The organism is Streptomyces sp. NPDC001617 (genome assembly GCF_053596855.1).
Map to the genome: position 1 here is coordinate 1 of NZ_JBSFHA010000024.1, position 115,343 is coordinate 115,343.

92 protein-coding genes, 1 tRNA gene and 3 pseudogenes (1 of these 96 running past the window's edge) are annotated in these 115,343 nt (G+C 71.0%); 55 read left to right on the forward strand and 41 right to left on the reverse strand.

The window, feature by feature from the left end; all coding sequences use genetic code 11:
- The 3 genes and pseudogenes from ACWC09_RS19725 to ACWC09_RS19735 all read right to left on the reverse strand — a co-directional run.
- On the reverse strand, positions 1-484 hold a 484-nt coding region (locus ACWC09_RS19725), incomplete at its 3' end, for a histidine phosphatase family protein (RefSeq protein WP_450851833.1).
- Complete coding sequence (locus tag ACWC09_RS19730; RefSeq protein ID WP_450851923.1) at positions 481-1,773, reverse strand: FGGY-family carbohydrate kinase; 1,293 nt, start codon at positions 1,771-1,773, stop codon at positions 481-483. The genes ACWC09_RS19730 and ACWC09_RS19725, both read right to left, overlap by 4 nt.
- A 504-nt stretch (positions 1,774-2,277) precedes the next feature.
- Positions 2,278-2,688, reverse strand: a pseudogene (locus tag ACWC09_RS19735) (FGGY family carbohydrate kinase); the annotation flags it as partial.
- Positions 2,689-2,872: 184 nt separating this feature from the next.
- On the opposite strand from ACWC09_RS19735, the gene ACWC09_RS19740 reads away from it, so the two are divergent.
- From ACWC09_RS19740 to ACWC09_RS19780, 9 genes are all read left to right on the forward strand, one after another.
- A complete protein-coding gene (locus ACWC09_RS19740) occupies positions 2,873-4,294 on the forward strand; it encodes an ABC transporter substrate-binding protein (protein WP_450851834.1) in 1,422 nt (473 codons plus the stop codon).
- A 6-nt stretch (positions 4,295-4,300) separates the two neighbouring features.
- A complete protein-coding gene (locus ACWC09_RS19745; RefSeq protein ID WP_450851835.1) occupies positions 4,301-5,182 on the forward strand; it encodes a carbohydrate ABC transporter permease in 882 nt (293 codons plus the stop codon).
- Entirely contained in the window at positions 5,179-6,009 is an 831-nt protein-coding gene (locus tag ACWC09_RS19750; protein ID WP_450851836.1) for a carbohydrate ABC transporter permease, read from the forward strand. The genes ACWC09_RS19745 and ACWC09_RS19750 overlap by 4 nt, the downstream gene beginning before the upstream one ends.
- Entirely contained in the window at positions 6,006-7,091 is a 1,086-nt protein-coding gene (locus ACWC09_RS19755; RefSeq protein WP_450851837.1) for an ABC transporter ATP-binding protein, read from the forward strand. The genes ACWC09_RS19750 and ACWC09_RS19755 overlap by 4 nt, the downstream gene beginning before the upstream one ends.
- Entirely contained in the window at positions 7,088-7,975 is an 888-nt protein-coding gene (locus ACWC09_RS19760) for a DeoR/GlpR family DNA-binding transcription regulator (RefSeq protein WP_450851838.1), read from the forward strand. Before ACWC09_RS19755 ends, ACWC09_RS19760 begins: the two co-directional genes overlap by 4 nt.
- Positions 7,953-9,032, forward strand: a complete 1,080-nt coding sequence (locus ACWC09_RS19765; protein ID WP_450851839.1) for an ABC transporter ATP-binding protein — start codon at positions 7,953-7,955, stop codon at positions 9,030-9,032. Before ACWC09_RS19760 ends, ACWC09_RS19765 begins: the two co-directional genes overlap by 23 nt.
- On the forward strand, positions 9,029-10,051 hold the full coding sequence (locus ACWC09_RS19770) for a 2-hydroxyacid dehydrogenase (protein WP_450851840.1): 1,023 nt from the start codon (positions 9,029-9,031) through the stop codon (positions 10,049-10,051). Before ACWC09_RS19765 ends, ACWC09_RS19770 begins: the two co-directional genes overlap by 4 nt.
- A gap of 13 nt (positions 10,052-10,064) precedes the next feature.
- Positions 10,065-11,489, forward strand: a complete 1,425-nt coding sequence (locus ACWC09_RS19775; RefSeq protein ID WP_450851841.1) for an FGGY family carbohydrate kinase — start codon at positions 10,065-10,067, stop codon at positions 11,487-11,489.
- Between the two features lie 85 nt (positions 11,490-11,574).
- Positions 11,575-11,808 carry a hypothetical protein gene (locus ACWC09_RS19780; protein ID WP_450851842.1) on the forward strand — a complete coding sequence of 78 codons (234 nt, stop codon included), beginning with the start codon at positions 11,575-11,577 and terminating at the stop codon, positions 11,806-11,808.
- A gap of 51 nt (positions 11,809-11,859) precedes the next feature.
- On the opposite strand, the gene ACWC09_RS19785 is transcribed toward ACWC09_RS19780, so the two are convergent.
- On the reverse strand, positions 11,860-12,525 hold the full coding sequence (locus ACWC09_RS19785) for a mycothiol-dependent nitroreductase Rv2466c family protein (protein ID WP_450851843.1): 666 nt from the start codon (positions 12,523-12,525) through the stop codon (positions 11,860-11,862).
- A gap of 154 nt (positions 12,526-12,679) precedes the next feature.
- Here ACWC09_RS19785 and pepN (ACWC09_RS19790) point away from each other — a divergent pair, with 154 nt between their 5' ends.
- Together pepN (ACWC09_RS19790) and ACWC09_RS19795 are read left to right on the forward strand one after the other, a co-directional pair.
- Positions 12,680-15,262, forward strand: coding sequence for an aminopeptidase N (gene pepN, locus ACWC09_RS19790; protein WP_450851844.1), 2,583 nt, complete (start codon positions 12,680-12,682; stop codon positions 15,260-15,262).
- Between the two features lie 207 nt (positions 15,263-15,469).
- Entirely contained in the window at positions 15,470-16,519 is a 1,050-nt protein-coding gene (locus ACWC09_RS19795) for a hypothetical protein (protein WP_450851845.1), read from the forward strand.
- Positions 16,520-16,647: 128 nt separating this feature from the next.
- Here the strand turns inward: ACWC09_RS19795 and ACWC09_RS19800 are convergent, their stop codons facing one another.
- The 4 genes from ACWC09_RS19800 to ACWC09_RS19815 form a co-directional block, all read right to left on the reverse strand.
- Entirely contained in the window at positions 16,648-17,880 is a 1,233-nt protein-coding gene (locus ACWC09_RS19800; RefSeq protein ID WP_450851846.1) for a GNAT family N-acetyltransferase, read from the reverse strand.
- A 204-nt stretch (positions 17,881-18,084) separates the two neighbouring features.
- Entirely contained in the window at positions 18,085-19,278 is a 1,194-nt protein-coding gene (locus ACWC09_RS19805; RefSeq protein WP_450851924.1) for a glycosyltransferase, read from the reverse strand.
- A gap of 183 nt (positions 19,279-19,461) precedes the next feature.
- Positions 19,462-20,589 carry a serine hydrolase domain-containing protein gene (locus ACWC09_RS19810; RefSeq protein ID WP_450851847.1) on the reverse strand — a complete coding sequence of 376 codons (1,128 nt, stop codon included), beginning with the start codon at positions 20,587-20,589 and terminating at the stop codon, positions 19,462-19,464.
- On the reverse strand, positions 20,544-20,819 hold the full coding sequence (locus ACWC09_RS19815; RefSeq protein ID WP_450851848.1) for a hypothetical protein: 276 nt from the start codon (positions 20,817-20,819) through the stop codon (positions 20,544-20,546). Before ACWC09_RS19815 ends, ACWC09_RS19810 begins: the two co-directional genes overlap by 46 nt.
- A 45-nt stretch (positions 20,820-20,864) precedes the next feature.
- Between ACWC09_RS19815 and pdxR the strand changes: the two genes are divergently transcribed.
- Positions 20,865-22,301 carry a MocR-like pyridoxine biosynthesis transcription factor PdxR gene (gene pdxR, locus ACWC09_RS19820; protein WP_450851849.1) on the forward strand — a complete coding sequence of 479 codons (1,437 nt, stop codon included), beginning with the start codon at positions 20,865-20,867 and terminating at the stop codon, positions 22,299-22,301.
- Here pdxR and ACWC09_RS19825 read toward each other — a convergent pair.
- Positions 22,288-24,048, reverse strand: a complete 1,761-nt coding sequence (locus ACWC09_RS19825; RefSeq protein ID WP_450851850.1) for a TIGR03767 family metallophosphoesterase — start codon at positions 24,046-24,048, stop codon at positions 22,288-22,290. The genes pdxR and ACWC09_RS19825 overlap by 14 nt on opposite strands.
- A gap of 231 nt (positions 24,049-24,279) precedes the next feature.
- Positions 24,280-24,753: an NUDIX hydrolase gene (locus ACWC09_RS19830; protein ID WP_450851851.1), complete on the reverse strand. Its 474-nt coding sequence runs from the start codon at positions 24,751-24,753 to the stop codon at positions 24,280-24,282.
- Positions 24,754-24,811: 58 nt separating this feature from the next.
- Here ACWC09_RS19830 and ACWC09_RS19835 point away from each other — a divergent pair.
- A pseudogene (locus tag ACWC09_RS19835) lies at positions 24,812-24,895 on the forward strand (CGNR zinc finger domain-containing protein); the annotation flags it as partial.
- 165 nt (positions 24,896-25,060) lie between these two features.
- Positions 25,061-28,342 carry a S8 family serine peptidase gene (locus tag ACWC09_RS19840; RefSeq protein ID WP_450851852.1) on the forward strand — a complete coding sequence of 1,094 codons (3,282 nt, stop codon included), beginning with the start codon at positions 25,061-25,063 and terminating at the stop codon, positions 28,340-28,342.
- A gap of 72 nt (positions 28,343-28,414) precedes the next feature.
- On the opposite strand, the gene ACWC09_RS19845 is transcribed toward ACWC09_RS19840, so the two are convergent.
- Positions 28,415-29,149 (reverse strand): hypothetical protein, encoded by a 735-nt coding sequence (locus ACWC09_RS19845; RefSeq protein WP_450851853.1) that lies wholly within the window; start codon positions 29,147-29,149, stop codon positions 28,415-28,417.
- Position 29,150: 1 nt separating this feature from the next.
- Complete coding sequence (locus tag ACWC09_RS19850; protein ID WP_450851925.1) at positions 29,151-29,678, reverse strand: RNA polymerase sigma factor; 528 nt, start codon at positions 29,676-29,678, stop codon at positions 29,151-29,153.
- A 308-nt stretch (positions 29,679-29,986) separates the two neighbouring features.
- Between ACWC09_RS19850 and ACWC09_RS19855 the strand changes: the two genes are divergently transcribed.
- Positions 29,987-31,003, forward strand: coding sequence for an aspartate-semialdehyde dehydrogenase (locus tag ACWC09_RS19855; protein ID WP_450851854.1), 1,017 nt, complete (start codon positions 29,987-29,989; stop codon positions 31,001-31,003).
- A 75-nt stretch (positions 31,004-31,078) separates the two neighbouring features.
- Positions 31,079-31,462: a TerD family protein gene (locus ACWC09_RS19860; RefSeq protein ID WP_450851855.1), complete on the forward strand. Its 384-nt coding sequence runs from the start codon at positions 31,079-31,081 to the stop codon at positions 31,460-31,462.
- 11 nt (positions 31,463-31,473) lie between these two features.
- On the opposite strand, the gene ACWC09_RS19865 is transcribed toward ACWC09_RS19860, so the two are convergent.
- Complete coding sequence (locus tag ACWC09_RS19865; protein WP_450851856.1) at positions 31,474-31,944, reverse strand: DUF1203 domain-containing protein; 471 nt, start codon at positions 31,942-31,944, stop codon at positions 31,474-31,476.
- Positions 31,945-32,056: 112 nt separating this feature from the next.
- Here ACWC09_RS19865 and pepN (ACWC09_RS19870) point away from each other — a divergent pair, with 112 nt between their 5' ends.
- Positions 32,057-34,621: an aminopeptidase N gene (gene pepN / locus ACWC09_RS19870; protein ID WP_450851857.1), complete on the forward strand. Its 2,565-nt coding sequence runs from the start codon at positions 32,057-32,059 to the stop codon at positions 34,619-34,621.
- Positions 34,622-34,776: 155 nt separating this feature from the next.
- Here pepN (ACWC09_RS19870) and ACWC09_RS19875 read toward each other — a convergent pair whose 3' ends face one another.
- From ACWC09_RS19875 to ACWC09_RS19885, 3 genes are all read right to left on the reverse strand, one after another.
- Positions 34,777-35,535 carry an SDR family NAD(P)-dependent oxidoreductase gene (locus ACWC09_RS19875; protein WP_450851858.1) on the reverse strand — a complete coding sequence of 253 codons (759 nt, stop codon included), beginning with the start codon at positions 35,533-35,535 and terminating at the stop codon, positions 34,777-34,779.
- Positions 35,536-35,617: 82 nt separating this feature from the next.
- Entirely contained in the window at positions 35,618-36,913 is a 1,296-nt protein-coding gene (locus tag ACWC09_RS19880) for an RNA polymerase subunit sigma-70 (RefSeq protein WP_450851926.1), read from the reverse strand.
- A 41-nt stretch (positions 36,914-36,954) separates the two neighbouring features.
- Positions 36,955-37,839: a LysR family transcriptional regulator gene (locus tag ACWC09_RS19885; protein ID WP_450851859.1), complete on the reverse strand. Its 885-nt coding sequence runs from the start codon at positions 37,837-37,839 to the stop codon at positions 36,955-36,957.
- A gap of 127 nt (positions 37,840-37,966) precedes the next feature.
- Here ACWC09_RS19885 and ACWC09_RS19890 point away from each other — a divergent pair, with 127 nt between their 5' ends.
- Complete coding sequence (locus ACWC09_RS19890) at positions 37,967-38,881, forward strand: SDR family oxidoreductase (protein WP_450851860.1); 915 nt, start codon at positions 37,967-37,969, stop codon at positions 38,879-38,881.
- 13 nt (positions 38,882-38,894) lie between these two features.
- On the opposite strand, the gene ACWC09_RS19895 is transcribed toward ACWC09_RS19890, so the two are convergent.
- Entirely contained in the window at positions 38,895-39,542 is a 648-nt protein-coding gene (locus ACWC09_RS19895) for a dihydrofolate reductase family protein (RefSeq protein WP_450851861.1), read from the reverse strand.
- A 409-nt stretch (positions 39,543-39,951) separates the two neighbouring features.
- On the opposite strand from ACWC09_RS19895, the pseudogene ACWC09_RS19900 reads away from it, so the two are divergent.
- Positions 39,952-40,331, forward strand: a pseudogene (locus ACWC09_RS19900) (TetR/AcrR family transcriptional regulator); the annotation flags it as partial.
- Between the two features lie 66 nt (positions 40,332-40,397).
- On the opposite strand, the gene ACWC09_RS19905 reads toward ACWC09_RS19900, so the two are convergent.
- The 3 genes from ACWC09_RS19905 to ACWC09_RS19915 form a co-directional block, all read right to left on the reverse strand.
- A complete protein-coding gene (locus ACWC09_RS19905; protein WP_450851862.1) occupies positions 40,398-40,649 on the reverse strand; it encodes a hypothetical protein in 252 nt (83 codons plus the stop codon).
- A 116-nt stretch (positions 40,650-40,765) separates the two neighbouring features.
- Positions 40,766-42,847 (reverse strand): 4-alpha-glucanotransferase, encoded by a 2,082-nt coding sequence (gene malQ, locus ACWC09_RS19910; RefSeq protein ID WP_450851863.1) that lies wholly within the window; start codon positions 42,845-42,847, stop codon positions 40,766-40,768.
- The gene (locus ACWC09_RS19915) at positions 42,848-43,102 is read right to left on the reverse strand and encodes a hypothetical protein (protein ID WP_450851864.1); all 255 of its coding nucleotides are present in this window, start codon (positions 43,100-43,102) and stop codon (positions 42,848-42,850) included. It lies immediately after the preceding gene.
- Between the two features lie 191 nt (positions 43,103-43,293).
- Between ACWC09_RS19915 and ACWC09_RS19920 the strand changes: the two genes are divergently transcribed.
- From ACWC09_RS19920 to ACWC09_RS19930, 3 genes are all read left to right on the forward strand, one after another.
- Positions 43,294-43,827: a PadR family transcriptional regulator gene (locus ACWC09_RS19920; RefSeq protein ID WP_450851865.1), complete on the forward strand. Its 534-nt coding sequence runs from the start codon at positions 43,294-43,296 to the stop codon at positions 43,825-43,827.
- Entirely contained in the window at positions 43,824-44,519 is a 696-nt protein-coding gene (locus tag ACWC09_RS19925; protein ID WP_450851866.1) for an ABC transporter ATP-binding protein, read from the forward strand. The genes ACWC09_RS19920 and ACWC09_RS19925 overlap by 4 nt, the downstream gene beginning before the upstream one ends.
- A 100-nt stretch (positions 44,520-44,619) precedes the next feature.
- Positions 44,620-45,990 carry an ABC transporter permease gene (locus ACWC09_RS19930; protein WP_450851867.1) on the forward strand — a complete coding sequence of 457 codons (1,371 nt, stop codon included), beginning with the start codon at positions 44,620-44,622 and terminating at the stop codon, positions 45,988-45,990.
- Between the two features lie 97 nt (positions 45,991-46,087).
- Here ACWC09_RS19930 and ACWC09_RS19935 read toward each other — a convergent pair whose 3' ends face one another.
- The gene (locus ACWC09_RS19935) at positions 46,088-46,624 is read right to left on the reverse strand and encodes an HNH endonuclease (protein ID WP_099928941.1); all 537 of its coding nucleotides are present in this window, start codon (positions 46,622-46,624) and stop codon (positions 46,088-46,090) included.
- Positions 46,625-46,945: 321 nt separating this feature from the next.
- On the opposite strand from ACWC09_RS19935, the gene ACWC09_RS19940 reads away from it, so the two are divergent.
- The 14 genes from ACWC09_RS19940 to ACWC09_RS20005 all read left to right on the forward strand — a co-directional run bounded on the left by ACWC09_RS19940 (position 46,946) and on the right by ACWC09_RS20005 (position 66,219).
- A complete protein-coding gene (locus ACWC09_RS19940; RefSeq protein ID WP_450851927.1) occupies positions 46,946-48,046 on the forward strand; it encodes a mechanosensitive ion channel family protein in 1,101 nt (366 codons plus the stop codon).
- 254 nt (positions 48,047-48,300) lie between these two features.
- A complete protein-coding gene (locus tag ACWC09_RS19945) occupies positions 48,301-49,512 on the forward strand; it encodes an ROK family transcriptional regulator (protein ID WP_450851868.1) in 1,212 nt (403 codons plus the stop codon).
- 100 nt (positions 49,513-49,612) lie between these two features.
- Entirely contained in the window at positions 49,613-50,950 is a 1,338-nt protein-coding gene (locus tag ACWC09_RS19950) for an ABC transporter substrate-binding protein (protein ID WP_450851869.1), read from the forward strand.
- 7 nt (positions 50,951-50,957) lie between these two features.
- Complete coding sequence (locus ACWC09_RS19955) at positions 50,958-51,899, forward strand: carbohydrate ABC transporter permease (protein ID WP_450851870.1); 942 nt, start codon at positions 50,958-50,960, stop codon at positions 51,897-51,899.
- Between the two features lie 2 nt (positions 51,900-51,901).
- The gene (locus tag ACWC09_RS19960) at positions 51,902-52,795 is read left to right on the forward strand and encodes a carbohydrate ABC transporter permease (RefSeq protein ID WP_450851871.1); all 894 of its coding nucleotides are present in this window, start codon (positions 51,902-51,904) and stop codon (positions 52,793-52,795) included.
- An 89-nt stretch (positions 52,796-52,884) separates the two neighbouring features.
- Positions 52,885-54,204, forward strand: a complete 1,320-nt coding sequence (locus ACWC09_RS19965) for a 6-phospho-beta-glucosidase (RefSeq protein WP_450851872.1) — start codon at positions 52,885-52,887, stop codon at positions 54,202-54,204.
- A complete protein-coding gene (locus ACWC09_RS19970; protein WP_450851873.1) occupies positions 54,195-55,166 on the forward strand; it encodes an N-acetylglucosamine kinase in 972 nt (323 codons plus the stop codon). The genes ACWC09_RS19965 and ACWC09_RS19970 overlap by 10 nt, the downstream gene beginning before the upstream one ends.
- 216 nt (positions 55,167-55,382) lie before the next feature.
- Positions 55,383-56,837 (forward strand): hypothetical protein, encoded by a 1,455-nt coding sequence (locus ACWC09_RS19975; protein WP_450851874.1) that lies wholly within the window; start codon positions 55,383-55,385, stop codon positions 56,835-56,837.
- 14 nt (positions 56,838-56,851) lie between these two features.
- The gene (locus tag ACWC09_RS19980; protein WP_450851875.1) at positions 56,852-57,898 is read left to right on the forward strand and encodes a glutamate ABC transporter substrate-binding protein; all 1,047 of its coding nucleotides are present in this window, start codon (positions 56,852-56,854) and stop codon (positions 57,896-57,898) included.
- Between the two features lie 94 nt (positions 57,899-57,992).
- A complete protein-coding gene (locus ACWC09_RS19985) occupies positions 57,993-59,321 on the forward strand; it encodes a hypothetical protein (protein WP_450851876.1) in 1,329 nt (442 codons plus the stop codon).
- The gene (locus ACWC09_RS19990; protein ID WP_450851877.1) at positions 59,318-61,849 is read left to right on the forward strand and encodes a tetratricopeptide repeat protein; all 2,532 of its coding nucleotides are present in this window, start codon (positions 59,318-59,320) and stop codon (positions 61,847-61,849) included. The genes ACWC09_RS19985 and ACWC09_RS19990 overlap by 4 nt, the downstream gene beginning before the upstream one ends.
- Complete coding sequence (locus ACWC09_RS19995; protein ID WP_450851878.1) at positions 61,850-63,160, forward strand: PP2C family serine/threonine-protein phosphatase; 1,311 nt, start codon at positions 61,850-61,852, stop codon at positions 63,158-63,160.
- Positions 63,161-63,258: 98 nt separating this feature from the next.
- Complete coding sequence (locus tag ACWC09_RS20000) at positions 63,259-64,605, forward strand: vWA domain-containing protein (RefSeq protein WP_450851879.1); 1,347 nt, start codon at positions 63,259-63,261, stop codon at positions 64,603-64,605.
- Positions 64,606-64,683: 78 nt separating this feature from the next.
- On the forward strand, positions 64,684-66,219 hold the full coding sequence (locus ACWC09_RS20005) for an FHA domain-containing protein (protein WP_450851880.1): 1,536 nt from the start codon (positions 64,684-64,686) through the stop codon (positions 66,217-66,219).
- A 16-nt stretch (positions 66,220-66,235) separates the two neighbouring features.
- Here the strand turns inward: ACWC09_RS20005 and ACWC09_RS20010 are convergent, their stop codons facing one another.
- Positions 66,236-67,222, reverse strand: a complete 987-nt coding sequence (locus ACWC09_RS20010) for a methyltransferase domain-containing protein (RefSeq protein ID WP_450851881.1) — start codon at positions 67,220-67,222, stop codon at positions 66,236-66,238.
- 147 nt (positions 67,223-67,369) lie between these two features.
- Here ACWC09_RS20010 and ACWC09_RS20015 point away from each other — a divergent pair, with 147 nt between their 5' ends.
- The 4 genes from ACWC09_RS20015 to ACWC09_RS20030 all read left to right on the forward strand — a co-directional run bounded on the left by ACWC09_RS20015 (position 67,370) and on the right by ACWC09_RS20030 (position 75,482).
- On the forward strand, positions 67,370-67,774 hold the full coding sequence (locus ACWC09_RS20015; protein WP_450851882.1) for a globin: 405 nt from the start codon (positions 67,370-67,372) through the stop codon (positions 67,772-67,774).
- Positions 67,775-67,920: 146 nt separating this feature from the next.
- Complete coding sequence (locus tag ACWC09_RS20020) at positions 67,921-71,763, forward strand: FtsX-like permease family protein (protein ID WP_450851883.1); 3,843 nt, start codon at positions 67,921-67,923, stop codon at positions 71,761-71,763.
- A 1-nt stretch (position 71,764) separates the two neighbouring features.
- Positions 71,765-74,482, forward strand: a complete 2,718-nt coding sequence (locus ACWC09_RS20025) for an ABC transporter permease (protein ID WP_450851884.1) — start codon at positions 71,765-71,767, stop codon at positions 74,480-74,482.
- Positions 74,483-74,525: 43 nt separating this feature from the next.
- Positions 74,526-75,482: an ABC transporter ATP-binding protein gene (locus tag ACWC09_RS20030; RefSeq protein ID WP_450851885.1), complete on the forward strand. Its 957-nt coding sequence runs from the start codon at positions 74,526-74,528 to the stop codon at positions 75,480-75,482.
- A 6-nt stretch (positions 75,483-75,488) separates the two neighbouring features.
- Here ACWC09_RS20030 and ACWC09_RS20035 read toward each other — a convergent pair whose 3' ends face one another.
- The 9 genes from ACWC09_RS20035 to ACWC09_RS20075 all read right to left on the reverse strand — a co-directional run bounded on the left by ACWC09_RS20035 (position 75,489) and on the right by ACWC09_RS20075 (position 85,601).
- Positions 75,489-76,166, reverse strand: a complete 678-nt coding sequence (locus tag ACWC09_RS20035; RefSeq protein WP_450851886.1) for a hypothetical protein — start codon at positions 76,164-76,166, stop codon at positions 75,489-75,491.
- The gene (locus ACWC09_RS20040; RefSeq protein WP_450851887.1) at positions 76,163-76,573 is read right to left on the reverse strand and encodes an acyl-CoA thioesterase; all 411 of its coding nucleotides are present in this window, start codon (positions 76,571-76,573) and stop codon (positions 76,163-76,165) included. Before ACWC09_RS20040 ends, ACWC09_RS20035 begins: the two co-directional genes overlap by 4 nt.
- A 6-nt stretch (positions 76,574-76,579) precedes the next feature.
- Entirely contained in the window at positions 76,580-78,244 is a 1,665-nt protein-coding gene (gene ettA, locus ACWC09_RS20045; RefSeq protein ID WP_450851888.1) for an energy-dependent translational throttle protein EttA, read from the reverse strand.
- 493 nt (positions 78,245-78,737) lie between these two features.
- On the reverse strand, positions 78,738-78,959 hold the full coding sequence (locus ACWC09_RS20050) for a hypothetical protein (RefSeq protein WP_450851889.1): 222 nt from the start codon (positions 78,957-78,959) through the stop codon (positions 78,738-78,740).
- Between the two features lie 210 nt (positions 78,960-79,169).
- Positions 79,170-79,571 (reverse strand): hypothetical protein, encoded by a 402-nt coding sequence (locus ACWC09_RS20055; protein WP_450851890.1) that lies wholly within the window; start codon positions 79,569-79,571, stop codon positions 79,170-79,172.
- A 104-nt stretch (positions 79,572-79,675) separates the two neighbouring features.
- Complete coding sequence (locus tag ACWC09_RS20060; protein ID WP_450851891.1) at positions 79,676-81,052, reverse strand: Cys-Gln thioester bond-forming surface protein; 1,377 nt, start codon at positions 81,050-81,052, stop codon at positions 79,676-79,678.
- 313 nt (positions 81,053-81,365) lie between these two features.
- Complete coding sequence (locus ACWC09_RS20065) at positions 81,366-81,833, reverse strand: single-stranded DNA-binding protein (protein WP_450851892.1); 468 nt, start codon at positions 81,831-81,833, stop codon at positions 81,366-81,368.
- Positions 81,834-82,085: 252 nt separating this feature from the next.
- Positions 82,086-83,990, reverse strand: coding sequence for a GTPase (locus tag ACWC09_RS20070; RefSeq protein ID WP_450851893.1), 1,905 nt, complete (start codon positions 83,988-83,990; stop codon positions 82,086-82,088).
- A gap of 3 nt (positions 83,991-83,993) precedes the next feature.
- Positions 83,994-85,601: a dynamin family protein gene (locus ACWC09_RS20075; RefSeq protein WP_450851894.1), complete on the reverse strand. Its 1,608-nt coding sequence runs from the start codon at positions 85,599-85,601 to the stop codon at positions 83,994-83,996.
- A gap of 321 nt (positions 85,602-85,922) precedes the next feature.
- On the opposite strand from ACWC09_RS20075, the gene ACWC09_RS20080 reads away from it, so the two are divergent.
- The 3 genes from ACWC09_RS20080 (at position 85,923) to ACWC09_RS20090 (ending at position 86,924) form a co-directional block, all read left to right on the forward strand.
- Positions 85,923-85,995, forward strand: a tRNA-Arg gene (locus tag ACWC09_RS20080).
- Between the two features lie 211 nt (positions 85,996-86,206).
- Positions 86,207-86,476, forward strand: a complete 270-nt coding sequence (locus ACWC09_RS20085; protein ID WP_450851895.1) for a type II toxin-antitoxin system prevent-host-death family antitoxin — start codon at positions 86,207-86,209, stop codon at positions 86,474-86,476.
- Positions 86,466-86,924, forward strand: a complete 459-nt coding sequence (locus ACWC09_RS20090; protein WP_450851896.1) for a PIN domain-containing protein — start codon at positions 86,466-86,468, stop codon at positions 86,922-86,924. Before ACWC09_RS20085 ends, ACWC09_RS20090 begins: the two co-directional genes overlap by 11 nt.
- 573 nt (positions 86,925-87,497) lie before the next feature.
- On the opposite strand, the gene ACWC09_RS20095 is transcribed toward ACWC09_RS20090, so the two are convergent.
- Positions 87,498-87,761, reverse strand: a complete 264-nt coding sequence (locus tag ACWC09_RS20095) for a hypothetical protein (protein WP_450851897.1) — start codon at positions 87,759-87,761, stop codon at positions 87,498-87,500.
- Positions 87,762-88,036: 275 nt separating this feature from the next.
- Between ACWC09_RS20095 and ACWC09_RS20100 the strand changes: the two genes are divergently transcribed.
- Entirely contained in the window at positions 88,037-88,996 is a 960-nt protein-coding gene (locus ACWC09_RS20100; protein ID WP_450851898.1) for a D-2-hydroxyacid dehydrogenase family protein, read from the forward strand.
- A gap of 91 nt (positions 88,997-89,087) precedes the next feature.
- On the opposite strand, the gene ACWC09_RS20105 is transcribed toward ACWC09_RS20100, so the two are convergent.
- The gene (locus ACWC09_RS20105) at positions 89,088-90,212 is read right to left on the reverse strand and encodes an MFS transporter (protein WP_450851899.1); all 1,125 of its coding nucleotides are present in this window, start codon (positions 90,210-90,212) and stop codon (positions 89,088-89,090) included.
- Positions 90,213-90,848: 636 nt separating this feature from the next.
- Between ACWC09_RS20105 and ACWC09_RS20110 the strand changes: the two genes are divergently transcribed.
- From ACWC09_RS20110 to ACWC09_RS20130, 5 genes are all read left to right on the forward strand, one after another.
- Entirely contained in the window at positions 90,849-93,848 is a 3,000-nt protein-coding gene (locus tag ACWC09_RS20110) for a putative bifunctional diguanylate cyclase/phosphodiesterase (RefSeq protein WP_450851900.1), read from the forward strand.
- An 81-nt stretch (positions 93,849-93,929) separates the two neighbouring features.
- Positions 93,930-97,208 carry an amino acid adenylation domain-containing protein gene (locus ACWC09_RS20115; protein ID WP_450851901.1) on the forward strand — a complete coding sequence of 1,093 codons (3,279 nt, stop codon included), beginning with the start codon at positions 93,930-93,932 and terminating at the stop codon, positions 97,206-97,208.
- Positions 97,205-97,993: a leucyl/phenylalanyl-tRNA--protein transferase gene (locus tag ACWC09_RS20120; protein WP_450851902.1), complete on the forward strand. Its 789-nt coding sequence runs from the start codon at positions 97,205-97,207 to the stop codon at positions 97,991-97,993. Before ACWC09_RS20115 ends, ACWC09_RS20120 begins: the two co-directional genes overlap by 4 nt.
- Positions 97,994-98,213: 220 nt before the next feature.
- The gene (locus tag ACWC09_RS20125) at positions 98,214-98,759 is read left to right on the forward strand and encodes a hypothetical protein (protein WP_450851903.1); all 546 of its coding nucleotides are present in this window, start codon (positions 98,214-98,216) and stop codon (positions 98,757-98,759) included.
- Positions 98,760-98,902: 143 nt separating this feature from the next.
- Positions 98,903-99,370, forward strand: coding sequence for a hypothetical protein (locus ACWC09_RS20130; protein ID WP_450851904.1), 468 nt, complete (start codon positions 98,903-98,905; stop codon positions 99,368-99,370).
- A gap of 252 nt (positions 99,371-99,622) precedes the next feature.
- Here ACWC09_RS20130 and ACWC09_RS20135 read toward each other — a convergent pair whose 3' ends face one another.
- Positions 99,623-101,152 carry a polysaccharide biosynthesis tyrosine autokinase gene (locus ACWC09_RS20135; RefSeq protein WP_450851905.1) on the reverse strand — a complete coding sequence of 510 codons (1,530 nt, stop codon included), beginning with the start codon at positions 101,150-101,152 and terminating at the stop codon, positions 99,623-99,625.
- Between the two features lie 282 nt (positions 101,153-101,434).
- On the opposite strand from ACWC09_RS20135, the gene ACWC09_RS20140 reads away from it, so the two are divergent.
- The 4 genes from ACWC09_RS20140 (at position 101,435) to ACWC09_RS20155 (ending at position 106,421) form a co-directional block, all read left to right on the forward strand.
- The gene (locus ACWC09_RS20140; protein ID WP_450851906.1) at positions 101,435-102,133 is read left to right on the forward strand and encodes a hypothetical protein; all 699 of its coding nucleotides are present in this window, start codon (positions 101,435-101,437) and stop codon (positions 102,131-102,133) included.
- A gap of 96 nt (positions 102,134-102,229) precedes the next feature.
- Positions 102,230-103,981: a DUF4012 domain-containing protein gene (locus ACWC09_RS20145; RefSeq protein ID WP_450851907.1), complete on the forward strand. Its 1,752-nt coding sequence runs from the start codon at positions 102,230-102,232 to the stop codon at positions 103,979-103,981.
- Between the two features lie 258 nt (positions 103,982-104,239).
- Positions 104,240-105,580, forward strand: coding sequence for an O-antigen ligase family protein (locus tag ACWC09_RS20150; RefSeq protein WP_450851908.1), 1,341 nt, complete (start codon positions 104,240-104,242; stop codon positions 105,578-105,580).
- Between the two features lie 10 nt (positions 105,581-105,590).
- Positions 105,591-106,421, forward strand: a complete 831-nt coding sequence (locus tag ACWC09_RS20155; RefSeq protein WP_450851909.1) for a class I SAM-dependent methyltransferase — start codon at positions 105,591-105,593, stop codon at positions 106,419-106,421.
- 147 nt (positions 106,422-106,568) lie between these two features.
- Here ACWC09_RS20155 and ACWC09_RS20160 read toward each other — a convergent pair whose 3' ends face one another.
- From ACWC09_RS20160 to ACWC09_RS20170, 3 genes are read right to left on the reverse strand one after another with little or no spacing between them, the layout of a single operon-like run.
- Positions 106,569-106,925, reverse strand: a complete 357-nt coding sequence (locus tag ACWC09_RS20160; RefSeq protein ID WP_450851910.1) for a hypothetical protein — start codon at positions 106,923-106,925, stop codon at positions 106,569-106,571.
- 5 nt (positions 106,926-106,930) lie between these two features.
- Entirely contained in the window at positions 106,931-108,133 is a 1,203-nt protein-coding gene (locus tag ACWC09_RS20165) for an acyltransferase family protein (protein ID WP_450851911.1), read from the reverse strand.
- Position 108,134: 1 nt separating this feature from the next.
- Positions 108,135-108,764: a DUF459 domain-containing protein gene (locus tag ACWC09_RS20170; protein ID WP_450851912.1), complete on the reverse strand. Its 630-nt coding sequence runs from the start codon at positions 108,762-108,764 to the stop codon at positions 108,135-108,137.
- Positions 108,765-109,300: 536 nt separating this feature from the next.
- Here ACWC09_RS20170 and ACWC09_RS20175 point away from each other — a divergent pair.
- Both ACWC09_RS20175 and ACWC09_RS20180 read left to right on the forward strand, forming a co-directional pair.
- Positions 109,301-110,161 (forward strand): DUF459 domain-containing protein, encoded by an 861-nt coding sequence (locus tag ACWC09_RS20175; RefSeq protein WP_450851913.1) that lies wholly within the window; start codon positions 109,301-109,303, stop codon positions 110,159-110,161.
- On the forward strand, positions 110,158-110,481 hold the full coding sequence (locus ACWC09_RS20180) for a hypothetical protein (RefSeq protein WP_450851914.1): 324 nt from the start codon (positions 110,158-110,160) through the stop codon (positions 110,479-110,481). Before ACWC09_RS20175 ends, ACWC09_RS20180 begins: the two co-directional genes overlap by 4 nt.
- A gap of 116 nt (positions 110,482-110,597) precedes the next feature.
- Here ACWC09_RS20180 and ACWC09_RS20185 read toward each other — a convergent pair whose 3' ends face one another.
- The 4 genes from ACWC09_RS20185 to ACWC09_RS20200 form a co-directional block, all read right to left on the reverse strand.
- The gene (locus tag ACWC09_RS20185; RefSeq protein ID WP_450851915.1) at positions 110,598-111,275 is read right to left on the reverse strand and encodes an SGNH hydrolase domain-containing protein; all 678 of its coding nucleotides are present in this window, start codon (positions 111,273-111,275) and stop codon (positions 110,598-110,600) included.
- 357 nt (positions 111,276-111,632) lie between these two features.
- Positions 111,633-112,880, reverse strand: coding sequence for a lipopolysaccharide biosynthesis protein (locus ACWC09_RS20190; RefSeq protein ID WP_450851916.1), 1,248 nt, complete (start codon positions 112,878-112,880; stop codon positions 111,633-111,635).
- A 22-nt stretch (positions 112,881-112,902) separates the two neighbouring features.
- Positions 112,903-114,759, reverse strand: coding sequence for an asparagine synthase (glutamine-hydrolyzing) (gene asnB, locus ACWC09_RS20195; protein WP_450851917.1), 1,857 nt, complete (start codon positions 114,757-114,759; stop codon positions 112,903-112,905).
- 47 nt (positions 114,760-114,806) lie between these two features.
- Positions 114,807-115,343, reverse strand: partial view of a glycosyltransferase gene (locus ACWC09_RS20200; RefSeq protein WP_450851918.1) — the 3' end only. Its footprint extends 645 nt past the window's final position; the window shows 537 of its 1,182 coding nt (coding positions 646-1,182); its start codon lies off the right edge, out of view; it ends in the stop codon at positions 114,807-114,809.

The window sequence follows — 115,343 nt, forward strand, 5'->3', positions numbered from 1 at the left end:
GCCGGGTCCACAGGGGCGCGTAGACCGCGATCAGGCTCTGGGACTCGGGAGACAGGTCGGTGCGTACGCGTTCCAGCCACGGGCGTACGTCGAGGCCTCGGGTGGCCGCCGCGGCCGGGTCCTCGGCGCCCGGGAAGGGGTGGGCCACCGGGTCGGCGCGGAAGGCCGCCGCCGCGTCCGGGTCCTGTGCCGCGAACTCGGCGAGCGTACGGCCCTCCACCACCCCGAAGTCGCATTCGCGCAGGTCGGGTTCGCGGTGCGGGGTGAGGGCGAGGACGCGACAGGCCGGGTCCGCGGTGGCGACGGCGCGGGAGACGGGCGAGGTCCAGATCGCGTCGACCGGATGCGCGGCGGCCCAGTGGCCGAGAGCCTCTGCCTGGGCGCGTCCGGTGTCCGTGAGGGCCACGTCGCTGACGCCCGCGTAACGGTTCTCGGCGTGCCAGACGGTCTGCCCGTGGCGAGCCAGGAGGAGGGTCGTGCTCATGAGCCGGAAGTATCCAGGCCGAGGCGGCTGTGCGCGTGCGCCGCCACCGGTTCCGGCAGCCAGCCCCGTGCCGTCAGCTCGCCGACCAGGCGGGCGTACGGCTCGGCGAAGAGGGCCGTGCGGGAGGGGTGGGGGTCGAGGGTGGTCTCGATGCGGACCATGCGGTCCGTGATGTCCGCCAGGGAACCCTCGCCCGTGCCGTACGCCGCCAGTGCCGCCATGCCCAGCGCCGGCTCCGTCTGGGCCGGTACGCGGGCCGGGCGGCCCAGGATGTCGACGCGGAGCTGGTTCCAGTACGGGCTGCGGGCGCCGCCGCCGGTGAAGGTGAGCGGGCCGTCCAGCGGGGCGCCCAGGTGGTGGAGGTAGTCCAGGCAGAGCCGTTCGGTGAAGGCGACGCCCTGCAGGAGGGCGGCCCACAGGTCGGCGTCGCCCCGCGGTTCGCCCAGGAGCACGGCCGAGGCCTGCGGGGCGCGGAAGGGGAAGCGCTCGCCCGGCGAGACGAGGGGGTACGCCACCGCGCCGGACGGTTCGTAGGCGGCCGCCCGCGCGTCCATCGCCGCCGGGTCCGCTCCCGCGAAGGCCGCCGTCAGTACGCCGGCGCCCACGCTGGACGCCCCGCCGGGCAGCCAACTCCCGTCCGGCGCACGGTGGTTGTAGACCACGCCGGTGGGGTCGTGGACGGGGGCGGTGGCTGCGCCCTTGAGGACGAGGGTGGTGCCGAGGACCGAGTTCCACGCGCCGGGACGCAGTGCGCCGGACGCGATCTGGGCCGCACAGCCGTCGGTCATCCCGGCGACGACGGGTGTGCCGACCGGGATGCCGGTGGCCTCGGCGGCGGCCGGGCAGACCTCGCCGAGCCGTGTGCCGGGGCGTACGACGTCGGGCAACAGGCCGTCGGGCAGACCCAGTTCGGCGAGGGCGGTGTACGGCCAGGCGTCGCGCTCCAGGTCGTAGCCGGTCTTCAGGGCGTGACTGGAGTCGGTGGGCGGGGGCTCGCCGGTGAGGCGGGCGACGACGACGTCGGGCTGGTGGGCGAGGCGGAGGCGCGGCGGGTGGGCGAGGTGGAGGTGGGAGCGGCGGCCGGACCGGGGGCGCGGGCGGTGCTGCGGTTCGCGGGGCGGAGTCGACCGGTGCCGGCGAGATACGGTCGCCTCCTGCCCGCCGGACACGCTCGGCTGCTGCCCGCCAGACACGCTCGGCCCCCGCCCACCAGACACGTCCCCCTCCCGCCCACCGGACACATCCGCCTCCTGCCCGCCGGACACGCTCGGCTGCTGCCCGCCGAGCACGGCCGGCCGGGGCCCGTGAGGTGCTGTCGACGGGTGCCCGTGAGGTGCGGTCGCCTCCTGCCCGCCAGACACATCCACCTCCCGCCCACCGGACACATCCGCCTCCCGCCCGCCAGACACGCGCGGCCCCTGCCCGCCAGACACGTCCCCCTCCCGCCCACCAGACACGCTCGCCCCCTGCCCGCCGGACACGCTCGACTCCCGCCCACCGGACACATCCGCCTCCCGCCCGCCGGACAGGTTCGGCTGCTGCCCGCCAGACACGCTCGGCCCCCGCCCACCAGACACGTCCCCCTCCCGCCCACCAGACACGCTCGCCCCCTGCCCGCCGGGCACGCTCGACTCCCGCCCACCGGACACATCCGCCTCCCGCCCGCCGGACACGTCCGGCTGCTGCTCGCCGAGCACGGTCGGCCGGGGCCCGTGAGGTGCGGTCGGCGGATGTCCGTGAGGTGTGGTCGGGCCGCTGCCGCCGTCGGCTCCAGGGCCACCGCCCGCCTCCCCGCCGTACTCCTCCACCAGCCACAACGCCTTCGGCAACGCCCATGTGTCCTGCACCCTCACCCCCACCCCCCGCACCCGCGCCGCTTCCTCGCCCGCCCGCCCGTCGTCGTACATCAGTGCGGGACCCACCGGCCGCCCCGACACATCCGTCAGCACCACGGTCCCGGACGTCCCGCACACCGCGAGCCCCCTGATCCGCACGCCCCGCGCCTCCCCCATCGCCTCCCGTGCAGCCGCGCACACCCCCTCCCACCACTCCCCCGCGTCCTGCTCGTGCCGGTCCCCCTCGCGCCGCCCGGCCAATGGAGCCGACCCGCGCCCCACCACCGACCCGTCCGCCGTGACGGCCAGCACCCGGACGCTCTGTGTGCCCAGGTCGATCCCCAGCCAGGCCTCGCGCTCGTCCAGCATCCGTACCTCCGGGGTATCGCATCCGATCCTGTGAACTTCTCACTCACTCTCGATATTGACCCGAGATTTTCGCTTGCGCGAGGGATTGACGCGCAACTTCCGCCGTTACACCCTCTGTTAACGAGTCGACTCGACGTGTCAACCCACACAGCGCACCGGGCCCAACCCCACGTGGAGGTCACGGATGAACACGCACGTGCACGACCGCCGACGTTTCCTCGCCCTCACAGCGGGCGCCGCCGCGACACCGTTACTCGCGGCCTGCGGGACCGGCTTCGGCGGCGACGACAAGAAGAGCGGCGGGTCGGCCGCGGACGACGTCACCGGCTCCTTCGACTGGAAGCGGGAGAAGGGCAAGACGGTCAAGGCCCTGCTCAACAAGCACCCGTACACGGACGCCCTCATCGCCGACCTCAAGTCCTTCACCGCCAAGACCGGCATCAAGGTCGAGTACGACGTCTTCCCCGAGGACAACTACTTCGACAAGCTCACCGTGGATCTGTCCAGCGGGCGCGCCTCGTACGACGTCTTCATGCTCGGCGCGTACATGGTGTGGCAGTACGGGCCACCCGGCTGGCTCGAAGACCTCGGCCCCTGGATGCGCAACTCCTCGGCCACGGAGGCCGACTGGGACCAGGCCGACTTCTTCCCGAACCTCCTCCAGGCCGACCAGTGGTCGCTCAAGGACGGCGCGCCCCTCGGCCAGGGCGGGCAGTACGCGCTGCCGTGGGGCTGGGAGACGAACGTCGTCGCCTACAACACCGACGTGTTCAAGAAGCTGGGCCTCAAACCGGCCGAGTCCTTCGACGAGTTGCGCGAGATCGCCGGGGTCATCAAGAGGAAGGCCCCCGCCGCCGGCTACGACGGCATGTACGGGATCGCCGTCCGCGGCTCCCGCAGCTGGGCCACCATCCACCCCGGCTTCATGACCATGTACGCCCGCAACGGCCTGCACGACTTCACCGTGGCCGGCGGCACGTTGAAGCCCGCGATGAACACGCCGGAGGCCATCGCCTTCACCCAGGACTGGGCCGGCATGGTCAAGCAGGGCGGGCCGCCGTCCTGGACGTCGTACACCTGGTACCAGTGCTCCAGCGACCTCGGTGCGAAGAAGGCGGGCATGCTCTTCGACGCGGACACGGCCGCCTACTTCCAGGCGGTCGCGGGTGCCTCCCCCGCCTCCGGGAAGATCGCCTTCCATCCCGGGCCGAAGGGCCCGAACGGCTCCCTCGCCACCAACATGTGGATCTGGTCGCTCGGCATGAACGCCAAGTCCAAGAAGAAGAGCGCCAGTTGGCTGTTCCTGCAGTGGGCGACCGGGAAGGAACACCTCCGTAAAGCGGCCATCACCAACAACCACATCGACCCGGTGCGCAAATCGATCAGCCAGGACGCCGCCTACAAGGACAAGATGCGGCACCTGCCCGGCTTCATCGAGACCTTCGAGACGGTCGTCGGCCAGACGAAGATCCAGTTCACCCCGCAGGCCCAGTTCTTCGACGCGACGACCAGCTGGGCCGCGTCCCTGCAGGAGATCTACGGCGGCAAGAACGCGAGGTCGGTGCTGAACGGGCTGGCGAGCGACCTCGCCTCCAAGGTGGGCTGAGCGGCGATGGGCTGGCGGCCGACCCTGCGCCCCTACTTCCTGATCGTCCCGGCGCTGCTGCTGACCTGCGGGATTCTGTACCCCTTCGGACTCGGCCTCTACTACACGCTGTTCGACTTCTCGGCGAGCAAACCGCAGCCGGACATGGTGCGGTTGCACAACTACGAGACCGTCTTCACCCAGGACGCCTTCTGGAACTCGGCCTGGGTGACGGTCCTCTACGCCGTCGGAGCCGCCGCCGTCGAGACCGTGCTCGGGGTCGCCGTCGCCCTGCTGCTGCACCGTTCGTCGATCGTGGGAAGGGTGCTGGAGAAGATCCTCATCCTCCCTCTCATGATCGCCCCGGTGATCGCGGCGATCATGTGGAAGCTCATGCTCCAGCCGTCGGTGGGGGTCATCAACCACCTGCTGAAGCCCTTCGGCCTGGGGGGAGTCCAGTGGACGGACACCCCCACCGGGGCTCTGCTGTCCTCCATCGCCGTCGACGTCTGGGTCTACACCCCGTTCGTCGCGATCCTCGCGCTGGCCGGACTCCGCTCCCTGCCCGCATCTCCCTTCGAAGCGGCGGCGGTCGACGGTGCCGGCTGGTGGTACACCTTCCGCCGCCTGACGCTCCCCATGCTCTGGCCGTACGTACTCGTCGCCGTGATCTTCCGCTTCATGGACTCGCTCAAGGTCTTCGACATCATCTACGCCCTCACCGAGGGCGGCCCCGGCGACTCGACCGTCGTGCTCCAGATCCGGGCCTATCTCGAAGCCATCCGCTTCCAGCGCTACAGCTTCGGCATCAGCTACACGATCGTCCTCTGGGCCGTCGTCTACCTCGCGGCGATGGTGCTGGTACGCCACCTCGGCAGGATCCAGCGAAAGGCGGCCGAGGCCACATGACCGTCAGGAAACGGCTGTCGGGATGGCTGGCGGACCTCGCCCTCATCCTCTACTTCGTCTTCGCGCTCTTCCCCATCGCCTGGATGGTGATCCTCTCCCTGAAACCCGCCAACGAGCTCTTCAGCACGTACTTCTCCTTCACCCCGACCCTCGGCTCCTACCGCACGGTCCTCGGCGACAGCGAGGGCATCCCGTTCGTGCGGTTCTTCGTGAACAGCCTGGTGGTGTCGGTGGGAGCGGTCGCGCTGTCCCTGGTCGTCGGACTGCCGGCGGCCTACGCCTCCGCGCGCTGGCGGTTCAAGGGCTCCGAGAACCTGATGTTCACGCTGCTGTCGTTCCGGTTCGCGCCCGAACTCACCGTGATCATCCCGCTGTTCGTGCTCTACCAGAAGCTCGGCCTCTTCGACACGTACGTCGGCATGATCTGGGTCCTCCAACTCGTCACCCTCCCCCTCATCGTGTGGATCATGCGGTCCTACTTCGCCGATCTGACACCGGAGTTGGAGCAGGCGGCCCTGCTGGACGGGTACACCCGCAAGCAGGCGTTCTTCAAGGTGGCACTGCCGCTGGTGAAGCCGGGCATCGCGGCGGTCTCGCTGCTCGCCTTCATCTTCGCCTGGAACAACTTCGTCTTCCCTCTCATCCTCACCTCCAACGAGGCCCAGACGGTGACCGTCGGCGCACTGTCCTTCCTGGGCGGCGACCGCCCCAAGTACAACCTCACGGCAGCGGCGGCCCTCGTCTCCGTCGTACCGCCGCTCCTCCTGGCCCTCACCATCCAGCGGTATCTGGTGCGGGGGCTTTCCTTCGGGGCGGTGAAGTCATGATCCGGCTGCTGGGGATCCGGAAGTCCTACGGGAAGACCGTGGCCCTCGACGGCCTCGAACTCGACGTCCGCGAAGGGGAGTTCTTCTGTCTCCTCGGCCCGTCCGGTGCCGGCAAGACGACAACCCTCAAGACCGTCGCCGGCCTCGAACAGCCCGACTCCGGGACCGTCGAGCTCGACGGCGAGGACATGCGGGGCGTGGAGCCCTACGACCGGGGCGTGGCGATGTGCTTCGAGAGCTACGCCCTCTACCCGCACCGATCCGCGTACGACAACCTGGCCTCCCCGCTCCGCTCCCCGCGCCACCGCCTCCCGGCGGCCGAGGCCCGCGAGCGCATCGGCGTGATCGCCGAACTCCTCGGTATCAGCGCCCTGTTGGACCGCCCGGTGGGCCAACTCTCCAACGGTCAACGCCAACGCATCGCCCTCGGCCGCGTCCTGGTCCGGCCGGCCCGCGCCTTCCTCCTCGACGAACCCCTCTCCCACCTCGACGCCAAACTCCGTCAGCAGATGCGCGCCGAGCTGAAGGCGATCGGCGCGGTCCAGCACACGACCACCCTCTACGTCACCCATGACTCCGTGGAGGCCCTGGCACTCGGCGACCGGATCGGCGTGATCCGCGACGGACGCATCGTGCAGACAGGCACCCGGGAGGAAATCTGGCACCAGCCGTACGACACCGAGGTCGCCCGGGCTTTCGGACGCCCCCGGATCAACCTCCTCCCCGGCACCGTCACGGAGGACGGCGGCTTCCGCTCGGCGGACGGAGAGGTCGAGCTGCCGGTCCGCGCGCAGGCGCCGACCGGCGCGGACGTACTGGTCGGCGTCCGCCCCCGCGACCTCTCCCTCACCGCCGCCGGTCACGAGCTCACCGGCACGGTCTACGTCACCGAAGTGCTCGGCCGCAGCGTCGAGGTCACCGTCCGTCTCGGCGAACAGCACGCCTCCCTCGTCGCCCCGCGCGGCGACACGGCCGGACTGCGCCCCGACGATCCGGTACGGCTGACGGTCCGACCTGAGAACCTGCTGCTGTTCGAGGCCGACCGGCCAAAGCGCCCAGGACGACGGATCGGGACACGATGAGCGGCAACACCGGTGCACAACAGGGACCCGCGGCCCGCCAGGCCGCCATGGCCGAGCAGGTCCTGGCGGACGGTTCGGCGACCGCGGCCGAACTCGCCGAGCGCTTCGGAGTGAGCCTGATGACCATCCATCGTGACCTGGACGAGCTCGAACGGCAGGGGATCGTAAGGAAGTTCAGGGGCGGAGTGACGGCCCAGCCGTCCGGCGTCTTCGAGTCGAACGTCCAGTACCGCCTCAAGACCATGCGTGCCGAGAAGGCGGCCGTCGCCGAGCACGCCCTGGGGCTCATCGAACCCGGCATGGCGATCATGCTGGACGACTCCACCTCCACGCTGGAAATAGCCCGCCGTCTCCGCCTCGGCGAGATAACCCCCCTCACGGTCGTGACCAATTTCCTGGAGGCCATCAACCTCCTCTCCGACCAGCGAGGCATCCATCTGATGGCCCTCGGCGGCGACTACGACCCCCTGCACTCCTCCTTCCTCGGCGTCTCCTGCGTCGAGGCCGTCCAGTCCCTCCGGGTGGACGTCTGCTTCGCGTCCACGTCGGCCGTGCACGGCGGTTACGCCTACCACCAGGAGCAGCACATCGTGTCGGTGAAGCGGGCCATGCTCGATGCGGCCGCCCGCAATGTCCTGCTGATCGACCACACCAAGCTCGCCCGGACCGCCCTGCACCGGGTCGTCCCGCTCTCCCGCTTCGACCTGCTGCTGGTCGACGACGGGGCGTCCGCGGAGGCGCTGCGGGACCTGGACGAGCACAAGGTCCGCTACGAGGTCTGCGCGACGGCGCCGGCGAGTGAGCCGACACCGGCTGCAGCGCCCCGGAGGCGAACGAGCGACAAGAGAGGGGGCAGCGAGGATGACCGAGCTGGAGCTACGTGATCTGCGCAAGACGTACCGCTCGCGGGGCCGCCCGCCGGTGGACGCCGTACGCGGGATCGACCTGTCCCTCGACTCCGGTGAGCTGCTCGGCCTGCTGGGTCCCTCCGGCTGCGGCAAGTCCACCACCCTGCGCATGATCGCCGGACTTGAGGCGGTGACCGGCGGGGACATCCTGGTCGGCGGCAGGTCGGTGATCAGAAGTCCGGCCCAGGCCCGCAACATCGGGGTCGCCTTCGAGAACTACGCCCTCTATCCCCCGCTCACGGTGGCGGAGAACCTGGCGTTCGGCCTGAGGGCACGCAGGGGCAGCGACCGCAGGGGAGTCGCCCGCAAGGTCGCCGACATCGCCGAGCGGGTCGATCTCACCACCGTCCTGGACGCCCACCCGGCGGGCCTGTCCAGCGGCCAGAAACAACGCGTCTCGCTCGCCCGGGCCCTGATCCGCGAACCGGATGTGCTGTTGCTGGACGAGCCCCTCTCCCATCTCGACGCGGCCCAACGCGACACCACCCGCCGGGAACTCAAGCGCATCCAGCGGGACTTGGGCCATACGACGATCCTCGTCACCCACGACCAGGAGGAGGCGCTCTCGCTCGCCGACCGCATCGCCGTCATGCGGGACGGCGTGATCCAGCAGCTCGGCACCCCGTACGAGATCTACGACAGCCCCGCCAACCTGTTCGTGGCGGACTTCGTGGGCGAACCGGCGATCAACCTGCTGCCGGGGGTCGCCGCCGAAGACGGCCGGGCCCGCCTGTCGCGCGCGGTCCACCTCCCGCTTCCCCTCCCGCTCCCCTCCGGCCGCGAGGTTGTGGTCGGCATCCGCCCGGAGGACCTGACCCTCGCGGGCGACGCAGGCCTCCCCGCCAGGGTCGTCGCCCACGAACCCCTCCTGGAGGCGGGCATCGCCACCCTCGCCCTCGACGGCGTCGAACGCCCCCTGGTCGTCCTCACCGACCCCGAGGTGCGGCTGGCCCACGACGAGCGGGTCCATGTCACCGCGGATCCCGACCACACCCACGTCTTCGACGCCGAGACGGGAGAGTCCCTGCGATGAGCGATCCTGTACGTGTCCTGGCGGCCGGCGACCACTTCATCCTGCCGTCGCTGATCAGGGCGGCGCTCGACGCCGAACTCCCCTGTGAGGTCCGCGAACTGAAGCTCGGCTGGCCACTGGAGCCCTTCGGCCCGGTGGCCGAGGTGACGGAGGCCAGCGACGCCGAGGACGGGCTGATCGAGGCGCTCGCGGGCGCCCAGGTGCTGGTCACCCAGATGGGCCCGGTGACCGAACGCGTCCTGGAGTCCTGCCCCGCCCTCCGTCTGGTCGTCGTCTGCCGCGGCGGCCCGGTGAACGTCAACCTGGACGCGGCGAAGATCAACGACGTCCGCGTCTGCTACGCCCCCGGCCGCAACGCCGCCGCAACGGCGGAGTTCACGGTCGGCCTGATGCTGTCGGCACTGCGCCGCATCCCTCAGGTCCACAACCTCCTCGCCGGCCAGGGGAGTTGGGAAGGGGCGACGTACTACACCTACGAACACAGCGGCCTGGAGCTGGAAGACCTCCCCGTCGGACTCGTCGGCTACGGCGCGGTGGGCAGCCGCGTGGCCCGTGCCCTCTGCGCCTTCGGCGCGCAGGTGATGGTCCACGACCCCTATGTCCGCGGCGAGATCCACGGCCTGCGCGTGTCGTCCCTCGACGAACTCCTGCGCCGCTCCCGGGTGATCACCCTCCACGCCCGCCTCACCCCCGAGACCCGGGGCCTGATCGGCTCCCGCGAACTCGCTCTTCTCCCCCGGGGTTCGGTGGTCGTGAACGCGGCCCGCGGCCCTCTCCTGGACGAGGACGCGCTGTGCGACGCCCTGGAGAGCGGCCGGTTGTCGGCGGCGGCACTGGACACGTACGAGCGGGAGCCGGTCCCCCCGGGCTCCCGTCTGTTCGCCCTGCGCGACCGCCTGGTCATGACCCCGCACCTGGGCGGGGCCTCACGCGCCGTGGCGGAGAAGGCGGCGCGGATCGCCGCCGAGGAAGTGGGGCGCTGGGCGCGTGGCGAGACGTTGGCGCACTGTCTGACCTGAGCCTGGAGGCGAGATGTACGTCGGTATCGATGTGGGCACGTCCCTGGTGAAGGCGGCCGCGTTCGACGGTGCGGGGCGGGCACTCGCCGTCGAATCAAGGCCGGTGGGGCTCGCGCTGCAGGGGGGTGTCGTCGAGCAGGACATGGAGGAGGTGTACGCGGCTGTCGTCGCCGTACTGGAATCGCTCACCGCCCGCCTGCCGCACCCCATCGAGCTGGCCGGACTGACCGGCCAGGGCGACGGCGTCTGGCTCGTCGACGAGGAAGGCCACCCCGTCCGCCCCGCCGCCTCCTGGATGGACGGGCGCGCCGCTGAACTGCTCGACCAGTGGCTGGCGGACGGCACCTTCGAGACCGTCTTCCGGCGCACCGGAAGCGCCATGTTCCCGGGCTGCCCAGGGCCCCTGCTGGCCTGGCTCGACCGCTACGAACCGAAGTCCCTGGACGCGGCGACGACGGCCCTGTACTGCAAGGACATGGTGTTCCGGCGGCTGACCGGGGCCCCGCCGACGACCGATGTGTCCGACGCGTCCATGCCCTTCCTGGACCCCCGTACCCGCACCTACGACAACCGGGTCGTCGAGCTCCTGGGCCTCACCCACCGCCGGGGCCTCCTCGCCCCGATCGGCGACCCGATCGTCACGGCCGAGGCGCGCGGCGAGGGTCTGCCGCCCGGCACACGGCTCGCGAACGGCCCGTACGACCTCCCCTCCTGTGCCCTGGGTGCGGGCGTGACGAGCCCCGGCGACGGGCTGCTGATCGTCGGCACGTGCCTGGCCGGCCTCGTCGCCACGACCGATCTCGATCTGACCGGCGAACCGGCGGGCCTGTACATCTCCACCGACCGCCCCGGTCACTGGCTGCGCGCGATGCCGGCGATGGTCGGCACGGCGGCCCTGGACTGGGTGCTGTCGACGACCGGCGTCCACCACGAGGAGGTCGACGCCCTGCTGGCCGACACCCCGCCCGGCGCGAACGGCGTCCGCGTCCTGCCGTACTTCGCCCCGTCCGGCGAGCGCGCCCCCTTCGTCGAGCCTCATCTGCGTGCCGAACTCACCGGGGTCTGTCTGGAGTCGACGAAGGCCGACCTGATCCGCGCGACCTGCGAGGGCATCGGCTTCGCGGCTCGCCACTGTCTGGAGGCTGCGGGCCTGACCGGCTCGCTGGCGGTGTGCGGGGGCGGCACGCGCAGCCCCGCGTGGATGCGGCTGCTGGCGGACGTCCTGGGCCGTCCGCTGAGGGTCGTCGAGGGTGAAGTCGGCGCCCGGGGCGCGGTGCTGGCGGCGGCCGAGCGGTACGGCGTCACCCTGGACACGGCCGCCTGGACCGAGCCGACGGCGGTCGTGGAGCCGGACGCGGCACGGGCGGCGTACTACACGAAGGCGTACGAGAACCATCTCGCCCGCCTGAAAGAGGCGCGAGGCCGCGCCCGCGCATGACCGGATCGGGCCATTTCGGGCGCGCCGTCGCCGCGTACGCGCTGTACTACTTCCCTGACCTGGCGGTGAGCGCAAGGAGGGGTTGATGACGAGGACCCGGGCATGCCCGAACTGCGGTTCGATGCAGGAGTTCCGGAAGCTCCACGACGACGAGAAGGCGGCGGTCCGGGAGGCGAAGGGGGCCCGCCACTTCGTGGACGACCTCTGGCGCTGCACCGCGGCCGGCTGCCGCACGTACTTCCGCGCCGGCCATCTGCACGACCGCGGCCTCCTCCCCGAGAAGTTCGGCAACGAGAAGGAGGAGGCCGCCGAGAAGTGACGTCCGGAATCCGCCCTGGCGGGACGGCGGGGACTTCCCCGTGCAGGCGCCCTACAGGTTGCTGAAGTCCGGCCCCTTGGTCCGCGTGCGCTTGATCTCGTAGAAGCCCGGGACCGAGGCGACGGCGAGGGTGCCGTCCCAGAGTCGGGCGGCCTCCTCGCCCTTGGGGGCGGGGGTGACGACCGGGCCGAAGAAGGCGATCTGCTCGCCGTCGGGGCCGGGGACCGCGATGACGGGGGTGCCGACCTCCTGGCCGACCTTCTCGATGCCCTCCTTGTGGGAGGCGCGCAGTTCGGCGTCGTACTCGAAGTCGTCCTGGTCGGCGTAGTCGATGAGGTCGGCGGGCAGGCCGACGTCCGCGAGCGCACCGGCGATGGCCTCGACCGTCGGGCCCTCGCCGTTGTTGTGGATGCGGGTGCCGAGCGCGGTGTAGAGGGGGCCGAGGACGTCGGCGCCGTGCTTCTGCCAGGCCGCGGTCACGACCTTGACCGGCTTCCACGCCTTGGTCGCGAGCATCTCCCGGTACTCCTCGGGCAGCTGGTCGATCTTGTCCTCGTTGAGCACCGCGAGGCTCATGATGTGCCAGCGGACCTCTATGTCCCGGACCTTCTCCACCTCCCGCACCCACCGGGAGGTCATCCAGGCCCAGGGGCACAGCGGGTCGAACCAGAAGTCGACGGGAGTCTTCGCGGCGGAGGTGCTCGCGGTCTCGGACATGGCTCTCCTAGGAAAAGTGTTCGTTTCAACCGGCAACACCGGTCGTCCCCGTCCCCATTCCCGCATTCCCGCATTCCCGCATACCTGGTGTCAGCGCCACATGGCAGGATCAGCCCTGTCCACATACCGAACACCAGCCGAGGGAGCGCTGCCCGTGCCCGGTGAGAATCTGACCCGTGACGAGGCCCGGGAGCGGGCCGCCCTGCTGTCCGTCGACGGGTACGAGGTGTCCCTGGATCTGCGTTCGGCGGTGGGCGAGGAGAACGGGGAGGGCCCGCGCACGTTCCGGTCCGTCACCACGATCCGCTTCCGCAGCAACGAGCCCGGCGCCACCACCTTCGCCGACCTGATCGCGCCGAGTGTGACATCCGTCTCACTCAACGGGAAGGACCTCGACCCCGGCCAGGTATTCGACGGCTCCCGCATCCTCCTGGAGGACCTCGCCGGGGAGAACGAGCTGGTCGTGGACGCCCAGTGCGCCTACTCCCGCACCGGCGAGGGCCTGCACCGCTTCGTCGACCCCGAGGACGGCGAGGTCTACCTCTACACCCAGTACGAGCCGGCCGACTCCCGCCGCGTCTTCGCCAACTTCGAGCAGCCGGACCTGAAGGCTCCCTACCGGTTCGAGGTGCGGGCACCCGAGGGCTGGACGGTCTGGAGCAACGGCAGCGGCGACCGGGCGGACGGCGTCTGGCGCTTCGCGGAGACCAAGCCGATCTCGACGTACATCACCTGCGTCGTCGCAGGCCCCTATCACTACGTCACGGACTCCTACGAGCGCACCTTCGAGGACGGCACGACGCTCCGTGTCCCCCTCGGCGCCCTGTGCCGCAAGGGCCTGGCCCCCTACTTCGACTCGGACGACGTCTTCCTCGTCACCAAGCAGGGCCTGGACTTCTTCCACGACCACTTCGACTACCCGTACCCCTTCGGGAAGTACGACCAGGCGTTCGTGCCCGAGTACAACCTCGGTGCGATGGAGAACCCCGGACTGGTCACCTTCCGCGAGGAGTTCATCTTCCGCGGCAAGGTCACCCAGGCCTCCTACGAGGGCCGGGCCAACGTGATCCTGCACGAGATGGCGCACATGTGGTTCGGCGACCTGGTCACCATGGAGTGGTGGGACGACCTGTGGCTCAAGGAGTCCTTCGCCGACTTCATGGGCGCGTTCTCGCTGGTCGGCGCCACCCGCTTCACCGACGGCTGGATCACCTTCGCCAACCGCCGCAAGGCCTGGGCCTACCGCGCCGACCAGCTCCCCTCCACCCACCCCATCACCGCCGACATCCGCGACCTCCAGGACGCCAAGCTCAACTTCGACGGCATCACGTACGCCAAGGGGGCGTCCGTACTGAAGCAGTTGGTCGCGTACGTCGGTCGGGACGCGTTCCTGGAGGGCGCGCGGCGCTACTTCAAGCGGCACGCGTACGGCAACACGCGCCTCGGCGACCTGCTGTCGGTCCTGGAGGAGACCAGCGGCCGCGACATGGTGACATGGGCGCGGGCGTGGCTCCAGACGGCGGGCGTCAACTCCCTCACTCCGCAGGTGCTGTTGGACGCGGAGGGTCGCGTCGACGAGCTGGCGGTCGTCCAGGAGGCGGCGGAGTCGCACCCCGAGCTGCGGCCGCACCGGGTCGCGGTGGGGCTCTACCGACGGGACGCGTCAGGCGTTCTCGCGCGCTACGCACGGGCCGAAGTCGATGTCGACGGCGCCCGTACGGTCGTGGCGGAGCTGTCGGGTGCCGAGGCCCCGGAGCTGGTCCTGGTCAACGACGACGACCTCACCTACTGCAAGATCCGTTTCGACGCGGGCTCCCTGGAGACGCTGAACGCGGGCCTCGGCGATGTCACCGACCCCCTCGCCCGTGCCCTGTGCTGGTCGGCGCTGTGGAACATGACGCGGGACGCGCTGCTGCCGGCGCGGGAGTTCGTGGACATCGTGCTGCGCTTCTCGGGCCGTGAGTCGAGCATCGGCGTCCTGCAGATGCTGCACGCGTGGGCGAACTCGGCGCTGGTCAACTACGCGGCGCCGGCCTGGCGTCCGGAGGGCGAGCGGCTGCTGGCCGAGGGTGCGCTGCGCGAGTTGCGGGCGGCCGAGGCGGGCAGCGAGCACCAGCTGGCGTGGGCGCGTTTCCTCGCGGTGGTGGCGTCGGCGCCGGCGGAGCTGCAGTTGCTGCGGGGGCTGCTGGAGGGCACCGAGAAGATCGACGGGCTGGAGGTCGACCAGGAGCTGCGCTGGGCGTTCCTGGAGCCACTGGCGGCGCACGGCGTGGTGGGCGAGCCGGAGCTGGCCGCCGAACTGGCCCGTGACGACACGGCGTCCGGCAAGCGTCACCAGGTCCGCTGCCTGGCCTCGCGCCCCTCGGAGGCGGTGAAGGCGCAGGCGTGGGCCCAGGTGGTGGAGTCGGACGCGCTGTCCAACGCGCTGGTGGGGGCGACGATCGCGGGCTTCGGCCAGTCGTCGCAGCGCCCGCTGCTGGCGCCGTATGTCTCGAAGTACTTCGAGGCGATCGAGCGGGTGTGGCAGGACCGGTCGATCCAGATCGGCATGGACGTGGTCGGGGGCCTGTTCCCCTCGCTGCAGGACTCGCAGGAGACGCTGGACGCGACGGACGCGTGGCTGTCGGCCCACCAGGACTCTGCACCGGCGCTGCGGCGGCTGGTGCTGGAGGCGCGGGACGACCTGGCGCGGGGGCTGCGGGGCCAGGCCTGCGACGCGGGCGCCGGTGCGGCCTGATCATTGGCCAATGATTGAGCGGCCCGTCACCGTTACGGAATTCAGGCAATAGCAGCCGTAACCCCTGGTCCACACCCGAACGGACCAGGGGTTTTCGGTGCCCACTCGGCATCCGAACACCCGTCCTTTAGTACCTCCTTGTCCGTATTTGCCGACAGGCGTGTAACAGCGGTTACGGGCCGGACCCGGCGCGGGAACCTCATCGCCATGAACCACAACACCCCGCTCCCCCCGGCCTCTCCCCGCCCCCTCCGCCACCTCGCCGAAGTGCACCGCCGCGTCCTCACGACGGCCCAACTGCGCGCACACGGCGTCTCGTCGGCGGAGATGAACGAACAGTGCCGCCCCGGCGGCCCGTGGCAGCAGATCCTCCCCGGCGTCTTCCTGCTCCACTCGGGCCCGCCGACCAGCGAGGAGCGGCTGCACGCGGTGCTGATGTACGCGGCACGGGAGTCGGCGCCGGGTGTTCCGTCCCAGCCGAACGCGGACGACCCGCACCGCTCGGTCTACGCGGAGGTGATGATCACGGGCCTGGCGGCACTGACGCTGCACGGCTTCACCTCCGCGCCTCCCCTGTTGTCGGTGGAGAAGATCGACGTACTGGTCCCGCGTCTGCGCCGTCTCCGCTCGACGGGCTGCGCGCGCATCGTCCGCACACCGGCTCTCCCCACCCCCCAGCAGGTGACGGGAGTTCCGATCGCACCGGCGTCCCGCGCGCTGGCCGACGCGGTCTCGGAACTCTCGGACGCGGGCGCTGTACGCCGGCTGCTCACCGAGGCGGTACGCGGCGGGCACTGCGAACCGGCGGCGGTGGTAAGGGAGTTGAACAACGCCAAGCTGCTGAGCCGGCCGCATGTCGTGGACGCGGTCGACTCCCTCCTGGCCTGGGGCCGGGCGATCGCGGAGGACCGCCTCTACCGCATGGTCCAGGAGTACGGTCTTCCCGACCCGATCTGGAACGTGGACCTCCGCCTGCCGGGCGGCCCCTCTCTGGGCGGCCTGGACGCGTACTGGCCGGAGCAGGCGGTCGCAGTGGAACTGGACACCCGCGCTCCCCGCCAGGACGAGGACGCGATGTGGTCGGAGTACGCCCGCAAGCGCGAGACCTTGGAGCGCCTCGGCATCACGGTCGTCTACATCACCCCCAAGAAGCTGAGGGACGCGATGGACCAGCAGGCGGCGGTGGTCCGCACGGCCCTGATGGCGTCCGGCGACCGCGACCCGGCCGCGTATGTCGTGGTGCTGCCCCGGGGGTGACGGACCGGGACGGGCATCAGGAGGGGAGAGGAGGGGCCGCCGGAGGTACCGGGCGGCCCCTCCTCATGCACACGGACTCGCGGAACGAGTGGCCGTCCCAGCGGTGGGAGCGGCCGGTGAGCGCGCGGTCAGAACCAGTGCAGGCAGTGCGGGGAGCGCTCGGCGCGGAAGAGGGCGTCGGCGAGGGTGGCCGCCCCCGGGCGGTGGGCCCGGATGTGTCCGGCACGCACGAGCGTGCTCGGGGCGGTGCCGCCGAGGTAGACCGAGCCCAGGTCGCGCACGTCCAGGGACAGGTCGGGCTCCCGGTCCGTCGGGACGCAGTCGGCCTTGCCGTCCCGGACGGTCAGCAGATGGCGGCCATGCTCGTCGAGGAACGGGTCCGCGACGTCGAGGACCAGCTCGCCGTCGGTGAACCAGCCGCGCGCGGTCAGCGCCCGCGGGACGTCCAGCAACCGCACCCAGAGCCAGTCCATGTCGCCGCTCACCTCGCCTGCGCGGTAGTCCGCGAGCTGCCAGCGCAGCGGGTGCCCGGGCGGGACGTGCTTGAAGACGACCTGAGAGACCAGGTCGTGTCCGAGTACGAACCGGGCCAGGGCCGTGAAGACGGCGTCGTCGGTGGCGATGGTCTCGTCGACCGTCAAGGTCCGGGGCTCGCCGATCGAGTAGCTGGCGTATCCGTCCGGGACACCGTCGGCGTCACGGTGGACGGCGACGTAGCGCGGCGTCGGCGCGATCGGGGGCTGCCCCGCGCGCAGGGCCCACCACCGGTGCGGCCGGGACAGCGCACCGGGCTGGGCGCGGCGGTACCGGTCGTAGACCTCTTCCAGGATCTCTCCGCACTCGGCACGACGCAGCACTTCGACCGAGCCGTTGTCCGGGCCGGTCGCCGGTGCGTCGGCCAGTGCCTGTGCCCGGGGGACGCCGAGGGCGGCCTTGTGGCGCGGCACCGTCAGCTGCGCCGTGTAGGTCGCCGGTCCGTAGCCGAACCTGCCGTAGATCACGGCCTCGGAGGCCAGCAGCACGGAGAGGAACTCCCCGCGGGCCCGCAACTCGGCGAGCTGATGCCGCATCATCGCGCTGAGCACGCCCTGGCGCCGGTGCGAGGGCAGGACGCCGACGGCGGTCACCCCGGGGGCCGGGACGAGGGTCTCACCGGGCAGGGTGAGCTCGAAGGAGTACGCGGCGGCGGTGCCGACGGGCCGCCCGTCCGCCGTCAGGGCGAGCAGGCAGCGGTCCGTTTCGAGCGCCGACCACCAGAGCCCGCCGCCCTCGACCGGCGTTCCCGGGAACTGCCCGAACGCGGCATGGACTGTGTCGACGAAGACGTCCAGGTCCTCATCGGTCGTGGAACGAATCTCCATTGCCGCCGCTGCCTCCTCGAAGTACCGGCACCAGGACGCATGGTGTCCGGCCACAGTGCAGCGTGGACCCGTGGCCAGAGCAAGCGAATTACGCCAGGGCCTGTCCGGCCGCGGCACCGGAGCGATGCAAGAACCCCCCGGGGCCCGCTCTCCTCCTCCCGGCGGAAGCCTGGACGGCGTTCATCGGCACCCTCCGACCGTCCCTCACAACGGCTCGGGCAGCGCCGGCGGCATCGTCGCCTGCAGATGCACCCCGTCGATCAGCGCGGCGTAGGCCGCGATCATCCGGGTCCGGCTGAACCGTTCCCTGCCGGCCGCCAGGGCCGGCGCGAGGTCGGTCCTGGCGGTGACCGCCTCGCTCCACGCCTGCGCGATCGCCACCGGGTCCGGCGGCGTGACGAAGCCGTGCCCCGCCACGATCGCCGCGCTGTCGCCGACGTCCGTCGCGACCGGTACGGCGCCGCACATCATGCCCTCGACGAGACACAGGGGCGCCGCCTCACCCCAGGACGACGTCAGCGCCACCACGTCCGCCGCGGCGTACACCTGCTCCATGTCGTGCCGTACGCCGAGCAGATGCACCCTGCCCGCACGCCCCCGGTCCTCCCCGAACGCGACCGAGATGTCCGCGTCCAGGCCAAGGTTGACCGGCGTCATCCCAGCGCCGCACATCAGCACATGCCCCTCGGGCTCCCGCGCCAGCCACTCCCTCGCCGCCCGCAGGAACAGCGGGACGTTCTTCATGGCGTCGTAGCGGGCGGCGAAGACGACCACCGGGGCCGTGGCCGGAATCCCCAGCCCGGCTCTCAGCGCCAGTCTGCGAGCCGGGTCGGGACGGAAGCGCAGCAGATCCACCCCGTTCGGGATGACGTGCAACAGCTCCCCCGGCACCCCCGCCGCCTCGTACGCCGCCCGTGTCGACTCGGCGCAGCACACGCAGGCGACGACCGTGCCGTCGGCGATGGCCGCCTTCAGCTCGTCCAGGGCGGCGCCCTGGTTCTCGGGGTCGGAGCGGTGGAGGCAGACGACGACGGGGCGGCGGGGCAGGCCGGCCTGGTTCAGGAGCCTCAGCGGCTGCTCCTTCAGCGAAAGGATCACATCCGCGTCCGCCGTCGCCCGCGCCGTATCGGCCAGTTCCGGGCCGGTGAAAACGGCCGGATCCCCGCTCGCCCCGCCCGGACCGAAGCTCCGCCCCAGCGACGTGACGCCGACGCCGGCCCCGGTCAGCGACCGGTAGCAGGCGTCGTCCTCCATCCGCTGCCGAGTGGCCTCGCGATGCACCTCACCATGGATGCTCAGCACGCGATGATGCTGGTCACCCTCCTGTAGTCCGAGGACGACGTCGGTATGAACGATCCGGGCTCCGCCGGAGAAGAAGCCCTCGTAGACCGAGAGCACGTGCAGTCCGCGCCTCGCACGCACACGACCACCCGCCTTGCGACAAATCGAGCCATCCCCGAGAACTGCGGGTTAGCCGATATGAGGCGGCATGAATATTGCGTACGGATTAACTCGGCGCTTCGTGTCGGAGTCCTCTCGATTACACCCGGCGTTCGTTTACACGGACGTGTGAATCGCGGATCATTTGCCGCAGAACTCGGCCTCGATCACCGCGTCGCTGTCCCCCGCCCAGTCCCCGTTGAAGTTGAAGGCGAGCGAGTGCCGGCCGTCGGCCGTCACCACCGCCTCCGTCTTCGAGCCGTGGATTCCGCCGTCGTGGCCCCAGACGTGGACCCCGCAGGAGAGAGTGCGGTCCATCAGGCCGAGGCCGTAGCGGGCGCCGCCCTCCGCCGCCACCGTCGTCCTCATCTCCCGCAGCCGGCGGGGCGGGAGGAGGCGACCGGTGAGCAGGGCCCGGTAGAAGCGGTCGAGGTCGGCGGAGTCGGAGATCATCTCGCCCGATCCGTAGGCGATGGCGGGGTTGAGGGTGGTGACGTCGTAGGCCGAACCCGTGGTCGACCTGAAGGTGGAGTAGGCGCGGCTGCTGGGCTGCGGGACGGTGACCCGGGTGCCGGGGACCGAGGTGCCGGTCAGGTGGAGCGGGGCGATGACGCGGTCGCGGATTTCGGCGCCGTAGGAATGGCCGGTGACTTTCTCGATCACCATCGCCGCGAGCAGATAGTTCGTGTTGGAGTAGCTCCAGGAGGTGCCCGGCTCGAAGTTCGGCTTGTGCGCCATCGCGACCGCGAGGAGGTCTTCGGGCGTCTTGGGGTCGTAACGGTGTTTGAAGAAGCCGTCCTTCAGGAAGTACATGGTGGCGAAATCGTCGTCCTGGGTGTAATTGAAGACGCCGCTGGTGTGGTTGAGGAGTTGGCGCAGGGTGATCCGGCTGCCGTCGTGGCCGTTGCCGTGTACCGCGCCCGGCAGCCACTTCTCCACGGTGTCGTCGAGCGAGAGCCGCCCCTCGGCCTCCAGTTGGAGCACCACCGTCGCCACGAAGGTCTTGGTGACGCTGCCGACGCGGTAGCGGTCCCGGGCCGAACGGGGCCTGCCCGTCCCGGTGTTGCCCACCCCCGCGGTCGCCGACCAGGTGCCGTGCGCGTCCTTCGCCGTGGCCGTGACGCCGGGTACACCGTCGCGCACCGCCGCCTCGATGGCGGCGCGGGTCGCCGCGTGGTCGTGGGCGGGCGTCGCCGCCAGGGCGGGGCCGGTCAGGGCGGCGGTCAGCGCCACTGCCGTCGTCGCCACCAGGGCCGTACGTACACGCATGTCTTCCCCCTCATCGCCGGGCCGGCTTCGGGGGAGACAGACACGGGTCGTGGCGCGAGGGTTGACGCGTCGCGGGCCGGTTGAGCGGGTTCCGGCCGATCTTCCGCCGCCGCCACGACCGGCGCGTCCGGCAGCGCCGAGAAGACACCGGCCCTGGCGGACCAGTCCGCGAAGACGCCGGAGAGCAGCTGGTGGAGCCGGGTCGGGTGGGAGCGTCCGAGGTTTGCCATGGTTCGACGGTAGGGAGAAATGGCTCGCTGCTACTGTCCAATAGCATGCGGGAATCACAGACCAATCCGCCCAGTCTGACGGGCGATCTCCTGCTCCAGCTCGGCCAGGACGGCACCGGCCCCCTGCACGAGCGGGTCAAGCGCGCCCTGCGTACGGCGATCAGGGCGGGGCGGATCGAGGTCGGTACCGCTCTGCCGCCCAGCCGACAGCTCGCCGCCGACCTCGGTGTCTCGCGCTGGGCGGTGACCGAGGCGTACGGGCAGCTCGTCGCCGAGGGGTATCTGGAGGCGCGGACCGGCTCCGCGACCCGGGTGCGCTGGTCGAACACGGCGGACGCCGACGCGGCAGGCCGGGCGCCCCGCCCGGCGCCCGTGGCCCGCTTCGACCTGGCCCCGGGTCTGCCGGATCTACGGGCGTTCCCGCGCCGCCGCTGGGCGGAGGCGGTCCGCGCGCAGGTGACGACCGTGGCCTTCGCCGAGCTCGGCTATCCGCCGCCCGGCGGCCACCCCCGGCTGCGACGACTCCTGGCCGCGTATCTCAACCGCTCCCGCGGGGTGTCCGCCACCCCCGAGGACGTGACGGTGTGCACGAGCGTCACCGACGGCGTACGGCGTCTGTGCCAGGTCCTGCGCGCCCGCGGCATCACCGCGGTCGGCTGCGAGGAGCCGGGCTGGACGCGGCTGCGCGAGGTGATCCGCGCATCGGGTCTGGAGCCGGTGCCGGTGCGGGTGGACGCGGGCGGGCTGCGCGTCGACGACCTCGCCGGGCAGCCGGGCCTACGGGCCGTACTGGCCTCACCGGCACACCAGTTCCCGCTCGGCACCGTGCTCGCCCCCGAGCGCCGGGCCGCCCTGCTGCGCTGGGCCGACGACGTCGACGGCGTCGTACTCGAAGACGACTACGACGCGGAGTTCCGCTACGACCGGCGTCCGGTCGCGGCCCTGCAGGGCATGGACCCGTCCCGGGTCGTCCTGTTCAAGTCGCTCAGCAAGATCCTGTCTCCCGCGCTCGGCATCGGCTGGCTCGTGGCGCCGCCGCGCTGGACCCGCGAGCTGCATCTGGCCGACCAGACGGCGGCCCAGCCCCCGCCCCTCGACCAGCTGGCCTTCGCCGACCTGCTGGAGTCCGGCGCCTATGACCGTCATCTGCGCGCCTGCCGGAAGCGGTACCGGGAGCGGCGGGACGCACTGGTGCGGGCGCTCGCCGAGCGGTTGCCGAAGGCACCGGTGTCCGGGGTCGCGGCCGGGCTGCACCTCATCCTGCGACTGCCCGCCGGCGTGGACACCGGGGCCGTGGTCACGGCCGCAGCCGCCCGCTCCCTCCTCCTCACCGACCTCGCCCGCTACCACGCCACCGAGGACCACGCCGATCACGGCCTGGTCCTCGGATACGGCAACCTCGCGGACGGCATGGTGGAGGAGGCCGTACGACGCCTGCGCGAGGCGCTCGTCGACGCGCGCAACAGCCCTAGCCCTTCTTGAGCACCAGCTCCGTGTTGCGGTCGTTCGGGTCGCCGCCGAGGGTCTTGGCGGCGCCGGGGGCGTTGTAGGACAGCTCGCGGTAGAGGGCCGCGAGGCCGGTCTGGGTGAGGTCGGAGAAGTCGGTGCGGTGCGGGGCGGCCGACTCGACCAGGGTGGTGAAGAGGGAGAGGGTGCCGTCCTTGTTGTCGGCGATCTCGATCACGCGGGCGAGTTGGGGGTAGTCCACGTGCGAGGCGGTCGAGATCTCCCAGAAGGAACGGCCCCCCGACGCCTTGTGCGGGGTGATGTCGTTGCGGTGGATGTGGCCGTTCACCCAGGCGAGCACGTTGGCGTGCTTCGCCAGGAGCGAGACGACCTCCTGGCCGCTGTGGCGTCGCTCGTTCGGCCGGGCGGGGTCGACGTGCGAGGTGTTGTCCATCGTTTTGCTGGTGTGGTGGCTGAAGACGATGGCGTACGAGTCCTTGTTGTCCCGCAGTTGCCTGTCCAGCCAGTTCAACTGGGCCGTCCCGATGGAGCCTTCGAAGTGGCCGCCCGGGTCGGTGGTGTCGATGCTGATGCCGATGACGTCGTCGGCGATGCGGAAGGTGTAGTACTGGGTGCCCGCCGCGAGGTTGGCGGAGGAGTAGCCGTGTCCGACCGGGCCGAGACCGCGGTGGGCCGGGTCGAGGTGGGCCTTGAGGTAGTCGGTCGGGGTGTACGGCGCCCGCTTCTCGTCGGCGGTGACCGCACGCATGTCCCGCACATGGGACTTGAGCAGATCCCGGAAGGCGGTGCCCTTCGGGTCGTTGCCGTTCTTGATGTGGTCCTGGAGCTTCTTCGCCTCGGACGCGGACAGCGTCATCAGCTTCTTGCCGCCGACCGCGTACTCGGCGAGCCAGGAGTCGCCGTGGCCGTAGCAGCCCAGCGGCAGGGCGTCGTGGTTGCCGACGGTGGAGTACCAGGGCAGGTTGAGGCCGGGGCTGCGGACCTCGCGGACGGCGGCGGCCAAGAAGCCGTCGAGGTGCGGGAAGCCGAGCTGCTTGTCGCCGTCGCGGACGGTGGAGTCGGGCTGCCAGTACAGCTTCAGCCCACTGTTCTGGACACCTTCGTAGTGCCGCGGATCACCGGAGTTGGGCGTGATCTTCCCGCCGCTCATGATGGTGAGGAACCACTCGAGTTCGGTCCGCGAGTTGTTGTCCGTGTTGTCGCCGGTGGTCATGGCGAAGTGCAGCGGCGTGCCGGTGACGGGCGCCCCACGCAGGGCGTTGATCCGCTCGACCAGCGAGATCGCCCCCTGCACGGTCAGCGCCTCGTGCGGGCGCCAGGCGTGCGGGTCGGCCGAGCGCAGGTACTCCAGCCGCAACGGGTGCTGGGAGTCGATCAGATGCAGGTCGGTGAGCTGCACGAAGGCCGCGAGAGCGGTACGGCGGCCGGCGCGGCCCGACTTGGGGGCGGCGAGCTCGCTGCGTACGACACGGGTCCAGCCGGGGCCGTCGCCGAGACGGCGGTACGGCGTGCTGGTGCGCGGGGCGGCGACCGCGGCGAGGGTGGTGCCCTTCGTGTACGGCGCGAGGGGCGCGGCCTCGACCTGGCGGGAGTGCGCCACGGTGGCCTGGTGGGCGTCGGCGGCCGTGGTGGCGGCCTGGCTGTCGGTGGGCCGCAGGGCGTAGCCGACGCCTGCGGAGACGGCCGCCGCGCCGGTGGCGGCGAGGACGGTACGGCGGTTGATCGCCGGGGTGGCGGCGACGACAGAGCGTATGCGCGACATGGCGCGATCTCCCCGAGTGCGAACGCGTCGGCAGTGGTCGCGGGCCGTCGCTTCCGCGAACTTCCCGCTCGTACTGGATGCTTGGCACCGGGAATGGCCTGCACGTGAACGAGACGGCAACGGGTGACACCGATCACCGTACGTGGATCTTGGGCCACCCTGTGCGTTTGCAGGTGCTCGTCGGGTGGCCCGGGGGCGGTCACTCCGTGTTCATCTTTCGGGGTAGTGAAGCTATTCCGCGGGGCTTTGCAGGGTGGCCGCCGTCACATGGCCCGTCACCGGCCGGTCCCGCCACAGCGCCAGTCCGATGTCCACCAGCCCCACCCGGTTCAGACCTGTCACCTCCTCCAGTGGATGCCAGGCCGCCAGGTCCGTCGAGCCGCCGATCTCGGGGCGGAGTTCGCCGCCCGTGACGCGGCCCTCGTAGACCAGGCGCAGGCCTTGGTGGTCGACGGCGCGGCCGAAGCGGCGGGGGAAGTGGAAGCGGTTCGTGTGGACGCCCAGAAGGCCGGTGATCTCGATCAGGTAGCCGGTCTCCTCCTCCACCTCCCGCAGGACCGTGTCGTAGGGGTCCTCGCCGTGTTCCATGCCGCCGCCCGGCAGGGTCCACTCGGGCCGGCCGTCGTCGTCGGTCCCGCGGGCCAGGAGGAGTTGGTCGTCGCGGACGCACATGGCGTAGGCCGCCACCCTCAATTTCCTTCGCACAGGGGGAAGTTAGCCCGGGATCGGAGGATTGGCAGGTGAGTATTCCGGCGCGGACACCGGCACCCGGCTCTGGTGCTCCATGGCCGCCCGCGGAAACCGGGCGGAGGCATCACGCCATTACGCGCGCTCGAAGCAATCCTGAACCGCCGGGCGATTTGGCGCTATTGGCGACTCATGCACCTAAAGTGCATAGCGGGTTTTCCCCATACGTCCATATCGTTTCGGTCAACACTTCCCAAACAACTGTCCCTTGGGTAAAGCTGTGCGCTCGTCCGGCACTGGAAACTTTCACCTACAAGGGATGCCGATGACCCTCACCCCCCAGAGACGCGTGGCCCGCATAGCCGTGGCCGCCGGTCTCGTCGCCGCGCTCTCCGCGGCGGGGCCGATACCCCTGGCCTTCTCCGCCGACGGTCCCTCCACCACCGCCCCCTCGGACGGCACCGTCAAGTCCGCCGAGGACAAGCTCGGTTCCGACGACGCGGACCTGCTCGCCGAGGCCAAGGCCGACGGCGACAAGAACGTCACGATGATGGTCGCCACCGCCCCCGGCCGGACCGAGCAGGTCGCCAAGGAGCTGGACGCGGTCAAGGGCGGCATGGTCGGCAGGACGTACGACAAGCTCGGTTACGTCCGCGCCACCGTCCCGACGGGCAAGGCGGACTCGGCCATCGCCGCCGCCGCGAAGCTCTCCTCCGTGCACGGCATCGACCTGCGCAACGAGATACCGCTGGACGACCCGAATGTCGCGTCCTCCGCCAAGTCCTCGTCGGCTGCGGCCACTTATCCGGCCCCCGACAAGAAGACCCCCGCCAGGAACCCGTACAACCCGTCCTTCGAGACGGGCGCCGTCGACTTCGTGAAGGACCACCCGAAGGCGGACGGCCGCGGTGTCACCATCGGCATCCTCGACTCCGGCGTCGACCTCGGCCACCCGGCGCTGCAGAAGACCTCCACGGGCGAGCGGAAGATCGTCGACTGGGTGACGGCGACCGACCCGGTCAACGACGGTGACAGGACCTGGCGTCCGATGCTCACCTCGGTCTCGGGGCCCACCTTCACCTACGGCGGCAAGACCTGGACGGCGCCGGCGGGTTCGTACAAGGTCAGCACCTTCCTGGAGTCGTACACCACCGGCGGTGACGCGGCGGGCGACGCGAACCGGGACGGGGACACGACGGACAGCTGGGGCGTGCTGTACGACGCCGCCGCGGGGACCGTCCGCGTCGACCTGAACAACAACAACGACTTCGGCGACGACACCCCGATGAAGCCGTACAAGGACGGCTTCCAGATCGGGTACTTCGGCACCGACAACCCGGCGACGGACGTCGTCGAGCGGCAGCCGTTCGTCGTCGAGATCCGCAAGGACGTCGTCTACAACTCCTCCGGTTCGAAGGCCGACTTCGTCAACATCGGCGTCATCGAGTCCGAGCACGGCACGCACGTCGCGGGCATCACCGCGGCCAACGGCCTGTTCGGCGGCAGGATGAACGGCGCGGCACCCGGCGCGAAGATCGTCTCGTCCCGCGCCTGCACCTGGACCGGCGGCTGCACCAACGTCGCCCTCACCGAGGGCATGATCGACCTGGTCGTCAACCGCGGTGTCGACATCGTCAACATGTCGATCGGCGGCCTCCCGGCGCTCAACGACGGCAACAACGCCCGCGCCGAGCTGTACACGCGCCTCATCGACACCTACGGCGTCCAGCTGGTGATCTCCGCCGGCAACTCCGGACCCGGCGCCAACACCATCGGCGACCCGGGCCTCGCCGACAAGGTGATCTCCGTCGGCGCCGGCATCTCCAAGGAGACCTGGGCCGCCAACTACGGCTCCAGGGTGGAGAAGAAGTACGCCCTCCTCCCCTTCTCCTCCCGGGGCCCGCGCGAGGACGGCGGCTTCACGCCGACCCTCGTCGCGCCCGGCGCCGCGATCAACACCACCCAGACCTGGCTGCCGGGCGCCCCGGTGGCCGAGGCGGGCTACTCGCTGCCGGCCGGCTACTCGATGCTGCAGGGCACCTCGATGGCGTCCCCGCAGGCCACGGGCGCTTCCGCGCTGCTGCTGAGCGCCGCCAAGCAGAAGGGCATCGACCTCACCCCGGCGAAGCTCCGCACCGCCCTGACCTCGACCGCCCACCACATCAAGGGTGTTCAGGCGTACGAGGAAGGCGCGGGCCGCATCGACATCGTGGACGCGTGGGACGCGATCCGCGACGACGCCACCGCGCACGACGCCGTGTCCAATGACTACGCCGTGAAGGCGCCCGTCGACACCGCGATCGACTACGCGCTGAAGACGCCGGGCTTCGGCACCGGTCTGTACGACCGCGAGGGCGGCCTCAAGGCCGGTGACAAGAAGACGTACGACGTCACCGTCACCCGAACCTCCGGTCCGGACAAGGCCGTTCGGCACAGACTGCGCTTCGAGAACAACGCCGGTGACACCTTCAAGCTCCTCGGCGACGACGACGTGAAGCTGCCGCTGAACCAGCCGGTCACGGTGAAGGTGCAGGCGCACCCGCGGTCCGCCGGCATCAAGAGCGCGATCCTCGACGTCGACGACCCGAGGACCGAGGGCGTCGACAAGCAGATCCTGACGACCGTCGTGGTCTCGACGCCGGTGAAGCACACCTTCTCCGCCGCGAACACCGTGCAGCGCAACAGCTCGCAGTCGTACTTCGTGACCGTGCCCGAGGGCGCCAAGTCCCTCGAAGTGGCCATCGGCGGGCTGAAGGACAAGAGCCAGACGCGGTTCATCGCGATCCACCCGTACGGCGTGCCGGTCGACAACACGGGCACCCCGTACTGCTACAACAACTACCTCGACGGCAACGGCTGCAAGGCCGACGTCCGTTCCTACGCCGACCCGCAGGCCGGTGTCTGGGAGATCGAGGTCGAGTCGCGCCGTACCTCGCCGCTGCTCGACAACCCGTACAAGCTGGACGTCGCCGTCTACGGCGTCGCCTTCGACCCGGAGACGGTGACCGTCCCCGAGGCCAAGGTCGGCGTCCCGGCCACCGCCTCCTGGAAGGTCACGAACAACTTCGCCGCGATCGACGGCAAGCTGGTCGGCGGCCCGCTCGGCTCGGCCAAGTCGGCCCGCCCGACGATCAAGGAGGGCGAGACCCAGGTCACCACGGTCGAGGTGCCCGAGGGCGCCAAGTCGCTGGACGTCGCCATCGGCAATGTCTCCGACGCCTCCGCCGACCTCGACCTGACGGTGAAGAACGCCGCCGGCACGGTCGTCGGCTCGTCCGCCGACGGCGACTCGGAGGAGGCGGTCTCCCTCGCCTCGCCCGCCGCCGGTACGTACACCATCGAGGTCGCGGGCTACTCCGTCCCGGCCGGCTCGACCGCCTACGACTACCAGGACGTCTTCTTCTCCGCCGCCCTGGGCACGGTCACGGTCGACGACTCGACGCCGGTCAAGCTCGCCACGGGCGCCTCGGCGACCGTCTCCGGCAGCGTCACCGCCGCGGCGGCCGCCCCGGAGGGCCGTGAGTTCTTCGGCCAGGTCCAGCTGGTGAACGGCAACGGGACGGTGGCGGGCCTCGGCAGCGTGAAGATCGAGAAGGTCACGCCGTAGTGCTGTGTGACATGTGACATGTGACATAGCACTGAGGGCGGGCGTCCGTGCGGGACGCCCGCCCTTCCCCTGTCACGGGCAGCTGATGTCGGCCGACTCCGGCAACGCCTGGGTGATCCCGGCGCGTTCGGACGCGACGGCCTTCTCGCCGACGACCACCTGGTCGGGGATGGCCGAGTGCGGCGGGATCGCCACCAGGAGGTGGTCGCCCTTGTGGAGGGCCTTGGCGACGGTGTCCTGGTCGAGCAGGAAGGTGATCTCCTTCCTCCCCTTCTTCGGTTTGTACAAGTGGGTGATGTGCAGAGTGACCCGCTCCCGGCCGGAGGTGCCGGTGACCTTCTCCACGCGCGTGACCTGGCCTTCGGCCACCAGGGCGCTGCAGGCGAGGTAGTTGGCGCTGAAGAAGGGCGAACGGGCGGCGGAGTCGGCCGACTTGGCGCCCTGGTCGCTGCTCGAACTGTCGCCGACGCCACCCCCGCCCTGCGCCAGCAGCCAGCCCATGCCCGACAGCACGCCCGCGACGGCGGCGACGGCGAGTCCGGCGGTGGCGAACCTGCGCACCCGGGGCCGGGCGGGCCGTGACACCCGTACCGGAACCGTCCTCCTCTGCGGCTGTGGGTCCTCGGCCAGTGCGTCCCCGATCAGTCCGAGCCGCTCCCGCAGCAGCGCCACATCGGCCACGGCCCTGCGGTGCTCGGCGGCGAAGGCGGCGTCGGCCAGGGCCTCGGCGGTCGGCTCCTCGCCGGTGATCGCGGCCATGAGCGCGTCGGTGCCGTCGTACTCGTGGGTCTCGTGTTCGGCGGTCATCTCACACCACCTCGTCCTCGTGCAGACGGGCGCGCAGGGCCCGTACCGCCGTGTGCAGGCGGCTCTTGACCGTGCCCTCGGGGACGCCCAGCTCCTGGGCGATCGAGCGGACCGGCAGGTCGGCGTAGAAACGCAGGACGAGGACCTGGCGCTGGGAGTCCGGCAGTTCGTCGAGGCCCTGGGCGACGGCGAGGGAGAGCACGCTGGTGTCCTCGCCGGAGGGCTGCTCGTGCTGTCGCAGGGAGGACAGTCGCTCCCCGAGCCGCTCCTGGCGTTTCTTGGCCCGGTGCCAGTCCATGGCCAGGTTGGAGGCGACGACGGCCGCCCACGCGGAGACGTCGCGCGGGGCCTCGTACCCCTTCGCCGCTCGCTCGAGCAGCCGCAGGCGTACCTGCTGTACCCCGTCCAGCAGGTCCGCCTGCGGCACCCCGCCCAGGGCGAGCACCGCCCGCACCCGGCGTTCCTGAGCCGCGTCCAGGGGATCGCCGTGATCGTCCTCCTGGGCACGGCGGGCCTTTCTGCGCAGCACAAGCCACCCCCTCACCGCGTTTCCTCTACGACGCCGCGGCGCACGGAAACGTTCGGCCGGGGGGCGAAGAACTTTTGTCGAGGCGTACGTCACACCCGTGCGCGGGTGCAGCACAGCTTGCGGCACGGGGTGGCCGTAGGGCGAATTTCTCCAGCTCAGCGGGGGTGCGGCGGGAGTTCCGCAACCGTTGATCACTCGTCCGCGTCCCAGCTGTCGGGCATGGGGCGCAAAGAATTGGACAGGTGGACCCGGGTCGGCCGCATGATGGAAACGCCGCAGACATACAAGGAACGGGTGAAGGAGTCGCCGTGAGGGTCGGAATCGTCGGAGCCACCGGTCAGGTCGGGACGGTCATGCGCAGCATCCTCAAGGAGCGCGCCTTCCCGGTCACCGAGCTGCGCCTGTTCGCCTCGGCCCGCTCGGCGGGGACGGTCCTGGACGGCGTGACGATCGAGGACGCGTCGACGGCGGACTACACCGGCCTGGACATCGTGCTGTTCTCCGCGGGCGGCGCCACCTCCAAGGCGCTGGCCGAGAAGGTCGCCTCGCAGGGTCCGGTCGTGATCGACAACTCCTCCGCCTGGCGCAAGGACCCCGAGGTCCCCCTGGTCGTCTCCGAGGTGAACCCGCACGCGATCGCGGACCGCCCCAAGGGCATCATCGCCAACCCGAACTGCACGACGATGGCCGCGATGCCGGTGCTGAAGGTGCTGGACGCGGAGGCCGGGCTTCAGGCGCTGGTCGTCGCCACCTACCAGGCGGTGTCGGGCTCGGGCCTGGCGGGCGTGGCGGAGCTGCACGGGCAGGCGCAGAAGGTCGTCGCCGACGCGGACAAGCTCACGCACGACGGCGGCGCGGTCGACTTCCCGGAGCCCGGCGTCTACAAGCGCCCGATCGCCTTCAACGTCCTGCCCTTCGCGGGCAACCTCGTCGACGACGGTCTGAACGAGACCGACGAGGAGCAGAAGCTCCGCAACGAGTCCCGCAAGATCCTGGAACTCCCCGAGCTCAAGGTCTCCGGCACCTGCGTGCGCGTCCCGGTCTTCTCGGGTCACTCCCTCCAGGTCAACGCCCGCTTCGCCCGCCCGATCTCCCCGGAGCGCGCGACGGAGCTCCTCGCCGAGGCCCCGGGCGTCGAGCTCTCCGACATCCCGACCCCCCTCCAGGCCGCCGGCCAGGACCCGTCCTACGTCGGCCGCATCCGCCGCGACGAGACGGTGGACAACGGCCTGGCCCTGTTCATCTCCAACGACAACCTCCGCAAGGGCGCCGCGCTGAACGCGGTGCAGATCGCGGAGCTGGTGGCGGCCGAGCTCAAGGGCTGACACCCGCCTGTCACTCCGTGCGGGAACCCGCAGAAACCGGTCACACAGCCGTGCGGTTCATGTGAAGATCGCGCCATGACCCGGATGGCCAAGGGCGGCAATCTGCCCGTTCCCACGGAGACCCTTCAGGTGACGGTGGCATGGCAGCACGGGCCCGGCGTTCCGGACGTGGACGTCTCGGCCCTGCTGCTCGACGCGACGGGCCGGGTCCGGTCCGACGCCGACCTCGTCTTCTACAACCAGCCCGCGCACCCCTCGGGCACCGTGCGCCACCTGGGCAAGGGGCAGGGCTCCGACGGGGGGACGGCCGACCGGATCTGGCTCGACCTGGCGGCCGAGGACGAGGTGGATCTCCTCGTCAACGAGGTGGGCCGGTTCGACGTCCTGGCCCCGGTCCAGGGCCCGGGAGTGCTGCGCGTGGGCGCCGACGGGCCCTGGCGGATCGCGGTGGGCGGCTGACGCCCCGGCCCTCAGTCCCGGCGCACCTCGTAGAGGAAGCACCCGAACTCGACGGCCCGTACGTGCACGAGTGCCACGGCCGGGTCGTCGAAGGCGTTCCGGAAGGCCTCGTCGTCGGCGGCGTCGACCAGCTCGCCTCCGAGGATGTGCCCGTCGGCCGAGTAGCGGCGGACGGTCCTGTGGGCGTCTGCGAAGGGGTAGCCGTCACCGTCGGGCCCCGGGCACTGCTCGGCGTGGACGAAGACGGGGCCCTGCTCGTCGTAGGCGCCCGGCCGGGCACCGGTCTCGGCCGCCCAGCGGCGCAGGGGGGCGTAGGAGACCAGGGCGATCCGCTCGCCCGGCTCGCTGCGGCGCAGGCAGCACCTCAGCGGCGCCCCGCCCTCGTCGTCGGTCACGGGAACCATCTCGCGCCCCGCATCGTCAGCAGAGCGCAGCTCCTTCAGGATCACGGGGGTGATGGGTCGTGCGGTGTAGGTCGTCATACAGCCACGGTCGCGCGTGTCCGGCCCGCTCACCGGCGGCAAACGGACATCGCGTTTACCTGGGCTGCCGTGGAAGGATGACCGAACCCACACATAACGAGGAGATGACCGCGTGCCTGGCACAAACCTGACTCGCGAAGAGGCGCAGCAGCGGGCGAAGCTGCTCACCGTTGACTCGTACGAGATCGATCTCGACCTCTCCGGCGCGCAGGAGGGCGGTACCTACAGGTCCGTGACCACGGTGCGCTTCGACGTGGCGGAAAACGGTGCCGAGTCCTTCATCGACCTGGTGGCACCGACCGTCCACGAGGTGACACTGAACGGGGACCCGCTGGAGCCCGACGAGGTCTTCAAGGACTCGCGGATCGCCCTGCCGGGGCTGCTCGAGGGCCGCAACATCCTTCGTGTCGTCGCCGACTGCGCCTACACCAACACCGGTGAGGGACTGCACCGGTTCGTCGATCCCGTCGACCAGCAGGCCTATCTCTACACCCAGTTCGAGGTGCCGGACGCGCGGCGCGTGTTCGCCTCCTTCGAGCAGCCGGACCTCAAGGCGACCTTCCAGTTCACGGTGAAGGCCCCGACCGGCTGGACCGTCATCTCCAACTCTCCGACGCCGGAGCCGAAGGACGACGTCTGGGTCTTCGAGCCGACGCCGAGGATCTCGTCGTACATCACCGCCCTCGTCGTCGGGCCGTACCACTCCGTGCACAGCGTGTACGAGAAGGACGGGCAGAGCGTCCCGCTCGGCATCTACTGCCGGCCCTCGCTCGCCGAGTTCCTCGACTCCGACGCGATCTTCGAGGTGACCCGGCAGGGCTTCGAGTGGTTCCAGGAGAAGTTCGACTACGCGTACCCGTTCAAGAAGTACGACCAGTTGTTCGTGCCGGAGTTCAACGCGGGCGCGATGGAGAACGCCGGGGCGGTGACGATCCGGGACCAGTACGTGTTCCGGTCCAAGGTGACCGACGCCGCGTACGAGGTGCGCGCGGAGACGATCCTGCACGAGCTGGCCCACATGTGGTTCGGCGACCTCGTCACCATGGAGTGGTGGAACGACCTGTGGCTGAACGAGTCGTTCGCCACCTACACCTCCATCGCCTGCCAGTCGTACCACCCCCAGTCGCGCTGGCCGCACTCCTGGACCACCTTCGCCAACTCCATGAAGACGTGGGCCTACCGGCAGGACCAGCTGCCGTCCACGCACCCGATCATGGCCGAGATCGGCGACCTCGACGACGTGCTCGTCAACTTCGACGGCATCACGTACGCCAAGGGCGCGAGCGTGCTGAAGCAGCTCGTCGCCTACGTCGGCATGGACGAGTTCTTCGCGGGTGTCCAGGCGTACTTCAAGCGGCACGCGTACGGCAACACGCGCCTGTCCGACCTGCTCGGCGCGTTGGAGGAGACCTCCGGCCGCGATCTGACGACCTGGTCGCAGAAGTGGCTGCAGACCGCCGGGATCAACATCCTCCGCCCCGAGGTCGAGACGGACGCCGACGGCGTCATCACCGCCTTCGCCATCCGCCAGGAGGCCCCCGCCCTCCCCGCCGGCGCCAAGGGCGAGCCCACCCTGCGCCCCCACCGCATCGCCATCGGCCTGTACGAACTCGACGACGCCAGCGGCAAGTTGGTGCGCGACGAGCGCGTCGAGCTGGACGTCGACGGCGAGTTGACCGTCGTACCGCAGCTGGTCGGCAAGCGCCGTCCGGCGGTGGTGCTGCTCAACGACGACGACCTGTCGTACGCCAAGGTCCGCCTCGACGAGCAGTCCCTCGCCTTCGTCACCGAGCACCTCGGCGACTTCGAGTCGTCCCTGCCCCGCGCCCTGTGCTGGGCGTCGGCCTGGGACATGACCCGGGACGCGGAGCTCGCCACCCGCGACTACCTCTCCCTGGTCCTCTCCGGTATCGGCAAGGAGTCCGACATCGGCGTGGTGCAGTCGCTGCACCGCCAGGTCAAGCTCGCGATCGACCTGTACGCCGACCCGACCGCCCGCGAGGCCCTGCTCACCCGCTGGACCGACGCCACGCTGGCGCACCTGCGGTCCGCCGAGGCGGGCAGCGACCACCAGCTGGCGTGGGCGCGGGCGTTCGCGGCGACCGCCCGTACGCCGGAGCAGCTGGACCTCCTGGAGGCCCTGCTGGACGGTTCGCAGACGGTCGAGGGCCTGGTCGTCGACACCGAGCTGCGCTGGGCGCTCGTGCACCGGCTCGCCTCGGTCGGCCGGTTCGACGAGGCGGAGATCGCCGCCGAGTACGAGCGGGACAGGACGGCGGCCGGCGAGCGCCACGCGGCCAGTGCGCGTGCCGCCCGCCCGACGGCGGAGGCGAAGGCGGAGGCCTGGGCGTCGGTCGTCGAGTCCGACAAACTGCCGAACGCCGTGCAGGAGGCGGTCATCGGCGGCTTCGTGCAGACCGACCAGCGTGAGCTGCTGGCGTCGTACACGGAGAAGTACTTCGAGGTGGTCAAGGACATCTGGGAGTCCCGCTCGCACGAGATGGCCCAGCAGATCGCCGTCGGCCTGTACCCGTCGATCCAGGTCTCGCAGGCGGTCCTGGACCGCACGGACACCTGGCTCACCGACGCCCAGCCGAACGCGGCCCTGCGCCGTCTGGTCTCCGAGTCCCGCTCGGGCGTGGAGCGCGCGCTGAGGGCTCAGGCGGCCGACGCGTAACGCTCCGCTGGAAGTGCCGCGAGGTGTCGTCCATCGTGTGCGGCACCGTCGTGGCTGGTCGCGCCCACGCGGCGAAGCCGCACCTTGATGCGGCCCCGCGCCCCTTTGGGGCGCTGAGGGCGCCCGGTGATGTGCCGGGCGCCCTTCGCGTGTCCTCAGCGCACGACCATCCCGCCGGTCACGTTGACGAAGGTGCCGGTGATGCCGGCCGCGTGGTCCGAGGCGAGGAACACGGCGGTGGCGGCGATCTCGGCGAGGGTGGGGTTGCGGCGGGTCATGCGCATCCGGGCGAGGTTGTCGATGATGCCCTGGACGGCGGCGGCGTCGATCGCCGGGTTGACGGCGGAGAGCTTCTCGACGGTGAACGTCTCGGGCACCCCGGCCGCCCACAATCCGACGGCCCGCACCCCGCGCGGACCGCACTCCAGCGCCAGATTCCGTACGAGGGTGTCGATCGCGGCATCGGCGGGCCCGGTTCCGCCCATCATCGGACTGCCATGCGCGGAGCCGCTGTTGAGCGTGAGGATCACGCCCGAGCCGCGCTCGGCCATACGGCGGGCTGCGCCACGCGCGGTGAGGAAGTTGGCGCGCAGGCCGTCGGTCACCGGCCGCAGGAAGTCGTCCACGGGCATCTCGGTGAGCGGGGCGCCCTGCACGTCGCCGCGCGTCACGAGGTTGAACGAGACGTCGACCTCGCCGACGCGCGCGAGGTGCTCCTCGACGGCCGTCTCGTCGAGGGCGTCGACCACCGCGACCTCGGCGTCCTTGATGTCGGCGGCCACCGCCTCCAGCGTCTGGCGGGTCCGTCCGACGAGGTGCACCCGGGCGCCCTCGGCGGCGAAGGCACGGGCGACCGCACCGCCGATCGAGCCGCCGGCGCCGTAGACGATCGCGGTCCTGTCGGTGAGCAGCATGGTGTTCTCCTTCGGAAGTGTTCCGTGTCGGTCGGCCATACAGACGCACGGCACCCCGATCACTCATCGGTCGGGAGGGGGGTCACAGCCGCAGCGGCAGTCCGAACGCCGGGAACAGGTGCGGCTCGAAGGAGGTGATCTCCGTGATGCGGTCGTCGGCGTCGAAGCGGAGGACGTCGAGGACCTGGGCGCGGTAGACGTGCGTGCCGGGTCGGCGGACGTACCCCCCGGCCGCCAGTCGGCCGTTGGCGCGGGCGGGCAGGTGGCGCCAGTGGCCGAAGAACATGGGGGACGCCGGATCGAGGGTCGGGCGCAGGAACTCCAGGAGTGCGTCGCGACCCGTGAACCAGAACGGGTTCGGCGGCATGGTGAGCGTGACCTCCTTGGCGAGCAGGTCGGTCATCGCCGCGAAGTCGAGGTGCTGGGCGGCCGTCATATACCGCTGCAGGGCGGCGCGTTGGGCCTCGGTGGGCTCGGTGGCCGTCCAGTCGGCGCGCTGTGCGGGCAGGTGGTCGCGGAGGGTGGGGCGGGCGCGCTGCAGGGCACTGTTGGCGGAGGCGACGGTCAGGCCGAGGGCCTCCGCGGTCTCGGCGGCGGACAGGCCGAGCACGTCCCGCAGGACGAGAACGGCGCGCTGGCGGGGCGGGAGGTGCTGGAGGGCGGCGAGGAAGACCAGCTCCAGGGTCTCGCGGGATACGGCGGCGGCCTCGGGCTGTTCCTCGGCGGAGGGCAGCTCGTCGTCGGGGTAGGGCTGGAGCCAGGTGACCCGGGCTGGGGGGTCGCCGGTGCCGTGGTTCATGCCGGGGATCGGCTCGTAGCGCCGGGGGCGACGGGCGGTGCGGCGCTGGAAGTCGAGGCAGGCGTTGGTGGCGATGCGGTACAGCCAGGTGCGGGCGCCGGCCCGCCCCTCGAAGGCGTCGCGGGCCCGCCAGGCGCGCAGGAAGGTCTCCTGTACGAGGTCCTCGGCGTCGTCGTAGGAGCCGGTCATGCGGTAGCAGTGGACGTGGATCTCGCGGCGGTGGGACTCGGTGAGGACGGCGAAGTCGGCTTCGCCGAGCTCGGGGGCTTTCGTCACGGAGGCCGTCGTGACGGAATCACCGGCGCTGTCCCGGGCGACCCGGGCGATACGCCGCAACCGCGCGACGGACGCCGACAGTTCGGTCACCCCGGAGTACAGGACCGAGGCCGGCTGGGGCACCAGCTCCGTCACCCTGCGCCCGATGTCCTCGATCAGCCCCTGCACACTCGGCCCGCCCTGCTGCCGCTCCCGGTACGCCTTCTGCCGGCAGGCGGCAGAGCAGTAGACGGAGCTGCGGCCGGTCCGCCCCTTCCGGCCGGGCAGCGGCTTGCCGCAGACAGCGCAGACGTCGGCGACCACGGGCACCTCCGGGGGTAGCGTCACGCGGGGACTGTGTGACGCTACCGCGGCTCCGGGCCGGTGAGATGGCTCCGGGCGTACTTGCGGAAGGCCGTCACCAGTCGGCTGCGGTCGCCGGCGCGGGTGGCCAGGGCCACCTGGCTGGGCTCGACGCCGTGCAGCGGGACCGCGGTGACATCGGGGCGCAGTCTGGCGCCGGGCGGGTAGGCCGTGATGACCAGGGCCTCCCCGGCGGCGACGACTTCGAACTTGTCCTCCAAGTCCAGGATCTCGGGGCCGTCGGGCACCGGGCGACCGTCCGGTCGGGGTTCGATACGCCAGAAGGCGGCCCAGGCGGGATCGGCGCCGATGATCCGGGGCATCGGCTCGCCCGCGATGTCGTCGAGGGTGACGGACTCCTTGCCGGCCAGCCGGTGATCGACGGAGACCACCACGGCCCGGGGCTCGTCGTAGAGGACACTCACCTCCAACTGGTCCGTGACGAACGGCAGTCGGGTCACCACGGCGTCCACCCGGCGGTCGAGCAGAGCCGTGCGCGCCTCGTCCCAGCGCAGGTGCCGGCTGCGCACGTCGGCATCCGGATGCCGACGTCGCAGCTCCCGTACGGCCGCGGTGACGATCAGGCCGCTGGTGAAGCCGACGGTGATCCGGCTGGGCTCGGCGGCGGCGCGGGCCTCGGCCACGGCCTGCTCGGTGGAGCGCAGCAGCGCCTTCGCCCGGGGCAGGAACGCCTCGCCGGCGTCGGTGAGCCGGGTGCCCCGCGGGGTACGGTCGAGGAGCCGGGCGCCCACCTGCTGTTCGAGGCCGGCGATCTGCCGGCTCAGGGACGGCTGGGTGATGTGCAGGGCCTCGGCGGCCCTGCCGAAGTGGCGGTGCTCGGCGACGGCGGTGAAGTACCGGACCAGGCGGAGGTCTAGGTCGGCCATGAACCCAACCTACCTGTGGTGATGCCCGAAGCGTATTGCCCGATGCGAAACAGGCTTTGGACGCGGACCCTGACCCCTCCGGACGATGGAGGCACATCCACTCCCCCTCCCTTGGAAGGGCCGCATCATGCGCGTATTCGTCACCGGCGCCTCCGGTTTCATCGGATCGGCCGTCGTCCGTGAACTCCTCGACGCCGGTCACCAGGTCACCGGCCTCGCCCGCTCCGACGCCTCCGCGGCGGCGCTGACCGCCGCCGGGGCCGAGGTGCACCGGGGCTCGCTGGAGGACCCGGACAGCCTGGCCGAGGGTGCGGCCGCCGCCGACGGCGTCGCCCACCTCGCCTTCATCCACGACTTCGCGAACGTCGACTTCGCCGCCGCCTGCGCGGTCGATCGGCGGGCGATCGAGACGATCGGGGCGGCGCTGGAGGGCTCGGGGAAGCCCTTCGTGATCTCCTCGGGCACGGCCTTGCTGCAGCAGGGAAGGGTCGGCACCGAGGAGGACACCTCCACGCCGACGTCGTTCGGGTGGACCCGGGCGCAGAACGAGGAGACGGCCGTCGCGCTGACCGACCGAGGGGTGCGGCCCGCGTCGGTCCGGTTCGCGCCGTCCGTGCACGGCCGGGGCGACCATGGTTTCGTCTCCCAGCTGATCGCCATCGCCCGCGACAAGGGTTTCTCGGCCTATGTCGGCGACGGCGCCAACCGCTGGCCCGCCGTGCACCGCACGGACGCGGCACGCCTGGTCCGGATCGCCCTGGAGTCGGCGCCGGCCGGCTCCCGGCTGCATGCGGTCGGCGAGGAGAGCGTGCCGTTCCGCGACATCGCCGCCGTCATCGGCCGGCATCTGGATCTGCCGGTCCGCTCCATCGCCCCCGAGGAGGCGGAGTCCCACTTCGCCTGGCTCGGCCACATCGTCCCCCTCGACATACCGGCGTCGAACGCGCTCACCCGCAAGTGGCTGGACTGGGAGCCGACGGGTCCGGGGCTGCTGGCGGACCTGGAGGAGGGGCACTACTTCGACCGGCCGGCCTCCGCGTAGCGCCCCGCCCGTGTCACTTCCGCCAGAACAGGTGGTGCGTCACGCCGCTCGGGCTGGGTACGACGTCCAGGTGGAACCGGTCGCGCAGTTCGTCCGGCGACTCCCACAGCCGTAGCCCGGTCCCGAGCTTCACCGGCGAGACCACGATGTGCAGGGTGTCGACGAGGTCGGCGTCGAGGAACTCCCGGATGGTGGTGACTCCGCCGCCGAGCCGGACGTCCTTGCCCTGTGCCGCCTCCCGCGCCCGCGCGAGCACGGTGGCCGGGTCGGCGTCGACGAAGTGGAAGGTCGTGTCGGAGAGCGTGAACGAAGGACGCGGGTGGTGGGTCAGGACGAACACCGGGGTGTGGAAGGGGGGTTCGTCGCCCCACCAGCCACGCCACTCGTGGTTCTCCCAGGGGCCGCGCTGGGGTCCGAACTTGTTGCGGCCCATGATCTCGGCGCCGATGTTGTGGGCGAAGTCCCGGGTGAAGTAGTCGTCCAGACCCCGGCTCCCGCCCGGGTCGGTGCGGTTGGGCCAGCTCGCGGTGGCGCCGGCCCAGACGAACAGCCGCCCGGGGTCGACGCCGTGCCCGAACGGCCGCTCCAGGCTCTGGTCCTCGCCGGCACCGATCCCGTCGCTGGAGACGGTGAAGTTCTGGACCCTCAGTAGCTGTGTCACGCATTCCTCCTGTTGCTGTCGACGACGGTGGTACGACTCCCGGGACCGGCGAAACTCGTCGCGGCGCGCGCCGCCGCCCGGGGGCAGGCCGTTCCGTCCGCCCCTGGAGAGCGCCCCCTCCACTGAAAGCGCCCCCGCCGCCTCCCGCAACGCCGCCGGCACCCGCCCCCCGTTATGTCTTTTGCGGTCCTGCAAGAGGGCCGCTGGCCTCCGGGCCCGGCATGACTGTTCCCCCCCTGCCGAACGGATGACCTGGGGGGTGGTGTCACCGGGCCCGGGAGGTGCCGTTGGAGACGCTGATGAGAGGTCCGACTACCGCCTGGCCTGGCGCAATGCCCAGCCGGGAGGAGAGTGGCCGGCTCCTCGGCCAGCCTCACGTCCGCCAGGACGAGGGAACGGATCGCCGATGGAAAGTCTGTTCGCGGCGGCCGTCGCGGTCGACCTGGAGCTGCCGGACCTCGCTGCCGGGTGCTCACCCGGCACTTCCTGCGTCTGTGGGAGGAGAACGAGGAGCTCACCGCCCTGCTCCGGGTCTCTGCGACCGACCGGGCCGGAGCCGAGCGGATGCAGGGCATCTTCCAGGAACAGCTGCTGCCGGTGGCCCGGCAGGCGTGTCCGGACCCCGAGCAGGTCCCGGCCCGGGCGGCGCTGATCGCGTCGCAGCTGCTCGGGCTGGCCCTGACCCGCCATGTGCTGCGGATTCCGCCGGCCGTGGCGCTGCACCCGGAGGAGATCGTGGCCTGGCCGGCGCCGACCGTGCAGCGGTATCTGACGGCGCCGAGCCCGTGAGAACGCGCCGAGGGCGCCGACCTCACCGCACGCGGGTGAGGCCGGCGCCCTCGGTGAAACGTGCGGTCAGGCCTTCGCCTTGGTCTTCGGCTCGCGGTCCTTGGATCCGTCCAGGACCATCACCAGACCGGCGATGATCGCGAACAGGGCGATCGGGGCGGCGACATAGAGGCCCAGCGTGTCGATGACACTCAGGCCCTTGCCGGGGTCGTCGCCGTCGTCGCGGGTCAGCGCGAGCGCGGGGGACGACATGAGCAGCATCATCAGCGTCGTACCGGCGGCCAGGGCGCCGGCGCGCAGGGCGTTCTTCTTGTCCACGAGGCCAAAAGTATCCAACGCCGATCGGGGGCGCGCGTCCGGGGGTGCCGTATGAGGCCCACCGCGGTCGCCCGGCGTCCCGCCCACGGTCGCCCGCGTCGGGCGACCGGCCGCGGCTACGTCGGCTGCCGCAGCACCTCGATCAGCGCATGCAGTCTCCCCGACCCCGCCAACTCCTCCAGCGTCACCGGTCTCCCCTCCGCGTCCGCGATGGGCAGCCGCCAGTTCGGGTACTGGTCCCAGGTGCCCGGCAGGTTCTGCGGGCGCCGGTCGCCGACGCAGTCCGGCAGCCAGACGCCCACCATCCGGGCCGGCGTCCGCAGCAGGAACCGGTGGACGGCCTGGATCTCGGCCTCCTCCTGGGACACGCCGTGCCCACCCCCCGTGCCCCGCAGCAGCCCCAGCCGGGCGAGCAGCGCCAGCCACTCCCCCGCGTCCGCCGCGGCCTCCGCCCGCTCCTCCTCCAGCGGCCGGGTCAACAGCCCCAGCCGGTCCCGGAGTTCGACATGCTCCCCGCTGAGGCGCGCGGCCGTGGGCGGCAGGTCGTGGGTGGTGGCGGTGGCCAGGCAGTCCGCCCGCCACGCCTCCGGCGGCAGCGGACGGCCGTCGCCCTCCCAGTCCCGTTCGAACCAGAGCACCGAGGTGCCCAGCACCCCCCGCTCACGCAGCCGCTCCCGCACCCCCGGCTCCACCGTCCCGAGGTCCTCCCCGATGACGATCGCCCCGGCGCGCGAGGCCTCCAGCACCAGCACGGCGAGCATGGCCTCGGCGTCGTAGCGGACGTAGGTGCCCTCCGTCGGTGGATGCCCCTGTGGCACCCACCAGAGCCGGAACAGGCCCATGACGTGGTCGATGCGCAGGGCGCCGGCGTACCGGAACAGCGCCCGGAGGAGGCGCCGGTACGGCGCGTAGCCCGACTCGGCCAGGCGGTCCGGTCTCCAGGGCGGCAGGCCCCAGTCCTGGCCGCGCGCGTTGAAGGCGTCCGGTGGGGCACCCACCGACATCCCGGCCGCGAAGTGGTCCTGCTGGGCCCAGGCGTCGGCACCCTCGGGGTGCACACCCACCGCCAGGTCGTGCACGATCCCGACCGGCATCCCGGCCTCGCGGGCCACCCGCTGGGCGGCGGTGAGCTGGGCGTCGGTGAGCCAGGCGAGACGGCAGTGGAAGTCGACCCGGTCCATCAACTCGGTCCGGGCGCGCGCGGTTTCGGCGGAGCGCGGGTCGCGCAGCCCGGCCGGCCACCGCCTCCAGTCGGAGCCGTGCACCTCGGCGAGGGCGCACCAGGTCGCGTGGTCCTCCAGCGCCTCGCCCTGCTCCGCGAGGAAGTCGACGTAGGCCGCCCGCCGCCCGGGCCCCAGCGGCACCTCGCGGATCAGCTCCAGCGCCTCCCGCTTGAGCTCCCACACGGCGTCCCGGTCGATCAACGCGCCCTTCTCCAGGACGGATCCACGCAGCCGGTCGGCCCGCTCCAGCAGCACACGGACCCGCTCGCGGTCCTCGACGTACGCGTACTCCGGCACGTCCTCGACCCGCAGATGCACGGGGTCCGGGAAGCGGCGGGAGGAGGGGCGGTAGGGGGACGGGTCGGTGGGGGCGCCGGGGACGGCCGCGTGCAGGGGGTTGACCTGGACGAAGCCGGCGCCGAGCGCGCGGCCGGCCCAGGCGGTGAGTTCGGCGAGGTCGCCGAGGTCGCCCATGCCCCAGGAGTGCCGGGAGAGCAGGGAGTAGAGCTGGACGAGCAGGCCGTACGAGCGTGCGGTGGGCGTCGGCAGCCGGGGCGGGGCGACGACCAGGTGGACGTCGGCGGTGCGGCCGTCGGGTGCGGTGGCCGTCAGCCGGTGGATGCCGGGCGGGAGTTGGTCGGCGGCGGCGCGGGTCTCGCCCTGCTCGGTCTCGATGCGCAGTCGGGTGCCGGCCGGGAGCTCGGCCAGTGCGGGGGACGCGGTGTCCGCCCATTGCACGACGGTCGGCGGCAGCAGCCGTTCGGACAGCTCCCGCTCGCGGGCGGCGAGGGCGGTGCGGATCGCCTCCTCGGTGGCCGTGTCGATGCCCAGGGCGGCGAGGGCCAGGGCGACGGCGGTGGCCGAGGCGGCGACGGTGCGGTCCGGGGAGGGGCTGTAGGAGGTCGCGACGCCGTGCAGCCCGGCGAGCCGGGACAGGTCCTCTGAGGGCGGTTCGGCCGGCCCCTGCGCCGTCATCTAGGGCCTCGTGGAGCCCGGCTCGAAGGCCGCCGAGTCATGGGGCTCGAAGGCCGCCGACTCGCTGGTCAGGGGCGCCGCGTCGGCGAGCGGCGGCTCGCTGGTCAGGGGTTCCGCGTCGGGCAGCGGCGGCTCGCTGGTGAGCGGGGTCTCGGCGCAGGCGCCCTCGGCACTGAAGACGCAGAAGTGCGGCTCGGGCTCGAGGGACGGCAGCTGCGCCACGGGTTTGGAGAGGGGGTATGCCGGTGCGGCCACGAGGGGCCTCCTTTTCGGGTACGGCGAGCTTGCGGGCTATCGCAGCCCTACCCAGTGGGCGCGGCGGCAGACGTACGGGACGCAACTACGTGCCTCTCCTCACATTCTGAACCGGGCGCCGGAACAAGTCACCTTCCGCATCGGGAGATCGCTATTCACTCAGTACATGTATCCAGTGCATAATGATCGGCATGAGCACCCGCCACATCCTGCTGGGGCTGCTCGCCTCGGGGCCGAGTCATGGCTACGACCTGAAGCGACGGCACGACGAACGTTTCCCCGAGGCCCGTCCACTGGCCTACGGGCAGGTCTACACGACCCTGCAGCGCCTGGTCCGGGACGGCCTCGCGGAGATCGAGGGCACCGACTCGGACGGCGGCCCGGAGCGGACGCGGTACCGCTCGACCGAGGACGGCTCCCTCGAACTGGCGCGCTGGGCCGGGGAGATCGCCCCGCCGGCGCCGTTCGTGACGAACGAGATCTTCGCCAAGGTCGTCGTCTCGATCCTGTCCGGCGGCGACGCGGACGCCTATCTGCGGGCCCAGCGCGCCGCGCACATGGAGCGGATGCGCGAGCTCACGGCGGTCAAGACCGCGAAGGGCGCCGATCTCGCGACCGTGCTCTCGGCGGACTACGCCCTCAACCACCTCGACGCCGACCTCCGTTGGATGAACACCACGGCGGCCCGGCTCACCACTCTGACCGCGGAGGTCGACGCGAAGTGAACCACGGGGACAGCAAGGTGCCGCTTCTGGCGGCCCGTGACCTCACCAAGGCGCACGGCAGGACCGAGGCCCTGCGCGGCGCCTCGGTCGAGCTGGGCGCCGGCGAGATCCTCGCCGTGACCGGCGCCAGCGGCAGCGGGAAGTCGACGCTGCTGCACTGCCTGGCCGGGATCGTCCGGCCGGACGGGGGCTCGGTGTCGTATGCCGGCGAGCGCCTGGACCAGCTGTCGGAGAACCGGCTGAGCGAGCTGCGGCGCACCGACTTCGGGGTGGTGTTCCAGTTCGGCCAGCTCATTCCCGAGCTGACGGCCCTCGACAACGTGGCGCTGCCGCTGATGCTGGCGGGCACCTCGCGCCGGGACGCCCAGGCGCGGGCCGGCGAGTGGCTGGAACGCTTCGGCGTACGCGGCCAGGAAACCCTGCGCCCCGGCGAGATGAGCGGCGGCCAGGCCCAGCGCACCGCCCTCGCCCGGGCCCTGGTCACCGCCCCGAAGGTCGTCTTCGCGGACGAGCCGACGGGCGCGCTGGACTCCCTCGCGACCGAGCAGGTGATGACGGCATTGGTCCACACGGCCCGGGACGCGGGCACCTCCGTCCTCCTGATCACGCACGACGCCCAGGTGGCGGCGTACGCGGACCGCGAGGTGCGGATGGACGACGGGGTCATGGCGACGGCGGGGGTGACGGCATGAGGGGCGCTTCGCGCACGGCGACCGGGCTCACCGCCTCCGGAGCCGGCGCCGCGAGGGCCGCCGGCCGTCCGATGGCGGAGTTCTCCCAGGAGGTGGCCGTATGAAGGTCGATCTGCGGCTGGCCTGGCTGCTCACTCGCGGGTCGGACCGGAGGGAGTGGTGGCGGGCTCTGCTCACGACGGTCGGGGCCGTGCTCGCGACCGGGCTCGGGCTGGTGATCGCCGTGCTCGTGCCGATGACCGGGCACCATCACATCGGCCTCGGCGGCGGGCTGCTGGACGAGGACGGGACCCGGGACGGCGTGGTCGTCGCGCTGACGCTGCTGCTCGTTCCGGTGTTCGGGTTCCTCGGGCAGTGCGCGCGGATCGGTGCCGTGCACCGGGACCGGCGGCTGGCCGCGCTGCGCCTGGCGGGGGCCGCGCCCGCGCGGGTGCGGCGGATCGCGGCGCTGGAGTCGGGGCTGGCCTGTCTGGCCGGTTCCGCCGTGGCCACGGCGGTCTCGGTGCCGGTCCTGCTCCACCTGTGGCACCACCCGACTCCCCTGGCCTGGGCCGGCATCACCGCGGTGGCCCTGCTGGTGCCGCCGGCCGGCGCGGCGGTGAGCGCACTGTCGCTGCGCCGCGTGGTGGCGTCGCCGCTGGGTGTCGTACGGCGGATACGGCCGGCGGGTCCGGGACGGCTGTTCCTGGCGGCGACCGTTCTGCTGGCGGTGTCCGCGCTGTTCGTGACGGCGGCCGCGTTCGTGGGCGACCCCTTCTCGCTGCCGCTGTTCGGGCTCGCCGTCGGCCCGCTCGCGGTCTTCGCGCTGTGTCTGCTGGTCGGCGCCACCGCGGTGTGGCTGGTCGGCTGGTCGTCCCGGCGGCTGGGCCGGGAGCTCACGGCCCGCGCGCAGAGCCCGGCGGTGCTGATCGCGGCGGAGCGACTGCGCGACGATCCGTGGGCGGCGGCCCGTACGCACGCCGCGGTGCTGCTCGTGACGGTCGTCGGCACCGGCTTCGTCGGGGTGCGGGAGGTGCTGCTCGCGGATCTGCACGCCTCGCTGCGCGAGGGGCACCTCGCGATGAGCCTGTCCTACTACACCGGCGGGATCAATCTGACGGCCGCGGCGATCCTGGTCGCCCTGGTGATCGTCCTGTCCGCCCTGGCCGTCGGCACCGCCGAGTCCCTCGCCACCCGGCGCCGGGGCCTGGCCGCGCAGACCGCCGCCGGGGTGCCGCGGACGGTGCTGGGCCGGGCAATGCTCCTGGAGACCGCGCTGCCGCTGATCCCTGCGGTGGCGATGGCAGGTGTCGGCGGAATGGCGATCGGCGTCTGGTACGCCTCGGTCACCACGAACTACGTCGTCCCCGGGGTGCCGTACGTGGCGCTGCTGGTGCCGCTCGCGGTGTACGCCTGCTGTCTGCTCGCCGCGGCCACCGCACTGCCCCTGCTGCGCCGCTCGGTCCGCCCGGCGGAGCTGCGCTACGCATGACCGCATGACGGCCCGGCCCGGGAGCACGGGGGACTCCCGGGCCGGACACTGTGGCCGCAAGCCCTGCGTGACCAGGGGTATGCGAAGGCCCGGATCGTCAGGCGGAGATGCCGTCGATCCGGGCCATGGCGTCTTCCGCGCCGTACGGCTGCAAGTACGGCAGCCAGCGCGGGTCCCTATGTCCGGTCCCGATGATGCGCCAGGCCAGACCGGATGGCGGGGCCGGTTTATGGCGCAGCCGCCAGCCGATTTCGAAGAGATGTCGGTCGGCCTTCACGTGGTTGCAGCGGCGGCACGAGGCCACCACGTTGTCCCAGACGTGCTTGCCCCCGCGGCTGCGCGGGATGACGTGGTCGACGCTGGTTGCGACGCCACCGCAGTACATGCACCGGCCCCCGTCACGCGCGAAGAGCGCACGGCGGGTAAGAGGAACGGGCCCCCGATAGGGAACCCGGACGAATCGCTTGAGCCGGACCACGCTTGGTGCGGGGACTGTGACGGTTGCGCTGTGCATGAAGGCGCCCGATTCCTCCAGGGAGACAGCCTTGTTCTCCAGGACGAGGATGAGCGCGCGGCGAAGCGGTACGACGCCGAGTGGCTCGTACGACGCGTTGAGGACCAGGACATGCGGCACGGATGCCTCCTTGGGCGTCGGCGGCGCGTGGCTCGCGCCGGGACGATCTGTGGCCAGTCTCCCCTCTTGCCTGGTGGAAGCGCCACCATGTCCCGGTAACGGGCTGGGAGTGTTTTCGACCACATCTCATTCATCCCCCGGACCGGGATCGGTTTATCCCACCTGCTCATCCCGGGGTGTCCACTGTCTCTCCTCAGAAGACGGCAAGGATTCGCACACCGTCCACCGATAGTGTGGTGGACCTGCCCGTCCGGTGGCCTTTCCGTGACCTTGACCGACCCGGAACCGGACGGCGGACCGCTGCACCTGGAGGTACCTGCCGTGTCCTTGCCCGCCGTCCTGTTGGCCGCCGGTTCGTCGCCGTCACCCGCTCCGTCCCCCTCGGAGTCGACGCCGACGGTCCCCTCTCTCCAGGACGCCCAGGAGAGCGCGACGAACGCGGCCAGCTGGGTCGAGCAGAACTGGTCGACCTGGCTCGCGATCAGCCTGCGGGTCGTGCTGATCCTGGTGATCGCGGGTGTGCTCAGAGCGGTGGTACAGCGGGCGATCACCAAGCTGATCGACCGGATGACCCGCACCGCCGAGGCGGTCGACGGCACATCGCTGGGCGGGCTGCTGGTCAACAACGAGCGGCGTCGCCAGCGCTCGCAGGCGATCGGCTCCGTCCTCCGCTCGGTGGCGTCCTTCGTGATCCTCGGCACCGCGGCCCTGATGATCCTGGGCGCGTTCCAGATCAACCTGGCCCCGCTGCTGGCCTCCGCCGGTGTCGCGGGCGTGGCGATCGGTTTCGGCGCGCGCAATCTCGTCACCGACTTCCTCTCCGGCGTCTTCATGATCCTGGAGGACCAGTACGGCGTCGGCGACACGATCGACGCGGGCGTCGCCTCCGGCGAGGTCATCGAGGTCGGCCTGCGCGTCACGAAGCTGCGCGGCGACAACGGCGAGATCTGGTACGTCCGCAACGGCGAGGTCAAGCGCATCGGCAACCTCTCCCAGGGCTGGGCCACGGCCGGCGTCGACGTCACCGTCAAGGCGAACGAGGACCTGGACCGGCTGAAGGCCACCCTGGACGAGGTCGCCGAGAAGATGAGCGCGGAGGAGCCCTGGAACGAGCTCCTGTGGAGCCCGATCGAGGTCCTCGGCCTGGACAGCGTCCTCCTCGACTCGATGGTCGTCCGCGTCTCGGCCAAGACCATGCCCGGCAAGGCGATGACGGTCGAACGCGAACTCCGCTGGCGCATCAAGCGCGCCTTCGACGCGGCGAACATCCGCATCGTCGGCGGCGCCACGGCCCCCCTCGACGAGGACGAACCCAACGACGCGACAACCGCGATCGCGGCCCCCTCGGCCCACTCCAACCCGGACTCCGCCCAGTCGGCAGCAGCCTCACCGATAGCCCAGCAGCGGACCGCGCCGAGGTAGCCGCCGCTTCCGGAAGGCCGCACGACCGGCCCCACCGCCCCCGAGGTAACGAGTCTGTTGCCTAGGGGGCGGTTCCTATTGACGCCCTCTTCGCCTCGGGCTTACGTTCCTTTCCAGCCAATAGGAAACTTTCCTAACAGTGATCGGCGGTCACCCCCTCGGTGATCGGCGGTCACCCCCTCGGTGATCGGCCGATGGACTTGGCCACCTCGTCACTGAGAAGCTGGGCAGTCGAAAGGCAGGTGTCGACCCACATGGCAGGAACCGCCGGCACGCCGGGCACCCCGCGCGTCCTGCGCGCCATGAACGACCGCGCCGCCCTGGACCTCCTCCTGGAGCACGGGCCGCTGTCCCGCACGCGGATCGGCAAGCTCACCGGCCTCTCCAAGCCGACCGCCTCCCAGCTCCTGGCCCGCCTGGAAGCGGCCGGGCTCGTGCTCGCCACCGGTACCACCGAGGGACGACCCGGCCCCAACGCCCAGCTGTACGAGGTCAATCCGGCCGCCGCGTACGCCGCGGGCCTCGACGTCACCCCGGAACGCATCCTCGCCGCCGTCGCCGACGTCACCGGGCGCACGGTCGGGTCGTTCGAGCTCCAGACCCCCGGCAGGCGGCCCACCCAGCCCGTCGTCCGGCAGGTCACCGACGCCCTCGACGGCGCCGTGAAGGCGGCGGGCCTCGCCCGGGACGACGTCCACCGGCTCGTCATCGGCACCCCCGGCGCCTTCGACCCCAACACCGGCCGACTGCGCTACGCCTCCCACCTCCCGGGCTGGCACACCCCGAGCCTGCTCGACGAGGTCGCCGCCGCGCTGCCGATGCCGGTGGAGTACGAGAACGACGTCAACCTCGCCGCCGTGGCCGAACAACGGCTCGGCGCGGCCCGCGGACACGAGGACTTCGTGCTGCTGTGGAGCGAGGGCGGTCTCGGTGCCGCCCTGATCCTCGGCGGGCGACTGCACCGCGGGTGGACGGGGGGCGCGGGAGAGGTGGGTTTCCTGCCTGTCCCGGGTGCGCCGCTCGTCCGGCAGGTGACCAAAGCCAACAGTGGTGGCTACCAGGAGCTGGCCGGCTCCCAGGCCATCCCCCACCTCGCCCGTGAACTCGGCATCGGGGAGATCCCCTCGGGCCCGTACGCCGAGGTCGCGGCCCGGCTCGTCGCACGCGCCGCCACCGAGGACACCGTGCTGAACCGACTGCTCCTGGAGACGTACGCGACCCGGCTGGCCACCGGTCTCGCCTCGCTCGTCTCCGTCCTCGACCCCGAACTCGTCGTCCTCAGCGGCGCCGCCCTGACGGCCGGCGGCGAGGTGCTGCGCGCCCTCGTCCAGGCCGAGCTGGAGGAACTGGCCGCCGCCCGGCCCCGGCTCGTGGTCGGCGACGTCCATGAACACCCCGTGCTGCGGGGCGCGTTGGAGAGCGCCCTAGCGGCCACCCGCGACGAGGTCTTCGACACCTCGCGCTGACATCCCCGTAGGCCCGCACCCGCACCTCTCACAGCTCCACCCCCCTCGCTCCACCTCCCTTCCCTCGCCATCCCCTGCCCTGTCCCTGGGAGACCTCGCCATGCCCGGAATGTCCCGGAAAGCGGCCATCGCACTCGCCGCGTCCGCCTCGATAGCCCTCCTCGCCACCGCCTGTACCGGCCAGTCCTCCTCCAGCGCCTCCGACGACGCCTCGAAGGACACGACCATCAACTTCTGGCACGCCTGGAGCGCGGCCTCCGAGACAAAGGCCGTGAACGCCCTGGTCGCCGGCTTCGAGAAGGCGCACCCCAACATCCATGTGAACGTCGTCGCCAACATGACCGACGACAAGATCAACCAGGCTCTGCGCACGGGCGGCGACAAGGCACCGGACGTCATCTCCTCCTTCACCACGAACAACGTCGGCAAGTTCTGCTCGTCGGGCGCGCTGGTCGACCTCAACCCCTTCTTCAAGAAGGACGGCATCGACCCGGAGACGACGTTCCCGAAGGCGATGAACGAGTACACCCAGTTCGACGGCAACCGCTGCACGGCGCCGCTGCTGGGTGACGCGTACGGGCTCTACTACAACAAGACGGCGTTCGCGAAGGCCGGCATCAAGACTCCGCCGAAGACCTGGTCCGAATTCGAGACCGACGCCAAGAAGCTCACGATCGCCAAGGGCGACTCCTATTCCCAGCTCGGCTTCATGCCGGACTACCACGGCTGGGAGACGACGACCGAGCACTACTTCGGGCAGTTCTCGCCGACGTACTTCAACAAGGCCGGCAAGTCCAACCTCGCCACCGACCCCGCTTTCCAGGCCGGTTTCACGCTCCAGAAGAAGCTCGTCGACGAACTCGGCGGCTACAAGAAGCTGGAGACCTACCGGGCCACGCTCGGCGACGAATGGGGCGCCAAGCACCCCTTCCACACCGGTCAGGTCGCCATGCAGCTGGACGGCGAGTGGCGGCTGGGCATGGCGCTGGCCGCCAAGCCGAAGTTCGACATCGGGGTGGCCCCGCTGCCCGTCCCGGACGACCAGGCGAGCCAGTACGGCAAGGGCTACATCACCGGCACCATCACCGGCATCGCCGCCACCAGCCACAAGCAGAACGCGGCCTGGGAGTTCGTCAAGTACATCACCACGAACACGGACGCGGTGGTGAACTTCTCCAACGCCATCCACAACGTGCCCTCCACGCTGGCGGCCCTCAAGTCGCCGAAGCTGAAGTACGACCCGCGCTTCAAGACGTTCCTGGACATCGCGGCGAATCCGAACTCGACGACGTCCCCCGCCTCCATCAACGGCGGTGTGTACCTCGCGACGGTCCAGAACTTCGGCTACGACTACGAGAGCGGAAAGGTCACCGACCTGAAGGCCGGCCTGAAGAAGACGGCCGCGCAGATCGACACGGACATCGCGCAGGCGAAGTAGTCGAGCGATGAGCACCATCACCCTGGCGTCGAAGCGCCGCAAGTCGGCGCTTCGAACCTTCGCCTTCATGTCGCCCTGGTTGATCGGCTTCGCGGTGTTCTTCGCGTACCCGCTGATCTCGACGGTCTATTTCTCGTTCATGCACTACGACGGCTTCAAGCCGCCCACGTGGAGCGGGACGAAGAACTGGACCTATGTCTTCGAGCACTACCCCTTCTTCTGGCCGGCCCTGCGCAACACCCTGTGGCTGGTCCTGGTCATGGTGACCCTCCGAGTCGTCTTCGGTCTCGGCGTCGGCCTCCTGATCACCAAGATCAAGACGGGCACGGGTGTCTTCCGCACCCTGTTCTACCTGCCCTACCTCGCTCCGCCGGTGGCCGCCACGATGGCCTTCGCCTTCCTGCTCAACCCCGGTACGGGCCCGGTGAACTCGATCCTGGAGAAGATCGGCGTCCCGGCTCCCGGCTGGTTCAACGACCCCGCCTGGTCCAAGCCGGCCCTCACCCTGCTCGCCCTGTGGGGCATCGGCGACCTGATGGTCATCTTCATGGCCGCGCTGCTCGACGTGCCCCAGGAGCAGTACGAGGCGGCGGAGTTGGACGGGGCGTCGGCCTGGCAGCGGTTCCGGTTCGTCACCCTTCCCAACATTTCGCCGATCGTCATGTTCGCCGTCGTCACCGGCGTGATCCAGACGATGCAGTACTACACACAGCCCCTCATCGCGGGGAAGGTCGCCTCGGGCGTGATCCAGGGCGCCGGCACCCAGTTCGAGCCCGGCTATCCGGAGAAGTCGACCCTGACCCTCCCCCAGCTCGTCTACAACCTCGGCTTCCAGCGCTTCGACTACGGCTCCGCGTGTGTCGTCGCCCTGGTCCTGTTCGTGCTGTCCATGGTGTTCACCGCGTTCCTGATGCGGCGCCGGGGCGGTCTCAACCTGGCAGGTGACTGACCATGGCCCAAGTGCTGGACAAGCCCGTGCAGGTGAAGGCACCCGTCACCCCCGCCGAGCGCACGGCCCGCCGGAAGACGCTCCTGGAGTGGATCGCCATCCACTCCCTCGGGGTCGCGGCCGCGCTCTTCTTCACCCTCCCCTTCGTGTTCGTCTTCCTGACCTCCCTGATGAGCGACACCCAGGCCCTCAGCCGGGACCTGATCCCGCACACCTGGGAGTGGGGCAACTACAAGAAGGTCTTCGACACCCCGGGCTTCCTGACCTGGTGGAAGAACACGTTGATCTACGCGGGACTGGGAACGGTCCTCACGGTCGTGTCGTCGATCCCGGTGGCGTACGCGCTCGCCAAGTTCCGCTTCCGGGGCCGCAATCTCTCCCTCATGCTGGTCATCTCGATGATGATGCTGCCGCCGCAGGTGATCATCATCCCGATGTACCTGTTCTGGGCGAAGCAGCTGGACCTGTCGGGGACGCTGTGGCCGCTGATCATCCCGATGGCGTTCGGGGACGCGTTCTCCATCTTCCTGCTGCGCCAGTTCCTGCTGACCATCCCGAACGAGTACATCGACGCGGCGAAGGTGGACGGCTGCGGTGATCTGCGCACGCTCCTGAAGGTCGTCATCCCCATGGCCAAGCCGGGCATCGCGGCCGTCGGCCTCTTCCAGTTCTTCTACGCCTGGAACGACTACTTCGGCCCCCAGATCTACGCTTCGGAGAACCCGGGCGCCTGGACGCTGAGTTACGGCCTGGAGTCCTTCAAGGGCGCGCACCACACCGACTGGAACCTCACCATGGCGGCGACCGTGCTGGTCATGGCCCCCGTGATCCTCGTGTTCTTCTTCGCCCAGAAGGCGTTCGTCGAGGGCGTGACGCTCACCGGAGTGAAGGGTTGACCCCGTATGCCGTGCCTTCCCGGGGGACACCCCCCGGTCCCCCGGCTGACGACCCACGTCCCCCCACTCAAGAAGCGAGGTAACCCCCAGTGAAACTCACCGTGGTCGGCGGAGGCTCCACCTACACCCCGGAACTCATCGACGGCTTCGCCCGCCTGCGCGACACCCTGCCCATCGAGGAGCTCGTACTGGTCGACCCGGCCGCCGAGCGGCTGGAGCTGGTCGGCGGGCTCGCCCGGCGCATCTTCGCCAAGCAGGGCCACAGCGGCCGTATCGTCACCACCTCCGACCTGGACGCCGGCGTCGAGGGCGCCGACGCGGTGCTGCTGCAGCTCAGGGTCGGCGGGCAGGCGGCGCGGGAGCAGGACGAGACATGGCCGCTGGAGTGCGGCTGTGTGGGGCAGGAGACGACCGGTGCGGGCGGGCTGGCCAAGGCGCTGCGCACCGTGCCCGTCGTCCTCGACATCGCGGAACGGGTGCGCCGTACCAACCCGGACGCCTGGATCATCGACTTCACCAACCCCGTCGGCATCGTCACGCGCGCGTTGCTGCAGGCCGGCCACAAGGCGGTCGGTCTGTGCAACGTGGCGATCGGCTTCCAGCGGAAGTTCGCGGGCCTGCTGGGCGTCTCGCCCACCGACATCCACCTCGACCACGTCGGCCTCAACCACCTCACCTGGGAGACCGGCGTCCGCCTCGGCGGCCCCGAGGGCGAGAACATGCTGCCCAAGCTGCTGGCCGAGCACGGCGACCCCATCGCCGCCGACCTGCACCTGCCCCGCGAGATCCTGGACCGGCTCGGTGTCGTGCCGTCGTACTACCTGCGCTACTACTACGCGCACGACGAGGTCGTACGAGAGTTGCGCACCAAGCCCTCCCGGGCCGCCGAAGTCGCCGAGATGGAACGGCAGCTGCTGAAGATGTACGGCGACCCGGCGCTGGACGAGAAGCCGGCGCTGCTCGCCAAGCGGGGCGGTGCCTACTACTCGGAGGCGGCCGTGGACCTCGCGGCCTCGCTGCTGGGCAATCATGGCAGCGGGCCCGCAGGGCACTCGTTTGAGGGTGGTGGTGGGCGACGGGCGGGCGGGTCGCCGTACCAGGTGGTGAACGCGTACAACCGCGGCACGCTGCCCTTCCTGCCCGACGACGCCGTGATCGAGGTGCAGGCCGCGGTGGGCCCGAAGGGGCCGACGCCGCTGCCCGTGACCGCCGTGGACCCGCTCTACGCGGGCCTGATGGCGCATGTGACGGCCTACGAGGACCTGGCCCTGGAGGCGGCCCTGCGGGGCGGCCGGGACCGGGTGTTCCGGGCGCTGCTGGCCCACCCGCTCATCGGCCAGTACGAGTACGCCGAGACCCTCACCGACCAGCTGATCGCGCACAACCAGGAGCATCTCGCGTGGGCCTGACCGCACGTGTCCTCGCCGTCGACGCCGGCAACAGCAAGACCGACGTCGCGGTCGTGGCAGCCGACGGAACCGTCCTCGCCACCGCCCGCGGGGGAGGCTTCCGGCCGCCCGTGGTGGGCGTGGAGACGGCGGTGGACGTCGTCGCCGAGGCGGTGGGCGAGGCCTTCGCCGCCGCCGGGGTGGCCTCGGTCGACCATGTCTCCGCCTGTCTCGCCAACGCCGACTTCCCCGTCGAGGAGGAGCAGTTGGCGGCCGCGCTGCAGGCGCGCGCGTGGGGCGCGTCGACGGAGGTCCGCAACGACACCTTCGCGATTCTGCGGGCCGGTGTGACCGAGCCGCGCGGGGTCGCCGTCGTCTGCGGCGCCGGCATCAACTGTGTCGGCATGCGCCCCGACGGCCGTACCGCCCGCTTCCCCGCCCTTGGCCGTATCTCCGGTGACTGGGGCGGCGGTTGGGGGCTGGCGGAAGAGGCGCTGTGGCACGCGGCACGGGCGGAGGACGGGCGGGGCGAGCCCACGGCTCTGGCGCGCACGCTCCCGGCCCACTTCGGCTACGCCACCATGCTCGAGCTGATCGAGGCGCTGCACCTGGAGAAGGTGGAGCATCTGCGCCGCCACGAGCTGACGCCGGTGCTCTTCGCCACGGCGGCGGACGGCGACCCGGTCGCCCGCGCGGTCGTGGACCGGCTGGCGGACGAGGTGGTCACCATGGCCACGGTCGCGCTGACCCGCCTCGACCTGCTGGCGGAGGAGACGCCGGTGCTGCTGGGCGGCGGGGTGCTTGCCGCCCAGCACCCTCAACTCAGCGATGGAATCAGGGACTTGCTTGCCGTGCGCGCGCCGAAAGCGGTGGCACGGGTGGTGACGGCGAGTCCGGTGCTCGGGGCGGCGCTGCTGGGGCTGGACCGGATGGGAGCGGAGCCGGAGGTGCACGAGCGGGCACGGGCGTACTTCGAGGGCTGACCTTTGGGAACCGAACTGATTCCGGGGGCGTATTCATGGGCAGGGGGTGGTGCGGGACCCTGCGTCGCGCGCCGGTGCTGCGTTATTCCGGGGGGCGACCCCCGGGCCCCCGCGCAACTCCACTGCGATCCGATCAAGATCCAGTGAAGGCCGGTGCGGATGTCAGTCGCGGCCGCAATACTGGCGGCGACGGGATGACCATGGGGGAGGTCAACAGTGACAACACCGCCGAAGAGCAGCACGGCACCACCGGATTCCGGCGTGCCCACGATCCCGGCCGTGCCGCCACAGCCGGGAAAGCCCGCGCCCCCCACGCCCGCGGGCCCCGACGCCGTTCCCGAGGCCGTTCCCCCACGCCGTACCGCCTTCGCCGAGGGCGTCGACCGGCTGCGCGCGGCCGCCACCACCGAGCCGGGGCGGCTGCGCATCATCGGCGCGCTGCTCGCCCTGCTCGTCGTCGGCTTCGGCGCGGTCGCCGCCTGGCAGATGACCGACCGGGCGTCGGCCGCCGACGACGTCCTCACCAGCAGCCAGCCGCTCAGCTCCGACGCGGCCGACATCTACGCCTCCCTCGCCGACGCCAACACGGCCGCCGCCAGCGGCTATCTCGCGGGCCCGCAGGAGAAGCCCGCGATGCGCAAGCGGTACCAGGACGACATAAACACCGCCGCGACCAAGCTGGTCACGGCCGCCGCCAACTCCAAGGCGGGCTCGGAATCCGCGAAGACCATCGCCGAGCTCAACAAGCTGCTGCCGACGTACAAGGGCCTGGTCGAGACGGCCCGCGCCAACAACCGGCAGGGCTTCCCGGTGGGCGGCGCCTATCTGCGGGCGGCCAACGAGACGATGCAGCAGCAGATGCTGCCGAAGGCCGAGGCCCTGTACCAACGCGAGAACCAGCGGCTGGACGCGGACTACGCGGACGCCAAGGCGTTCCCGTGGGCGGCGGTCGGTCTCGGCGTCGCCGCCCTGGCGGCGCTGGCCTGGGCCCAGCGGCGCAACTTCCTGCGCACCAACCGGGTGTTGAACCACGGCCTGGTCACCGCCTCGGCCGCCTCGGTGGTGGTCCTGCTCTGGCTGGTCGTCGGCCACACCGTCGCCCGCGCCGGCCTGAACGACTCCTACGACCACGGCGTCCGCTCGCTGAACGTCCTGCACGACGCCCGTATCGCGTCCCTGACCGCCCGCAGCGACGAGAACCTCAGCCTGATCCGCCGCGGCGCCGACACCGTGCTGGTCGGCAAGAACCCCACGGACGCGTACGCCGTCGGCTACGAGACCCAGATCGCGAAGCTGGCCGCGAAACTCACCAGGGCCGGCTCCCTCGCCGACGACACCGCGGGCAAGAAGCCGGTGAAGGACGCGAACGGCTTCATGCAGGCGTGGAAGGACCGGCACGGCGTCGCCCAGAACTGGAACGACAAGGGCGACTACCGGAAGGCCCGTGACAAGGTCATCGGCGCCGGCCCGGAGCCGACGAGCGTGTGCTTCGACAACGTCGACAGCGCGCTCAGGAAGGCGCTGGTCCATGAGCAGGACGAGTTCCAGCAGGCCGCGAGCGGCGGCCGGGACGCGCTGACCGGACTGCCGTACGGGGCCGCGGTGCTGGCGGTGCTGGCCGCGGCGGGCGCGGTGCTGGGCATCGGGCGCAGGCTGTCGGAGTACCGGTGAGAGGGGGCGTGACGATGAATGCACAGCGTCTGACACAGCGTCTGCGGGCCGGCCTGCGGGGCTGGGGCGGCGTGGGCGCGATGGCGGTCGTCTGCGCCCTCGCGCTGGCCTTCGTCCTGCTGCTGCCCCGGGCCGGGGCGAGCGGTGCGGGGGGCGCCGCGGACAGCGGCGGACGGCTCGCCCACGGCCTCCAGGCCGCCGTGGAGAAGAAGTGCACGAACGGCAAGTACCCGCAGGACCAGAGCCTGTCGCCGTCGGGCGGCGACGGAAGCACGACGAACGTCGACGCCATCAAGACCCGGGGGCGACTGGTCGTCGGCGTGGACACCAACAGCTACCGCTGGGGCTACCTCAACCCCAACAACGCCAAGGGTGAGCTGGAGGGCTTTGACATCGACCTCGCCCACCGGATCGCCGGCGACCTCCTCGGCGACCCCGGCAAGGTCACGTTCAAGGCCATCCCCACCAGCCGGCGTATCGACGCCATCAAGGACGGCGAGGTCGACATGGTGGTCCGCACCATGACCATCACCTGCCAGCGCCTCGACGACGTCGCGTTCTCCGCGCCCTACTTCAAGACCGGCCAGCAGGTCCTCGCCCCCAAGAACTCGACGATCACCGGCTACAACAGCACCCTTGCCGGAAAGCGGGTCTGCTCGGCGCTGACCTCCACGGCCCTCGACAACCTGAAGGCCGACAGGGGTCACAAGATCCCCGCCTCCACCGACATCGGCACCGTCGTCCCCAACCAGCTCGACTGTCTGGTGAAGTTGCAGCTCGGCGAGGTCGACGCGATCGTGACGGACGGCGCGCTCGCCGCGAGCCAGGCCGCGCAGGACCCGACGGTGGAGCTCAAGGGGGGCCTGTTCACGGACGAGTACTACGGCGTGGCGATGAAGAAGACCTCCCAGGATCTGGTACGCCAGGTCAACCGGACCCTGGAGAACTACATCAAGGACGGCGGCTGGGCCGACTCGTACCGGACATGGCTGCACCCCACCATGGACCTGGACGGCAAGAAGTCGACGTCGGCGACCCCTCCCGAAGCGCACTACCAGTGACCGACCATCGACTCACGGACGTCTGACGGACAACCGACGGACAACCGACGGACACGGACAACTGACGGACTACGACAGCAGCGAGAGGTGATCGATGGGCGTCACGGACCCCGCCGGGCCGGTGATGGACCGGGACGAGGTGGACCGTGCGCTGGCGCGGCTCGGCGCGGAGCACGAGGCGATCGAGACCTCGCTCCTCGCCCTGCAGGACCACGCGGGCCGCAGACTCCTCGAGGGTGCCGAGCTGACCGGTGTCACCAAGGAGCGCTGGGCGTCCGCGGAGGCGTCGATCACGCTGCTGTGGGCGTACTTCGACGCGTACACGGACGCGTTGCGCACCGCCCGGGACATCCGCTCCCGCCGCCGCTGGTCCAGCCGCGAGGACCTGGTGGAGCTGACGGAACTGCTGCGCGGCGCCTCCGTCACGGTCGCCGGCTCGACCACCGCCACGGCCAACATGCCGACGCTGCACGGCAGTTCCGGCAAGCTCAGCGAGCAGTTCTCGCTCGCCGCGCTGGTGGACCGGATGAACGACCTGTACGCCACGTCACTCGACATGGTCGTCGCCGCCGACGCCGTCTGGTCGGCGCTGCCCGCCCGGATCGATTTACTGGCCGCGGAGCTCCAGCGCACCCGCAAGCTCGCCCACTCGGTCGGCGTACGCCCCGGCGAGCACCCGGCCGGGGACGACCTGGAACGCATCACGCACACGCTCACCTCGCTGCGCGAGCAGGTGGTGTCCGATCCGCTCGCCCACTGGGTTCCCACGCAGGGGAGTTCGGCGCCGGGCGGCGGCCGTCCGGACCTCACGGTGTACGACCGGGAGGCACGCGCACTGGAGGACGTGCGCCGGGAGATCGACGCCGTGCTCACCGTCCGGCAGGACGCCGAGCAGCGGCTCGTCCGGCTGCGGGACGTACTCAGCCGCGCCGACCGCACACTCGCCGAGGCACGCACCGCGCGCGGCGAGGTCCTCGCGAAGATCGCCGCTACGGAGGTGCCCGTCGTCAGCGGCCCGCCGACCGCGCTGCAGGAGCAGCTGGCGACGGCCGCCGAGTACCGCAGACACGCCCAGTGGCACCGCCTGTCCCCGCTCCTGGAGTCCCTGGAGCAGAAGGCGGAGGACGAACTGCTGCGCGCCCGCGAGTCGTTGACCGCGGTCACCGCGCCGCTGGCGGTCCGCGCGGAGCTGCGCGGCCGCCTGGACGCGTACCGGGCGAAGGTCGCCCGGCTCGGATACGCCGAGGACCCGTTCCTGATCGAACGCTACGACGCGGCGCGCCGCATGCTGTGGAGCGCGCCCTGCGATCTGCGCGTCGCCGAACAGGCCGTGCTGCGCTACCAGCACGCGGCCGCCGAGGTGCTCGGCACCCCGCGCGTGCCGGGACAGGGCGGGCCGCAAGACCGTAGGGGGGAGTCATGAGCCAGGCACAGCAGCCCTGCCAGCGGCCGGACTGCGAGGGGACCTACGAGGACGTCGGTGGCGGCGAACTGTACTGCGACACCTGCGGTCTCGCGCCGGTCGTCTCGGCAACAGGGTCGGTCGGCTCCTCGCCGACCGGGATCAGCGCGGGCGGCAAGGGCTCGGCGGGCAGCGGCAGTTCGCCCGGCAGCCGTGGCAGCTCTCGTACGACCTCGCACTCGTCGAAGTCCCGGCGCTCGGTGTCGGGACGGCTCTCGCGCTCGCTGTCGGGCAAGTCCACGGGACGCTCGGTGTCGGTGCGCAGCTCCGGCTCCAGCAGCGGCACCAGTAGCCGCGGCCGGCTCGGGGTGGGTCTGGTGCAGGTGCCGGACGTGCCGAGGCCAGACCCGCGCGCGATGGTGCTGGAGAACCCGGAGGTGCCCGAGCGCAAGCGGTTCTGCTCGCGCTCCGACTGCGGGGCGCCGGTGGGGCGTTCACGCGGTGAGCGGACGGGCCGCACGGAGGGCTTCTGCACCAAGTGCGGGCACCCGTACTCCTTCGTGCCCAAGCTGAAGGCCGGGGACGTGGTGCACGGCCAGTACGAGGTCGCGGGCTGTCTGGCGCACGGCGGGCTGGGCTGGGTCTACCTCGCGGTGGACAAGGCGGTCTCCGACCGGTGGGTGGTCCTCAAGGGCCTCCTCGACACCGGCGATCAGGACGCGATGGCCGCGGCGATCTCCGAGCGGCGCTTCCTCGCGGAGATCGAGCACTCCAACATCGTGCGGATCTACAACTTCGTGGAGCACCTCGACCAGCGCACCGGCTCGCTCGACGGCTACATCGTCATGGAGTACGTCGGCGGCAAGTCGCTGAAGGAGATCGCCAACGGCCGCCGCACGCCCGACGGCAAGCGGGACCCGCTGCCGGTGGAGCAGGCGTGCGCGTACGGCATCGAGGCGCTGGAGGCGCTCGGCCATCTGCACAGCCGCAACCTGCTGTACTGCGACTTCAAGGTCGACAACGCCATCCAGACCGAGGACCAGCTCAAGCTCATCGACATGGGCGCGGTGCGCAGGATGGACGACGAGGAGTCGGCCATCTACGGCACGGTCGGCTACCAGGCGCCTGAGGTCGCGGAGGTCGGCCCGTCCATCGCCTCGGACCTCTACACGGTCGCCCGCACGCTCGCCGTCCTGTCCTTCGACTTCCAGGGCTACACGAACGTCTTCGTGGACTCCCTGCCGGACCCCGACAACATCGAGGTCTTCCGCCAGTACGAGTCCTTCTACCGGCTCCTGGTCCGCGCCACCGACCCCGACCCGGCCCGCCGCTTCGCCTCCGCCCAGGAGATGGGCGAGCAGCTCACCGGCGTCCTGCGCGAGGTCGTCTCCCTCCAGTCGGGCCGCGCCCGTCCCGCTCTGTCGACCCTGTTCGGCCCCGAACTGAAGGTCACGGACACGGAGTTGTTCCCGAAGCTGCAAGGGGACGTGTCGTTGCTGGGAGCGAGGTCGGTACCACCGAAGGCACAGCAGCCCCAGCCGGCGGCTTCCGCCAACGGGACCGCCACCATCGTCAAGCCCATCACCTCCCCCGCCGCCGCCCTGGCCCTTCCCGTCCCCCTCGTCGACCCCTCGGACCCGAACGCCGGCTTCCTCGCGGGTCTGATGACCACCGCTCCGGCCGAGGTGCTCGGGGCGCTCGCGGCGGCGCCCTCGACGTCGACCGAGACACGGCTCAGGCAGATCCGGGCCTGGCTGGAGAACGGCGACTCGTACACGGCGCTGGAGGCCCTGCTCAACCTTGAGCAAGAGCCGGAGGCCGAGGCGCCCCAGAGGCTCCCCGATGTACAGGTGCGGCCCGACGACTGGCGGGTCGTCTGGTACCGGGGCGTGGCCGCCCTCGTCACCGGCGACCACGAGGGCGCGGCGCTCGCCTTCGACGCGATCTACGACGCCTTCCCCGGCGAGCCCGCACCCAAGCTGGCCCTCGGCCTGTGCGCGGAGGTGCTGGGCCAGCTGGACAACGCCGCCGAGTACTACCGCCTGGTCTGGTCGACCGACCCGAGCTATGTGAGCGCCGCCTTCGGGCTCGCCCGCGTCCAGCTCGCGGCCGGGGACCGCCGTAGCGCCGTGGACACGCTGGAGTCCGTGCCGGAGTCGTCGATCCACTACACGGCGGCCCGTGTGGCCGCCGTACGGGCGCGACTGCGTGAGCGGACGGCCGCCGCCTCGGACGCGCCGTTCCTGGACGACCTGACCGCCGCCGCCGGGCAGGTCGAGGCGCTCGACGCCTACGGTCTGGATCCTGCGCGCAGGGAGCAGTTGTCGGCCGAGGTCCTCGGCCGCGCCCTGGACTGGATACTCTCCGGGGGCCAGGGTGCCGCGCCCACGGGCCGGCGGACGCTGCTCGGCAGCGACCTGGACGAGCGGGGACTCCGCTTCGGCCTGGAGCGTTCGTACCGCACGCTGGCCCGGCTGGCGCGCGGCGGCGAGGAGAGGATCGACCTGGTGGAACGTGCCAATCGTTACCGCCCCCGGACGTGGGTGTAGTTGATGTCGCAGATGCCCCAGTTGTCCGCCTGCCCGAGCTGCGAATGGCCGCTCGAGTCGGGTGACCGTTTCTGCGGTGCGTGCGGATACGACCTGTCCGCGGTGCCGCCACGGCCGGACGACCATCCGACCGTCGAGCTGAACGGCTCGGCGGCCGACGGCGGCGCGGGCTGGCCCGTCGCGGCCGTGCCCGGCGCCCCGCCCGCCCCCCATCTGCCCACCGATCTGCGCGGCACGGACGCGGGCGGCATCCCACTGCCCCCGGAGCAGCCGCCCACCGGATCGCCGGTCTCCCCGGCCTCCGGCGTGCGCTTCGACCGGCCGCCGGAGCCCGACGAATACCCACTGCAGGCCCCCGACCCCCGTGTCGCCGACCTCGCGGCCCCCGCCGAGGAGGCCAAGCTGTGCGTGGCCTGCCGCTCGGGCCGGGTGGACAACGACGGCTACTGCGAGAACTGCGGGCACGCCCAGCCCAGGGAGCGCGACCACATGGAGCAGGAGTGCGGCCCGCTCGCCGCGGTCAGCGACCGCGGCCTGCGGCACCACCGCAACGAGGACGCCTTCGGTATCGGCACCGCCACGCTGCCCGACGGCTCCCCCGTCTCGGTGGCGGTCGTCTGCGACGGCGTCTCCTCGGCGACCCGCCCCGACGACGCCTCGCTGGCCGCCGCCCGCGCCGCCAACGAGTCACTGCTGGCCGCCCTGCCGCGCGGCACCCACCCGCAGCAGGCGATGCACGACGCGATCGTCGCCGCCTCGCACGCCGTCAACTCCCTTGCCGCCGAGCCCGCCACGGCCCGCGAGCACTCCCCGCACCAGAACGCGCCCGCCTGCACGATCGTCGGCGCGGTCGTCACCCCGGGACTGCTGGTCATCGGCTGGGTCGGCGACAGCCGCGCCTACTGGGTCCCGGTGGACCGCACCTCACCCCCGGCCCGGCTCACCGAGGACGACTCCTGGGCCGCGCAGATGGTCGCCGCGGGCCTGATGAACGAGGCCGAGGCCTACGCCGACGAGCGCGCCCACGCGATCACCGGCTGGCTCGGCGCTGACGCCTACGAACTGGAGCCGCACACCGCTTCCTTCAAGCCGGACCGGCCAGGTGTAGTGGTGGTGTGCACGGACGGGCTGTGGAACTACGCGGAGGCGGCCGAAGACATGGCCGAGATCGTCCCCGCGGACGCCGCCGTACGACCGCTGCACAGCGCCCAGGTACTGGTCGGTCACGCCCTGGACGGCGGGGGCCACGACAACGTAACAGTGGCCGTCGTGCCGTTCCCGGCCGTCGCTCAGGGGGCAGGATCGGCCTGAGGCCGCACAACGGGGAGGCCTCGAAGGACCGGAGGGGACCGGTCCACTTCAGTCATCACCCCACGGGTGTGGGGTCCGCGAGGGGGATTCGATCAGGCATGGCCAATTTCTCGAAGTCCAACGTGCCGCAGTTCTCGATGGACGTGTACCAGAACGAGTACCTCCCGGAGGGCGGCCGTGAGGTCAACGCGATCGTCACGGTGACGGCCACCGGCGGCGGCACCATCGGCAGCGCCGTCACGGCACCCAACCTCTACTCCCGGGGGCAGGGCCCGTCCGCGGCGGTGGCGGTCATGGTCGACTGTTCCGGCTCGATGGACTACCCGCCGACCAAGATGCGCAACGCCCGCGACGCCACGGCCGCCGCGATCGACACCCTGCGCGACGGGGTGCACTTCGCGGTGATCGGCGGCACGCACGTGGCCAAGGAGGTCTACCCCGGGGGCGGGCGTCTCGCGGTCGCCGACGCCACCACCCGCGACCAGGCCAAGCAGGCCCTGCGCAAGCTGAGCGCGGGCGGCGGTACGGCCATCGGCACCTGGCTGCGCCTGGCCGACCGGCTGCTCTCCTCCGAGGACGTCGCCATCCGCCACGGCATCCTGCTCACCGACGGCCGCAACGAGCACGAGTCGCCCGAGGACCTCAGGGCGGCCCTGGACTCCTGCGCCGGACGTTTCACCTGTGACGCACGGGGCGTGGGCACCGACTGGGAAGTGAAAGAAGTCACAGGGATCGCCTCCGCCCTGCTCGGCACCGCCGACATCGTCGCCGACCCGGCCGGCCTCGCCGCCGACTTCACGCGGATGATGGAGACGGCGATGGGCAAGGAGGTCGCCGACGTGGCCCTGCGGGTGTGGACCCCGGTGGGCACGACCATCAAGTTCGTCAAGCAAGTCGCGCCCACCGTCGAGGAGTTGACCGACCGCCGCACCGAGGCGGGACCCCGCGCCGGGGACTACCCCACCGGCTCCTGGGGAGACGAGTCCCGTGACTACCACGTGTGCGTCGAGGTCCCGATCGCCGGAATCGGCCAGGAGATGCTCGCGGCCCGGGTCTCCCTGGTGGTCCCCCGGCCGGACGGCACGGCCGAGAACCTCGGCGCCCAGGGCCTGGTGAAGGCCGTGTGGACCGACGACATGGTCGCCTCGACGTCCATCAACCCCCAGGTCGCCCACTACACCGGGCAGGCCGAACTGGCACAAGCAATCCAACAAGGGCTCGATCTTCGTAAAGCGGGCGATATGGACGGGGCAACCGCCAAACTGGGCCGGGCCGTTCAGCTCGCCAGCGCCTCCGGAAACGCGGATACTGCGAAACTGCTTGCGAAGGTGGTGGACGTGGTCGACGCCGCGACAGGTACTGTGCGACTGAAGGCGAAGGTCGCGGAGGCCGACGAGATGACTCTCGAGACACGGTCGACAAAGACTGTTCGTGTAAAGAAGTGACGTAGTAGCCGCTCAAAGCGACCGTGTACGACCACCTACGACCACGTAGGACCCTGAAGGAGAGGGGGAAGCGCCGACATGCCGACCTGCCCGAACGGACACCAGTCGGGTTCCGACGACTGGTGCGAGGTCTGCGGTCACCGCATGGCCGGTGCCGTGCCTCCGCCCCCGCCGCCCCCGCCGGGTGGTGGCTACGGCTTCCCGCCCCCGCAGGGCACCCAGCCCGGCGGTCGTCCGCCGCACCTGTCCGCGGTGCCGGACCACGAGCCGGAGCTCTGCCCGCAGTGCCGCACGCCCCGCGAGGGCGGCGCGCCGTTCTGCGAGGAGTGCCGGTGGAACTTCCTCACCAACACGGCGACCTCGTACACCCCGGCCGCCCCGCGCCAGCCGGCCCCCGGCCCGAACGTGCGCTACCAGCAGCAGCCGCCCGGCCCGTCGTACGGCGGCGGTGACTCGTACGAGTACCAGGGCTCCCGCCCGTCCCAGGTGAACCGCCCCGCCGAGCCGATCCCGCCCTTCGGCAGCGAGCCCTCGGGCCCCACTCCGTTCGGCAACGACCCGCGCCCCGGCGGCTACGGCAACGACCAGCGCGCGGGCGGCCCGCCCAACTTCGGCAACGACTCCCGCGCCGGGGGCCCGCCCGGATACGGCAACGACCAGCGTGCCGGCGGTCCGCCCGAGTTCGGCAACGACTCCCGTGCCGGCGGTCCGCCCAACTTCGGCAACGAGTCCCGCCCCGGTGGTCCGCCCAACTTCGGCAACGACCAGCGTGCGGGCGGTCCCCCCGCCTTCGGGAACGACCCCCGCCCCGGCGGCTACGGCAACGACCAGCGCCCCGGCGGCCCGCCCGGCTTCGGCGCGGACCCGTCCCGCCCGGTCCCGCCCCCGCCCGGCCCGACGCCCACCACCGGCGGACCCGGAGGCCCGGGTGGCCCCGGCGGTCCCGGTATCCCGCAGGCCTTCCAGCAGCCCGGCCCGTCCGGGCCGCCCGCCCCGCCCGCCTTCCCGCAGGAGACCCAGCGTCCCCCGCAGGGCGGCCCGTCCTTCGGCGGCGGTGACGACGACTGGGTGATCTCCCCGCCGTCGTCCGGTCCCGGCGCGCCCGGTGGCCCCGGAGCCCCCGGCGGCTACGGCTACCCGCAGCCCGGCTCCACCCAGGCCCCGCCCCCGCCGCCCGGCCAGGGCTTCCGCCCCCCGCCCGCCGGTCCGGCGACCTGGACGGCGACCATCGGCCCGGACCGCGAGTACTTCATGGCGATGATGCAGCGCTCGGGGCCCGAGGCCGCGGGTCTGAACCTGCCGGCCTACTCGCCCGAGCAGCAGCGCACGCTCTCCGGCAACCAGATCACCATCGGCCGTCGCCGCCACTCCACCGGTGACACCCCGGACATCGACCTCTCGGTGCCGCCGGAGGACCCGGGCGTCTCGCATCAGCACGCGGTGCTGGTGCAGCAGCCCGACGGTACCTGGGCGGTCGTCGACCAGAACTCGACGAACGGGACGACGGTGAACGGGTCCGAGGAGCCGATTCAGCCGTTCGTGCCCGTGCCGTTGCAGGACGGGGATCGAGTGCATGTCGGTGCCTGGACGACGATCACGATCCACCGGGGCTGAGAACCGAGCAGAACGGCTAGATCTGGAGGGGCCACACATACGGCCCCTCCGGATCGTCCAGCCACGCCCACTCGTGCCCGCCGCCGACCGTGATGCCGTAGCGCTCGCGTTGTGGCTGCCGTTCGCGTTCCCACAGGGCGTAGGCCTCCTGGGGATCCAGGACGCCGCGAGTCAGCGCGAGCAGGAAGCGGAACAGTTCGTGGTCCCTGGCGTGCCGTGGAATCCCGCCCAGGTGGGCCGGTTCCGGCTCGGGGCGGCTGTCCCCCCGTAGCGGCACGAAGTACGCCGGTGTGTGCAGGAAGCGGCCCTCGGCGTATCCCGTGTCCCGGACGGTCAGGGCGAGCAGGCCGGTGGCGAGTGGGGTCAGGATGCGGGCGGCCGGGGCGGACTGGGTGAGCCAGGCGTGCGGGACCGAGGTGAGGGTGCAGGTCGCGATGATCCGGTCGTACGGGGCGCGCTCGGGGACTCCGCGGGCGCCGTCACCCGTGACGACGGTCGGGCCGTAGCCGGCCGCGGCCAGGTGCCGGCCGGCCGCCTCGGTGATCTCCGGATAGAGGTCGATCGTCGTGACCAGGTCGTCGTCGCCGAGCCGGTGGGCCAGCAGGGCCGCGTTGTAGCCGGTGCCGGTGCCGACCTCCAGGACCCGGTCGCCGTCCCGCACCCGCAGTTCGGCCAGCATCTTCGCCATCAGCGAGGGCTGGCTGCTGGAGGAGACCAGGTCGCCGTCGCGCAGCCGGGTGGCCAGCGGGACGTCGGTGTACGCGCCGCGCAGCCACTGCTCGCGGGTCCGCGGATCGGGACTCTCGCCCCACCGCCGCTCGTACCCCCCCTTGACGCCGACGTAGTAGTACGGCACGAACAGATGCCGCGGCACCGCCTCGAACGCCTCGCGCCACACCGGGTCCGTCTCCCAGGCCCCGCTCGCGTCGATCTCCCGCACCAGCGCCGCCCGCGCCGAGACGGCGAGGTCGTCCAACTCCTTGTCGAGAGCATGCGCGCCCATACCGTCCACAGTAGGTCCTAAGCCTCAAGTCCTCGTTCCCCGCGTCTGAGACCATGGAGCACGTACTGCATCTTCCGGGGGACAACCCCCGGACCCCCGGCGGAAAGACTCGGGCGGACCGGCACAACCCATGCGAGGCAGCTCACAGTGACCGAGATCCGGCGCGGCACGCTTCAGACGCAGACCTTCTACGAGCAGGTCGGCGGGGAGGAGACCTTCCGCCGCCTCGTGCACCGTTTCTACGAGGGTGTGGCGGACGACCCCGTCCTGCGGCCCATGTATCCCGAGGAGGACCTCGGGCCGGCCGAGGAGCGCCTCACGCTCTTCCTCATCCAGTACTGGGGCGGCCCGACGACGTACAGCGACAACCGCGGCCACCCGCGCCTGCGCATGCGCCACGTCCCCTTCACCGTGAACCGCGAGGCGCATGACGCCTGGCTGAAGCACATGCGCGTCGCCGTCGACGAGCTCGGTCTGTCCGAGGAGCACGAGGCGGAGCTGTGGCGCTATCTGACGTACGCGGCGGCCTCGATGATCAACACCCCGGACTGAGCGCCGCCGGCGATCAACTCGCTTGCCGGGCAAGGCTCGTCACAATCCGGTCAAGCTCGATTCACAAGCGCTTACACCTGACCGCTCCCCTCTGACAGCATCGCCGGGAGGTCTGGACAACTTCCGGACGGCCACGGGGGGTCGGGGTGACGGGGTTCGGCGCGGTCGCGAGGTTCGTCCTGCTGCGCGCCCGCGCGCACCGTCTGCTGCTCGCCGCCGCCCTGCTGACCGTCCTGCTGACGACGGCGGTCCTGGCCACGCTCACCGCCTACTCGGCCGCGATCGGCGACGCGGCCCTGCGCCACTCCCTGAAGGACCCGCAGAACGCCGCCGACAGCGCCCTGATCGTCAAGGCGGACGTCCCCGCGGCTGCGCGCACGGCCGCCGACAGCGTCGTACGACAGGGAGCGCGGCGCACGTTCGACGGGCTGCCGGTGACCGTGCGGACGCTGGTGCGGTCGGGTCCGTACGCCCTGCCGCGCTCCCTGCAGCCGCCGGCGAAACGCTCCGGGGACCCGGACCTGACGTATGTGGCGGCGCTGGATCCGACGCAGGTGCGGATCGTCGAGGGCCGGATGCCCCGCGAGGGTACCGGCGTCGAGGCGGCCCTCCCGCAGACCGCCGCCCGTCTCCTCGGCCTCAGACCCGGCGACCGCCTCACCCTCGCCGATCGGCTCGGCGGCCCGAAGGTGCGGGTCACGCTGACCGGCGTCTACCGCCCGACGGCGGCCGACGCACCCTACTGGCAGCTGGACGACCTCGGCGGCAGGGGCGTCAAGACGGTCGACTTCACGACGTACGGCCCCCTGCTGGCCTCCCCCGGCGTCCTGACCGGCGGCAGAGTGAGCGCCGGGCGGTCGGGCTGGCTGGCGTCGGCGGACTTCTCGACGCTGACGACGGACCGGATCGGCGAGCTGCGCGCCGCGGCCCGCGCGGGCGGCGCGGCCCTGCGCGAACAGCCCGTGCTCAGCGGCAGTACGGCCGCCGGCACCGACCTGCCCGACGTCCTGGACGGCATCGAACGCTCCCTCCTCGTCTCCCGTTCCACCCTGCTGATCGTCGCGCTGCAGCTCGGTCTGCTCGCGGGCTGTGCGCTGCTGCTGGTGGCCCGGCTGCTGAGCACCGAGCGCGAGGGCGAGACACGGGTGCTGCGGGCCCGGGGCGCCTCCCGTGCCCGGATCGCGGCGCTGGCGGCCCTGGAGGCGCTGTTCCTGGCCCTCCCCGCGGTGCTGTGCGCCCCGCTGCTGTCGGGGCCGCTGACCCGGCTGCTGGCCGGACAGGGGGCGCTGGCCCGGATCGGGCTGCACCTGGAGGTGCCGGCCGCCGGACGGCTCGGGGTGTGGCTGGTGGCGGCGGGCGTGGCGCTGGGGTGTGCGCTGGCGGTGACGCTGCCGGCACTGACGGCGGAGGGGTTCCGGCGGGGGCGTGGGAGGGCCGGGTCGGGCGCGGGGCTCCGACCGGGTCAGGCACGGGCGAAGGAAGGGTCCCGGCGAGGCCCAGCAGGGGCGACGGTGCTCGGGAGCCTCCGGCGGGGTCGCACCCGGCAGTCTCCCGATGCGGAGCGGCCCGGGACGAACGAGAGCCTCCGGCCAGGCCGGGCCGTAGCGCTGCCCGGCCCGGTGCGGGCGGGGGCGGACGAGACCTTCCGGCCGGATCGGGCCCCAGCACCGCCCGACCCGGAGCAACCCGGAACGGACGAGACCTTCCGGCCAGATCGCGCCCCAGCACCGCCCGACCCGGAGCAACCCGGAACGGACGAGACCTTCCGACCGGATCAGGCCCCAGCACCGCCCGGTTCGGCGCGGGCGGGGGCGGGGGCGGGGGCGGGGGCGGACGAGACATACCGGCCGGATCGCGCCCCAGCACCGCCCGACCCGGAGCAACCCGGAACGGACGAGACCTTCCGGCCGGATCAGGCCCCAGCACCGCCCGGTTCGGCGGGGGCGGGGGCGGGCCGGGGCGGGCACGGTCGGACCGGAGCGCGGCCCGGCCCGGGGCGGCTCGGGGCGGTCGGGGGATTCCGGCCGGGGCGGGTCAGAGCGCTGCCCGGTTCGGTGCGGGCGGGGGCGGATCTGGGGCTGTTGGCGGTCGCGGGGGTGGCGTACTGGCAGCTGGAGCGGCAGACGTCCGGTGCGGTGAGCGGGGACCGGTCGGGCGCGCTCGGCATCGACCCGCTGCTGGTCGCGGCGCCCGCGCTGGCCCTGCTGGCCGGCACGGTGCTGACCCTGCGGCTGCTCCCCCTGGTGGCGCGGCTGGCCGAGCGCCGGGCGGCCGGCGGGCGCGGGCTCACGGCGGCGCTGGCGGGCTGGCAGCTCAGCCGGCGTCCGATGCGTGGGGCGGGCCCGGTGCTGCTGCTGGTGCTGGCGGTCGCGCTCGGCATGCTGGCCATCGGCCAGGGTGCCTCCTGGAACCGCTCGCAGAACGACCAGGCCGACTTCGCCGCGGGCGCCCCGGTGCGCGTGCTCGGCGCCGGTGAAGGCGGCCTCGGCCGCACCGAGGCCTACGCGGCCGTCCCCCACGTACAGGAGGCCGCCCCCGCCGTCCGCACCGAGCTGCCGCTCTCCGGCGACCGTACGGCGGCCCTGCTGGCCCTCGACACCGGGCACGCGGCGGACACGATGCTGATGCGCCGGGACCTGGCGTCCGAGCCGGTACGCCCGCTGCTCGGCTCTCTCGGCCCGAGGACACCGACGGCCGGGGCGAGGGTGCCCGCGCACACAGCCCGGCTGCGGCTGACGGCGACCCTGCACAGCTCGCCGGGGTCGGACACGACGGCCGATGTGACGGTGACGCTGGAGGACCGGTACGGGACGCCGTACGAGGTACGGGCGGGGGAGCTGCCCGCCGACGGCCGTTCGCACGTACTGACCATGCCCGTGTCCCCCGACCCGCTGACGCTCACGGCCGTGCAGCTGGCCATGTCCCAGCCCGTCGGGCGGGGCGAACAACACCGGTTCGCCGTGGCCGAGTTGGCGGCGGTCGCCGCCGACGGGACCGTGAAGCGGCTTTCCCTGCCCACCCGTTGGACTGCGGACTCGCAGCTCGACGGGCAGGTGTCCGCGCCGGACGACCGGGCCCACCCCACCGAGCCGGTCGTCGGCCCGCCGCTGACGGTCCGGTACGACACGGGGTACGTGCCCACCGAGGAGATGTGGACCATCTCGACGCTGACGGTGCGGATACGGGTGGCGCAGCAGGCTCCGCCCGGGATCACGGCCGTCGCGACCGACCGGTTCCTCGCGGCGACGGGCGCGCGCACCGGGCAGCGGGTGGACGTGCCGATCGGCGGGCAGAGCGTGTCGGTGCGGATCACGCATGCGGTACGGGAGCTGCCGACGACCGGCGACGCGACCGGTGGCGCCCTCCTGGTGGACCTGCGGTCCGTGAACCGGGTCCTTCAGGCGCGGTACGGCCTGAGCGTCACACCGAACGAGTGGTGGCTGCGCACCGAGCCCGGCGAGTCGCCCCGGGTCGCCGCCGCCCTGCGGGCGCTGCCCGATCTGGATCCCTCGCAGGTGGTGGTGCGGGACGAGACGGCCGCGCGGCTGCGGGACGACGCGTTCGGCGCGGGCCCGGAGGCGGCGTTCGCGGCCGCGGCCGGGGTGGCGGCGGCGCTGGCCGCGGTCGGTTTCGCGGTGAGCGCGGCGGCGTCCCTGCGGGAGCGGGGTGCCGAACTCGCCGTACTGCGTGCCCTGGGCGCGCCACGCCGTCGGCTGGCCCGCATGATCGCCGTCGAGCAGGGGGCGCTGGCGGTGCTGGCGCTGCTCGTGGGCACGGTCCTGGGCGTGGTGCTGACGAGGGCGGTGATCCCGCTGATCGTGCTGACCTCCCGGGCGACGCGTCCGGTACCGGGGGTGCTGGTCGAACTGCCGGTGTCGGAGGCCGCCGCACTGCTGACCGTCGTGGCCCTCGCGCCGCTGCTGGTGACGGCATGGCTGTCCCTGCGCCGGACCGATCCGGCGGTTTCGCTGCGGGAAGGGGGTGAGTGACATGAGCCAGGTCCTCGCTCCCTGGGTGCGTACCCGGCTGCGCACCGCCCCCGGTGCCGCCTGCGCGCTGGCGTTGCTCGTGGTGCTCACCACATGTCTGGCGGCGGCGTTCCCGCGGGCCGTCGACCGGTACGAGGACGCGGGGCTGCGCGGTGCCGTGGAGCGGGCCCGGCCCGGCAGCACCAGCGTGGCCGTTGTCGCCGAGCAGCCCGACCTGTTGCTGCCGCAGCGCAAGCGGGAGGCCGCGCTGCGCCCCGACGTGCTGGGCGTCCAGTACGCGCAGGTCCGCGCCGCCGTCCCGGGCCCGCTGGTCGCCGACCGCGCCCAGTCGACGTACGGCGTGCGCACCACCGACCCGCTGAAGGTGCCGGATCCCTGGCTGCCCCGGCCGAGCGGACTGCCGGCGCGGATCGAGCTCGACGCCCAGGAGGGGCTGGCCGGGCACGCGACGGTCCGCTCCGGGCGCCTTCCCCGGGCCCGGGACCAGGTGACCGCCGCCACGCCCGAGGTGGAGGCCGCCGTGACCGTCGAGACGGCCGAGCACCTACACGTCAAGGTCGGTTCGGTGCTGCACGTACCCGGCGCGGGCCGTGGTCCCCTCGCCGTGCGGGTCACCGGCGTCGTCACCCCGCGCGTGCCGGACGGCGCCTACTGGTCCACGCACCCGTTGCTGCGCTCCCCCAGCCTGGTCCCGGTGCCGAACAGCGACAACGAGAAGTACTGGGTGGGCGCCCTGCTGCTCGCCCCCGAGGCGGCCCCCGCACTGCTGGGCACGGCCGGACTCTCCTGGCGCTACTGGCAGTTGGCCCCCGCTGCGGGGAGCCTGCACGCCTACGACCTGGACCGCGTCGAGGCCGCGGTGGCCTCCCTGGAGGGCGGTCCCGGCCTGCGCACCCTTCGCGCCGCGACCGCCCCGACGACGGACGTGAGCACCGACCTCGACGAGGTGCTCAAGGCCTACGGCGACCTGCGCGCCGGCGTCCGCCCCCTGGTCTCCGTCGCCGCCTTCGGCACCGGCACGGTCGCCGCCGTCGTCCTGCTGATGGCGGGCGGCCTCGCCACCGAGCGCCGCCGCGCCGAACTCGCCCTGCTCCGGGCCCGGGGCGCCTGGCTGCCCGGCCTCGCCGGACGCCTGCTCGCCGAGACTGCGGTGGTCGCACTCCCCGCGGGAGCCCTGGGCCTGGCTCTCGCCCTGCTCGCCCTCCCCGACGCCCGTACCGGCTACGCCGTCGCCGCGGCGGGGACGGTCACCGCGGCCGCCTGCGCGGCCCTGCCGCTGCGGGCGTCCGCCGCCCACCGGACGGTGCGGGTCCACGGCGGCCGGGAGGACATCGCCGCCGTACGGCCGTCCCGGCGCCGTACGGTCGCCGAGCTGACCCTGGTCGCCGTGACGCTGGGCGCGGTGGAGACCCTGCGCAGAAGGGGCACCTCCGGCTCGCCCGGCGACCAGCTGACCTCACTGGCCCCCGTACTGCTGGGTGTGGCGGCGGCCCTGCTGCTGGTCCGCCTCTATCCGCTGCCGCTGCGTGCTCTGGCCCGCCCCGCCGCCCGGCTGCGCGGCACCGTGGCCCACCTCTCCCTCGCCCGTGCCGGCCGCACCTCCGCCTCCGCGGCCCTGCCCCTGCTGGCCCTGCTGACCGCCCTCACCACGGCCGCCTTCGGCGGTTCCGTCCTGGCCGGCGTCCACGAGGCCCGCGACCAGGCCGCCCTCGTCGCCGTGGGCGCCGACGCCCGCTTCGAGACGACGGCACCACTGGCTTCGTGGCTGCCCGACCGGATCCGCCGGATGCCGGGCGTACGGGACCTCACGGCGGTGAGCCTCGACTACCGGGCGAAACCGCACGAGACCGGGGAGTCGGTGACGCTGGCGGGCGTGAGCCCGCGGGGCTACGCCGAGTTGGCCGACCGGACGGGGCTGGGACCCTTCCCGGAGAGTGCGTTGACACCCCCTCGCTCCGAAGGCGCACTGCCGGCCCTCGCCTCCCCCTCGGTCGCCTCGAGATACGGGACCCGGCCCTTCCCGATCCGTCTGTCGGACGACAGCAAGGTCACCGTCCGCATCACGGTGGTCCGTTCCCGCACGCCCGCCGTCTCCGGCGAGGACTTCCTGGTCGTCGACCGGGCGGCCCTGAGCGCCTCCGCGTCCACCCCCAACGCGCTGCTGATCACCGGATCCCGTCTGAACGGCCCCGCCCTGCGCCTGGCCTCGGGCAACCCGGCGGCGGTGCAACTGCGTTCCGAGGAACGGGCCCGCTACGTCGACTCACCCCTCCAGTCCGGCGCCGAACGCGTCTACACCGCCGCGGTGGCGGCGGGTGCGGGCTACGCCGTACTGGCCCTGCTGCTGTCCCTGCTCCGCGCGGCCCCCGAACGCGCCGCCCTGCTGGCGAGACTGCGCACCATGGGCCTGACCCGAGCCCAGGCCCGCCGCCTGCTGATCCTGGAATCCCTGCCGCAGGCGGCGTCGGCCGCGGCCGGCGGCGCCCTGACGGGCTGGGCGACGATCCGCCTCCTGTCCCCGGGAGTCGACCTGACGACACTCGCGCTGGCGACGGGGTCCGGGGCCACGGGGGAGGCCGTGCTACGGACGGACACGGTGTCCCTGGCGATACCGGCAGCGGCGGTCGTGCTGGTGACGGTGGGGGTGGCGGGGGTCCAGGCCTGGTGGACGGGGCGGCGGGGGGCGGTCGCGGAGTTGCGGGTGGGGGATGTGCGGTGAACGGGCGGGCGATGAACACGAGGCACAGTCAGGAGACCGATCGATGACCACGACCCACCCCACCCTCGCCGACCTCGCCCACCGCGCGACAACGGCCCGCAACCGCCCCGCCTACGGCCACGACGCCCTCATCACCTGCGACCGTCTGGTCCGCATCTTCACCACGGACGGCATAGAGGTCCAAGCCCTCCAAGGCCTCGACCTCCTCGTCCGCGAGGGCGAACTCATGGCTCTGGTGGGCGCGTCCGGCAGCGGCAAGTCCACTCTCATGAACATCCTCGCCGGCCTCGACACCCCCACCGCGGGCAGAGCCCGGGTGGCCGGCCACGACCTCCTCACGATGACCGCGAAGGACCGCCTCGCCTACCGCCGCACCACCATCGGCTTCGTCTGGCAGCAGACCTCCCGCAACCTCCTCCCCTACCTCACCGCGGCCCAGAACATCGCGCTCCCGATGCAGCTCGCCGGCGCCCAGAAACGCCGATCGCAGTCCGAACGCGTCCTGGAACTACTGGAGTTGCTGGACATCCCCGACTGCCGGGACCGCCGCCCGCACCAGCTGTCCGGCGGCCAGCAACAACGCGTGGCCGTCGCCGTGGCCCTCGCCAACGACCCCGCGGTCCTGCTCGCCGACGAACCCACCGGCGAACTCGACTCCCACACCGCGGAACAGGTCTTCGCCGCCTTCCGCACCGCCAACGAGCGTCTCGGCACCACCATCGTGATCGTCACCCACGACCAGGCGGTCGCCGGCGAGGTCCGCCGCACGGTCGCCATCCGTGACGGCCGTACCTCCACGGAGGTCCTGCGCCGCAGCGAGGTCGACGAGACGACCGGGCACGAGACGGTCGTCGCCCGCGAGTACGCCATGCTCGACCGCGCCGGCCGTCTTCAGCTCCCCGCCGAGTACACCGAGGCACTGGGCATGCGCGACCGCGTGGCCCTGGAACTGGAGCAGGACCACATCGCCGTATGGCCGGACGACAGCGAGGAAGGGTGAGACCGGTCAGCGCACGCTGACGTCCAACGCCCCAAGTCCCGCCCGCCGTACGGCAATCGACCCATAGGCGGTACGCAGCCGCAGCCACGCCCCCGACGAGAACAGCGCCGACTCCCCCGCGCTCTCCCCGCCCCGCAGGAACCCGAGCGACTGCGCCGCGTGCAGGGCCCGCACCGGGAGGTGGGTCTCCCCGACCGTCCGGGACCAGATCTCCCGCCCGATCGCGTCGAGTTCGGCTCTCGTACGCCGCTCAGGCGGCAACTCCTGCGTACGCGCCCGGAATTCGGCGACCGCCGCACCCACGGTCGCCCGCAGCTCGTCCGGCGCCGGCAGCCCCGGCACCGCCTGCCAGCCACCCCGCGGCGGCAGCACCCCCGCCCACGGCGGCCCGGTCACCGCCCCCGGCACGGCGGCCGTCGCGGCCGACTCGTCGACGGACTCCAGCAACTCCCCGGCGGACACGGTCACATCGAGGGTGACGTCGAGACCGTTCTCGTACGGCTTGGCGAGTCGTGCCGCACGGATCGCCAGCACCTCGAAGGACGGCGGCCGCCCGAAGACGGCGAGCGCGGTGCCGGCCGCCTGCAGCCGGACCGCCGCCGAACGGTCGTAGTGGAGCAGCCGGGAGAGGAAGGCCGCGAGGTCCGCCGCCTCCCCCTCGTCGGCGAGGTGGAGCACCGTCATGCGGCGACGGCCTCCTCCTCGTCGTCCATGTACCCCTGGAGGAACTCGCGTTCCTCGTCGGTGATCCGGCGCGGCCGCTGCGCCTCGAAGTCGAACGGCACGACCACCGTCGAGGCCCGTACATAGACCTGGTCCTCGTCCTTCACCTCGCAGGTGATGGTGAAGGAAGCGGCCCGTATCTGCGTGATCCACAGCTCGATGTCCACCGGGTGGTGCCGGTGGACGAGCTGCCGCTTGTAGTCGATCTCGTGCCGCGCCACCACCGACCCCTGCTGGAAGTCCTTCTCCGGACGGAAGAGGAAGTCGATACGGGCCTCCTCCAGGTAACGGACGAACACGGCGTTGTTGACGTGGCCATACGCGTCCATGTCCGACCAGCGGAGGGGGCAGCGGTAGATGTGACGCAAGATCGATCAGCCCCGAGTCAGCTTCTTGTAGGTGGCACGGTGCGGACGGGCGGCATCCGGCCCCAGCCGCTCGATCTTGTTCTTCTCGTACGACTCGAAGTTGCCCTCGAACCAGAACCACTTGGAGTCGCCCTCGTAGGCGAGGATGTGCGTGGCCACTCGGTCGAGGAACCACCGGTCGTGGGAGACGACCACGGCCGCGCCCGGGAACTCCAGCAGCGCGTTCTCGAGGCTCGACAGCGTCTCGACGTCGAGGTCGTTCGTCGGCTCGTCGAGGAGCAGCAGGTTGCCGCCCTGCTTGAGGGTGAGCGCCAGGTTGAGCCGGTTGCGCTCACCGCCGGAGAGCACACCGGCCGGCTTCTGCTGGTCCGGGCCCTTGAAGCCGAAGGCGGAGACGTAGGCGCGGCTCGGCATCTCGACCTGACCCACATTGATGTAGTCGAGCTCGTCGGAGACGACCGCCCACAGGGTCTTCTTCGGATCGATGTTCGCCCGGCTCTGGTCGACGTACGAGATCTTGACGGTCTCGCCGACCTTGATGCTGCCGGAGTCCGGGGTCTCGAGGCCCTGGATCATCTTGAAGAGGGTGGTCTTGCCGGCGCCGTTCGGGCCGATGACCCCGACGATGCCGTTGCGAGGCAGCGTGAAGCTCAGGTCATCGATCAGCACCTTGTCGCCGAAGCCCTTGGTGAGGTTGGCGACCTCGACGACGATGCTCCCGAGCCGCGGGCCCGGCGGGATCTGGATCTCCTCGAAGTCCAGCTTCCGCATCTTGTCGGCCTCGGCGGCCATCTCCTCGTAGCGGGCGAGGCGGGCCTTGGACTTGGCCTGACGCCCCTTGGCGTTGGACCGCACCCACTCCAGCTCTTCCTTGAGCCGCTTCTGCCGCTTCGCGTCCTTCTGGCCCTCGACCTTGAGACGGGTGGTCTTGGTCTCCAGGTACTTGGAGTAGTTGCCCTCGTAGCCGTGGAGGCGGCCGCGGTCGACCTCGCAGATCCAGCCGGCGACATTGTCGAGGAAGTACCGGTCGTGGGTGACGGCCACGATGGTGCCCTCGTACTTGGCGAGGTGCTGCTCCAGCCAGTTCACCGACTCGGCGTCGAGGTGGTTGGTGGGCTCGTCGAGGAGCAGCAGGTCGGGGGCCTCCAGCAGCAGCTTGCACAGCGCCACGCGCCGCTTCTCACCACCGGAGAGGTTGGTGACGGGCCAGTCGCCGGGCGGGCAGCCGAGCGCGTCCATGGCCTGCTCGAGCTGGGCGTCGAGGTCCCAGGCGTTCGCGTGGTCCAGCTCCTCCTGCAGCTTGCCCATCTCGTCGAGCAGCGCGTCGGAGTAGTCGGTCGCCATCAGCTCGGCGATCTCGTTGAACCGGTCGAGCTTGCCCTTGACCTCGCCGACGCCCTCCTGGACGTTCTCCAGGACGGTCTTCTCCTCGTTGAGGGGCGGCTCCTGGAGGAGGATGCCGACGGTGTACCCCGGCGAGAGGAACGCGTCACCGTTCGACGGCTGCTCAAGGCCCGCCATGATCTTCAGAATGGTCGACTTACCGGCTCCGTTCGGGCCGACCACACCGATCTTCGCGCCGGGCAGGAAGTTCAGCGAGACGTCATCAAGGATGACCTTGTCGCCGATTGCCTTGCGCGTTTTGCGCATGGTGTAGATGTACTCAGCCAAGAGAAACCGTCCGGCAGCTTGAAATCTGGCAGTGGGCAGATACACCCCATCTTGCCCGACCGCCACCCCTGGGGGGAAACCCATATGACCGAGCGCCTCTGACCTGGGGTTTCTCCGTCGGCTGCGGAAGCTCGCGTTCGCCCGCCGCCCCCCGGCCGGGCCGGGGGGATGAACCGTACGCGCTGCCGGCCTCACTGATCGAGCGCGACAGCCACTAGCCCACCAGGCACCTCGACCTGCGCCGCTAGGCGGCCCGGGGCCGCGCCGCACGTGCGCCCGGGGCGGGCTCGGGCGCGTCCTCGGACCAGAGGGTCTCGTCTTCTCCGAAGTCCGGAGCCTGGAAGGGTGTTGTCGTCGGAGGTGGCGATACTGCGGCGGAACGGCAGGGTTGCCCTTCCGGGGCGGAGAACAGCGACGTCGCGTCGATGAGGGGTCTGCCTTTCGTTACAGGTCCCTGATGGGGCCTGGCGTGCCGTGACCGGGCACAGCGGTCCTAGAGCTTGGTCATCTTGGCGTACGGGCTCAAGATCCGCATCTGTGTCGAGCCGAAATCCACGAGCGCCGCGATTCCGTCCTCGATGCCGACCACCCGGCCGAGGCCGTACACGTCATGGGTGACCTGATCGCCCATGGCGAAGTGCTTGGGAGCCGGTGGGACCGGGGCCTTGAAGGGACTGGTAGGCAAGTGACGCTTCGGTGCCGCAGGCTTAGTCATGACTCAGTATGAGCCCACGCGCATCCTGCTCGCTGTGGCCGTCGGCACAAATCCGGGCGGTAACAACTGCGTCACGCCCCTGACCTGGTGTTTCAAGACCAGGCGAGTCGGAACTCGACGGTAAATCTTCTCGCCGGACCGTGACTGACCTCCGCTTCGGCCACGGCTGGGGCGCCACAGCCGCTCACGGCTGGCGGAGTTCCGGCAGGTCTACCGGCGCCGAGTACGCGGCGGTCGCTGTGCCAGCAGGAGAGCGCACACCGCCACTCCTCCCGCCACCCCCACGACCCCTGCCGAGCGGAAGGCCCGTGTCGAGCGCCAGGACAGGATCGACCAGCGGGACTGGGCGGAGAGGAGGGAGCCTGTGCTCAGCCAGGAGCCGGCCGAGATCAGGGACAGGGCCGAGCCGATGGAACCGACGGAGAGCGTGCTGCCCACCGATGCGACGGACAGGGCCGAGCCCACCGAGCCGATGGACAGGACCGACCCCACCGAGCCGATCGACAGCACCGAGTCGTGCGACCACAGGGACAGCACGGAGTCCGAGCAGCTGTCCCGGGCCGGCGAGGCCGGCGACGCGGAGGACGTGGAGGGTGCGGTCGACTCGGTCATGGAACCATCCTGCCGTCGGTCTCACCACGCCGCACCCCCGCGCAGGCAATTCCCTTGCCACGACTCGCTGTTGAGTCGCCCAGGAGCGGGCCCCGCCTGCTGTCTCAGCCCCGCGTCCGCGCCTCCTCCTTCTTGCGGACCACGATCAGCGCCGCCCCGCCGATCACCACGAAACCGATGGCGACGCCCGCGATCAGCGGGGTCGTGCTGGAGCCGCCGGTCTCGGCGAGGTTGGTGTCGTCGGCCGTACCGCCCACTGTGGCCGGGCTCGGCTCGCTGAGGGTCTGGACCGCGTCGCCGCCGCTCTCGCTGCCCTGCGTCTCGCAGTCGAGGATGCCGGTGAAGCGCTGGTCGAGTCCGTTCGGGCCCGTGATGGTGAAGTCGTAGGGCTGATCCTCCTGCAAGGGGATCGTCACCGTGTGCGACTCCCCGGCCGGGATGTTGTAGTCGCTCCCCATCAGGGAGAACGTGAACGCTTCGTCGCCCTGGTTGGCCGCGGTGATGTCGACGCCGCTCCTGGCGCAGTTCTTCGCCGCGGACAGCGCCGGTATGGCCCCCTTCTTCGCCCAGGTCGCACTCGCCGTCGCCGAGACCGTGGACTCGCTGGAGCCGGCCAGGATCTGCGTCTGGCTGCGGCTCTCGGAGGCGAAGGCCCGGCCGACCGGCACCGTGGTCGAGGCCTGCACGGTCAGCTCGGCCGAGCCGGCCGCCGCGTCCTCGGGGACGTCGAAGAAGACCTGGCTGCCGTCGGCCGCGGTGGTCAGGGGCTTACCGTCCTTGCCGACGATCCGCACGCCCGTGGTGGCCGCGTCGGCCGGCGGGGTCAGCGTCACGCCGGCCGCGTTGGTGTGCACGGTCACCGGGCCGAGCAGCTCACCGGGGTGACCGGAGACCGCGGGCTGGTCGAGCGTCAGCGAGGCCTTGGGCTCCGCCACGTCGACGGCGCTCTTCTGGAGGTAGTCCGCGAGCTTCTCGGCCTGCGGGTCGACGGCGTCGATGTCCGCCCCGTCCGAGTAGCGCCAGATGGCCACCTGGGTGCCGGCCGCCGCGTCCTGCTCGGTCAGGCCGCCCTGGACACCCGCCTTGGCGGCGAGTGCCGCGAGGTCGTTGACCTGCGGGTAGGAGTTCTCCAGGATCCAACGGATCCTGCCGGCGTCCTTGTTGGCGCCCAGCGAGGTCCCGCTCCACGGGGTCTCGTGGTACCGGGCGTCCCGCTGGGTGGGGTTGTGCAGGTCGACGCAGTACGTCTGCAGGGTGCCGCCGCCGTCGACGGACATCTCGAACAGGCCGGCCGAGACCTGCTGGTCCCCGGCGGTCCGGTCGTGGATCACGGCGGCGCCGTACGTCTTGAGCCCGCCTATGGTGGCGGTCGCCCCGCCCTGGGTCTGTGTCGTCTCCTCGGCGACGGCCGTACCGGCGCCGGTCAGCGCACCGGCCGCCACGAGCCCGGAGACCACCAGCGCGGAGGCGAGCCGGGCCACGGCCCCTCGCCTGCGCGCGCAGAGCGCAGAGAACGAAGCAAACACACATTCCCCTTCGAGCAGGACCCGTTGAAGTGGGGGGTACGGTCCCACCAGCAGAATCGGCAGCCCCGGGCGTCCCGGGAGCCATGCCCGGCATCCTAGGGATCCGTCGCGCCGTGCTTGACAAGTCGGATGATCGGACGGCCGATCCGACTCGGAATCGTTATCGCCAAACGGCCCCCGAGCAGGGCTTATCGACAAATCCACCGGGTCGTTCGGGATGCATTCGTCGATAAGCCGCAGTCCGGTCAGGTCGGGGCAGGATCTGACATCACGTCACCGCAGCGGGTTCCAGCTCCTGTTGGGCCCCTTCGATGTCCGAACCCCCGGGCGGAGTCTCCCAGTTGGGTTCGGGTTGCTGTGCCGCGGCGGTCGGCTCCGTCCTGGCCGCCCGTCGGAAGGCCGACGTACCACGCGACAGATCGTGGCCGATGGCCATCGCGTCGAGGTCCGCCGAGGTCCAGTTCTGCCCCTCGCGCACTTCGGAGCGCACCTTGAGCCGGCCCTGGACCATCACCGGGTCGCCCACGTTGAGTGAGGCCGCCACGTTCGTGGCCAGCTGGCGGTTGGCCCACACCGTGAAGAAGTTGGTGTGGCCGTCGGTCCAGACGTTCTTCTCCCGGTCCAGGTAGCGCACGGTCACCGCGAGCCGGAACCGGGCCGAGGGGCCCGAGACCAGCTCCCGGAACACCGGCCGGGTCGCCACGTTGCCCACGGCGCAGATGATCGTCTCGTTCATCGCGTATCCCTCCCTGACACGCGTACGGGCCCGTCCCGTACGGCTGCGTCTGCCGCCGCGGCCGCACGCCTCGCGCACCGCCGCCGCCGCGCCGACCGCGCCTTCGCGGTCGCCGCACCGCCAGACTGCCTCCGTCGGGCCGAGCCCGCCGAGCCCTGTGGATCACCCACCGCCTGTGGACAACTCCGTCACCCGGACGAGTGAGTCACCGTCATGATCCGATTCACCTGCCCGCGACCCCCGCGCCGTGGTTCACCGCGCCGTCGCCCCCACCCCCGCAACCCGCCCGAACTGCTCCCGGACCTCCCGGTACCGCAGCAGCTCGGCCGCCACCGGATCCAGCACCCGGGCCCGCCCGCACCCGGCCGCCGCCTCCCTGAGCCGACGTTCCGCGTCCGTGCCGTACCGCCGCGCGGGCCCCCGCGCCGCCATCCGGCAGCTCCACTCGATCAGCGGGCCGCCGACGATGCCGATCATCATCAGCAGCACCGGCACGCCGAGGTTCGGTGCCATGAACCCGATGATCTGCCCCAACAGCCACAGTCCGCCCACCACTTGGAGGATGGTCATGGCGGCCTGGGACAGCACGGCGGCCGGCCACCAGCCGGGCCGCGGCGGCCGGCCCGGCGGCAGTCCGGCCCGCGCCGCCAGTTCGTCGAGCGCCTCGGGCAGTCCCTGCGATCCCCGTACGGCCGCCTCGCGCACCGCCTGTGCCCATGGCGTCGGCAGCCCGGCCGAGGCCCGGTCGGCCAGCGTCCGCACCGCCTGCTCGACGCGCTGCCGCGCCGTGGCCTCCTCGTCGGCCTGGGCGCGCAACGGCAGCCGTCTCGTGGGCGGTTCGTACCGGTCCTGGTACCACCGCCACAGCCGCAGCCACGGCGTCCCGCACGCGCGGTTGGCGTTGCGCAGCCACGCGCGCTCGGCCGCCTCGCCGGCCGCCGTGGCACCGACCGCGTCCGCGAGCCGGGCGGCGAACTCGTCCCGGGCCTCCTCGCTCAGCCCGGTCCGCCGCCGGGTGGCGTACACGGGCCACAGCCCGACCGCGGCGGCGTCCACGTCGGCCGAGATCCGCCGCGCCGGAGCGCTTCGCTCGGTCACGAACTGACCGAGCGCCTCCCGCAGTTCCCCGAGGCCGTCCCCGGTGAGCGCGGACAGCGCGAGCACGGTGGCGCCCGGTTCGCCGTACTCGCCGAGCGCGATCCCGTCCTCGTCGAGCAGCCGCCGCAGGTCGTCGAGTACCTGGTCGGTGGCCTCGCCGGGCAGCCGGTCGGTCTGGTTGAGGACGACGAACATGACCTCCGCGTGTCCGGCCATCGGCCGCAGATAGCGCTCGTGCAGGACCGCGTCCGCGTACTTCTCGGGGTCGACGACCCAGATGACCGCGTCGACGAGCGCCAGAATGCGGTCCACGTGCTCGCGGTGCTGTACGGCGGCCGAGTCGTGGTCGGGCAGGTCGACCAGGACGAGGCCGCGCAACTGGGCCTCCGCCTCGGCGTTCTGGAGGGGGCGCCGGCGCAGCCGGGGCGGGATGCCGAGCCGCTCGATGAGACTCGCCGCCCCGTCGCTCCAACTGCACGCGATGGGCGCGGCCGTGGTGGGCCGTCGTACACCCGTCTCCGAGATCGTCACCCCGGCGAGCGCGTTGAACAGCTGCGACTTGCCGCTGCCGGTCGCGCCCGCGATGGCGACGACGGTGTGCTGCCCGGACAGCCTGCGCCGCGCCGCCGCCTCGTCCAGCACCCGCCCGGCCTCGGCGAGCGTCCGGCTGTCGAGCCGGGTGCGGGAGAGCCCGACCAGCTCCCGCAGCGCGTCCAGCCGCGAGCGCAGGGCTCCGTCGTAGGCGAGCGGGGCCGCGTGCTCGGCGCTGTGCGACCGGATCTCCACGGCGGCCACCGGCTCGGCGGTGCCTTCGGTCACGCGCCGGGCGATGAGCCCGTCGTCCCAGGGGTCCGAGGAGTCCGTACGGTCATGGGCGTCGCCGTTCTCCACGCGCGTGTGGTCGTCACGCCTGCCGTCCTCGCGAGTGCCCTCCTCAGGCAGGTCACTTCCGGAGTCGCTCTCCTCGGGGAGGCGGTTCTCGCTGTCGTCGTTCTCGGTCACCGTGTCCCCCGCGTGGTCGGCGTGCTCGGTGTGGTCCTGGTCAGTGACGGCGGTCACCGGTCACCTCTCCTTCTGCAGTACGGACAGCGCGGCGATGAGCTCGGCCTGGGGTTCGGGATGGATGTCGAGGCCCTCGAGCGGGGCGAGCCGACGCTCGCGCTCGGTGTGCATCACCCGGTCCACGTGCTCGGCGAGCAGCCGCCCGCCCCGGTCGCGCAGCCGCAGCGCCCCGTGCGCGCCGATCCGCTCGGCGAGCCCCTCACCGGCCGAACGCGCCCGGCGTCCGCCCAGCAGCGCGGTGGCGACGAGGGCGGCGATCACCTCGGGGTCGACGGCGACACCGCGGTCGAGGCCGCGCGCCTCGTCCTCGGCGTACTCCTCGAGCTCCCGCCGCCACCGCCGTACGGCCATCCCGATGCGGTGCTCGGCGCTCTCCAGGGACGGATCGCGCCCGTCGAGCTCCGGGGCGCCCGCCGCGGGTTCGCGCCGCCAGGCCTCGTCGACACGCTCGTCGGCGGCGGTGACGGCGCACAGCAGCAGCGCGGCGAAGCTCTCCGTGAGCGCGTCGAGCAGCTCACCGGCGGCGCAGTCGAGCGGAAACGCCCGCCACCGCTTCAGCGCGTCGCCGGCGAGTACGGCACCTGCCTGCAACCGCCCCCGTACGCGCGCGTGCTCGCTGTCGTACGCCCCCTCGACGGCGGAGGTGAGCCGCAGAGCGGCCGCGTACTGCGCGGCGGCGGCACTGGCGAGTTCGGGCATCCGTGCCTTCAGGGAGTTGAGCACCCCGTAGGCCGTACGGGCCATGGCGTGCTGCCGCGCGCCCGGGTCCTGGGCCAGATGGACGAGCCAGGTCCGCAGCGGGGCCACCGCGGTGGCCGGCAGCAGCCCGCCGCCCCAGGCGGACTCGGGCAGTTCGGGCACGGTGAAGCGGGGTACGTCGCCGAGGCCGGCCTTGGTGAGAAGCGCCCCGTACTGCCGGGACACTTCGGAGACGACCTGGTGCGGCACCCGGTCGAGCACCGTCACGAGAGTGGCGTCGTACTCCTTGGCGGTGCGCAGCAGATGCCAGGGGACGGCGTCGGCGTAGCGGGCGGCGGTGGTGACCATGACCCAGATGTCGGCGGCGCAGACGAGTTCGGCCGCCAGGACGCGGTTGTCGGCGACCAGGGAGTCGACGTCGGGGGCGTCGAGCAGGGCGAGGCCGCGCGGCAGCGTCTCGGCGGTCTCGACGCGGAGCACGCGCGCGGGGTCCTCCCCGGGCAGCAACAGGTCGTCCGCCGCGTCCTGATGAGGGACCCACACGCGGGTGAGGTCGGGCAGTACGCGCATTCCGCTGAACCAGTGATGGTCCTCCGGATGGCAGACCAGCACGGGCGTCCGCGTGGTCGGCCGCAGCACGCCCGCCTCGCTGACCCGGCGCCCGACAAGGGAGTTGACGAGGGTCGACTTGCCGGCGCCGGTCGATCCGCCCACCACCGCCAGCAAAGGCGCTTCGGGTTCTCTCAACCGGGGCACCAAGTAGTCGTCGAGCTGGGCGAGCAGTTCGTCGCGGTTGGCACGCGCGCGTGGAGCTCCCGCCAGGGGCAGCGGGAAGCGTGCGGCGGCGACACGGTCGCGCAGGGCGGAGAGTGCGTCGAGCAGCTGAGGCCGTACGTCCAAGGTCACCACATGCGAAGAATGCCCAATTTTAAGGGATTTCTGAAGCATATGAGCATGTCTGCGCGCCGACAGGACACAAGGGACGGAAGGGATGACTGGGACGCAGGCACAGTCCAGGCATAACGAGTGCACAACACCCGGTGCGCAAGGGCCCAAAAGCGATGCACGATTCGTACCTGCCTGCGATTATCAGGACCGCTTCACCGAACCTCCACATCGAGCCACGGAGGCGAAGCAACAGGGACAAGGACGCGGGAGCCCTATCCTTGTCCCCGGCAACGTCACGGATCGGCCCACACCCGGGCACCCACGACAGAGGCCACACACCCGGCCCCCGTAGCTCAGTGGATAGAGCAGGCGCCTTCTAAGCGCTTGGCCGCAGGTTCGAGTCCTGCCGGGGGCGCACACAGCCTCTCACCTGGGGAAACACGTGAGGGGCTCTTTCATGTCCGGGTGCAGATCGCTCAATGAGCAGGTATGAGCAGGCGCGTTCACCCCTCCACGATCCGAGCTCAGACAGACCCTGCATCGCGGCGACGACGTCCCTCGTCAGGGAATCCACACCGGAATCACGATGTAGCACCGGGTAGCACACCTTCGCTATCGTGGACAGCATGACAGCGCAGCCGGAGATCACTCAGCGCGATCTGCGCACCCGTTCCAAAGAGATCATGGACGCCGTCCAGGGAGGGCAGGCGTTCACTGTCACTCGCGACGGGCACCGTGTCGGCGAGCTCGTCCCGCTCCGCCGCCGTCGCCGCTTCGTTCCCCGTGCCGAGTTCGCGGCCATGTCACGCACGGCCCCTGACATCTCGCTGGACGCCTTCCGCGACGACCAGGACGCCGTCGTCGAGCAGGAGTTGGACGACCCGTATGCCCGTTGAGCACGAGCAAGGCCTGCTCGACACCAACATCATGATCCTGCGCAAGTGGATCAACGCCGACGAACTGCCCGCCGAGATGGCCATCAGCACCATCACCCTCGCGGAACTCTCCGCAGGCCCTCACCAAGTACGCGGCAGCGACGAGCAGAGCGACTACGACGAACACGCCGAACGCGCCCGCCGCATGGACGTCCTGCAGCGCGCGGAGAACGAATTCGACCCCATCCCCTTCGACGTGGAAGCGGCCCGCCTCTACGGCAGAATCTGCGCTGCCGTCGTCTCCGCAGGCCGCAAGCCTCGTCGCCGAGCGGCCGACCTGATGATCGCCGCCATCGCGGCCGCCGAGGAGCTCCCCCTCTTCACCACCAACCCCGACGACTTCAAGGGCCTCGACAGCTTGATCACCATTGTGCCCGTGACGCGGCCCGAGATCCTGCACGACCGGTAGCACCCCGTCCGGGCGACCGCCAGGCGGGGCCGTATCGATCGCCCGACGTCGGCGACCCATGCGCTCCCGCGTCCGGAGTACCGGAGGGGCCCTGTCCGCGACTCCGGCGCCATGCCGAGCCGGGGCAGTTCCCGGCCGATGACCGCAGTAGGTGACAGCAAGCGCCTTGACGGTTTTCGTTCCTGCGCGACCTGCAAACACGCAGGTGAGCACATCGCTCAACCCCTGACTCCTTCTCAGCGCCTGGCCGCCCACGCCATCCGACACGAAGCCGATCACATCCTGCACTGGTCACGCTGACGCCGCCGCCAACACCGTGCCCGCCTCAGCCACTACCGCCGCCGAGGCCACGGCGACGGCGTTCAGGACCTCGTAGCCCGCCTGAGCGGTAAGCTCTGGCTCTACCCGGGCGACGGCTACGGCGCGGTCAACGTCGACCGACGCCAGGAGATCTACCTCCCGACGGGCGCTCCCGCGCACGACGAGCCGGCGGGCTGAGGCCGCGCGCTGTTCCTGCCGCGCCGCGCGCCGTTTCCGCTGCACGAGGCGACCCCGCCGCAGTCGGCCGCCGTCTCAGCGGGAGCCGTCGCCGACCGGCTTCTCCTGCGCGCCCGCGCGCTCACGGGACGCCGTGTGCAGACACCAGGCGAGGTCGCCGACCAGCGTCCCGGCGGCCACGGCCCCGGCGATCAGCCCGGCCGTGAGCAGCGCGTCGCCGACATACCGTCGCCCGTCGAGGACGTAGAAGGCGAAACCGAGCGGCAGCAGCACCATCGCGGCCGCGGCCGGCACCCCGGTGACGAGCATCGCCCGCACGGACCTGAAGCGACCCACCATGTCTCTCCCCCGATGGCCGATGGACACGCTGTACGGGTTGGGGAGTGTAACGGTTGTCGGCTTGCGCAACCCTCGAAGTCCCGGCGGCCGGGATCCGCCCTGGGTACGGTGACCGGGCCGGTCTTCGAACCCGGCCCGCTCCCGACGTGACGAAAGGCACGGAACATGCGCCGAGTTCGGCCCCCAGGGCCCCCGACGACCCAGCCCGGCTGGGCCACCGACCTCATGCGTGACTATTACTGACCGGACCGACACGTCTACGGAAGGGACCCGCCGTGCGGCTGCGCTGCGCTGTGCTCGACGACTACCAGCGGGTGGCGACGGAACTGGCCGACTGGTCGCCCGTGGCCGACGAGGTGGAGGTGACGTCCTTCGCCGAGCACTTCGCCACTCAGGACGAACTGGCCGCCGCCCTCGCCGACTTCGACATCGTGGTCACCCTGCGCGAGCGCGTGCCCTTCCCCGCCTCACTGCTCACCCGTCTCCCCCGGCTGAAGCTGCTCGTCGCGTCCGGCATGCGCAACAGCGTCATCGACTTCGCCGCCGCCGAGGCGCACGGCGTCACCGTGTGCGGCACGGCGAGCGCCTCGACCCCGCCCGTCGAACTGACCTGGGCACTGTTGCTGGGGTTGGCCCGCGGACTCGTCGAGGAGAGCACCGCCCTGCGCTCCGGCGGCCCCTGGCAGCAGATGGTCGGCGCCGACCTGCACGGCCGCCGGCTCGGGCTGCTCGGCCTCGGCAGGATCGGCAGCCGGGTGGCGCATGTCGGCCTCGCCTTCGGCATGCACGTCAGCGCCTGGAGCCAGAACCTGACCAAGGAGTACACCGACGAGGTGGGCGTCGAACTCGCCGCATCCAAGGAGGAGTTGCTGGCAGACAGCGACTTCGTCTCGGTCCACCTGGCCCTGAGCGACCGCACCCGCGGGCTGCTCGGCCCCGCCGAACTCGCCCTGCTGAGGCCCACCGCCTATCTGGTCAACACCTCCCGCGCCGCGATCGTCGACCAGGACGCCCTGCTCGCCGCCCTGCACGAGGGCCGTATCGCCGGGGCGGGCGTGGACGTCTTCGACGTCGAGCCCCTGCCCGCCGACCATCCGATGCGCACCGCGCCCCGCCTGCTGGCCACGCCCCACCTCGGCTATGTGTCGCGGGCGAACTACGAGACGTACTACGGACAGGCCGTCGAGGACATCCGGGCCTTCCTCGACGGGGAGCCGGTACGGCGGCTGGGCTGAAAGCGTGCCCATGTGGTCGGCAGCCGGCAACGCACGCCGGCCGTCCACGTGACCAGTCCGTGGGAGCCGAGCGCGGCGGCCCCGGCCGCGCTCACCGCGTGTCGGCGCGGGCCAGCCGTGGCAGGGCGAGGGCGACCGTCGCGGCGGCGAGCACGGCCGCCACGCACGGCACGGCGTAGCCCGTCGAGGCCCCCGCCGCGTCGACCACCCACCCGGACACGGCGTAGCCCAGCGCCACCCCGACGGACAGGCCCGAGACGATCCAGGTGATGCTCTCGGTGAGCCGGGCGGCCGGCGCCTGGCGGCTCACCAGCCCCATCGTGGTGATCAGGGCCGGCGCGAGGGACATTCCCGCCACCAACAGCATCACCGCCAGCGCCGCGAGACCCGGCGCGAACAACAGCGGGGCCGCGGTCACCGCCATCGCACAGAGGCTGACCAGCAACTGTCGCGTGATCGCCCCCCGTGGCCTGACCGCGCCGAAGACCGTGCCCGCCAGGCCCGAGCCGAGCGCGTACACACCCAGCAGCACACCGGACAGCGCCTTGTGGTGGTGTGCGCCGGCGAACGCCACCGTCACGACCTCCACCGAACCGTAGGACGCACCCACCGACGTCACCGTCAGCACCAGCAGGCCGAGCCCAGGGACGCGCAGCGCCCAGCCCCCGGAGCGGTGCGGCTCGGCGCGCACCGGCGGTTCCGTACGCCGCTGGGCGGCGAACAGCACGACGCCGACGGCGAGCAGGACCGCGGCGGTCAACAGCCCGGCCGCGGCCCAGGCACCGGTCGACAGTGTGATCGCCAGGATCGGGCCGACGACGTAGATCACCTCGTCGAGCACCGACTCCAGCGAGTACGCGGTGTGCAGCAGCCGCGGTGACTCCCGGTGGACCTCGGCCCAGCGGGACCTGACGAGCGCGCCCATGCTGGGCATGCAGCCCGCTACCGCCGCCGCGGCGTACAGCGTCCAGTCCGGGGCGGCGTACCGGGCGCACAGCACCAGCACACAGATGGCGGCGACCGTCACGGCCGTCGCCGGGAGGATGACCCGATGCTGGCCGTGCCGGTCGACCAGCCGGGAGATCTGCGGTCCGATCGCTGCGGCGGCGAGCGCCTGCGTGGCGGAGACCGAGCCCGCGAGCCAGTACGCACCGCCGAACTGCGACAGCATGGTGACGATGCCGACGCCGATCATCGACAGCGGAACGCGTGACACAAACCCTGCGGCGGAGAAGGGCAGGCTGCCTTCAGGAGAGAAGATCCGGCGGTAATCGGAGAGCAATGGACTTCACGCTCCGTCAGGAGCCGATCGGCGCTGGGCGGAACCGGTCCGGTTTCCACGTCCTCGTGGTCCTCCACCTTCTGCATCTTCACCCACGGCGCCGCATCCCGCGACGCGAGGCGGTATCTCTCGCTGCGTGTGCGGGAAATGACGAGCCGAGTAAACTGGTCGCAAGACACGTCGATATCTCGGCGAGAAGGAGCCCGCGTACCAGCGGCCGTGTATAGCGGCAATCGCGTATACCGGCGATCGTGTTCAGAGGCGGCCAGGGCCGAGTCCCGGCCCCGGAGCATTCTCCTTTCACCTGTCCGGTCCCACGAGCTTCTCCATTGTCCCCCGGTGCCGTTCGCCCGACGAGTGGCCCTCCCAGGAGGTGAGTTTGGGGTGAACGCGCGACTGCGAAGCCCGGCCGTGATGGCCGCCGTCAGCATATGCATTGTCGTGCTGACCGCGTTCTACTACAGGTTTCCAGAGCAGCGGCTGATATTCGTCGCCATTGGCCTGACCGGTGTAACAGGTATTGTCCTGGGCGTACTTCTCAACCGTCCTACGCATCGACTCCCCTGGCTCATGCTCGCCGCGGGAAACTTCGCGTTCGCCGCGGGTGAAGCCACCCAGATCGTGCTCATACAGTGGCTCAACCAGCAGAACCCGTTTCCGTCGCTCGCCGACGGCTTCTATCTCGCGGCCTATCCGCTCTACGCGGCCGGACTGCTGGGCTTCGTCCACTGGCGCACGGGCCGGCGTGACCGCGCGAGCCTCATCGACGCGCTGACACTGACGGTCGGCCTGGCCCTGCTTTCGTGGCTCTTCCTCATCGAGCCGTACGCCCGGCTCGAGGGTCTGACCTGGGTGCAGAAGGCGTTCTCCATCGCCTATCCGCTCGGCGACATCCTCGTCCTGGCGATGCTGCTGCGCCTGCTCGCCAGCCGTGGCGGCAAGAGCCGCTCGCTGATGCTGCTCACCACGGGCACCGTCGGCCTGCTCACCGCCGACGTGTTGTACGGACTGATCCAGCTGAACGGGACGTGGCACACGGGCACCGCGGTCGAGTTGGGCTGGGTCGTCCTGTACGGCGCCTGGGCGCTCGCCGCGCTCGATCCGACCATGCTGTCGCTGACCCAGCCGGTGGCATGGCGCACCGAGACCGGGGCCGGCCGGCTGAGCCTGCTCACCCTGGCGTCACTGATCGCGCCGACCATCCTCCTGGTGCAGGCCCTGCGGGGCGTGAACGCCAACGGCGGCGTCATCGGTGTGTTCTCCGCGGTGCTCTTTCTCCTCGTGCTCTACCGCCTGGCCGGGGTGGCTGCGACCCACCGGCAGGCGGTCGGACGGGAAGAGGTACTGCGCATCGCGGTGTCGTCGCTGGGCGGAGCGGGCGATCTGCGGGACATGGCCGTCACGGTCCATACGGCGGTGACGGAGCTGATGCAGCACGGCCCACCGCGTTCCGTGCTGCTCACCATGCCGGACAACGCCATTTGGGTGAACGGGGCCCACGACGACGCGAAAGGACCCCTGTCATCGTGGGCCACCGCGGCCGTACAGGAACTGGCCGCGTCCGGCGAGAGCCGCCTCGCGCCCCTCGACGCCGTGGGGCCCGATCTCGCCGCCCTCCTCGCGTCCCCGAACGAGGCACGGCCCCGGACCCGCCGCAGCCACGTGCTCGTCTGCCCGCTCACCTCGCAGGATCACCCTTCGGGCGATCCGCTGATCGGGGCGCTGATCGTGCCCGGGGGCGAGGAAGACCTGCTCGTGCTCCGCGAGACGCTGGCAACCCTCGCCGCGCAGACGGCACTTGCGGTGGCGAGGCTCGCCCTCGCCCAGGAGGTGAACCGGCGTCAGAGCGAGGCGTACTTCCGCACGTTGGTGCAGAACGCCTCCGACGTCGTCCTGATCCTCGACGACGAAGCCCGCATCCGTTACGCCAGCCCCTCCGTCGACCAGGTGCTCGGTGTTCCGAATTTGGAGGGCACCCCGCTCATCGATCTGGTGCCGCCGCAGGACAGCCGCACGGTGGTCGAGACGCTCAGCCGGATACGGAGCCACGAGTACCAGTCCTCGCGCGAGCACTGGCGCATGATCCGCGCCGATCGGGCGCTCATCGAGGTCGAGGTGCGGTGGAGCGACCTGCGCGAGGAGGCGACCGTCGGTGGGGTGGTGCTCACCCTGCGGGACGTGACCGAACAGCGCAAGCTCGAACGCGAACTCACCCACCAGGCGTTCCATGACCCGCTCACCGGCCTGGCCAACCGCGTGCTCTTCCAGGAACGGGTCAACCACGCCCTGGTGCAGGCTCAGCGCGACGGCACGGTGGTCGGCGTGCTCTTCATCGACGTGGACGACTTCAAGGTCGTCAACGACATACACGGCCACGGTGTGGGCGACGAGCTCCTGGTCGCGCTGTCGCTGCGGCTGCAGACCACCGTCCGCGCCTCCGACACCGCCGCGCGCATCGGCGGTGACGAGTTCGCGCTCCTGGTGGAGGGCTCGGCCGGTCCCGAGGGCGTGGAGCGGTTCACCGAGCACGTGATGACCGCGTTCGCCGAGCCGTTCCGGCTCAGTGTGGGGCCGGTGAGCACGTACGCGAGCATCGGCGTCTCCACGACGGAGGACAGCATCGACTCGGTCGAACTGCTGGCACATTCCGATCTCGCGCTGTACGCGGCGAAGACGGCGGGCAAACGCCAGTGGCGCCGCTATCTTCCGGAGCTGCAGCGCGGCATGGCCGAGCGTGCCAAGTTGCAGGAAGGCCTGGACAGTTCACCGATCGAGACGTCGTTCACGGTGCTCTACCAGCCCATCGTGGAGCTGCCCAGCGGTCGGATCGCCGGCTTCGAGGCGCTCGTTCGCTGGCCCCACTCCAAGCGCGGCATGGTTCTGCCGGAGCAGTTCATCAGGCTGGCCGAGGAGAGCGGGCAGATCGTCCCGCTCGGCGCCTGGGTGCTCGACCAGGCCGCGGCCCAGGCCGTCCGCTGGCAGGGCTCCGTCATGCACGACGCACGGGTCGACCGCAAAGTGCCCTACGTCAGCGTGAACGTGTCGCCGCGTCAGTTCCGGGACGACGACTTCTACGACATGATCCGCCGCGCCCTGGACCTCTCCGGCATCGAACCGTCGTCTCTCGTACTGGAACTGACCGAGAATGTGCTGCTCTACAACGACGAGCGCATCCTGACGGAGATGAGTTCACTCACCGACCTCGGAATCCGCATCGCGATCGACGACTTCGGAACGGGCTACTCGTCGCTGAGCTATCTGCGCGAGTTCCCGATCTCGATACTCAAGATCGACAAGTCGTTCGTCGACGATCTCGGGCGCTCGCCCGAGCAGTACGCCCTGGTCGAGGGCATCACTCATCTCGCGGACACGCTCGGTCTCACGGTGATCGCCGAAGGAGTGGAGAACGTGCAGCAGCAGGAGTTGCTCGTCTCCATGGGCTGCCGGTTTGGCCAGGGGTATCTCTTCGCCAAGCCGGTCAGCGCCGACGAGGCGGCGCACCTCGTGCTCGCGCCGCCGCTCGGCCGTCTGGCTGAATGGAGTGAGGTGCCCGCGGAAGGGCAGCGGTGATGGCGGCGGCCCTCTTCCACGAGGGGCGCAGGTCGCGCTCCGCGCGCTCCGCGGGACGCCAGGCGAGGCAGGAGACCCAAGGTGACGGAATGTGAGCGCCCTTCGGCGGAGTCGTCTGTGCCGTGCGTCGTGCTGCGCAACGGCGAGGAGCAGTACGCGATCTGGCCCGCCGATCGCCGGATTCCGGCCGGGTGGCGCCAAGTCGGCGGACCGTCGTCCCCCGCGTGGTGCCGGAGCCTGGTCGACCGGCTGTGGACCGACATGCGGCCCGCGAGCGCCCGCACGGACGCGCTGCCCCCGGGATCCGGGCCGGACACCGTGCCCGAGCTGGTCCGGGAGCAGGCGCGGCGCGAGCCCTCCGCCCTCGCGGTGCTCTCGGACGAGGGCCGGCTCAGCTACGCGGAGTTGACCCACCGCGCCGACCGGCTCGCCCACGAGCTGCGCCGGGCGGGCGTCACGGCGGAATCCGTCGTCACCGTGTGCCTCGAACGCACGCCCGAGCTGGTCGTCGCACTGCTGGCGGTGCTGAGCTCCGGCGGCGCGTTCCTGCCCCTGGACCCGGCGACCCCGCGGCAGCGGCTGGCCGGACTGGTCGAGGGGACCGGCTCACGCCTCATCGTCACGAGCCGCGAGCACGCCCCGATGTTCGCCGCGTGCGAGGCGCGGGTCGTCGAGGTCGGGGAACCGGCCGCGCAGGCGCCGCCGACGGGACCGCGGCCGGCAGGCGGCCCCCGGCCGGACGACCTCGCCTACGTGATCTACACCTCCGGATCCACCGGGCCTCCCAAGGGGGTGATGATCACCCATCGGTCGCTGGCGCACTCCCTCGGCGCCGTGGCCCGGGCCTACGAACTGAGGCCCGGTGACCGCGTGCTGCACGCCGCGGCGCTCGGCTTCGACACCTCACTGGAGCAGATCTTCGCCACGCTGATCAGCGGCGCGACGCTCGTCCTGGGGGGAACGGGGACCTGGGCACCCTCCGACCTGCTGCGCCGCCTCCCGGAGTACGGGATCACCGTCGCCGACCTGACCCCCGCCTACTGGCAGCGAATCGTCTCCGTCGCGGACCGCGGCGAGAGCCTCGCGTCGCTGAGGCTGGCCATCGTCGGCGGCGAGATCGTCACCGCGAAGGACAGCCGCGCCATTCTGCGCCGGATCCCCGGCCTGCGGCTCGTCAACGCCTACGGGCTCACCGAGACCACCATCACCTCCATGCTCTGCGACCTGAACGAGGAAGCACTCACCGCACCGGACACCGCCGTCGCCCCGGTCGGCAGGCCCCTGGACGGGATTCACGTCCAGCTGCTCGACGCAGAGCTGCGCCCGGTGCCGCCGGGCGGGCGCGGCGAGATCTACATCAGCGGTCCGGGGCTGGCGCGCGGTGTCTGGCGGCAGCCGGCCCTGACCGCGCAGCAGTTCCTGCCCGATCCGCACGGCCCCGCGCCGGGGGACCGGATGTACCGCACCGGGGATCTGGGCCGTAGGCGCTCGGACGGCAACCTGGAGGTCCTGGGCCGGGTGGACGACCAGATGAAGATCCGCGGGTTCCGGGTCGACCCGGCCGAGGTCGAGGCCGCGCTCGTCGCCCGCCCGGAGGTCGGTCAGGCGATGGTGGTGGCCCGGGTGCGCGAGAGCGGCGACCGGGACCTCGTCGCGTACTACACGCCGGCCTCGCCGCCGACCGGCGGCGGGGTGGCGCTGTCCGCGCGGCTGCGCTCGGCACTCGCCGAGGCGCTGCCGAGCTACATGATCCCGGCGGCCTTCCACACCGTGGCGCGGCTGCCCGTCACGCCCGGCGGAAAGCTCGACCGGAAGGCCGTACCGCAACTCACCACCACGGCGACCACGACCGCAAGGGCCGACGACCGCCCTCTGCCCCAGGGAATGGCCCAGCTGTGGGGCCGGATCCTGGAGGTGGACCGCGTCCGTCCGCATGACGACTTCTTCGAACTGGGCGGCAACTCGCTGCTGGCCATGGAGATGCTCGCGCACACCCGCGTCATATTCGGCATCGGTGTCTCCCAGATCCGCGACCTGACCCGCTCGTTGCTGCTGTATCCGACGCTCGCCGCGTTCGCCGAGTCCGTGCGCCGGGCACGTGCCGGCACGCTGGCCCAGCCGGGCGGCGGGAACGTCGACTTCGCCGCCGAGGTCGATCGGCGCATGCCGGCGATAGGCCATGCCACGCCGGCTCCGGACTTCTGGCACCCCGGCGACGTCCTGCTCACCGGGGCGACGGGGTTCTGCGGCGCGCACATGATCGACGAGCTGCTGCGCAGGACGACGGGACGGGTCCTGTGCCTCGTCAGGGCCGCCGACGAGCGGCAGGCCATGGAGCGCATCCGCGCGAGCCATCTGCGGCACGTCCACAGCGATCTGACCGGCGAACGCGTCCAGCCGCTCGTCGGGGACCTGGCCAAGCCCCAACTGGGGCTGGAGCCGGGCCGGTTCGAGGAGCTGGCAGCGACCGTCGACGCCATCTACCACTTCGGCGGCCAGGTCAACTTCATCTACCCCTACCACGAGTTGCGCGCGGCCAACGTCGACGGCACCTACGAGATCATCCGCCTCGCCGCCGACCGGGCCGTCCCCGTCCACTTCACCTCCTCCATGGCCGTGTTCGCCGGATTCGGGGCGAACGGGGTGCGTGAGGTGACGGAGAGCACGCCGCTGCGCTTCCCCGAGTATCTGTCGGTGGGATACGTGGAGACCAAATGGGTCGGCGAGGCGCTGCTGAAGAAGGCGTCCGACGCGGGCCTGCCGGTCGCCGTCTATCGCCTGATGGACGTCATGGGCAACAGCGGGACCGGCGTGATGAACACCGGCAGCGAGATGTGCGCGCTCGTCGACTTCATCGCGCGGACCGGGCTGTGCCCCGACGTCGCGATGCCGCTGGACTTCCTGCCGGCCGACTGCCTCACCCGCGCCATCGGGCACATCTCCACCCACCGTCCCGCTCGCGGTGAGGTGTACCACCTCACCAACCCCCGTCCCGCACTGCTGCATTCGCTCGCCGAGCGCCTGCGCCGACGGGGTCACCCGGTCCAGGAGATCCCCTACGCCGAGTGGATCTCCACCCTGGTGACGTACGCGGCCGGGCACCCCGCCGACGCCATCACCCCGTTCGTCCCGCTCTTCGTCGACCGGTGCTCCGGCGCCGACATCACCGTGAGCGAGATGTACTTCCAGGGCGTCTTCCCGGAGTTCTCCCGCGACAACGCGGAACGGGCGCTGTCGGACGCCGGGATCGACATCCCGCCCGTGGACGCGGAGATGATCGACCGTCACATCGATTTCCTCCGGCAGACCGAGGGCGCCCGGCCGGAGAACTGCCAGAAGGACGGAGCGGCACAGTGGTGAGCCGATGCTCCGGCTGGGAGGCGCTGGATGTGCTGGCCGCGGCGCCCGACGGTCCGGTGGCCTTCTCCGCCGACCTCAGTCCCGCCGGCCTCCTGGCGGCGTACGGCGCCGGGGCCTATCCGTTCCCGGCGCCCGACGAGTACACCCGCGCCCTCAACGAAGTGGTCTTCGCCGACCAGGTGCAGCAGGGCCGCATCCGGCTCGTCGGAGACGAGTCGGCCGACCCCTACGCCGTCTCCTGGTGGTCGCCCGACCCCAGACCGGTGCTGCCCGTCTCTGCCACACATCTCAGCCGGGGCCTCACGCGGCGGCTGCGCAACCGGCTGGCGTGGTCGACCAGCCTGGACCGGCGGTTCGAGCAGGTCGTCCGTGAATGCCGCGCCGCCCGCGTCCCCGAGTGGCTCACCGAAGAGCTGGTCGCAAGCTTGATCCGCCTGCACGATCTGGGGCATGCGCACAGCATCGAGGTGTGGGAGGACGACGAGCTGATCGGCGGCGTCTTCGGCCTCCGGGTCGGATCGGTCTTCAGCATGGACTCGATGTTCTTCCGCCGTCCCGGCGCCTCGAAAGTCGCGGTGACCGACCTCGCGGCGCGCTTCGCACAGGCCGGCGGCGAACTGCTCGACGCGCAGCGGGACAGCCCGCACGTCCACGACCTGGGCGGCATTCGCATACCGCGAGAGCAGTACGTACGACACCTGCGCCATACCACGTGCGAGAGCCGCCCGATGCCCACCGCCACCCTGCCCGCCAGCCGCCTCGCCCAGCCGACGGGATCGCGCTGACACCTGCAGCCGTGCGCGCTGAGCCCGCTCCGGAAACGTTCCCCGGGGGGCGCATGCTTGCATTCGCACGGGCCCTCCGATGCGCCGGCGCTCGCTCCATCCGGCGAATTGCGTTCCTTACGTCTGGCCCGGAGCCGCATGTCCCGCTGCACTGGGCCCTGTTCGACCGGAGGGGTGTCCCGCGGGCTCACCGCGCCCGCGGAACCTGGGGAGGTTTGCGATGGCGTTGGCACACTGGACGAAGGCGCTGAGATGGCTGGCCGCCACGGCGGAGAACCCTCGGGCCTGTCGTCACGACTGGCTGCACGGCAGTACGGGAATCCATCTGCTGGCTGCCGGACGCCTGTGGGACGTGCTGATCGTCCCCGAATGCCTCGGCCGGCGCGCCCTCGGCATCCTGAAGGACCTTCCCGGCGGTCCTCCGGGCCCGGTGCTGCTGCATGGCCATGGCCGTCTCGTCGGCTTCTTCCTGCCGCCCGACCCCGCCGCCACCTGGGTCGGTCTCGGCACTCGGTACATCACTCGCGGGGGCTGGATCGCCACCCCCGCGCCGCACTGCCGCTGGGGCGGCCTGCACTGGCTCATCCCACCCGACGGCAGCGGCACCCTGACCTTGCCCGCCCCTTTGGAACTCGCCCTGCAACGCGCCACGGAGGAACTGGCCCGCGCCCACGGCAGCCCTCAGCACCGGCACCGGTCGCCGTACCGCAGCAGTAGGGGAGCGGTGGCCGGTCGGCCCGGTGACCCCCGGACGCCTCAGCGGTAATCGCCAGACCACGCCACCCTTTCCCACGCAAAGGGTTGTCTACCAGCATGAACATGCGGACCGGCAAACGGAATTTCGCGAAGTGGCTTGATCGTGTCGTGTGCACGGCCGTTCATTCGGCCGGATAGCGCCTGGGGTGAGACATGCGGAATGCAATGTGGAAGCAAGGCATCGAGTGGCTCGCGGCGGCTGCCACAGATCCCCGAGCGTGCAAGCGGGAGTGGGATCAGGGGACGGGAACCGCGCTTCTGCAGGCCGGACGGTTCTGGGACGTGCTCAGCGTTCCCGAACGCCTCGGCCTTGTCGCACTGGACGTCCTGTGGCATGCCCAACGTGGTGTGCCCGGGCCGACGTTGGTGGACTCCGCGGTCGGCAGGGTGGGGTTCTTCCTGCCACCCGACCCGGCCATCTGCTGGGTCGGGGCCGGCGTGCGTCACGCCGGCCGGGGCTCCTGGGTGGCCGTCCCGCCGCCGTACCGGGCCGCCGGCCGACTGGAATGGATCATTCCGCCCAATGGGACCGGCACGCTGCACGCCCCCGGCACGCTGGAGCAGGCCCTGCGGGAGGCCACCCGCACGCTCGCCGTCCTCGTGCCCGCGAGCGAAGGGTAGACGGGCAGCTCCTGCGCATACGGCATCGTTGTCCCTGGGTGGCGACGGCAGGCACCCCGTTCCGCGGCCGCACTCGGCGTCCCCGTCCCGCGCGGGCGGCGCCGCCCGGATCGGGGTCAGGGGAATGCCTGGCCACTGCGAACCGCTCGCAGCCCAGCAGGACTTCGAAGCGCGGCAGCGGTCGGTCACCCTCACATCGACGCCCGGTCGCCCAGGCCGTGCCGGGTGGCGCCTCGCGGGCCACGTGGTCGTTCAACGACGGTGTTCGCCCCGGGCGTCCCGCGCGACGCCACCGGATGTGCCGACCGCGGTGACGGCGGGCTCCTGCCGGAGGGCCGTCGGCTTGGACGGTGCCGGCAGGCCTCCGATCGGCGCGGCCTGCCGACGATCCCAGAACCGAGCCCAGCGTCGTGGAGCGGCCGTCGGGCGGTGCGAGTACTCGTACGTGTAGTGATCACTGCCACGCCTGACAGGGGTCATGTTGAGGATTCCACCGAGCGCGGTGGCACCGACCCTCTGCACGGACTGAATCGCGTCGACGATCTGGCCGCGGTTGCTCTTCCCATGACGCGCCACCAGCAGGTAGCCGTCCACCGCCGGAGCCATCGCGTGCGTGTCCGCCACCGGGAGCAACGGTGCGGTGTCGACGACGACGTGGTCGAACTTGTCCGCCAGCGAGCGCACCACCGCCCGGAACTGCTCCGAGCCGAGCATCTCAGCGGGGTTGGGAGGAAGGGTTCCGCTGGCGAGCACCGCGAACGAACCGCCCGACTGCATCACCTGCTCGGGTGTCGCCTTGCCGATCATCACGGTGGTGAGTCCCGCGTCCTGGACCAGGTGCAGGGTGCGCGCCACGTTGGGGCGGCGCAGGTCGGCGTCCACCAGGCACACGGAGGAGCCGGCCTCGGAGAGTGTGGCGGCGAGATTGATGGAAATGCTGGTCTTGCCCTCTCCGGGCAGGGCGCTGGTCACCGCGATGATCTTGGGGGGGTTGTCGATGTCCACGAACTGCAGGCCGGTGCGCAACCGTCGGAAGTCCTCCGCGCGTCGACTGAAGGGATCATGGTTCGCGGCCACCGGATACGCGGACGCGTCCGCGTCATAGGTGACGCATCCCAGCACGGACGGCCCGTCGGCCTGGGCGAGACACTTCGTCAGATCACTGCGGGAGGACACCGAGGCGTCCAGCGACTCCCGTGCGAACGCCCAGCCGCCTCCCAGTACCAGTCCACCGGCGAGCCCCAGCGCGACATCCAGCGCGAGCTTCGGCGTGTAGGGCTCGGAAGGCGCGCTGGCAGGCTCGGTGACACTCAACCGCACGGGTGAGACCCGCGCCTTCGCAGGCTGTTCGATACCGGCGATGACCTGGGCGAAACGGCTGGCGACGGCGTTGCTGATGCGAGCGGCCTTGGCCGGCGCGGGGTCCGAGACGGTGATTTTGAGCAGGACGGTGTCGAGCGGAACCTCGGTGGAGATCTTCCCGGCGAGTTGAGAGGGCGTCATCCTCAGGTGCAGGCGCTGCACGACCGGCTCGGTCACCGTGGGGCTCACCACTACTTCCGCGTAGGAACGGACGCGCGCCTGGGCGAAGCTGTTGCCCTGGTTGAGGGTGGCCGAGTCGTCGCCCCAGTCCTGCAGCGATACGAAGAGCGTCGAGGTGGCCCGGTACTGCGGAGTGGCGACAAGCGCGGCAAGCGCTCCGGTCGCCGTCCCCAGCAGCGCCAGCACCACCACGGCGCGCCAGCGGCGGGCAACGATCCGAAGGTAGTCGGGCAGATCCAAGGTAGTCCGTCCCAGGTGAGCAGTCAGCCAGTCGGCCGGAGTTACAGAATCAGTGAAAAATTGAGCAAAGCGAGCTTACAGCCGCAAGTCCGTCAAATTACGCAAACACAGCGCCTCTTCGCGAGTCACCCTGACGCCACTCTGGTGAGTCATATGCGCCATATGGTGACTTATCACGCCTCAAACGTTATTTAATCCCGTTTGCTGCTATGCATCCGCATACCGTACTGACGGGTCGCACCATGCCGTCGGCCTGATCTCACATGAGGAGCGTGAAAAGCGATGACGGTGTCATCGAAGTGGCGGGCCGCCCTCGTGGCCACGGCAGCATCTGCTGCCCTGGTCGCGACGCCGGTCGTCGGGGCGCAATCTGCCCAGGCCCAGCCCTATCCGCCGCCCCCTCCGGGCGTCACACTGAGTGACAGCACCGTCGAGCCCGGAGACTCGATCAACTTCCAGGGAACCGGCTTCTTCGGGCGTCAGCCGGTCGAAGTGGAAGCAGACCTCTACAGCACGAAGGTCGTGCTGGGTCACTTCACCGCCGACCCGGACGGCACAGTGGAGGGGACCGTCACCATTCCCGAGCGCACACAGCCGGGCGAGCACCTCTTCTCGCTGACGGCTGAGCGCGGGCACCTCACCGCCTGTGCGCACCTCTACGTCGAGAGGGAGGACCACACTCCTCCGCCCACCGGAGGCCACGACCACGACCCGCCCACCGGAGGGCACGACCACGACCCGCCCACCGGAGGGCACGACCAGGACCCGCCCACCGGAGGCCACGACCACTACCCGCCCACCGGAGGCCGCGACCAGGACCCGCCCAACGCAGGTCCTGGGCACCACGAGTCGTACAACCACAAGCCGCACCTCGCCAACACCGGTGACGACTACTCGCCCTACCTGCTGGGCGGGGCAGCCGCACTGGTTCTGTTCGGTGGTTGGGCGCTCATGGCCGCCCGGCGTCTGAAGCGCCGCTGACCGGCATAGTCCATCGTGCAACTGCGACACCTGCGTCGGCGCATGTGGCGGACGACAGGCACGGATCCCCTCCGGCGTCAGCTCTCACTGCGCCGCGTGGGATACCTGCTGTCGGCCGCCACTGTGCTGTGCCTGGCGGGAGGGGGCTGGCTCCTCGTCAGCGGGCTCCTCGCCCGCACCGAGCTGCTGACCGCCCAGCGCCAGTTGGCAGCACTCCGGCAGTCCGTCACGAGCCCCTCGGAGGTCACCTCTCCGGGGGGCTCGGCCGCTGCGATGCGGTCCGCGGCGACACATGCCGCGCGAGCCCATCAGCTCACCACCGGACCCGCCTGGTACCTGGCCGCCCACGTGCCGTTCCTCGGCAGGCCGGTCAGCACGGTTCGCGGAGCGGCCCAGGCCGCCGACCGGCTCACGCACGATGTGCTGCCGCCGGTGGTGCAGATGGCGTCGCAGTCGGCCGGCGAAGTCCGCACGAGCGGACTCGGCGTCCTGCTGGCCGGACTCGAAGCCAGGGTGCCCGCCCTCGACCGGGCGGCCCGGACCGCCGCCGACACGCGCACCTTGGTCGGCGAACTGCCCGGCACTCCCTGGCTGCCGAGCGTGGACCAGGCGCGCACCCGGCTGGTCGGCCAACTCGACCAGATGGCCCCCCTCGTGTCCGACGCCGCGATGGCGGCCCGGGTGGCCCCTTCCATGCTCGGAGCCCACGGTCCGCGCCGATACATGCTCGTCATCCAGAACACCGCCGAGTCCCGCGGCACCGGAGGGCTGCCCGGGGCCTTCGCCGTGCTGACGCTCAATCAGGGAAAGGTCAGGTTCGAGGCCTTCGGCACCGACACGATGCTGGGCGAGACGCACGCCGCCATCGACCTGGGAGCCGAGTACCGCATGCGATACGGCGCCATGGACCCCACCGGAACCTGGGCCAACTCCAACGTGAGCCCTCATTTCCCTTACGCGGCGCGCATCTGGGCGGCCGCCTGGCGCGAACACAGCGGACAGCGACTGGACGGTGCGATCGCCGTCGATCCCAACGCGCTGGCGCGCTTCCTGCAGGCCACTGGCCCGGCCCGGCTGCCCGACGGAACCGCCGTCACGGCAGCCAACGTTCTGGACCTCACCGAGCGCACCACCTACGCCCGTTTCTCCGACAGCCGGGAGCGTAAGGCATTCCTCGTCGATGTGGCCCGCGCCACCGCCACGCGGCTCGTCGGCGCCCTCGACAGCGCTCAGCAGGTGCCCGCACTGCTCGTGGCGACCCGCGACGTCGTGGCACAGGAACGCCTCCAGGTGTGGAGCGCGCACCCTCAAGAACAACGCGTCCTGGAGACCAGACCCCTGGCCGGTGCCCTGTCGGCGAAACCGGGGCCGTTCGCGGGACTGGTGGTGAACAACGGGGCGGGCGGAAAGCTCGACTACTACCTCGACCGGGAACTCCACTGGATCCCCAGCCGCTGCGCGGGGGACCGCCGAGCGGTCACCGCACGGATCACACTCACCAACCGGGCCCCCACATCAGGTCTGCCGCCCTATGTCACTCAGCGCGTCGACAAGCCGGCGTACCCCACCCGGCCGGGCGACAACCGGCTGATCGTGTCCTACTACGCCGGCACGGACGCGCGGCTGACCAGTGCGACCCTGGACGGCCGCCGTGTCATGGTGAACGGCGGCGTCGAACGCGGCCACCCCGTCTACACCGTGGACGTGGAGCTACCGGCGCAGCGCAGTCGTACGCTGACGCTCGTCCTCGACGAACCGGCCGACGACCGGTCCCCCACGGTGTGGCGCCAGCCGCTGGTCACGCCGCTGCGCGCCCGTGTCGAACCCGTCCCGGCCTGCGACGGCTGACCGGGACGCGGCTGCGGATGGTCGTCCACCTGCTCGCCCCGAACAACCACTGCCTCAGCAGCATGAGGCAGGACGGGAGCGGTGGACGCGCCGCCACGGGCAGGGCCATTCGGATCAGCGCTCGGCACGGTTGGGCCTCGGCGGGGCACCGCTTGGGCATGATGGGGCGCACTGCACGCTGAGTGCCGTTATGGGTGATTTCTTTCCTCTTTCGGTGAGAACGGAGAAGCGCGTGATGGCCGATTCCAGGGACAGCAGGTGGTGAGGCCGCGCGTCGCCGCCGTCACTGGTTGGGGCAGCCTTGTCGTGGCCGGATTCGCGTGGGCGTGCCTCCTGGCGCAGGCCCCGGTACCCGAGTGGGTGCCCTTCGCCGTGTGCTCCCTCGGCTTGGTGTGGCTTCGCCCGCAGCTCCCGCTTCTGTCGCTGTTGTGCACCGTCCCGCTGACCGCTGCAGCGGGTTTCGGCGGCATGGCGGCCTTCGCCGTGGTGATCACCACGGTGACTCTCGTCGGGTTCCACGCCGTCCTGAAAGGCTTCCGGCCCGGGATCGACGTGGTCTTGATCGCACTTCTGGCCGTGGTGCTGACGGTGAGCTGCGTGCTGCCGCAGACGACATGGGAGCCGGTTCAGGCTCGCGACGATCTGCGCTGCCTGCTGGCGGGGCTCGCCCTGCCGGTCGCCTGCCTGGTGGCCCCGCCGGACGCTCGCCGCGTCGCGCAGCTCACCGCCGGCTGCGGAGCGGGCGTCGCTGCGTATCTGCTCCTGCGCGGGGAGAACGCCGCGGGCCGCCTCATCGGTCTGGGTCTGAACCCGAACTACGCCGGCGTCCTTCTCGCCCTGGCGACGGTCGCGGCCGTGGGCATGGCCAAGGTCGCCAAGAACCGGGCGTGGCTCCTCCCCGCCCTGGTCTGCGCCGCAGCCGTCTTCGAAACCCGCTCACGCGGTGCGTACCTGACGGTCCTCGCAGGCCTGACCACTCTGCTTCTCTCCGGCCGGCCGCCGCGCCAGAAGGCACTCATCGCACTCACGGCCCTCTTCGCCGTGCTGATCCTCCCCGGCACGCTGAACTCGCAGAACGAGCTGACCGGCGCCCGCAGCTCCGCCGAACTGGCCGCCAACAGCGATGTCCGGACGCAGGCCGCGCTTCTTGCCGCTCGTGTGGCGTGGAACAACCCGCTGCGCGGGATCGGTTATGCGAACTTCCCCCACATCGCCGAGTCCACCGCCGGCTTCCGCATCTACATGAACACCCACAACGACTACCTGCGGCTCGCCGCGGAAGCGGGTGTGCTGGCCCTCGTGCTCTTCGCGATCCTCATCTGGCGCGGTCTGTCCCGCCGCTGTTCGGGATACGACGCAGTGCTGCGGGCCGTTGTCGTGGCAAACGGCGTGGCACTCGTGTTCGCCAACACGCTGTCGAACCTCGTGGTGACCGTTCCGTTCTGGATCTCGCTGGGGTGCCTGCTCGCCCGCGCCGCGGTCCGGGAAGAGGCTCCGCCCGCGTCCGATCAGCGCCGGTCATGGCCACTCGCCGACACCAGGAACCACCCCCACGGCATGCCGCGCCGCACCGTTCAACCCGCCCCCTGCCCCTCCTGAGGAGACAACAGTGCTCGATTGCCAGACCGAGATCAGCCAGGGCCGCCGCTTCGCGTTCGGCCTGAACTGGCAGCGGTTCGGACAGCTCATCGACGAGGAACGCATCCGCGGGGCCCAGTCGTCCCTGGAAAAGGCGCTGGGAACCACGGACCTGACCGGGCGCACCTTTCTCGACATCGGCTGCGGCAGCGGCCTGTTCTCCCTCGCCGCCGTGCGTCTCGGGGCACGCGTCCGCTCCTTCGACTACGACCCCGACTCGGTGGCGACCGCCCGGAAGGTGCGAGAGGAGTTCGCCCCGGGCAGTGACTGGGACATCGAGTGCGCCTCCATCCTCGACACCGGGTTCGTGGCGGGGCTCGGGCAGTTCGACATCGTCTACTCGTGGGGGGTTCTCCACCACACGGGTGCCTTGTGGCAGGCCATGGAGGCCGCGTCCGGGCTGGTGGCCCGCAACGGCGTCCTGTACGTGTCGATCTACAACGACCAGGGCGGGGAAAGCCGCATGTGGACCTCGGTGAAACGCCGCTACAACGAGTCCGGGCCAGCCATGCGACGTCTGCTGCTGGCCGGCAGCGTGTTGTATCTGAGCAGGAAGTATCCGTTGCGGGTGGTAGCCGATCTGAGGCGAGGTGGAGCCGGATCCACGGCCCGGAGCGCGCCCCGCCCGCGAGGCATGTCGCGCAAGCACGATCTCGTCGACTGGGTCGGCGGATATCCGTTCGAAGTAGCCTCGCCGGAGCAGGTGTTCGACTTCTGCCGGAACCGCGGGTTCCAACTGCGCCACCTGAAGACCTGCAAAGGCGGCATCGGCTGCAACGAGTTCGTGTTCGACCGGAGATGAGGACGGCCGCCGGCCTCGATTCGTCAGCGGGGTTCGGTCGCTGATCGGTTCGGCGGTTCTCCTGAGCCTCAGTCGGGGCGACGCAGGCCGTCAGGTGACGGCTGGAGGCCGGGCGAGCCGCCTCCAGCCGGTGGTGAAGTCCGATGTTCAGGGCCGGCTCTGCACAATGCGCACGTGGTGGCGGCGGGTCAGGCGGGCCGGTACGCGGTGGAGCATGGGGGCCGGTTCGGCGTCCGCCAAGTCCTGGCTGTCGTACAGGATCAGCAGCCAGGCGCGGACGATCAGCCGCATCCCCTCCGGCGGGCCCTCATACGTGTTCAGACCGGTCAACTCCGCGACCCGGTAACCGTCCTGGAGTTCGCCGCTCCGTGTCAGCGAGGTCTCAACGCGCCGGCGGAAAACGGTGAAAGACGAAGCGGCCTGGCCGTCCCTCGACTTGGCGACAATGAGCTCGTGCCGGAACTCGGCGAGGACCGCGGGGTCCCGCAGTCTCCCGACGGACATGCGCGCTAGTTGCCCGTCCCGCCCGGGGCGTGCGGTCCGGTGACGATCGGGCCGTTGTGGGCGTCCACAGGATCGGCGGTGGGGAGGGTGGTGACCAGGGCCAATGTGACACAGCAGAGGGTCAGAACCGGAAGAAGCATCCGAGGACGCCATGACGAGACGCGAACGGGACGCTCGATCAGCCGGTAGCCGGCCGCCGAGAGCAGAACGGACGCGCAGACGGCCACGGAGACCTTCGTCACCTGGCTCCACTCCGGGTGGTCGACACCCACGTAGACCCAGACGGGCCAATGCCACAGGTAGAGCCCGTAACTGCGGTGCCCCAGCCAGAGAAGCGGGCGGGCCGACAGTGCTCTGCGGAACCGCCCCGCGTGCGCGACGGCATCGATCAACGCGGCCGCCGCGATCCCTGCCAGCGGAAGTTGCCAGCCGTAGAAGGCGGCTGAGCCGATGTCCGCGGTGCACCACAGCCAGCCGAGGACCGCCACCGCCGGCCAGGCGAAGCGGGAGAGCAGCCCCGGGCGGAACGCGACAACGGCTCCCAGCAGGAGCGCCCCGGCACGGGTGTCGGTGCCCAGATAGGCGCGGTCCTCGGCGCCGGGCAGGTAGAGAAGGTACGCCAGCAGGTAGCAGACCGCCGCGGTCGCGAGGAGAAGCAGGTGGGGACGGCGGACCCGTCGCGCCCCCCAGGTGGTGAGCCCGATCAGAAGAAGGGGCCACAGGAGATAGAACTGCTCCTCGACGGCCAGGGACCACAGATGGTTCAGCGGGGCCTGCTCCTGGCTCACGTCCCAGTAGTCGACGTGTCCAAGAATCGCGTACCAGTTGGACGTGTAGGTGAGGGCGGCCAGTGTCTGGGCGTTGACGGTGGGACGCAGTCCCGGTGGATCCTGCAGGAGCATCCACGTCTGGACGGCTGCGACCACCAGCAGGACGGCGGGGAGCAGTCGTTTGACCCGCCGGAACCAGAAACTCCTCAGCAAAGGGCGCGGAGTGCGCGCTCGTTCCGTCAGGAGCAAGCGGGTGATGACGAACCCCGAGATGACGAAGAACAGATCGACGCCGAGGAATCCGCCGCCCAGCCCGGTCCCGTAGTGGAACGCCATGACGGCCGCGACGGCGACGGCCCGCAGGCCGTCGATCGCGTCGATTCTCCCGTGGAGAGCTCCTCGCGTCGTGGCCGGACGTTGTTCGAGGGCCAGCGACATCTCAGGCACCGTCCTTGGTGAACATTGCGTTCAGAGCCCAGTTGGCCAGCCGTGCGCGGGCGGGTTTGGTGGGGTGGGCGGTGGGGTCGTAGACCTGTGTTCCTGCGAGGACTTTGGGGCAGCCGTCGTCGTTGCACAACTGGCCGCGCAGATCGAGCAGTCGCACACCGGGGTGTTTCGCCGAGGCCTCTCGGAGGACCCGGTTCATCACAAGGGCAGAGGAACGGTACTTCGGATGACCGACCTGCTGCGAAGTCATCAGGTACAACGGGGTGTTCCGGCTGGTCAGCAGGGAGATCGCCTGGTCCAGCCGGTTACGGAAGGCCTGCTCGTGGGCCGGTGAGGTGAGATCGCGGGGCTCTTTGTCACCTGCCAGCCGCTGCCGGGTGACATCCCAGAAGCCGACTGTCAGCAGGGTGGCATCGGGCTTGTACTTCTCCGTGTACGAGGGCCATTGGGTGGGCCACTTGCGGCATTCCTCCGGGGTCTCCTCGCCCACCGGCATCAGGATTCCGCAACCGCCGAGTCCGGCGTTCACGATGGTGTTGTGGGAGGAGCCGACTTCGCTCATACCGAGCCCGATGCTGGCGGACCAGGAGTCCCCCACCACGAGAACCGTCTTCCCGTTCACCGCGGGAGAGAGGGAAGGGGAACCGAGAGGGGGAACCGCTGCCCCGTAGTGCGGTTCACCGGCGAGGGCCGGGGCTGCTTCGGAGTGTGTCGCCGTGTTCTTCTGCGCATCTTGCGGAGCGCAAGCGCAGGCCAGCACGGCGACCACTCCGGCGACACCGAGTTGGTGAATTCTTCCTCGCATCATGATTACCCACCTTGGTTCTCGGGAGTCCCTTGCGGCCGGACGGTGTTTGTGGATTCCGCGTGCAGAAGTTCTGCAATCAGGCGGAACGACGCCCCACGCCGACTCGGAAGCAATCGGATTGATCATCAGGAGGTTAACCGTCCGGCCGCCGACCCGAGGTCTGGCACGCCCGATATCGATGCATCATCCGCTCGCAGCCTTACGGTCACCCAGGGCCAATCAGGTGCAATGACGTCCACCTCTCTGTGTCTGTGAGTCGTCCAGCCGCTCCGCCCCCATACGCTCTGGTTCGCTGAGTTCTCGAAGTGCCGGTGAACTGTGTACTTCCTTCCCTGGAGGAACTGCCGAAAATGCCCGCGTCTCAAGTACTGAAAGGCGTCTCCCTGTGCCTGGCAACCGGTGTTTTTGGCTGCCTCAGCGGCATCCCCGCGGTCGCTCAGGAGCCGACGCGTTCGAACATTCCCTGCTACGCAACTCCGTGCTTCGTCCCTGAAACACCCCCAGCCTTGCGTAACACCGGCCTCCCCCGTTGGGGCGACCCCACCCTCCTGCCGGGCGCGGAAGGGAAGAAAGTGCTGGTGGTCGGAGATTCCTGGGGGATGGCCACGGCCTACGGGATGTCCACAGTCCTTGCCGGAAAGGGGCAGGTCACGGACGCCGCGAAAGGCGGCTGCGGGATCCGCGTCCAACACAAGACGAGTTCCCGGAATTGTCCGGACTGGGAGACCGAGTGGCCCAGCCTGATGGACAAGGTGCGTCCGGACGCGGTTCTGCTGAGCCTCCAGATGGACACGATGGCGCAGCCGATGGGCGAGGGCGGGAAGTCGGTGACGATTCTCGACGACGAAGCGAGAAGGAAGTTCGTCACCAGTCTCGACAAGGCCATTCGGATTCTCTCCCAGAGGCGCACCCCGGTGTATCTGCTCGGATGGCCCGGCCCGTATTACCCGGGCTCTGTGACGTCCGCGTACTCCGGGATTCTTCTGGAATTCAGCAAGAAGTATCGCGGGGTGCGATACCTGGACACCCACCACCAACTCTGCAACGACCTGAACCAGTGCCCGAAAGAGATGGGTGGGATTCCCGTCTACGGCCCCAGTCACCTCAGCAAGCAATCTGAAGCGCGTTTCGGGAATTGGATCCTCAATTCCATGTTCCACGAAGGCGCATCGCACAAGAGACATCGAGAAGACAGGAGTCTGTGGAAATGAATGGCATGAAGGTCATGCGAGCGGCAGGCCCGGGGCTACTGGCGGCCGCTCTGCTGGCGCTGCTGCCGGCGCCTGCGCACGCGGCGGACGGCGACTTCTCCTGGAGCACGTCCGGAGTGGGCGTGATGGACGGAGTGCTGTCCTCCCCGGAGTCGGGCCGCTGTTACTCCCTGACCGGGAACAACGCCCCGTTCTACTCGACGAACAACACGGACCGGACCGTTCGTTCGTACCGGTCCAGCGGCTGCCGGGGTGAAGTCCAGAGCACCATCGGCCCCGGTGAGTTCGGGCACGTCTTCAAGTACGTGAAATTCGACTAGCCTCGACCTCCCGCGATCGGCCGTCAGCTTCGACTGACGGCCGATTTGTCGTGGTCGGCGATCGGCGTGTGCCACCCAAGCGCCGTCGCGGATCTCACCGTCCGGCCCGACGGCTCTCACGCAGGCCGCCTGTGATGAAACATTGAATTGAGGATCCAATTCCCAAGGCGCACTTTGGTTTCCTTGCTGGTGTGCACGTCGGTCCCATAGACGGGGAATCCGGACATCACCTTCGGGCATTGGTTCAGATCATTGCAGAGCTGGTGGTAGACATCCAGGTAATGCACTCCGGGATACTTCTTGCTGAACTCCAGGAGGATCCCGGAGAGCAGGACCGCCACCGAGCCCGGAACATGCGCGAAGGTGGATCCGAAGACGTAGACCGGAGTTCCCCGCCGAGTAAGGATTCGGATGGCCCGGTCAAGATGGGTGACAAACCTCTTCCGAGCCTCGTCGTCGCGAATCGAGACAGGCTTCCCGCCCGGGTCGATCTGCTGCTCTCCTGCATCCCACTGGACGCTCATCAGAACCGCGTTCGGGCGCTCCCTGTCCATGAGGGCGGGCCACTCGGTCTCCCATTTCGGGCAATGCCGGTTCGGCATCGGATTGATCGGGTTACGGATGCCGCAGGCGAGCGCCGAGGCATCCTTCACATGCCCCTTTCTGCCCAGGACCGTGGCGATCCCGGTGGCCGCGTCCCGAGCCCAGGAATCCCCGACCACCAGGACCTTCTTCCCTTCCGAACCCGGCAGGAGGGTGGGATCGCCCCAAGACGGGAGGCCGGTGTTACGCACAGCCGGGGGTGTCTCAGGGAATACACACGGAGCGGCGTAGCAGGGGATGGCGGACCGAGCCGGCTCGAGTTCCCGAACAATCTCGGGGGCCCCGGTCGGCCAGCCCGAAATGCTGCCTGCCAAGAACAGAGAAACGCCTTTCAGTACCAGATGTGCAGGCATTATTTTCAGTCCCTCCGGGGAGAAGTCGGTGTGCGGCACATCGGAGGTTCGCCGAGAGGCCGCATAACGGCCTCAGAGCGTACCGGCGGGCAGTGACGCAACCGCCCGCACTGAACGGATGGCTCGATATTTCACCGGATCAGCTCAAGTGCGAGTGGTCACGAGAATGACTCCGAGGAAACGTGGTCCGCAGTACTACTGGACGACCCTCAGCCGCCCCCTGATCTCCGCGACGTCCGAAGTGCTGGGAAGCAAGAGTCGCCACGAAATCCCGGAGACCCTGACGAAGAGGGTCACCTGGACGGCGGCGAGGCCCACATAGGCGAAGGTGGACGCGACCGCACAGCCCGCCGCTCCCCAGACCGGGATCAGCAGCAGGTTCAGCGCGATGTTCAGCACCAGGGCGAGCATGGACGGGACGACGGTGAAGCGTGCAGGCCGGCAGCGCAACAGGTACGCGACGACCGGTCGGCTCCCGGCGAGCACCACGACGCCCGGCGCGAGCAGGGCGGTGATTCCTGCCACGTCTGCGTAGGCGTGTCCGTAGACGGGGGTGACCAGGACGGAGGTCACGACGACGATCGTCACCGCCGATGCGAGCACCAGCACGACCATGGCGCGGGTGATGCGCGCGGTGACGGCCGCCGCGAGATGGCTGGTGTCGGCGAACTGCCGGGCCAGGGTGGCCTGTGACACCGTGTCGATGGCGAGGCGTCCCCACTCCGCCAGAGTGACCGCGAGGGAGTAGATGCCGACCGCGTGCGTGCCGCTGAACGCGTTGAGGAGGAACAGGTCCGATCTCAGCAGCGCGTACGACGCAGCCGTACCGGCATGCAGTTTCAGACCCTTGGCGCACGTGAACCGGGCGGTCCTGAGGTCCGGTCGGCGGAGCGTGAATCCGCCGGCGGCCACCAGGGTGAGCAGCGGCACCGCGAGGGACAGCACCCAGATGACCACGACCGAGTAGACGGTCAGCCGACCGGTGAGGCCGAGCACGATGAGTGCCCCGCACTGGACGACCGCACCCCACAGCGTCGCGGCGGCGGACAGCCCCGCCCGGCCGGTGAGCAGCGCGATGTTGCTCCCGTAGAGCACCCCCACCCCCAGGGGTACGCCCAGGCAGGCCGTGATCAGCAGCCACAGGTCCGGGAGGTTGGCGGCGCTGCGAAAGAGACTGACCGCCACGACGGCCAGCGTGCCGGCTCCGGTGCCGACGAGAAGGCCCAGCGGGAGGCTGTTGGCCCGCAGCGAAGCCCGCACCGGCAGGTCGGGCCACAGGGCCGTCTGCGCCTGCTCCACGGACAGGTGGCCGAGTGCCATGGCGGCACTCGCCACCGTCACCGCCATGTAGTAGGTGCCGCGGGCGTCGGGTGCGAGCGACCGCGCGACGACCACGCTTGCGAAAGCGCCGAGGACGAGCGAGCAGGTGCGGGCTCCCAGCATTCCCACGAGCTGAGAAGCCCGGTCAGCCACGACGGTGGGCTCCGGCGGCCCGCGAGTGCGGAGCGGCGACCGGCTGGTCGACGAACCGGCGGTGCCACAATTCGAACTGCATCAGGGCCCACAGGCGGCCGGCGTGGTTCTGTCCCTTCTCGTGCTCGGTCAGGAGCCCCCTGACGGCTTCGGGCCGGAACAGTCCCCGGGAGCTCGCCGTCCGATCGGTCAGGGTGTCCCACGCCAGATCCCTGAACTCGGTGCGCAACCAGTCCGCGAGGGGAACTCCGAACCCCTGTTTCGGCCGGTGCAGCAGGTCATGGGGCAGCCAGTCCTCCAGTGCCTTCTTCAGAAGGTATTTCGTGGTGCCGCGGCGGACCTTGAGGGCGGCCGGCAGCCCGGCCGACCACTCCAGCAGACGGTGGTCGAGGAAGGGCGAGCGGGCCTCCAGGGAGTTCGCCATAGTGCTGATGTCGACCTTCACCAACAGGTCACCCGGCAGATAGGTGTTGACGTCGACGTCCATGAGCTGGTTCAGCCGGTCGTCGGCGCGCGATGCGTCGAACGCCTGGTCGAGCAGGTCGTAGCTGTCGATTCCCGCCAGCTCGTCGCGCACCCAGTCGGTGTAGAGAGAACGCTTCTGATCCGGGGTGAAGTACGACATGAGCCGGGCGTAACGGCGCTGCGGCGGCTCGCTCAGAAGCTGCAGCGCGTGCCCGGCGCGCCGCCGGCGCGAGCCGACCGGACCACCCGCGACGAGCGAGCCTCCCAGGCGCCCGAGAACCGGCCGTGCGCCGCCGGGAACCCTGAGCCAGCCGGCTCTGGCCATCAGGGCGTAGCGCGTATAGCCGCCGAAGGCCTCGTCACCGCCGTCCCCGTTGAGTGCGACGGTCACATGACGACGGGTCAGTTGCGCCACGAAGAAGGAGGGGATGGCGGACGAGTCGGCGAACGGTTCGTCGAAGTGCCAGGTGAGGTCCGGCAGGGCCGTCAGGGCGGAGGCCCCGACGACGAGCTCATGGTGGTCGGTGCCGTACCGCCGGGCCACGGCACTGGCGTACTCCCGCTCGTCGTACCGGGAGTCCTCGAAGCCCACGGAGAACGTCTTCACGGGTTCCGAGCTCAGTCGCGCCATCGCGGCGACGACGGCGGACGAGTCGATACCGCCGGACAGGAAGGCGCCCAGAGGACGTTCGGACACCATGCGTACCCGGGTGGCGTCGAGCAGCAGTTCGCGGGCGCGTTGCGCGGCCTCCTCCTCGCGGATCTCGGGGCCGGGGGTGAAGTCCAGGGCCCAGTACCGCCGTACGACCATCCGTCCACCCTGCCAGCTGAGCAGGTGGCCGGGCGGCAGCTTGCGCACCCCCCGGAGGATCGACCACGGCGCGGGGACGTACTGGTACGTCAGGTAGTGGTGGAGGGCGACCAGATCGAGGTCGCGCCGGAGACCGGGGACAGCGGACAGCGCCTTGAGTTCGGAGGCGAACGCCAGAGAGTCGCCGGCGTGCCAGTAGTACAGGGGTTTCTTGCCCACGCGGTCACGTGCGAGCAGCAGCCGCTGCTCCCGCGCGTCCCACAGGGCGAAGGCGAACATGCCGCGCAGCCGGTGGACCAGGTCGTCGCCGTACTCCTCGTACAGGTGGACCAGGCACTCACTGTCGCTGTTCGTGCGGAACTCGTGTCCCAGGTTCCGCAACTCCGTGCGGAGCTCGGCGAAATTGTAGATCTCGCCGTTGAACACCGCTGCGACGCTGCGGTCCTCGTTGTAGACGGGCTGGTCGCCTCCGGCCACGTCGATGATGGCAAGCCGCCGCATGCCGAGCGCCGACTGACCGTCAATGTGGAATCCCTCCCCGTCCGGACCCCGGTGCACGATGAGATCGCACATCGCCTGGACAACCGCCGGGTCCGCAGATGTCGCCGACACGATTCCCGCTACGCCGCACATGGCCGCCCCAGAAGTTCGCGGTACAGGGAGACGTAGCGATCCGCCATCGCCTCCACGCTGAGGGTGGCGCGGGCCCACGCGCACCCGTTCCGACCGAACTCGTCGGCGAGCTTCCGGTCATCGAGCAGGCGCTGCAGACCGTCGGCGAGCGCGGCCGCATCCGCGGGAGGCACCAGCACGCCATGTCCCCGCAGCAGTTCCGGCGTGCCGCCCACGGCGGTGGCGACCATCGGCCTGCCCGCCGCGAGCGCTTCCATGACGGCGTTGCTGCATCCTTCGTGGAGGGACGGCAGGACGACCACGTCCGCCCGTGCCAGGAACGGGGCCACGTCGGTGCGGGCGCCCAGGAACCGGACGTCGCCGCCCAGCCGTTCGGCCTGGGCCGTCAGGGATGCGCGTTCCGGGCCGTCCCCGACGAGCAGCAGGGTGCAGTCACGTCCTTTCGAGCGGAGCAGGGCGCACGCCTCGAGCAGGTATCGGTGCCCCTTGTGCGCGGCGAGGTTCGCCACGCAGAGAACGATCGG

What these genes read in the sequence shown, in the direction of transcription:
- ACWC09_RS19780 (WP_450851842.1), top strand. Translation starts at nt 11,575, where the DNA reads ATGACGAGGACCCGGGCATGCCCGAACTGCGGTTCGATGCAGGAGTTC.
- ACWC09_RS19810 (WP_450851847.1), bottom strand. Translation starts at nt 20,589, where the DNA reads ATGCGTGTACGTACGGCCCTGGTGGCGACGACGGCAGTGGCGCTGACC.
- ACWC09_RS20030 (WP_450851885.1), top strand. Translation starts at nt 74,526, where the DNA reads ATGACCACGACCCACCCCACCCTCGCCGACCTCGCCCACCGCGCGACA.
- ACWC09_RS19755 (WP_450851837.1), top strand. Translation starts at nt 6,006, where the DNA reads ATGATCCGGCTGCTGGGGATCCGGAAGTCCTACGGGAAGACCGTGGCC.
- ACWC09_RS19985 (WP_450851876.1), top strand. Translation starts at nt 57,993, where the DNA reads ATGGGCGTCACGGACCCCGCCGGGCCGGTGATGGACCGGGACGAGGTG.
- ACWC09_RS20090 (WP_450851896.1), top strand. Translation starts at nt 86,466, where the DNA reads ATGCCCGTTGAGCACGAGCAAGGCCTGCTCGACACCAACATCATGATC.
- ACWC09_RS20055 (WP_450851890.1), bottom strand. Translation starts at nt 79,571, where the DNA reads ATGACCGAGTCGACCGCACCCTCCACGTCCTCCGCGTCGCCGGCCTCG.
- ACWC09_RS19960 (WP_450851871.1), top strand. Translation starts at nt 51,902, where the DNA reads ATGGCCCAAGTGCTGGACAAGCCCGTGCAGGTGAAGGCACCCGTCACC.
- ACWC09_RS19770 (WP_450851840.1), top strand. Translation starts at nt 9,029, where the DNA reads ATGAGCGATCCTGTACGTGTCCTGGCGGCCGGCGACCACTTCATCCTG.
- ACWC09_RS19955 (WP_450851870.1), top strand. Translation starts at nt 50,958, where the DNA reads ATGAGCACCATCACCCTGGCGTCGAAGCGCCGCAAGTCGGCGCTTCGA.
- ACWC09_RS19745 (WP_450851835.1), top strand. Translation starts at nt 4,301, where the DNA reads ATGGGCTGGCGGCCGACCCTGCGCCCCTACTTCCTGATCGTCCCGGCG.
- ACWC09_RS19945 (WP_450851868.1), top strand. Translation starts at nt 48,301, where the DNA reads ATGGCAGGAACCGCCGGCACGCCGGGCACCCCGCGCGTCCTGCGCGCC.
- ACWC09_RS19950 (WP_450851869.1), top strand. Translation starts at nt 49,613, where the DNA reads ATGCCCGGAATGTCCCGGAAAGCGGCCATCGCACTCGCCGCGTCCGCC.
- ACWC09_RS20085 (WP_450851895.1), top strand. Translation starts at nt 86,207, where the DNA reads ATGACAGCGCAGCCGGAGATCACTCAGCGCGATCTGCGCACCCGTTCC.
- malQ (WP_450851863.1), bottom strand. Translation starts at nt 42,847, where the DNA reads ATGACGGCGCAGGGGCCGGCCGAACCGCCCTCAGAGGACCTGTCCCGG.
- ACWC09_RS19865 (WP_450851856.1), bottom strand. Translation starts at nt 31,944, where the DNA reads ATGACGACCTACACCGCACGACCCATCACCCCCGTGATCCTGAAGGAG.
- ACWC09_RS20140 (WP_450851906.1), top strand. Translation starts at nt 101,435, where the DNA reads ATGACGGTGTCATCGAAGTGGCGGGCCGCCCTCGTGGCCACGGCAGCA.
- ACWC09_RS19885 (WP_450851859.1), bottom strand. Translation starts at nt 37,839, where the DNA reads ATGGCCGACCTAGACCTCCGCCTGGTCCGGTACTTCACCGCCGTCGCC.
- ACWC09_RS19740 (WP_450851834.1), top strand. Translation starts at nt 2,873, where the DNA reads ATGAACACGCACGTGCACGACCGCCGACGTTTCCTCGCCCTCACAGCG.
- ACWC09_RS19750 (WP_450851836.1), top strand. Translation starts at nt 5,179, where the DNA reads ATGACCGTCAGGAAACGGCTGTCGGGATGGCTGGCGGACCTCGCCCTC.
- ACWC09_RS19875 (WP_450851858.1), bottom strand. Translation starts at nt 35,535, where the DNA reads ATGCTGCTCACCGACAGGACCGCGATCGTCTACGGCGCCGGCGGCTCG.
- ACWC09_RS19765 (WP_450851839.1), top strand. Translation starts at nt 7,953, where the DNA reads ATGACCGAGCTGGAGCTACGTGATCTGCGCAAGACGTACCGCTCGCGG.
- ACWC09_RS20035 (WP_450851886.1), bottom strand. Translation starts at nt 76,166, where the DNA reads ATGACGGTGCTCCACCTCGCCGACGAGGGGGAGGCGGCGGACCTCGCG.
- ACWC09_RS20130 (WP_450851904.1), top strand. Translation starts at nt 98,903, where the DNA reads ATGCGGAATGCAATGTGGAAGCAAGGCATCGAGTGGCTCGCGGCGGCT.
- ACWC09_RS19800 (WP_450851846.1), bottom strand. Translation starts at nt 17,880, where the DNA reads ATGGAGATTCGTTCCACGACCGATGAGGACCTGGACGTCTTCGTCGAC.
- asnB (WP_450851917.1), bottom strand. Translation starts at nt 114,759, where the DNA reads ATGTGCGATCTCATCGTGCACCGGGGTCCGGACGGGGAGGGATTCCAC.
- ACWC09_RS19840 (WP_450851852.1), top strand. Translation starts at nt 25,061, where the DNA reads ATGACCCTCACCCCCCAGAGACGCGTGGCCCGCATAGCCGTGGCCGCC.
- ACWC09_RS19860 (WP_450851855.1), top strand. Translation starts at nt 31,079, where the DNA reads ATGACCCGGATGGCCAAGGGCGGCAATCTGCCCGTTCCCACGGAGACC.
- ACWC09_RS19785 (WP_450851843.1), bottom strand. Translation starts at nt 12,525, where the DNA reads ATGTCCGAGACCGCGAGCACCTCCGCCGCGAAGACTCCCGTCGACTTC.
- ACWC09_RS19990 (WP_450851877.1), top strand. Translation starts at nt 59,318, where the DNA reads ATGAGCCAGGCACAGCAGCCCTGCCAGCGGCCGGACTGCGAGGGGACC.
- ACWC09_RS20010 (WP_450851881.1), bottom strand. Translation starts at nt 67,222, where the DNA reads ATGGGCGCGCATGCTCTCGACAAGGAGTTGGACGACCTCGCCGTCTCG.
- ACWC09_RS20160 (WP_450851910.1), bottom strand. Translation starts at nt 106,925, where the DNA reads ATGTCCGTCGGGAGACTGCGGGACCCCGCGGTCCTCGCCGAGTTCCGG.
- ACWC09_RS19920 (WP_450851865.1), top strand. Translation starts at nt 43,294, where the DNA reads ATGAGCACCCGCCACATCCTGCTGGGGCTGCTCGCCTCGGGGCCGAGT.
- ACWC09_RS19760 (WP_450851838.1), top strand. Translation starts at nt 7,088, where the DNA reads ATGAGCGGCAACACCGGTGCACAACAGGGACCCGCGGCCCGCCAGGCC.
- ACWC09_RS20050 (WP_450851889.1), bottom strand. Translation starts at nt 78,959, where the DNA reads ATGACTAAGCCTGCGGCACCGAAGCGTCACTTGCCTACCAGTCCCTTC.
- ACWC09_RS20110 (WP_450851900.1), top strand. Translation starts at nt 90,849, where the DNA reads ATGCTCGCCGCGGGAAACTTCGCGTTCGCCGCGGGTGAAGCCACCCAG.
- pdxR (WP_450851849.1), top strand. Translation starts at nt 20,865, where the DNA reads ATGCGGGAATCACAGACCAATCCGCCCAGTCTGACGGGCGATCTCCTG.
- ACWC09_RS19890 (WP_450851860.1), top strand. Translation starts at nt 37,967, where the DNA reads ATGCGCGTATTCGTCACCGGCGCCTCCGGTTTCATCGGATCGGCCGTC.
- ACWC09_RS20165 (WP_450851911.1), bottom strand. Translation starts at nt 108,133, where the DNA reads ATGTCGCTGGCCCTCGAACAACGTCCGGCCACGACGCGAGGAGCTCTC.
- ACWC09_RS20065 (WP_450851892.1), bottom strand. Translation starts at nt 81,833, where the DNA reads ATGAACGAGACGATCATCTGCGCCGTGGGCAACGTGGCGACCCGGCCG.
- ACWC09_RS20125 (WP_450851903.1), top strand. Translation starts at nt 98,214, where the DNA reads ATGGCGTTGGCACACTGGACGAAGGCGCTGAGATGGCTGGCCGCCACG.
- ACWC09_RS19815 (WP_450851848.1), bottom strand. Translation starts at nt 20,819, where the DNA reads ATGGCAAACCTCGGACGCTCCCACCCGACCCGGCTCCACCAGCTGCTC.
- ACWC09_RS19825 (WP_450851850.1), bottom strand. Translation starts at nt 24,048, where the DNA reads ATGTCGCGCATACGCTCTGTCGTCGCCGCCACCCCGGCGATCAACCGC.
- ACWC09_RS19930 (WP_450851867.1), top strand. Translation starts at nt 44,620, where the DNA reads ATGAAGGTCGATCTGCGGCTGGCCTGGCTGCTCACTCGCGGGTCGGAC.
- ACWC09_RS19845 (WP_450851853.1), bottom strand. Translation starts at nt 29,149, where the DNA reads ATGACCGCCGAACACGAGACCCACGAGTACGACGGCACCGACGCGCTC.
- ACWC09_RS20175 (WP_450851913.1), top strand. Translation starts at nt 109,301, where the DNA reads ATGCCCGCGTCTCAAGTACTGAAAGGCGTCTCCCTGTGCCTGGCAACC.
- ACWC09_RS20000 (WP_450851879.1), top strand. Translation starts at nt 63,259, where the DNA reads ATGGCCAATTTCTCGAAGTCCAACGTGCCGCAGTTCTCGATGGACGTG.
- ACWC09_RS19775 (WP_450851841.1), top strand. Translation starts at nt 10,065, where the DNA reads ATGTACGTCGGTATCGATGTGGGCACGTCCCTGGTGAAGGCGGCCGCG.
- ACWC09_RS20180 (WP_450851914.1), top strand. Translation starts at nt 110,158, where the DNA reads ATGAATGGCATGAAGGTCATGCGAGCGGCAGGCCCGGGGCTACTGGCG.
- ACWC09_RS19980 (WP_450851875.1), top strand. Translation starts at nt 56,852, where the DNA reads ATGAATGCACAGCGTCTGACACAGCGTCTGCGGGCCGGCCTGCGGGGC.
- ACWC09_RS20025 (WP_450851884.1), top strand. Translation starts at nt 71,765, where the DNA reads ATGAGCCAGGTCCTCGCTCCCTGGGTGCGTACCCGGCTGCGCACCGCC.
- ACWC09_RS19795 (WP_450851845.1), top strand. Translation starts at nt 15,470, where the DNA reads ATGAACCACAACACCCCGCTCCCCCCGGCCTCTCCCCGCCCCCTCCGC.
- ACWC09_RS20095 (WP_450851897.1), bottom strand. Translation starts at nt 87,761, where the DNA reads ATGGTGGGTCGCTTCAGGTCCGTGCGGGCGATGCTCGTCACCGGGGTG.
- ACWC09_RS20005 (WP_450851880.1), top strand. Translation starts at nt 64,684, where the DNA reads ATGCCGACCTGCCCGAACGGACACCAGTCGGGTTCCGACGACTGGTGC.
- ACWC09_RS20190 (WP_450851916.1), bottom strand. Translation starts at nt 112,880, where the DNA reads ATGCTGGGAGCCCGCACCTGCTCGCTCGTCCTCGGCGCTTTCGCAAGC.